This is a genomic window from Pseudomonas sp. PAGU 2196, from assembly GCF_022179005.1.
GTDB lineage: Bacteria > Pseudomonadota > Gammaproteobacteria > Pseudomonadales > Pseudomonadaceae > Aquipseudomonas > Aquipseudomonas kermanshahensis.
On record NZ_BNTL01000010.1, the window covers coordinates 1 to 111489 of the forward strand.

The following is a 111489-nucleotide window of genomic DNA, read 5'->3' on the forward strand; positions in this document are numbered from 1 at the left end:
CGCTATCCGTGAAGGCGGTCGTACCGTCGGCGCCGGCGTCGTAGCCAAAATCATCGAGTAATCACTCGACCGATTGAAAAAACCCCCGCTCAGCGGGGGTTTTTTTTATTGGGTTGACACTAAATTGGGGCGTCTATAGAATCACGCCTCCTTTTAGCGGGCGTAGTGCGTCCGTTGGGAACAGCCTGGAGTCTGAAATCCAATGCAAAATCAGCAAATCCGTATCAGGTTGAAGGCTTTCGACCATCGCCTGATCGACCAATCCACCCAGGAAATCGTGGAAACCGCGAAACGTACTGGTGCACAAGTGCGTGGTCCAATTCCACTGCCTACCCGCAAAGAGCGTTTCACCGTTCTGGTCTCCCCGCACGTCAACAAAGACGCGCGTGACCAGTACGAGATTCGCACTCATAAGCGTGTTCTGGACATCGTCCAGCCAACGGATAAAACCGTTGACGCGCTGATGAAGCTTGATCTCGCGGCAGGTGTGGAAGTGCAGATCAGCCTCGGCTAAGACTTCGGTCTTGTCCGTGTAACGCTCTGAAATGGGCGGCCATAGCGGGTGAAAGCCCCGTACACTCATGAGGTTACAACATGACTATTGGTGTAGTCGGTCGTAAATGCGGTATGACCCGCGTTTTCACCGAAGAAGGTGTCTCCATTCCGGTCACGGTCATTGAGATCGAGCCGAATCGCGTCACCCAGTTCAAGACTGAAGAAACCGATGGCTACCGTGCAGTGCAAGTCACTGTCGGCGAGCGTCGTGCTTCGCGTGTGACTGCTGCTCAAGCAGGTCACTTCGCTAAAGCGAACGTTGCCGCTGGTCGCGGTGTCTGGGAGTTCCGCCTTGAAGAAGGCGAGTTCCAGGCTGGCGACTCGATCAAAGCTGAACTCTTCACTGCAGGCCAGCTGGTAGACGTTACTGGTCAGTCCAAAGGTAAAGGCTTCGCCGGTACCATCAAGCGCTGGAACTTCCGTGGTCAGGACAACACCCACGGTAACTCCGTGTCGCACCGCGTCCCAGGCTCCATCGGCCAGTGCCAGACTCCTGGTCGTGTGTTCAAGGGCAAAAAAATGTCCGGTCACATGGGCGCCGAGCGCGTGACTGTTCAGTCCCTGGAAGTAGTACGCGTAGACGCTGAACGCAACCTGCTGCTGATCAAGGGTGCCGTACCTGGCGCTACTGGCGGCGACGTGGTTGTACGTCCGGCTGTCAAGGCTCGCGGTTAAGGGGAAACTGACATGCAACTTAATGTAAATGACGCTCAGGCGATCGAAGTTTCCGAACTGACTTTCGGTGGCGAATTCAACGAGACGCTGGTTCACCAAGCAGTCGTGGCCTACATGGCCGGCGGCCGTCAGGGCACCAAGCAGCAAAAGACCCGTTCCGACGTGGCTGGTGGCGGTAAGCGCCCATGGCGTCAGAAGGGTACTGGCCGTGCTCGTGCTGGTACCACTCGTGGTCCGATCTGGCGTGGCGGTGGTGTTACCTTCGCAGCTCGCCCTCAAGATCACTCGCAAAAGCTCAACAAGAAGATGTATCGCGCAGCTCTGCGCTCCATCCTCGCTGAGCTGGTGCGTAGCGACCGTCTGGTCGTGGTTCAGGACTTCGCTGTTGAAGCACCGAAAACCAAAGATCTGCTGAACAAGCTGAACGGCATGGGTCTGAGCGACGTTCTGATCGTTTCGGACGCTGTTGATCAGAACCTGTACCTGGCTGCTCGCAACCTGCCACACGTCGATGTACGTGACGTGCAAGGTTCCGACCCGGTCAGTCTGATCGCATACGAGAAAGTGTTGATCACTGTCTCGGCCGTGAAGAAATTCGAGGAGCTGCTGGGATGAACCAGGAACGCGTATTCAAAGTCCTCCTTGGCCCGCACGTTTCCGAGAAGGCTACCGTTCTGGCTGAGAAAAAAGGCCAGTTCGTATTCAAGGTTGCTACTGACGCAACCAAGCTGGAAATCAAGAAAGCTGTCGAAGGCCTGTTCAACGTAAAAGTTGAAAACGTGTCGACCGTTAACGTTCTGGGTAAAACCAAGCGTACCGCACGTGGTCTGGGCAAGCGTAATGACTGGAAGAAGGCAATTGTCTCCCTTCAGCCAGGCCAAGATCTCGATTTCAGCAGCAGTGCTGAGTAAGGAAGGGGTGCATCATGGCAATCGTTAAATGCAAACCGACTTCCCCTGGCCGCCGTTTCGTGGTCAAGGTGGTCAACAAGGAGCTCCACAAAGGCGCTCCTCACGCACCGCTGCTCGAGAAGAAATCGAAGTCTGGTGGTCGTAACAACAATGGCCGCATTACCACTCGTCACGTTGGTGGTGGTCATAAGCAGCATTACCGTCTGGTCGACTTCCGTCGCAACGACAAAGATGGCATTCCAGCCACTGTCGAGCGTATCGAATACGATCCAAACCGTACTGCTCACATCGCCCTGCTGTGCTATGCAGACGGTGAGCGTCGCTACATCATCGCCCCTAAAGGCGTGAGCGCTGGCGACCAGCTGATCGCAGGTTCCCTGGCCCCAATCAAGGCCGGTAACTCCCTGCAACTGCGTAACATCCCAGTAGGTAGCACCATTCACGGCATCGAACTGAAGCCGGGTAAAGGTGCACAGATCGCTCGTTCCGCTGGTGCTTCGGCTCAGCTGATCGCTCGCGAAGGTGTCTACGTGACCCTGCGTCTGCGCTCTGGTGAAATGCGTAAAGTACTGGCTGAGTGCCGTGCGACCCTGGGCGAAGTCTCGAACTCCGAGCACAGCCTGCGTTCGCTGGGTAAAGCAGGTGCCAAACGCTGGCGCGGCGTTCGCCCAACCGTTCGTGGCGTTGCCATGAACCCGGTTGACCACCCGCATGGTGGTGGTGAAGGTCGTACCTCCGGTGGTCGTCATCCGGTATCGCCATGGGGCTTCCCAACCAAGGGTGCTAAAACCCGTGGTAATAAGCGTACCGACAACATGATCGTCCGTCGTCGCAAGTAACTAGAGGGATACGACAGTGCCACGTTCTCTGAAAAAAGGTCCTTTTATCGATCTTCACCTGTTGAAGAAGGTCGAAGTGGCGGTGGAGAAGAACGATCGCAAGCCAGTTAAAACCTGGTCGCGTCGCTCGATGATCCTGCCACAAATGGTCGGTCTGACCATCGCGGTTCACAACGGTCGCCAACATGTCCCAGTTCTCGTGAACGAAGACATGGTCGGCCACAAACTGGGCGAGTTCGCCGGTACCCGCACCTATCGCGGGCACGTGGCTGACAAGAAAGCCAAGCGTTAAGGGGTAAGGAAATGGAAGTAGCCGCTAAGTTGTCGGGCGCTCGCATCTCCGCCCAGAAAGCCCGCTTGGTCGCCGACCAGATCCGCGGGAAGAAGGTGGGCGAAGCGCTCAACCTGTTGGCCTTCAGCAGCAAAAAAGCCGCTGAAATCATGAAGAAAGTCCTCGAGTCGGCCGTTGCCAACGCCGAACACAACGAAGGCGCAGACGTTGATGACCTGAAGGTCTCCACCGTCTTCGTCAACGAAGGGCGTTCGCTGAAGCGCATCATGCCACGTGCCAAAGGCCGTGCTGATCGCATCGTCAAGCGGTCTTGCCATATCACTGTCAAGGTTGCGGACAAGTAACGGAGTCGATCAGATGGGTCAGAAAGTACATCCCACTGGCATTCGCCTGGGAATCGTCAAGGAGCACACCTCCGTCTGGTACGCAGACGGTGCTACTTACGCAGATTACCTGTTGAAGGATCTGAAAACACGTGAGTACCTCCAAGACAAACTAAAAAGCGCGTCCGTAAGCCGTATCGATATTCATCGTCCGGCTCAAACTGCACGCATCACCATCCACACCGCTCGTCCCGGTATCGTTATCGGTAAGAAAGGTGAGGATGTCGAGAAGCTGCGTCAGGACCTGACCAAGCAGATGGGTGTGCCTGTGCACATCAACATCGAAGAGATCCGCAAGCCGGAACTCGACGCTATGCTGGTTGCGCAGAGCGTAGCTCAGCAGCTGGAACGCCGCGTAATGTTCCGTCGCGCCATGAAGCGCGCCGTACAGAACGCCATGCGTATTGGTGCCAAGGGCATCAAGATCCAGGTGAGCGGTCGTCTCGGCGGCGCCGAGATTGCTCGTACCGAGTGGTATCGCGAAGGTCGTGTGCCTCTGCACACCCTGCGTGCCGATATCGACTACAACACCTACGAAGCTCACACCACTTACGGTGTGATCGGTGTGAAGGTTTGGATCTTCAAAGGCGAAGTTATTGGTGGTCGCCAAGAAGAACTGAAACCACAAGCACCAGCGCCTCGTAAAAAAGCTGCTAAGTAAGGGGTACGCCAAATGTTGCAACCAAAGCGTACAAAATTCCGCAAGCAGATGACTGGCCACAACCGTGGTCTGGCACTGCGCGGTAGCAAAGTCAGCTTCGGCGAATTCGCCCTGAAAGCTGTTGCTCGCGGTCGCCTCACCGCTCGCCAGATCGAGTCGGCACGTCGTGCTCTGACTCGTCACGTGAAACGTGGCGGTAAGATCTGGATCCGTGTCTTCCCGGACAAGCCGATCTCCAAGAAACCTCTCGAGGTTCGTATGGGTAAAGGTAAGGGTTCCGTGGAATACTGGGTTGCCCAGATCCAGCCAGGCAAAGTCCTGTACGAGATCGAGGGTGTTTCTGAAGAGCTGGCGCGCGAAGCTTTCGCCCTGGCTGCTGCAAAGCTGCCTCTCGCCACCTCCTTTGTTAAGCGGACGGTGATGTGATGAAAGCGAATGAACTTCGTGAAAAATCGGCACAGCAGCTGAACGAGCAACTGCTCGGCTTGCTGCGCGACCAGTTCAATCTGCGTATGCAGAAAGCAACTGGCCAGTTGGGGCAGTCGCACCTGCTCTCGCAAGTTAAGCGTGACATCGCTCGCGTGAAAACTGTGCTCAACCAGCAGGCAGGTAAGTGATCATGGCTGAAGCTGAAAAAACCGTCCGTACGCTGACTGGCCGTGTCGTCAGCGACAAAATGGACAAGACCATCACCGTTCTGATCGAGCGTCGCGTAAAGCACCCGATCTACGGTAAATACGTTAAGCGTTCGACTAAGCTGCACGCGCACGACGAAGCCAACCAGTGCAAGATCGGCGACAAGGTTTCCATCCGTGAAACCCGTCCGCTGGCCAAGACCAAGTCCTGGGCACTGGTTGAAGTCCTCGAACGCGCTGTTGAAGTCTAAGGGCTAGGGGTCGGAGAAATTTTATGATTCAGACTCAATCCATGCTCGATGTGGCCGATAACAGCGGCGCTCGTCGCGTCATGTGCATCAAGGTACTCGGCGGTTCGCACCGCCGTTACGCCGGCATCGGTGACATCATCAAAGTAACCGTCAAGGAAGCAATTCCGCGCGGTAAGGTCAAAAAAGGCCAAGTGATGACCGCTGTTGTCGTCCGTACCCGTCACGGTGTACGTCGCGCTGACGGTTCCATCATTCGTTTCGACGGCAACGCTGCTGTTCTGCTGAACAACAAGCAAGAGCCGATCGGCACTCGCATCTTCGGGCCAGTGACCCGTGAACTTCGTACTGAGAAGTTCATGAAGATCGTCTCGCTCGCCCCTGAAGTGCTGTAAGGAGATCCGACATGCAAAAGATTCGTCGTGACGACGAGATCATCGTGATCGCCGGCAAAGACAAAGGTAAGCGCGGTAAGGTGCTGAAGGTTCTCGCTGATGACCGTCTGGTCATCGGTGGCGTGAACCTGGTCAAGCGTCATACCAAGCCTAACCCGATGGCGGGCGTTCAGGGCGGTATCGTCGAGAAAGAAGCGCCTCTGCACGCTTCCAACGTTGCCATCTTCAACGGCGAAACCAACAAGGCTGACCGCGTTGGTTTCAAAGTAGAAGACGGTAAGAAAATTCGTGTCTTCAAGTCGACCCAAAAAGCGGTTGATGCTTGAACACTGCTAGGTAGAAGACCATGGCACGACTGAAAGAGATTTACCGGAACGAAATCGCTCCCAAGCTTAAGGAAGAACTTAAGCTGTCGAACGTGATGGAAGTTCCGCGCGTTACCAAAATCACCCTGAACATGGGTCTGGGCGAAGCGATCGGCGACAAAAAAGTCATCGAGCACGCTGTTGCCGACCTGGAAAAGATCACCGGTCAAAAGCCGGTCGTGACTTTCGCTCGTAAATCCATCGCGGGCTTCAAAGTCCGTGAAGGATGGCCGATCGGCGTCAAGGTGACCCTGCGTAGCGACAAGATGTACGAATTCCTGGACCGCCTGCTGGCGATCTCCCTGCCTCGGGTTCGCGACTTCCGCGGCCTGAATGCCAAGTCCTTCGATGGCCGTGGCAACTACAGCATGGGCGTGAAAGAGCAGATCATCTTCCCGGAAATCGATTACGACAAGATCGATGCTCTGCGCGGTTTGGACATCACCCTGACCACCACTGCTCGTTCGGATGACGAAGGCCGCGCTCTGCTGCGTGCTTTCAAATTCCCGTTCCGCAACTGATTGGAGTAGGAAAATGGCCAAGAAGAGCATGAAAAACCGCGAGCTGAAGCGTCAGCTCACGGTAGCCAAGTTCGCCAAAAAGCGTGCTGAGCTGAAAGCGACCATAGTCAACCTGAACGCCTCTCCAGAAGAGCGTTTCGCTGCCGTTGTCGCTCTGCAGAAGCAGCCACGTGATGCCAGCGCTGCGCGTCTGCGCAACCGTTGCCGCCTGACCGGTCGTCCTCACGGTGTATACCGTAAGTTCGGCCTGGGCCGTAACATGCTGCGTCAAGCGGCAATGCGCGGTGACGTACCGGGTCTGGTCAAGGCCTCCTGGTAATCGCTGCAGGTGTGATCCCGGTGGAAGGGAAGCAATCTTCCGACCGCCGGTGACCTCGCCAACAAACAAGCCCCTATATGGGGCTTGTTTCGTTTCTACCTTGTGTCTAGAATGACCGGCTCACCTGAGCCTGGGTTTTTTGCCCAATCCGCTCGGGTGGTTGTGATAGCCGCAAGGCTAATAATTCTTGTATCAGGAGCATCTAGCCCATGAGTATGCAGGACCCGTTAGCGGACATGCTAACTCGCATCCGTAATGCCCAGATGGCTGAAAAGTCCGTCGTAAGCATGCCTTCCTCTACGCTGAAGGTCGCGGTTGCCAAAGTTCTGAAGGATGAAGGTTACATCGCTGGCTACCAAGTCAGTGGCGAAGCCAAGCCCTCCCTGTCGATCGAACTGAAGTACTTCGAAGGCCGTCCGGTCATCGAGGAACTGAAGCGCTCCAGCCGTCCAGGCCTGCGCCAGTACAAGGCCGTTACCGATCTGCCGAAAGTACGTGGCGGTTTGGGCGTGTCTATTGTCTCCACCAACAAAGGTGTGATGACTGATCGCGCTGCGCGCGCTGCCGGTGTCGGCGGCGAAGTTCTCTGCACAGTGTTCTAAGGGGGGATAGACATGTCTCGCGTCGCTAAGAACCCCGTTAAGCTGCCATCTGGTGTCGAAGTCAAATTCGCCGGCCAGCAGCTTTCGGTGAAGGGTGCCAAAGGCACTCTCGAACTGAACGTTCACTCGTCTGTTGAAGTTACCGAAGAGTCTGGTGAGCTGCGTTTCGTCGCTCGCAATGGTGACCAGCAAGCTCGCGCCATGGCCGGTACTACCCGCGCTCTGGTCAACAACATGGTCCAGGGCGTAAGCCAAGGCTTCGAGCGCAAGCTCCAGCTGGTCGGTGTTGGTTACAAGGCACAGGCCAAGGGCACTATCCTGAACCTGGCCCTGGGCTTCTCGCACCCAGTGGACTACGAACTGCCAGCCGGTATCACCGCTGAAACGCCTAGCCAGACCGACATCCTGATCAAGGGTATCGACAAGCAGCTGGTAGGTCAGGTGGCCGCTGAAATCCGCGACTTCCGTCCACCAGAGCCTTACAAAGGTAAAGGTGTGCGTTACGCGGACGAAGTAGTCCGTCGTAAAGAAGCCAAGAAGAAGTAGGGCCTAGCAAATGACCGACAAAAAAGTTACTCGACTGCGTCGCGCTCGCAAAGCACGCCTCAAGATGCACGAACTCGAAGTCGTGCGCCTGTGCGTGTTCCGCTCCTCGCAGCACATCTACGCCCAGGTCATTTCGGCCGACGGCAGCAAGGTTCTGGCAAGCGCCTCGACCTTGGACAAAGACCTGCGTGATGGCGCCACTGGCAACATCGACGCGGCCACTAAGGTTGGCAAGCTGGTAGCTGAGCGTGCGAAAGCCGCCGGTGTATCTCAAGTTGCCTTTGACCGTTCCGGCTTCAAGTACCATGGCCGCGTCAAAGCGCTGGCTGATGCTGCTCGTGAAGGCGGGCTGGAGTTCTAAGTTATGGCAAATAACGATCAAAAGCGCGACGAAGGCTACATCGAGAAGCTGGTTCAAGTTAACCGCGTTGCCAAGACCGTAAAAGGCGGCCGTATCTTCACCTTCACCGCGTTGACCGTGGTTGGTGATGGTAAAGGTCGCGTCGGCTTCGGCCGTGGCAAATCGCGCGAAGTACCTGCTGCGATCCAGAAAGCCATGGAAGCTGCTCGTCGCAACATGATCCAGGTTGACCTGAAGGGCACCACCCTGCAGTACGCCACCAAGGCTGCCCACGGCGCCTCGAAGGTTTACATGCAGCCTGCCTCGGAAGGTACCGGTATCATCGCCGGCGGTGCAATGCGTGCTGTCCTGGAAGTTGCTGGCGTTCAGAACGTTCTGGCCAAGTGCTACGGTTCGACCAACCCAGTGAACGTGGTTTACGCCACCTTCAAGGGTCTGAAAGCCATGCAATCTCCTGAATCCATTGCTGCCAAGCGCGGCAAGAGCGTCGAGGAGATCTTCTGATCATGGCAACCGTTAAAGTAACGCTGATCAAGAGCGTCTCGGGCCGTATCCCTAACCACAAACTGTGCGTTAAGGGTCTGGGTCTGCGTCGCATCGGTCACACTGTAGAAGTCCAGGATACTCCCGAGAATCGCGGGATGATCAACAAGGCTTACTACATGCTGCGCGTCGAGGGTTAATCGATGAAACTCAATGATCTGAGTCCAGCGCCGGGTTCCCGTCGCGAAAAGCATCGTCCGGGTCGTGGTATCGGTAGCGGTCTGGGTAAGACCGGCGGCCGTGGCCACAAAGGTCAGACCTCCCGTTCGGGTGGTTCGATCGCTCCGGGCTTCGAAGGCGGTCAACAGCCGCTGCACCGTCGTCTGCCGAAATTCGGCTTCGTTTCCCTGAAAGCCATGGACCGCGCAGAAGTGCGTCTGTCCGAGCTGGCCAAAGTGGAAGGCGACGTGATCTCCGTGCAATCCCTGAAGGATGCCAACGTGATCAACCAGCACATTCAGCGTGTGAAAATCATGCTGTCTGGCGAAGTTACTCGCGCAGTCACCATCAAGGGCATCGCAGCCACCAAGGGTGCGCGTGCGGCTATCGAAGCAGCTGGCGGCAAATTCGAGGAATAAATGGCTAAGCAAGGTGCTCTCTCTTCGCTCGGTAAGGGCGGGATGTCGGAACTCTGGGCTCGTCTGCGCTTTCTGTTCATGGCGATCATCGTCTATCGGATAGGTGCGCATATCCCGGTTCCAGGCATCAATCCGGACCGTCTGGCGGATCTGTTTCGGCAGAATGAGGGGACCATTCTTAGCTTGTTCAACATGTTTTCCGGTGGCGCGCTTGAGCGCATGAGCATCTTTGCACTGGGGATCATGCCGTACATTTCGGCATCGATCATCATGCAGTTGATGACGGCGGTCAGCCCGCAACTGGAGCAGTTGAAGAAGGAAGGTGAAGCTGGCCGTCGCAAGATCAGCCAGTACACCCGCTACGGCACCGTTATCCTGGCGCTGGTCCAAGCCATTGGCATGTCCATTGGCCTGGCCAACCAGGGCGTGGCGTTTTCTGTCGGCCTGGGCTTCCATGTCGTCGCGGTTTCCACGTTTGTGGCCGGCGCGATGTTCATGATGTGGCTGGGCGAGCAGATCACCGAGCGCGGTGTGGGCAACGGTATCTCGATGTTGATCTTCGCAGGTATCGTTGCCGGTCTTCCGAGAGCAATCGGGCAGTCTTTCGAGTCTGCGCGTACAGGCGATATCAACATTTTCGCCCTGGTCGCAATCGGTTTGCTGGCAGTAGCGATTATCGGTTTCGTGGTGTTCATTGAGCGTGGTCAGCGTCGTATCGCCGTTCACTACGCCAAGCGTCAGCAGGGCCGCAAGGTCTTCGCTGCGCAGACCAGCCACTTGCCGTTGAAGGTGAACATGGCGGGGGTTATCCCGGCTATTTTCGCCAGCAGCATTTTGCTGTTCCCGGCTTCGCTGGGTGCCTGGTTCGGTCAGTCCGAAGGTATGGGCTGGTTGCAGGACATCTCGCAGTCGATCGCTCCTGGTCAGCCGTTGAACATCTTGCTGTTTAGTGCAGGGATCATTTTCTTCTGCTTCTTCTACACAGCGCTGATGTTCAATCCGAAAGACGTAGCGGAAAACCTGAAGAAGTCCGGTGCCTTTATTCCGGGTATCCGTCCTGGTGAACAGTCGGCTCGCTACATTGATGGCGTTCTGACCCGTTTGACCATGTTCGGTGCTCTTTACATGATGGCCGTCTGCCTTCTGCCCCAGTTCCTGGTGGTGGCAGCAAATGTGCCGTTCTACCTTGGCGGGACCTCGTTGCTGATTGTGGTAGTGGTTGTGATGGACTTCATGTCCCAAGTACAATCGCACCTCGTTTCGCACCAGTACGAATCCCTGATGAAGAAAGCCAACCTGAAAGGCTACGGTGGCAGCGGTTTGCTGCGCTGATACGCCCCTAAGGTTCGAGGAGTCGGTAATGAAAGTTCGTGCATCGGTGAAAAAGCTGTGCCGTAACTGCAAGATCATCCGTCGCGAAGGCGTCGTACGAGTGATCTGCAGCGCGGAACCGCGTCACAAACAGCGCCAAGGCTGAGTGTGATCGTCGCTTCAAACCCAGCAGCTAGTGTGCTGCTGGGTTGATTATTCGTTTCTACAGCGATATTATCTCGCGCCCTATTTCTTGGCTTCCGGGGCGTAGGTAGCTGTCAATTGGAGTCCCACTGAATGGCCCGTATTGCAGGCGTCAACATTCCAGATAACAAGCATACTGTTATCTCGCTGACCTACATCTATGGTGTCGGTCGCACAACTGCGCAGAAGATCTGTGCAGACGCTGGTGTAAACCCAGCCGCTAAGATCAAGGATCTGAGCGACGAGCAAATCGAAACCCTGCGTGGCGAAGTCGCGAAGTTCACCACCGAAGGTGACCTGCGTCGTGACATCAACATGAAGATCAAGCGCTTGATGGACCTGGGTTGCTACCGCGGCCTGCGTCATCGTAAAGGTCTGCCGGTTCGCGGTCAGCGCACCAAGACCAACGCACGCACCCGTAAGGGCCCGCGTAAGCCGATCCGCAAGTAACCGCCCAGGAATATAGACATGGCAAAACCTGCTGCTCGTCCTCGTAAGAAAGTCAAAAAGACAGTGGTTGATGGCATCGCCCACATCCATGCGTCTTTCAACAACACCATCGTGACCATCACCGACCGTCAGGGCAATGCTTTGTCCTGGGCGACCTCCGGTGGTTCGGGTTTCCGTGGTTCGCGCAAATCCACCCCGTTCGCAGCACAGATCGCTGCTGAGCGTGCTGGTCAAGCTGCGCTGGAATACGGTCTGAAGAACCTCGACGTTAACGTCAAGGGTCCAGGTCCAGGTCGTGAGTCCGCCGTTCGTGCATTGAACAGCTGCGGCTACAAGATCGCCAGCATCACCGACGTGACGCCAATCCCGCACAACGGGTGCCGTCCGCCGAAGAAGCGTCGCGTGTAATCAGGAGACAGAAGAATGGCACGTTACATTGGTCCAAAATGCAAACTGTCTCGTCGTGAAGGCACCGATCTGTTCCTGAAGAGCGGCGTTCGCGCTCTGGAATCGAAGTGCAACATCGAAGCAGCCCCAGGTATCCACGGCCAGCGCCGTGGCCGTCAGTCCGACTACGGTACCCAGCTGCGCGAGAAACAAAAAGTCCGTCGTATCTACGGTGTTCTGGAGCGTCAGTTCCGCGGTTACTACCAAGCTGCTGCCTCGAAAAAAGGCGCAACCGGTGAGAACCTGCTGCAACTGCTCGAGTGCCGTCTGGATAACGTCGTCTACCGTATGGGCTTCGGCTCGACTCGTTCCGAGTCCCGTCAGCTGGTTTCGCACAAAGCGATCAGCGTCAACGGTAAGACTGTAAACATTCCATCCTACCAAGTTCGTCCGGGTGACGTGGTCGCGGTTCGCGAGAAGTCGCTGAGCCAGCTGCGCATTGTTCAAGCCCTTGAACTGTGCGCCCAGCGTGGCCGCGTTGAGTGGGTTGACGTGGATGCTGCTAAAAAGTCGGGCGTTTTCAAGAACGTTCCTGCTCGCAGCGACCTGTCTGCCGACATCAACGAGAACCTGATTGTCGAGCTCTACTCCAAGTAAGGGCTAGAAAATAGGTGCATCCATGCAGATTTCGGTAAATGAGTTCCTGACTCCCCGCCACATTGATGTGCAGGTAGTCAGTCCGACCCGCGCCAAGATCACGCTCGAGCCTCTCGAGCGTGGCTTCGGCCATACCCTGGGCAACGCGCTGCGCCGCATCCTGTTGTCCTCCATGCCTGGCTGTGCAGTAGTCGAGGCCGAGATCGATGGCGTACTCCATGAGTACTCCGCGATCGAAGGTGTTCAGGAAGACGTAATTGAAATCCTGTTGAACCTGAAAGGCCTGGCTATCAAACTGCACGGTCGTGACGAAGTTACGCTGACCTTGTCGAAAAAGGGTTCGGGGGTGGTTACCGCTGCCGATATTCAGCTGGATCACGATGTCGAGATCGTCAACCCCGATCACGTAATCGCGAACCTGGCGTCGAACGGCGCCCTGAACATGAAGCTCACCGTAGCTCGTGGTCGTGGTTACGAGCCGGCCGACTCCCGTCAAACCGACGAAGACGAAAGCCGTAGCATTGGCCGTCTGCAGTTGGACGCTTCGTTCAGCCCGGTGCGTCGTATCGCCTATGTGGTCGAAAACGCCCGTGTTGAACAGCGTACCAACTTGGACAAGCTGGTCATTGATCTGGAAACCAACGGCACCCTGGATCCTGAAGAGGCAATCCGCCGCGCTGCGACCATCCTGCAACAGCAGCTGGCCGCGTTCGTCGACCTCAAAGGTGACAGTGAGCCTGTCGTAGTCGAGCAGGAAGACGAGATCGATCCGATCCTGCTGCGTCCGGTTGACGACCTGGAACTGACTGTACGTTCGGCCAACTGCCTCAAGGCGGAGAACATCTACTACATCGGCGACCTGATTCAGCGTACCGAAGTAGAGCTGTTGAAGACTCCTAACCTGGGCAAGAAGTCCCTGACTGAAATCAAGGACGTCCTGGCCTCTCGTGGTCTGTCTCTCGGCATGCGCCTCGACAACTGGCCGCCTGCAAGTCTTAAGAAAGACGACAAGGCGACCGCCTGATCGTCGTAATCACCGAACGTAGTGTTTGGTAAGGAATGAATCATGCGTCATCGTAAAAGTGGACGTCACCTGAGCCGTACCAGCTCTCACCGCAAAGCTATGTTCCAGAACATGGCTGTGTCGCTGATCGAGCACGAGCTGATCAAAACCACCCTGCCGAAAGCCAAGGAACTGCGCCGCGTTGCCGAGCCGCTGATCACCCTGGCCAAGGAAGACAGCGTTGCTAACCGTCGTCTGGCCTTCGACCGTACCCGTTCGAAGTCCGCTGTTGGCAAACTGTTCAACGATCTGGGCAAGCGTTACGCCACCCGTCAGGGCGGCTACCTGCGCATCCTGAAGTGCGGTTTCCGCGCTGGCGACAACGCGCCTATGGCGTACGTCGAGCTGGTTGATCGTCCAGTCGGTGGTGCTGTAGAAGCTGCCGAGTAAGACGTTCTGTCTGCTACAAAGAACCGGGCCTTGTGCCCGGTTTTTTGTGTCTGCAAGTATTGTTAATTTCTATTGATACAAGTCATGTAATGAATTTGTCCTGAAGCGACCGCTCGTCAATACTCCTATCCAAGCCGATTAGCCGGCAGTTCTAGACCGATAAGGAGAGCCCATGAGCAAGATTCTCACCACCGCCAGCGGTGCCCCCGTAGCTGACAACCAGAATTCCCGCTCTGCCGGCCCCCGCGGCCCGCTGCTGCTCGACGATTTCCACCTGATCGAGAAGCTCGCCCACTTCAACCGCGAGAACATCCCAGAACGTCGTGTTCACGCCAAGGGTTCGGGCGCGTACGGCACATTTACCGTTACCCGCGACATCACCGGCTACACCAGCGCCAAGCTGTTCGAACAGGTCGGCAAGCAGACCGAAACCTTCCTGCGCTTCTCCACGGTCGGTGGCGAACGTGGTTCGGCTGACACCGAGCGTGATCCGCGTGGTTTCGCCGTCAAGTTCTATACCGAGGAAGGCAACTGGGACATCGTTGGCAACAACACCCCGGTGTTCTTCATCCGTGACCCGCTTAAATTCCCGGACTTTATCCACACCCAGAAGCGCCACCCGCAGTCCAACCTGAAGAACGCGCAAATGATGTGGGACTTCTGGTCACACTCGCCCGAGGCGCTGCACCAAGTCACCATCCTGTTCTCTGACCGCGGCATCCCGGACGGCTACCGTCACATGCACGGCTTTGGCAGCCACACCTATAGCCTGATCAGCGCCGCCGGTGAACGTACCTGGGTGAAGTGGCACTTCAAGACCCAGCAAGGCATCAAAAACCTCGCCCCTGCTGACGCTGCACGCTTGGCAGGTACAGACCCGGACTACGCCCAGCGCGACCTGTTCGAGGCCATCGAGCGCGGCGACTACCCGCGTTGGACCGTGTGCATTCAGGTGATGACTGAGGCCGAGGCCGCCAGCCGTGACGAGAACCCGTTCGATGTGACCAAGACCTGGTCGCAGAAGGACTATCCGCTGATTGAGGTGGGTGTACTGGAGCTCAACCGTAACCCGCTCAACTACTTCGCTGAGGTCGAGCAAGCGGCGTTTGGCCCGAGCAACATGGTCCCAGGTGTCGGGCTGTCGCCTGACCGAATGCTGCAGGGCCGGGTGTTCGCCTACGCCGATGCGCATCGCTACCGCGTGGGCACCAACCACCAGCAGTTGCCGGTCAACGCGCCGCGCTCTGCGGTCAACAGCTACCAGCGGGATGGTTCGATGGCCGTTGGCAGCTACGGCAGCGCGCCGAACTACGAACCCAATAGCTACGGCGATGCACCCAAGCAGTCGCCACGCCATGCTGAGCCTGCCCTGGCCCTGAATGGCTCGGCTGATCGCTACGATCACCGTGAGGACAATGACTACTACAGCCACGCCGGTGCACTGTTCCGCTTGATGAACGAACAGCAGAAGGCCCTGCTGATCAACAACATCGCGGGCGCCATGGGAGGCGTGAGCGACGATGTCATCCAACGCCAGTTGCAGTACTTCTTCAAGGCCGATCCGGCCTACGGTGAGAGCATTGCCAAGGCGCTGGGCGTGAATCTCGCCTAAGTCGAAGTGATAAGAAGAACCGCCCTCATTTGGGCGGTTTTTCAATGAATATCACTACTGTTTAACCGATTTTTTGCCTCTAATTGCGCGTTTTTCAGTGACCGCGAGCAAAACGTGGTTCACACTATGTCCATTGATGTTTTCACATGGAGAAGCAGGGCGATGCAAGGTCACCCGGACGTAATCAACTACCTCGTCACGTTGCTGAAGGGCGAACTGGCAGCACGCGACCAGTACTTCATTCACTCGCGTATGTATGAAGACTGGGGCCTGTCCAAGCTCTACGAGCGCATCAACCACGAGATGGAAGAAGAAACGCAGCACGCCGACGCGCTGATGCGCCGCATCCTCATGCTCGAAGGCACCCCCGACATGCGCGCGGATGACCTCGAAGTGGGCAGCACTGTGCCGGAGATGATCGAAGCCGACCTTAAGCTGGAATACAAGGTCCGCGCCGCGCTGTGCAAAGGCATCGAGCTGTGCGAGCTGCACAAGGACTACATCAGCCGCGACATCTTGCGCGCGCAGTTGGCTGATACCGAAGAAGATCACACCTACTGGCTGGAGAAGCAGCAGGGCCTGATCAAGGTTATCGGCCTGGAGAACTACCTGCAGTCGCAGATGTAAGTTATCCACAGTCAATAAAAAGCCCCTGGCACTTATGGTGCCAGGGGCTTTTTTATGCACAGGCGGATCAGGCCCGGTCACGCTCCAGCAGCGGCTTGAGGTAATGCCCGGTGTAGGACTGCTTCATCTTGGCCAGTTCTTCCGGTGTACCGCTGGCAATGATCTGCCCGCCTTTGGAGCCACCTTCCGGCCCCAAGTCCACCAGCCAGTCGGCAGTCTTGATCACGTCCAGGTTGTGCTCGATCACCACCACGGTGTTGCCGTGGTCGCGCAGGCGGTGCAGCACATCGAGCAACTGCTGGATATCGGCAAAGTGCAGGCCCGTGGTTGGCTCGTCGAGGATATACAGGGTCTTGCCGGTATCGCGCTTGGACAGCTCGCGGGACAGCTTCACCCGCTGAGCCTCACCGCCCGACAAGGTAGTCGCCGACTGGCCCAGCTTGATGTAGGACAGGCCTACGTCCATCAGGGTTTGCAGCTTGCGCGCTAACGCCGGGACCGCGTCGAAGAACTCGCGGGCGTCCTCGATGGTCATTTCCAGCACCTCGTGGATGTTCTTGCCCTTGTACTTGATCTCCAGGGTTTCGCGGTTGTAGCGCTTGCTCTTGCACACGTCGCACGGCACGTAGATGTCGGGCAGGAAGTGCATCTCAACCTTGATCAGGCCATCGCCCTGGCAGGCCTCGCAACGGCCGCCCTTGACGTTGAACGAGAAGCGCCCTGGGCCGTAGCCGCGTGAGCGCGATTCTGGAACACCCGAGAACAGCTCGCGGATCGGCGTGAAAATGCCGGTGTAGGTTGCCGGGTTCGAACGCGGTGTGCGGCCAATCGGGCTCTGGTCGATATCCACCACTTTGTCCAGGTGCTGCATGCCATCCATGCTGCTGTGCGGCGCGGCTTCCAGGCTACTCGCGCCGTTGAGCGCGGTAGCGGCGAGCGGGTACAGGGTGTTGTTGATCAGGGTCGATTTGCCCGAACCCGACACGCCCGTTACGCAGGTCAGCAGGCCGATCGGGATTTCCAGGTCGACGTTCTGCAGGTTGTTACCGCGCGCGCCCTTGAGCTTCAGCGAGAGTTTTTTGTCGCGTGGCGTGCGTTTGGCTGGGACGACGATTTTCTTGCGCCCGGACAGGTATTTGCCAGTCAGCGAGTCAGGATGCGCCATGACCTCCTCGGGCGTGCCCTCGGCGACGATCTGGCCGCCATGCACCCCGGCACCCGGGCCGATGTCCACCACATAGTCGGCTAAACGAATAGCGTCCTCATCGTGTTCCACCACGATGACCGTATTGCCCAGGTCGCGCAGGTGGTTGAGGGTGGCCAGCAAGCGGTCGTTGTCGCGTTGATGAAGACCGATGGACGGTTCATCGAGGATGTACATCACCCCGACCAGGCCCGCACCGATCTGGCTGGCCAGGCGGATGCGCTGGGCCTCACCACCCGACAGTGTGTCGGCGCTGCGGTCCAGGGTGAGGTAGTCCAGGCCGACGTTGACCAGAAACTGCAGGCGCTCGCAGATTTCCTTGAGAATTTTCGCTGCAATTTCGCCACGGCGCCCGGTCAGGGTCAGCTCGCCGAAGTAGCTGCTGGCTTCACCGATGGGCAGGTTGGTGACGGCCGGTAGGGTTTTTTCGCCCACCCACACGTGCCGAGCTTCGCGCCGTAGACGGGTGCCGCGGCAGTCAGGGCAGGGTTGGGTGCCGAGCAGTTTGGCCAGCTCTTCACGCACGGTGGCCGACTCGGTCTCGCGGTAGCGCCGCTCCAGGTTCGGCACGATGCCTTCGAACGGGTGCGAGCGTTTGACGATGTCGCCGCGGTCATTGAGGTATTTGAAGTCGACGCTCTGCTTGCCGCTGCCTTGCAGGATCACCTTCTGGTGCTCGGCCGACAGCTCGCCGAACGGCGCCTCAAGGCTGAACCCGTAGTGCGCGGCCAGCGAGCCAAGCATCTGGAAGTAATAGACGTTGCGCCGGTCCCAGCCGCGTATAGCGCCCTCGGCCAGGGTCAGCTCGGTGTTGACCAGGCGTTTGGTGTCGAAGAACTGTTTGACCCCCAGGCCGTCACAGGTCGGGCAAGCACCGGCCGGGTTGTTGAAGGAGAACAGCTTGGGCTCCAGCTCACTGATCGCATGGCCACAGACCGGGCAGGCGAAGCGGGCGGAGAAGATCATCTCTTCGCCTTCTTCGTCGTCCATCGGCGCCACCAAGGCGATACCGTCGGCCAATTTGAGTGCAGTCTCGAACGACTCGGCCAGACGCTGCTGCAGGTCGGCGCGGACCTTGAAGCGGTCTACCACCACATCGATGCTGTGCTTCTTCTGTTTATCCAGCTTGGGCAGCTCATCGAGCTCGTAGAGCTTGCCGTTGACCCGCGCGCGGACGAAGCCTTGGGCGCGCAGCTCGTCGAACACCGCCAGGTGCTCGCCCTTGCGCTCGCGGATCACCGGTGCCAGCAGCATCAGCTTGCTGCCTTCGGGGCGCTCCAGTACCAGGTCGACCATCTGGCTGACGGTCTGCGCCTCCAGCGGGATGTCGTGGTCAGGGCAGCGCGGCGTGCCAACGCGGGCGTAAAGCAGGCGCAGGTAGTCGTAGATCTCGGTGATGGTGCCGACGGTGGAGCGGGGGTTGTGCGAGGTCGACTTCTGCTCAATGGAAATGGCCGGGGAGAGGCCTTCGATGGTGTCGACGTCGGGCTTTTCCATCATCGACAGGAACTGCCGGGCATAGGCCGACAGGGATTCGACATAACGGCGCTGGCCTTCGGCGTACAGTGTGTCGAACGCCAGGGAGGACTTGCCGGACCCGGACAGGCCGGTGATGACGATCAGCTTGTCCCGCGGCAGGGTCAGGTCGATGTTCTTCAGGTTGTGGGTACGTGCCCCACGAATCAGGATCTTGTCCACTGCGGCCTCGCTCGGCGGGCATAAACAAAGAAGTATACGGCGCGCTGCCAGTACGCGGCAAAGCGTCGCGTATATGCCGTCAAGCTGTCGGACTGATAGAATCGCCGCCGGTTCACACGAGGTTAATCCATGCACGACACCCACAACGAGCGCATGAGTGGCAGCGAAACCCGCGCCGCAGGCGGCCTGGCCCTGGTCTTTGCCTTTCGTATGCTGGGCATGTTCATGGTCTTGCCGGTGCTGGCCACCTACGGCATGGACCTGGCCGGTGCCACCCCCGCGCTGATTGGCCTGGCCATTGGCGCCTACGGCCTGACCCAGGCGGTCCTGCAGATCCCGTTCGGCATGGTGTCCGACCGCATCGGCCGGCGCCCGGTAATTTACCTGGGACTGGTGATCTTCGCCCTGGGCAGCGTGCTGGCGGCCCAGGCCGACTCTATCTGGGGGGTCATCGCCGGGCGCATTCTGCAGGGCGCGGGGGCGATTTCCGCCGCCGTCATGGCACTGCTGTCCGACCTGACCCGGGAACAGCATCGCACCAAGGCCATGGCCATGATCGGCATGAGCATCGGCCTGTCGTTCGCCGTCGCCATGGTCGTCGGCCCGCTGTTGACCCGTGCCTACGGGCTGTCAGGATTGTTCTTGTCCACGGCAGGGCTTGCGCTGGTGGGCACCCTGCTGATCGCCTTCGTCGTGCCTAGCACTCACAGCACCTTGCAGCACCGTGAGTCAGGCGTTGCCCGCCAGGCACTGGGCCCGACCCTGCGCCATCCGGACCTTCTGCGCCTGGACATCAGTATCTTCATCCTCCACGCCATCCTCATGGCCAGCTTCGTCGCACTGCCCTTGGCCTTCGTCGAGCGTGGCGGCCTGCCCAAGGAAGAGCACTGGTGGGTCTACCTGACCGCGCTGTTCATCTCATTTTTTGCAATGATCCCGTTCATCATCTACGGCGAAAAAAAGCGCAAGATGAAACGCGTACTGGCCGGAGCGGTCAGTGTGTTGCTGCTGGTCGAGGTGTTCTTCTGGCAGTGGGCTGACAACTTGCGCGGACTGGTGATTGGCACCGTGGTATTCTTTACCGCATTCAACCTGCTGGAAGCCTCGCTGCCTTCGTTGGTGAGCAAGGTGTCGCCTGCGGGTGGCAAGGGAACGGCGATGGGGGTGTACTCCACCAGCCAGTTCCTGGGCGCCGCCCTGGGGGGCATCCTCGGTGGCTGGTTGTTCCAGCACGGTGGGCTGAACATGGTGTTCCTCGGTTGCGCGCTGCTGTGTGCCGTATGGTTGGTCGTCGCATTGCGCATGAACGAGCCGCCGTATGTGACCAGCCTGCGCATGCCGCTGACGCCCGAGGCAGTCCGGGAAGCCGGGTTGACCGAACGCCTGATGGCCGTGCCGGGTGTGACCGACGCCGTTGTGGTGGCAGAAGAAGCCGCCATCTATATCAAACTGGATACGAAAATTTTGGACCGTACGACCCTCGAGCGTCTGGTAAACCCAGCCTCTTCGGCGTGCGAAGCCTAGGAGAACGTTATGGCCCGTGGGGTTAACAAAGTCATTCTGGTCGGCACTTGTGGCCAGGATCCCGAAGTCCGCTACCTGCCCAACGGTAACGCCGTGACCAACCTGAGCCTGGCTACCAGCGAGCAGTGGACCGACAAGCAGTCGGGCCAGAAGGTGGAGCGTACCGAGTGGCACCGTGTGTCGCTGTTCGGCAAGGTTGCCGAAATCGCCGGCGAATACCTGCGCAAGGGTTCGCAGGTGTACATCGAAGGCAAGCTGCAGACCCGCGAGTGGGAAAAAGACGGCATCAAGCGCTACACCACCGAGATCATCGTCGACATCAACGGCACCATGCAGCTGCTGGGCGGCCGTCCGCAGAACCAGCAAGGTGGCGGCGACCAGTACAACCAGGGTGGTGGCAACAACTACAACCAGGGTGGCCAGCAGCAACAATACAACCAGGCGCCACCACGTCAGCAGGCCCAGCGCCCGCAACAGGCTCCTCAGCGCCCAGCGCCGCAGCAGCCAGCGCCGCAGCCGGCGGCTGACTTTGACAGCTTTGATGACGATATTCCGTTCTAAGCAACGATAAAGACGAGTTTGTACAACAGTCTTTGAAAGGCCCCGCGCTAGCGGGGCCTTTCGTTTCTGCAGTGTGTCGACAGAAGTTATACATCACAGTAAGCACTTACGCCGTCTATCATGACGTGCTCAGCGGTAATCTCCAGTTTTAGAGCCCCGTTATCAGCATTCAGACGAATAATACCGTTTTCTTTCGTAATGTTTAGGTCAAGCATGCAGTTTGATTGCATGCCAGAAATTTGCAGTTCTCTGACGCCTACGGCTAGCAGTCTTAACTGGATGCGGTTGAATCCTGCGGTTTTCCACTTTGTGGGTGGGTGATTGGGGAATTCCCTCAGGTCAAACCTTAGGAGGACTTTTGGGCCATCACGCTGAATTTCAATGCCATGCACATTGACACCTTTTAGTAAGGGCGTGTCCTCCCCGTATAGGGACTTAAGTGCTGTCGGGTCGACAAGGTGTTCAGTCCAATTAATCATTTTGCCTCGCTAAGAATCCCATTAGTATTCAGTCCGCCGGATAAGCCAATAGGATCACTTTCGACATACCGCCAAGTCTGCGGGTCATGACCACGGAAGTAATTGTAGTGCAGCCCGCTCTCAGCGTCGTAGTACTGCCCCGGAAAACGCAGATTGAGCAACGTCTGTTGTCCTGAACCTGTGGATCCTGATTAGGTTTGCCCTCGCCAAAGGCATCCGACTGCCACTGCCAGACGATCTGCTGCTTGGCCGAAGTGGCCAGGCGTAGCGGGTCGAGGTGGTCGCTGTGCAGATAAAGCAGCTGCGCAGCGCCCGTGCCGCGCATATTCACGTTGGCCAGTGGCAGCGAATCCAGCCACAGGTAGGACTACGTGCGCTGCAAGGCCCTGGTAGGGGGCGCGTAGCGAATAAGAAAACACCGGCACAAGGCCAGCGTCATAAACGTTCTTATAACCCATATATTACTGAAGCTTAACTAATTTTTTTGAGTATCGGTACATAAATCAGTCAATGCATAATTCAGCGACGAAGATTTTCAGCAGCCGATTTGAGTTGCTCAACAAATTCCTCTAAAGGGATGCGCGAACCTAATTTTCCGTCTTTACCAGGTAAAGCAATACAAACGTTTTCACGCCCATCTTCCCGATCAATCAACAGTAAAAACTGATCATCGAAATGCAGCTCTGCTACTAAATGCTCATATTCCGGTTCGCTTAAAACAATCGTGCGCCAATCAGATTTTTTCATTATTACCTCGGTTCAAGAAAGCCCGTAAATTTTCCATTCTGATCAAACCTTGCTCCTCTACCATCTGGACTTTCATGCACATCGGCCCCGCCATGTCGCGACTCACCAGTACCCATAATGGCATTGTATCAGTTCCATTATCCACTCTGGTACCTGACGGAGCCAGAGTGGATTTTTAGGTAATCAATAGAGGTTGTTATTTTATCGCTAATCGGTCATGACAATTAGGTCGGCAGAACCTTCCTCAAGTTCTTTGTATGAATCCCGGAAGTGTAAGTGGGCTGAAGGGCTAATAGATTTATTTTTTTTCCGGTGTACAGCCTCTTGGAGCAAACGCACAAGCTCGTTGAGTTCGGCTGCGCTTGCAACTATAGATGCTTCAGATAGCTCTATTAATTCGCTCGAATTTTTACCATATCCATATATCTTCATTGTATTTCCTCGCAGTCCGAAGGTCTGGTCATGCATTGGCCGTCATATGGGTTTTGTACGCAATATCACTCATGATTTCTTTGTATGACGGCCAGAATAATGGAAGCCCAAGCTTAAACCCCCTTCTGCGCAAAAAATCTAGGAGTTTTTGTTTTTGGAGGCTTTTGCAGGATCAGTGCCATGGCTACCACTTCCGCCCTTATTGATAACAACCTCAGGTTTTCCCTTTTGATTGATATGGGCTTGTTCTTGTTGGCCAGGCACGTGCGGATTGTCAACTCTAACTGTAATTTGCGTTCCTGGAACCTTCGTGGGAACCCCGGAGCTTCTTTTCCATTTTGCTCCTGATTAGCACGTAGGAATCTTTGGTGTTTGGTAGCCGAACATGATGAGTTCGCTTCACATGCTTCCTCAAAACCAGATGCGTAATGATTAGGTGAATTGTCTCGAGTATTTCATCAAGATCCTTGGGGGGGCTTATCTTGTAGGCCGCTCCCCGATTTACTGGCCTTGTTGATTGTGATTCCGTTGATCTAATACCTGAGCATTGAATAACTCACGATCTACTGTGTCAAATATATTCACACTTGGATTCTCCTTGGTGGAAATAAATCCAAGGCCCACATCGTCATGCGGATATATAAATAATCCAAGCCTCTCAAGATAGATGAAAATATGTCCGCAAAGCCCACCTAGTGTCATTTGGATATAATAGGCTTTATAGAGAAGATTTATGTTGCCCTCTGTAATTGGTACATTCCTGAATCCATCGCCGTCAACAATGCTATAGGGTGAGCTTAATAGCGGCTCGATAAATTCCTTCACATCTGAATCGCTGTATTCATACAGTGGTTTCAGGTCGCTTATATCACAACTTAGAGTCAGGCTTGATATTGCGGAAACTCCAAATTCAATCTCGTTCCTAACTAGGGAGTCAAGTATGGATATTGCAATCTCACCCCCGTGCCTTATCTTGTCGCCAATGTAATAAAAATACCCATAATATCCGGGTGAGCTAGTGTAGCTTTCAAGGCATATGCTGTTTTTAAAATCTTCTATGTTCATACAGTAATCAACCTTAATTGCAGTGCCATTAGCTGCTGCCTGCGGGGAGGTAGGACAGGACTGATACAGTTTTGATACTGATTAGGATAGATGTGGGACAAGAATAGGACAACTTCCGCCATCACCGATGGAGGAGGTAATTGAGAGACTGCGAGATGGGACTGAAGGACGGGAGATTGGGGGGAGCGCTACACCGGGGGGCAAGTCGTAGCGCTCTTTTTCTCGCGGGTTGAATAACCCACCCTAAAAGACAGAGATTAGATGGCCCGACTGTAGGAATTAGCTTTCGTCTGAACATGGATAGCCTGTCATGTCGAGTGAAAGAGACAGTTCTGAAACCAACTTAACCAAAGACTTAGAAAACCTTAATGGAAGTACTACGGTTTCATCAAGGCTGTAATAAATAGCAATCCTAAAAACTGAATCCTCTAGCGCCAATCTTTCTCCAAGAACCTTCAATCCTTCGATAAAACTGCATGCGGTTTTATCGAACACCAGCCAGTCATTAAAGTCGAAATCATTTATCCATATGGATAGATGACCCGTTTTTGAACTTACGCTGCTCATATATTTATTGGGCAGCTTCATCGCCAATGCAGCAAGCTCTGAACAGTCAGTATTTTTTATTACAATCGCAAGGCTGCATTCATAAACCATCTTAGGCACCTTGTAAAATTAGCCAGCTGGAAGTTTAGGTTTTGGGCAGCCGAACATTGAAGGATGCACCTCGCAGGCCTCTTCAAAGCCAGGAGGAAGTATTAGCGGAGGTACTAAGTTTAGAATATCGTCAATTCCCCCGGCCCCGCCCTTGTTATCTGGCTTAGGCTTACCTTCCAACCACTCCTTGTGGTACTCATCGGTTACATCTTTCGAAATCTGCCCATTAGGCCCCCTTCAGATCATTCATGTCACCTTGTTTGTGGAACCACTTCCATAGGCCCTCGGTAATGGATGACCATACTTTTCGTACAAAAACTTAGTAAAAAAGCCGCGGCTCCGGCGAATCCAGCAAGCTGACCAGCTTGGTCAGAGCAAAGCCCAACTCCGCGCGGCTTGGCGTCATCAGTGCGATACGCACGCCGCAGGTGGCAGCGCTGCGCTCCGGCAGGAACTGACTGCCACTGACCACGGTGACGCCATTGTTGCGCGCCAGGTTGGCAAATTCGTCGCTGGTCCACGGCTCGGGCAACTCCAGCCAAAGATGGAAACTGTTGGGCTGGCTGCGGACCTTGTACTTACCCAGGATCTCGCGGGCCATTTGCTGGCGCGCGGCCGCTTCGTCCTGCTGTACCTGCACCAGTTGGTCGGCCATGCCGCTGTTGATCAGGTTGCTGGCCAGTTGCGCCATCAACGGCGAGGGCATCCAGACGCTGCTGCGCACCATCGATGAGAGCCGCGAAAGGGTTTGGGGCGGGGCATAGAGGTAACCGATCCGCAGCGCGGGGAGCACGCTTTTGGACAAACTGGTCAGGTACACCGAGCGCTCTGGGGCATAGGCCGCCAACGGTTTGTAATCAGGGGCCGGTTCAAGGAAGCCATAGATATCGTCATCGACGATGAACAGGTCGAACTCGCGGGCGATCTCGGCGATGGCTTCACGGCGTGCGTGGGGCATGATCGAGTTGGTCGGGTTCTGGTGGGTGGTCACGCACACCAGCAGGGAAGGGCGGTGCTCCAGGCACGCCGCGCGCAAGGCCTCGGGAATTAAACCGTGCTCGTCCATGGCCACGCCGCGCAGGCGGCGCCCCATGCTGTGCGCCAGGGAAATGATGCCCGGGTAGCAGAATGACTCGCACAGGATGACGTCATCGTTCTTGGACAAACTGCTGATGGCCACCAGCAGCCCGTGTTGGGCGCCCGAGGTCAGCACCACCTGCTGCCAGTTCGCTTCGGGTAGCCAGCGTTGAATCCAGGCCGCACCGGCCTGCTTATGCGTCGCGTGACCACCCTCGGTGACGTAATCGAGCACCTGGGCCAGGTCGGGAGATGCTGCCAGTTCGTTTATTGCCCCGCGCAACCAGTCGGTCATGTGCGCGTCATTGGGTTTGATGATCGAAAGGTCGATCTGGCCACTCTCGCGCTCGGCTGGCGCAGGCATGGGGCGTGCTGCCGAGGCTGGCGCATGCGCCGGGCGTTGCTGCAACACAAAGGTGCCGCGGCCGACCTCGCCCACCACCAGGCCCCGTTTGGCGGCTTCGTCATAGGCGCGCCCAATGGTGCCAGGCGTCACGTTCAATGATTCGGCCAAGTCCTTGAGGGTCGGCAGGCGATCGCCAGCGGTCAGTCGGCCGCTGCCGATGTCCTGTTCAAGGGCGTCGGCGATCATCAGATAGACCGGCTGCGCCAGGTCGCTGTAGTGAGGAACCCACATAGAAATGGCACCAAAGGCTGCAAGAACGCGGAAGCCTAGCACGAAAGGTCTGATAGGAGTAATTGTGTTTTCTTGTAGGCAAATTACATCGATTGAGCTGGCTTTTGCCGGCGAGATGAGCGACTGAAGGTCCTTCAGCTTCGGCAGCGCTCGGCGAACTGCTTCAGGGAATTCAGTGGTTTTTCCAGAAATCTTTTGAAATCAATAAGTTGATTGAATCGATGCAATCGATGTGCTCACGCTATGCCGAAATAAATTGAGTCGATTCTATTTTTGTAATTACAATGATTGAGTCGATGCAATTTGCGGGGTGCCGCCCTGGCTCCACTTATCTCATCGCACAGCTGTGAACGGCTTCAAAAAAAGACAACGTCTGCCGCCTCTGCCCGGCTTAGCACGACACCGAATGGCCTCAAGCTAGCTCAATGGAATATCACTCGAAATGGAAAGCGCACACCTGCAACAAGGAGCCGAGCCTCAGACTTCACTGGAGATCCGCCTGCCTTGGGTAACCTCAAGTGCCTGGCAAATCTTGCTGAACAATACCCCCCTCGATTTTGAAACCAGCAAAGAGCTCTACCCTCAGCTCAAGGATCAGGCGCAGGAGGTGCTGGGCAACGCACTGTGCCAGCAGATTCGTGGTTTCGTCGAAGACCCGCAACTGACCAGCATGATCGTGCGCAATTGCCCACGCGACCGTGACGTACCTCCTACGCCGTACTCGGGTGTGCTCAGCCCGCGCAGCACGCCGATTGCCTGCTTGGTCAGCCTGACCATGCAGAGCCTGATGGGCATCAACCCGATCGTTTATGAGGGGGAGAACGACGGCCGGCTGTTCCGCCATGTCATTCCGGCACGCACTTCATCCAGCCACAAGAGCTCCCACGGTTCGCGGCTGCGTTTTTCCTACCACGTCGACAACCCCGACCTGCCGCTGTCATCCGAACCACTCGGCACGGCCTCCTGCTGCCCGGAATACCTGTCGTTCTTTGGCATGCGCTGCGACCCGCGCATCAGCACAACGCTGGTCAACCTCGATGCGGTAGTGGCGGCGCTGCCGTCGGCCACCGTGCGTGAGCTTTGCCTGCCACAGTTCGAAATCCGCCGCCCCGACTCGTTTACCGCCAATCGGCGATGCACCGCCGAGTTGCCCGTGCTGGCGCATGGCAATGCCGGCGAGTGGTTGTGCCGTTTCGACAGCGAGAACACCCACGGCCTGAACCTGCGTGCCGAGCAAGCCCTGGCCAGCTTGCGCGGTGTGCTGGAGACCCGCCGCTTCGACGAGCCACACCTGCTGCTGCCGGGCGACTTCATGATTTTCAAGAATCAGCGTGTGTTGCATGCCCGTGATGGCTTCGAGCCGCAGAACGACGGTGCCGACCGCTGGCTGTTGCGCCTGTTCGCGGTCAACGACCTGAACCGTGTGCATTTTGCCCGTGCGGACCACCTCTACGAAGTGCGCTCCTGATCTTTCTCAACGACTCGATGGAAGTAACGATATGGAACTGTTAGGCGCTTTCTGGGCGGAACACTGGCTGCTGGCGATCCTGATGCTGGGGGCGATCGCGTTCATTGCAGGCTTCGTCGACAGCATTGCCGGTGGCGGCGGGTTGTTCCTGGTCCCTGGGTTTCTGTTAGTGGGCATGCCGCCCCAGGTGGCTCTCGGGCAAGAAAAACTGGTGAGCACACTCGGCACGCTGGCCGCCATCCGTAACTTTCTGGCCAACAGCAAGATGGTTTGGAAGGTGGCGCTGGTCGGGGTGCCGTTCTCGTTGCTCGGTGCTTATCTGGGGGCGCACCTGATCGTGTCGATCTCCCAGGAGACCGTGGGCAAGATCATTCTGGCTTTGATCCCGTTCGGCATCCTGATCTTCCTCACCCCCAAAGACCGCCCGGTCGAGGAGCGCGAACTGTCCCCGCGCACGCTCTACACCGTGGTGCCGTTGACCTGCCTGACCATCGGCTTCTATGACGGCTTCTTCGGCCCAGGCACCGGCAGCATGTTCATCATCGCTTTCCATTACCTGCTGCGCATGGACCTGGTCTCCAGCTCGGCCAACTCCAAGACCTTCAACTTCGCCTCCAACATCGGCGCGCTGGTGGCGTTCATCATGGCCGGCAAGGTTGTGTACCTGCTGGCCCTGCCACTGGTGGCCTGCAACATTCTCGGCAACCACATGGGCAGTGCCCTGGCCTTGCGCAAAGGCAACGACGTGGTGCGCAAAGTGTTGGTGTTCTCGATGCTGTGCCTGTTCACCAGCCTGGGCGTGAAGTACCTGGTTTGACCTACCTACTCGGAGATAACTGATGAAAACCGCATTCGTAACCGGCGCCTCCTCGGGGTTTGGCCGAGCCATCTGCCGTACGTTGATTGCCAAGGGCTACCGCGTGATCGGTGGCGCCCGGCGCATGGACAAACTGCAGGCGCTGGAGGGTGAGCTGGGGGTCAACTTCATCCCCTTGGCGCTGGATGTCACCGACCCTGCGTCGCTTGAAACGGCTGTCGAGCAGATTCGTGATGCCTCGCTGCAAATCGATCTGTTGGTCAACAACGCCGGGCTGGCGCTTGGGGTCGATCGCGCCCAGGCCAGCAGCGCCGAGAATTGGCAGCGGATGATCGATACAAACATCACCGGGCTGGCCATGGTCACCCACAAGATCCTGCCGCAGATGGTGGAAGCAGACAGCGGGATGATCATCAACATCGGCTCGATTGCCGGCACCTATCCCTATCCAGGCGGCAACGTGTATGGCGCCAGCAAGGCATTCGTGCGCCAGTTCAGCCTCAACTTGCGTGCCGACCTGGCCGGTACCCGCGTGCGGGTGAGCAATATCGAGCCGGGCCTGTGCTCGGGCACCGACTTTTCGGTGGTGCGCCTGAAGGGCGACCTGGACGCGGTGGAGGCGCTGTACCGCGACGTGGAAGCCATCCTGCCGGAGGATATCGCGGCTACGGTGGCGTGGATCGCGGAGCAGCCCGCGCATGTGAATATCAACACCCTCGAAATCATGCCGGTGGCGCAGAGCAGTGCGGCGCTGAATGTGGTGCGTAATCTGCCCAGGCCGTTGGGCGCTGCTTGATAGAGGGGCGCGCGCAGGGTGTTCGACACACCAGCTTCAGCGCCTGTGAGATGGAGCGCCGCGCGGGCGGCGCTCGATCTCACAGCCGCTGGAGATGTTATGGCGAGCACCTGTCAGCCTCCACACCGATCCCCCCCTGACCCCTGTCATAGCACCTTCCCGATTCTTGACTAGTCTTACCTATCGGCGGCCATCAAAAACCCGCCACCGTGATTACCAAGAGGCGCCGGCCATGTTCCGCGCGTCCACCACCTGATCAGGAGTGCACGATGGACCTCAACCGTCGGCAGTTCTTCAAGGTCGCCGCTGTCGGCCTTGGAGGCTCGAGCCTGGCGGCGTTGGGCATGGCCCCGACGCCGGCCTTCGCCGAGCAGGTGCGTCACTTCAAGCTGGCGCACACCAAAGAGACCCGCAACACCTGCCCCTACTGCTCGGTCGGCTGCGGCCTGATCATGTACAGCCAGGGTGATGCGGGCAAGAACGTCAAACAGAACATCATCCATATCGAAGGCGACGCCGACCACCCGGTCAACCGCGGCACCCTGTGCCCGAAAGGCGCGGGCCTTCTGGACTTTATCCACAGCCCAAGCCGCCTGCAGTACCCCGAGGTGCGCAAGCCGGGCAGCAAGGAGTGGGTCCGGGTGGAGTGGGACGAGGCGCTCGACCGCGTCGCCGACCTGATGAAGCAGGACCGCGATGCCAACTTCATCGAGAAGAACGCCCAGGGGCAAACCGTCAACCGCTGGCTTACCACCGGTTTTCTCGCCGCCTCCGCCGCCTCCAGCGAGGCCGGCTACCTGACCCACAAGGTTGTTCGTGCAACAGGCATGCTGGGGTTCGATAACCAAGCACGTGTCTGACATGGCCCGACGGTGGCAAGTCTTGCCCCGACGTACGGCCGTGGTGCCATGACCAACCACTGGTCCGATATCGCCAACGCGAATCTGGTCCTGGTGATGGGGGGCAACGCAGCAGAAGCGCATCCGTGCGGCTTCAAATGGGTGACCGAAGCCAAGGCGCACAACAAGGCGCGGCTGATCGTGGTCGACCCGCGGTTTACCCGTACCGCCTCGGTGGCGGACTACTACGCGCCCATCCGCACCGGCAGCGACATCGCCTTCATGGGCGGGCTGATCAATTACCTGCTGAGCACCGACAAGATCCAGCACGAATACGTGCGCAACTACACCGACGTGTCGTTCATCGTCAAAGAAGGCTATGGCTTCGAGGACGGGCTGTTCAGCGGCTACGACGCGGCCAAGCGCGTGTACGCCGACAAGTCCGGTTGGGGCTACGAGCTGGGTGAGGACGGCTTTGCCAATGTCGACCCGACCTTGCAGCACCCGCGTTGCGTGTTCCAGCTGATGAAACAGCACTACAGCCGCTACACCCCGGAGCTGGCCAGCATGACCTGTGGCATGCCGCAGGACGCCATGATGAAAATTTGGGAAGAGATCGCCACCTGCTCGGTACCGGGCAAGACCATGACGATTCTCTACGCACTGGGCTGGACCCAGCACTCGATCGGCGCGCAGATCATCCGCAGTGCGGCGATGGTGCAGCTGTTGCTGGGTAACGTCGGCATGCCGGGTGGTGGGGTCAACGCCTTGCGTGGGCACTCCAATATCCAAGGCCTGACCGACCTCGGCCTGCTGTCCAACTCGCTGCCGGGTTACCTGACCCTGGCCGGTGATGCCGAGCAAGACTACGCCGCGTTCATCGACAAACGTGCTTCCAAGCCGCTGCGCCCTGGGCAGCTGTCCTACTGGCAGAATTACGGCAAGTTCCACGTCAGCCTGATGAAGGCCTGGTATGGCGCCAATGCCACGGCGGAAAACAACTGGGGCTACGACTGGCTACCCAAGCTCGATGTGCCGGCCTACGACGTGCTGCGCATGTTCGAGATGATGGGCCAGGGCAAGGTCAACGGCTACATCTGCCAAGGCTTCAACCCGATTGCCGCGCTGCCGGACAAGAACCGTGTCACCGCCGCGCTAGGCAAGCTCAAGTGGCTGGTGATCATGGACCCGCTGGCCACCGAAACCTCGGAGTTCTGGCGTAATGCCGGGCCGTTCAACGACGTCGACACGGCCACTATCCAGACCGAAGTGATCCGCCTGCCGACCACTTGTTTTGCCGAGGAGGACGGCTCGCTGGTCAACAGCAGCCGCTGGCTGCAATGGCACTGGAAAGGTGCCGACGGCCCGGGCCAGACCCGCACCGACGTGCACATCATGAGCGAGCTGTTCTTGCGCCTGCGCCAACGCTACCAGGCCGAGGGCGGCGCTTACCCCGATGCGCTGATGAACATCAGCTGGCCGTACAAGGTCCCTGAAGAGCCGTCCCCGGAGGAGCTGGCCAAGGAAATGAACGGCTGGGCGGTAACCGACGTCACCGACCCGACCGGCGCGGTGCTCAAGGGCGGGCAACAGTTGTCGGGCTTCGGCCAGCTCAAGGACGACGGCAGTACCGCTTCGGGTTGCTGGATTTTCGCCGGCTGCTGGACCGAGCAAGGCAACCAGATGGCACGCCGCGACAACAGCGACCCGTACGGCATGCACCAGGTGCAGAACTGGGCCTGGGCCTGGCCGGCCAACCGCCGCATCCTCTACAACCGTGCCTCCAGCGACCCGCAAGGCAAGCCATGGGACCCAGAGAAAAAACGCTTGGTGTGGTGGAACGGCAAAGCCTGGACCGGTACCGATGTGCCCGACTTCAAGGTCGACTCGCCACCGGAAGCCGGGATGAACCCGTTCATCATGAACCCCGAGGGCGTGGCGCGGTTCTTTGCGATCGACAAGATGGCCGAAGGCCCGTTCCCCGAGCACTACGAGCCGTTCGAAACGCCGATCGGCATCAACCCACTGCACCCGCAGAACAAGAAGGCCACCAGCAACCCGGCCGGGCGCATCTTCGATTCGGTGTGGGACAGCCTCGGCACCCATGATGAATTCCCTTACGCGGCGACCACCTACCGGCTGACCGAGCACTTCCACTTTTGGAGCAAGCATTGCCGGCTCAACGCGATCGCCCAGCCCGAGCAGTTCGTCGAGATCGGCGAGGTGCTGGCGAACGAGAAGGGCATCAAGGCAGGTGACCGGGTGCGGGTGTCTAGCAAGCGCGGGCATATCGACGCGGTGGCGGTGGTGACCAAGCGGATTCGCCCGCTGCAGGTCAACAACCAGACCGTGCACCAGATCGGCATCCCGCTGCACTGGGGCTTCACCGGGGCGACCCGGCACGGCTACCTGACCAACACCCTGGTGCCGTTCCTGGGTGATGGCAACACCCAGACGCCGGAGTCCAAGTCGTTCCTCGTCAAAGTGGAGAAACTCTGATGGCCAGCCAAGACATCATCGCCCGCTCGGCCACCACCACCGTGCCGCCTTCGGTACGCCAGCAGGAGGAAGTCGCCAAGCTGATCGACACCACCAAATGCATCGGCTGCAAGGCCTGCCAGGTGGCGTGTTCGGAGTGGAACGAGCTGCGTGACGAGGTTGGCCACAACCACGGCACCTACGACAACCCCCAGGACCTCACAGCCGAGACCTGGACCCTGATGCGCTTCACCGAGCACGAGCGCGACGACGGCAACCTGGAGTGGCTGATCCGCAAGGATGGCTGCATGCACTGCGCCGACCCCGGTTGCCTTAAAGCCTGCCCGAGCCCGGGGGCGATCATCAAGCACGCCAACGGTATCGTCGATTTCAACCAGGACCACTGCATCGGTTGCGGCTACTGCATCACCGGCTGCCCGTTCAACATCCCGCGCATATCGCAGAAGGACCACAAGGCATACAAGTGCACGCTGTGTTCCGACCGGGTCAGCGTGGGGCTGGAGCCGGCCTGCGTGAAAACCTGCCCGACCGGGGCGATCGTTTTCGGCAGCAAGGACGAGATGAAGGTGCATGCCGCCGAGCGCATCGTCGACCTCAAGTCACGTGGCTACGACAACGCCGGGCTGTACGACCCGGACGGCGTCGGCGGCACCCACGTGATGTACGTGTTGCACCATGCCGACACCCCTCGGCTGTACGCCGGCCTGCCGGACCAGCCGGTGATCAGCCCGCTGGTAGGCTTGTGGAAGGGCTTCACCAAGCCGCTGGCGCTGCTGGCCATGGGCGCGGCGGTGCTGGCTGGGTTCTTCCACTATGTGCGGGTTGGCCCGCAGCGGGTCGAAGAGGACGAGCACCCCACGCCGCCTGATGACAGCGTGCACCAGGTGGACCCTGCGGTGCATGTGTACGATCCGAAGCAGCCCGGTGGGCAAGGGGAGCAACGGCCATGAACCACAACAAGCCTATCCTGCGTTACAACGCCAACGAGCGGACCAACCACTGGATTGTCGCCATTCTGTTTTTCATGGCCGGGCTGTCTGGGCTGGCGCTGTTCCATCCGGCACTGTTCTGGCTAAGCCACCTGTTCGGCGGTGGGCCGTGGACACGCATCCTGCACCCGTTCATGGGCGTGGCCATGTTCGTGTTCTTCCTCGGCCTGGTGGTGCGTTTCTGGCGCGCCAACTTCATCACCGCCAACGACCGCCTGTGGCTGCGCCGCATCGACCGGGTGATGGTCAACCGTGAAGACGGCGTGCCGCCCATTGGCAAGTACAACGCCGGGCAGAAGCTGCTGTTCTGGACGCTGCTGCTGTGCATGCTGGTGCTGTTGCTGAGCGGTGTGGTCATCTGGCGCGCGTACTTCAGCCATTTCTTCGATATCGGCTCCATTCGCCTGGCTACCTTGCTGCATGCGCTGGCGGGTTTTGTGCTCATCCTTAGCATCATTGTGCACATCTACGCCGGTATCTGGATCAAGGGCTCCATTGGCGCCATGCTGCATGGCTGGGTCAGCCGCGCCTGGGCCCGCAAACATCATGAGCTGTGGTACCGCGAGGTGACCGGCGACAAGCCCCCGGGTGATCACGGACGTAAAGAAGGATGAGTACATGAGTACGATACTCGTACCCGGGCAGATCGAGGCCTCGGCGGTGGCGCCTCCCTTTTTGCACCTGCCACCCAAGGGCTTGTTCGCCCTGCGTGCCGAGCGGCTGGAGCTACTCGCTGAAGGTAATGCCCTTGGCGATTACCTGTGGCTGATCGCGCGGCTGTGCCACATCCAGCAGAGGCTTGTGGATAACCCGCCTGGTGCTTTGCCTGTGGCCGAAGACCGCCAGCGCCTGTGCATAAGTCATGGGCTGCCGCCGCTGGCAGCCGACAGCCTGGTGCGCGAAGGGCCGTGGCTGGTCTGGCTGCAGGCGTTGCTCGATCAGTTCGGTGAAGCGGCCAAAGGGCCGTTGGCCGAAGCGCTGCAGGCACTGCGCAACAGTGACGACGGCCAGCGCAAGGGTTGGGGTATCGCGTTGCTAGCAGGGCAGTTCGATGCCGTGCCGGCCGCGTTTGTGCCGTTTCTGGGCGCGGCGCTGCAAGCCGCCTGGTCCTATTGGCTGCTGGCGCTGCCGGCCTGCGAACTCAAGCCGGCGGGCAGCCTGGCCCAGTGCCCGGCCTGCGGGTCGCCGGCGTTGGCCGGTGTGGTGCGTAACCGTGGCAAGCATAACGGCCTGCGTTACCTGGCCTGCTCGTTGTGTGCCTGCGAGTGGCATGTGGTGCGGGTCAAGTGCGTGTACTGCGAGTCGAGCAAGGACCTGCGCTATACCAGCCTCGAGGATGATCGCCATGCGCCGGGCAAGGCGCCGTTGCAGGCTGAGTGTTGTCCGGGGTGCAACACCTACCTGAAGCAGCATTATCTGGAGAACGATGCCGCTGCCGAGCCGCTGGCCGATGACCTGGCCAGCCTGGCGCTGGATATCCGGCTGGATGAGGAAGGGTTTCATCGCCTGGCGCCAAACCTGCTGCTGGCGCCGGGCGGCGGGTGAGTGTCTACACTGCAAGATCGAGTCGCGCCCTTCGCGGGGCAAGCCCGCTCCCACAGAGAACTTGCTGGTTCCGAATACAGCGAAGTACCTGTGGGAGCGGGCTTGCCCCGCGAAAGGGCCAGAACAGACAACGGATTAGCTGAAGGTAGTACCTGATGTCTTCAAGCCTCGCCAACGACACCCCACGCCTGCCTTCCATCGACACCCTCCTGCGTCACCCGGCCTGCCTCCCGCTGATCGACCGCCACGGCCGCGACGCTGTGCTCGCCACCCTGCGCCAACTGCTCGACGACCTGCGCGAGCCCGCCCATCTGGGCCAACTCAGCGTCGCCGAGTTGGCCGCAGAGGTACTGCTCGGCCGCACTGGCGAGCGCCTGGCTACCCAGCAACGCAGCCAGGTCCGCCGGGTGTTCAACCTCACCGGCACCGTGCTGCACACCAACCTCGGCCGCGCCCTGTTGCCGGAAGAGGCCATCGACGCTATGCAGACCGCCGCCCGTTACCCGCTCAACCTGGAGTTCGACCTGGCCACCGGCAAGCGCGGCGACCGTGACGACCTGATCGAAGGCCTGATCCGCGAATTGACCGGTGCCGAAGCCGTTACCGTGGTCAACAACAATGCCGCAGCGGTGCTGCTGGCGCTGAACAGCCTGGGCGCGCGCAAGGAGGGCATCATCTCCCGAGGCGAGCTGATCGAGATCGGCGGGGCCTTTCGCATCCCCGACATCATGGCCCGTGCAGGCGTACGGCTGCACGAGATCGGGACCACCAACCGCACCCATGCGCGCGACTACGAGGCCGCCATCGGCCCGCGCACCGGCCTGCTGATGCGCGTGCACTGCAGCAACTACAGCATCCAGGGCTTCACGACCCAGGTGCCTACCGCCGAGCTGGCGCGCATTGCCCATCAACATGAACTGCCGCTGCTCGAAGACCTGGGCAGCGGCAGTTTGCTTGACCTTACCCGCTGGGGCCTGCCCGCCGAACCGACCGTGCGCCAGGCACTGGCAGATGGCGCCGATATCGTCACCTTCAGCGGCGACAAGCTGCTTGGCGGGCCACAAGCCGGGATCATCGTCGGGCGCAAGGGCCTGATCGCCAAGATCAAGAAGAACCCCCTCAAACGTGCACTGCGCGTCGACAAGATCACCCTCGCCGCCCTTGAAGCGGTGCTGGCGCTGTACCGCAACCCGGACCGGCTGGCCGAGCGCCTGCCCAGCCTGCGCCTGCTGACCCGCAGCCAGGCCGAGATCCAGGCCCAGGCCGAGCGCCTGGCGCCCGAACTCAAAGCCCGCCTCGATGGGCAATGGGCGGTCAGTGTGGAACCGGCACTGGGCATGATTGGCAGCGGCAGCCAGCCGGTGGCGCGCCTGCCCAGCGCCGCGTTGTGCCTGCGCCCGCAGGTGTCGAAGAAGCTGCGCGGGCGCAGCCTGCATGTGCTGGAGCGCGCCTTGCGCGAGTTACCGGTACCGGTGCTGGGGCGTATCGACGACGATGCGCTGTGGCTCGACCTGCGCCAGCTGGACGATGAAGCCCAGTGGCTGGCGCAGCTGCCTGCCCTGCAACTGGGGCCGGTGCAGTGATCGTCGGTACCGCTGGCCATATCGACCACGGCAAGACGGCGCTGCTGCAGGCCTTGACCGGGCAGGCTGGCGACCACCGTCAGGAAGAACGCGAGCGCGGCATGACCATCGACCTCGGCTATCGCTATGCCGCACTGGCCGAAGGTGCGCCACTGACCGGTTTCATCGATGTGCCGGGCCATGAGCGTTTTATCCACAACATGCTGGCAGGGGCGCACGGCATCGACCTGGTGTTGCTGGTGGTGGCTGCGGACGACGGCGTCATGCCGCAAACCCGCGAGCACCTGGCGATCATCGAGTTGCTGGGCATTCCTCAGGCGTTAGTGGCGGTCAGCAAATGCGACCGGGTAGCGCCGGCGCGCCTGGCCGAAGTGCACGCGCAGATCGCCGCGCTGCTGGCGCCGGGGCCGTATGTGGGGGCCTCGCAGTTTGCACTGTCGAGCATCACAGGCGAGGGTGTGGAGGCATTGCGCCAAGCACTGCTGCGGGCGCAAGGGCGGGTGCGGCAGCGCAGTGTGCGCGGCGGTTTTCGCCTGGCCATCGACCGCGCCTTCGCGGTGTCTGGCGCCGGCGTGGTGGTCACTGGCACGGCATTGGCCGGCCAGGTCAGTGCGGGTGACACCCTGTTGTTGGGCAAGGCTGGCAAACCCGTGCGGGTGCGCGGCCTGCATGCCCAGAGCCAGGCCGCGCTGATGGCCGAAGCGGGCCAGCGGGTGGCGCTGAACATCGCTGCCGAACGGTTGGCTGTCGAACAGGTACACCGGGGTGACTGGCTGGTGCCCGAATGGCTGCACGCACCCAGCGTTCGGGTCGATATCGAGCTGACGTTGCTGGCGGGGGAAACCCGCCCGTTCGAGCATTTCAGCGCTGTGCATGTCCACCTGGGCACTCAGGATGTGACCGCCCGCGTGGCGCTGCTCGAAGGTGAGGCACTGCTGGCCGGCCAGCGCATGTTTGCCCAGTTGCTACTCAACGCGCCGCTGCAGGCCGTGCATGGCGACCGGCTGGTGCTGCGCGACCAGCGCGCCCAGCGCACGCTGGGGGGCGGCTGGGTGCTTGACCCGTTTGCGCCCAGTCGGCAGCGTCGCAGCGAGGCGCGGCTGCGCCAGTTGCAGGTGCTGCGTGATGCCGAGGGCCTGGAGCAAGCGTTACCCGCCTTGTTGGATGCCGCGCCCGCAGGGCTCGACCCGCAGCGGCTGGAGCGGCAGTTCAACCGCCTGCGTGCGAGCTGGCAGTTGCCCGCGAATGTTCTAGTGATTGCCACACGCCAGGGGCCGTTGCTATTTGCTCGTGCGACGTGGGATGCGTTGAAGCAGCAGGTGCTGGAGCGGCTGGCACTGTTTCATCAGCAGGAGCCCGACCAGCTCGGCCCGGACCGCGACCGTTTACGGCGCTTTGCTGCCTTGCCGCTGGAGCGTCCGGCGTTTGTCAGCCTGCTGGATGAATTGCTTGATGAGGGGCAGGTTGCCAGCAGCGGCCCGTGGTTGCACCTGCCCGATCACAAGGTGCAATTGAGTGAGGCCGATAACGCGCTATGGGCGCGGTTGGAACCCCGCTTGCTGGAAGGGCAGTACGACCCGCCGTGGGTGCGGACGCTGGCCAGTGAATTGGGCTGCGCCGAAACGGATGTGCGCTTGCTGATGCGCAAGCTGGCCAGGCTGGGCCTGGTGCACCAGGTGGTGCGGGACCTGTTCTACCCGGCTGCGACGGTACAGCGCATGGCCGCGCTGCTGCTTGCCCAGGTGAGTGACGCGCCGGTAGTGCAGGTGGCTGCGTTTCGCGATATGTTGGGCATCGGTCGCAAGCGCAGTGTGCAGATTCTTGAGTATTTCGACCGCATCGGCCTGACCCGCCGGGTGGCCGACCAGCGTTACATCCGCGCCGACAGCGCCCTGGCCCAGCAGCAGGCCAGGCACTGAGTTCAAGGAAGGCAATCGCGCCCGGTGGCGCGGCCGGGCTTCAAACCCGGTTGGGGACGGCAGCCGTTCCCGGGCAGGTTCGACTCCCGCTGCCTTCCGCCATTAACTTCTCCCTTTAGGGCCTCTTCGCGGGTAAACCCGCTCCCACAGGGGCTTTACAGTTCTTGAGACGTGAGCAGTACCTGTGGGAGCGGGTTTACCCGCGAAGAGGCCCGAAAGCGCGACGCTTAAGCCCGCTCTCCACACAGATCCAGCGCAAACCACTGCTCTGCAGCTTCTGCACCCAACCCAGCCCCCAGCAGCGCAAACAGTTTGCCCAACGCTGCCTCACGGGTCATGCCGCTGCCACTGACCAGCCCAGCGCCACGCAGGCGGTTACCCGCCGCATAGGTATCGAACACCACCGACCCTTCTGGGCACTGGCTGATCGCAACCAGCACAACACCCCGCTGACGCGCCGCTTGCAGTACGTCCAGCAATGCCTGGTCATCCGAGGGCCCTGTGCCGCTGCCGTAGCACTCCAGCAGCAAACCTTGCACGCCGCTGTCGAGCACTGCCCGCAGATGCCCGGCCTGCAAGCCAGGGAACACCGGCATCACCGCCAGGTTGACCGGCTGGCGCGGGTGCTGGTAGCCAAGCTTGGCGGGCAGGGTGGTGGCACGCTCACCGTCGCGATGGCGCGGCAGCGCGGCAAAGGCATCGAAGGCCTCGCTGCGCAGTTTCGAGGCCCGGCAGCCGTGCAGCAACTGCCCGTGGAAGTACAGCTGCACGCCGTCTTCCAGGCCTTGCTCGAACTGGCGCAGGGCGCCGCACAGGTTGTCCCAGGCATCGCTGCCCGGTGCACCGGCCGGCAACATCGAGCCGGTCAACAGCACCGGCACCGGCAAGCCAAGCAGCAGGAACGACAACGCCGCGGCGCTGTGAGCCAAGGTGTCGGTGCCATGCAGGACCAGCACCGCATCATGGCCGGCAACGTCCACCGCCTCGACGATGGCATCGCGCATGGCCAGCCAGTTGTGCTGCTGCATGTTGGCGCTGTCGAGCAGCGGGTTCATTTCCTGCAGTGTCCAGTGCAGTTGGGGTGCATCGGCCATCTGGGCGAAATGCTCGCGCATCCGCGCCTCGAAACCACCCGCTGGCGCCAGGCCTTCTGGGGTTTCGAGCATGCCGATGGTGCCGCCGGTGTAGAGGACGAGAAGATTCTTTACTGCGCGCATGGAGATCATCCGAGGCGGTAAGCGGAGAAAGAAAAGCCGCCCGCAGGTGGGGCGGCTGGGCAGGGCAGGATATCAGCGCTGAAGCTGGGCTTGGCCCACGGCTTTGTCAGCGGCTGTTTCGGCTTGCGTATTGGCAGGCCAGGCATTGCGGTCCAGGTCCAGGTCGGCAAACTTGGCCGAATCGAACACTGGCTGCTTGATGCCAGCCTTGCGCTGATCATCGTAGTCGCGCATCACCCGCAGGCCGACCTTGAACAGCAGGGCCAGGGCAACCAGGTTGACGAAGGCCAGGCAGGTCATGGTGATGTCGGCGAAGGCGAACACGGTCGACAGGTCCTGCATCGAGCCCCACACCACCAGCGCCAGCACCAGGCCGCGGAACAGCATCAGCACGGCACGGTTGCGGGTCAGGAACTGCAGGCTGTTTTCGCCCAAGTAGTAGTTGTAGAGGATGCAGGTGAAGACGAACAGCGACAGCGCGACGCTGACGAACAGGCGCCCCCAGTCACCGACCACGGCGGCCAGCGAGTTTTGGGTCAGGACGATGCCGTCACCTTCGAAGCCTGGGGTGTAGAAGCCCGACAGCAGGATCAGCAGCGCGGTGCAGGTGCAGATCACGAAGGTGTCGAGGAATACGCTGAACGCCTGGACCACGCCTTGCGCGCCCGGGTGCTTCACGGCCGCCACGGCAGCGACGTTGGGCGCACTGCCCAGGCCCGCTTCGTTGGCGAATACGCCACGCTTCACGCCCATGACGATGGCACTGCCCAGCAGGCCGCCGAACGCAGGGTCGAGGCCGAAGGCGCTCTTGAAGATGGTTTCCAGCATGGCTGGCACGTGCTCGATCTGGGTGCCGATCACGTACAGCGTCACGCCGATGTAGGCCAGCGTCTTGACCGGTACCAACAGGTCAGACACGGCGGCGATGCGCTTGATGCCACCGAGGAAGGTGATGGCCAGCAGCACGGCCAGGACGATACCGGTGTGCTTAGGGTCGAAGGCAAAGGCGTTCTGCAGCGAGTGGGTCACGGTGTACGACTGCAGGCCAATGAAGGCGAAGCCGTAGGTGACCAGCAGCAGGATCGAGAACACGATGGCCATGTTCTTGCGCTTCAGGCCGTGCTGGATGTAGTAAGCCGGGCCACCACGGTACAGGCCGTCACCGTCTGCGCGTTTGTAGACCTGGGCCAGCGTGCATTCGAAGAAGCTGCTGGACATGCCCACCAGCGCGGTGACCCACATCCAGAAGACCGCGCCTGGGCCGCCCAGGGTCACGGCAATGCCAACACCGGCGATGTTACCGGCGCCAACGCGGCCGGCGAGGCTCAGCATCAGGGCCTGGAAGGAGCTCAGCTGGCCTGCCTGGCCACGCAGCGATTCCTTGAACACACCGAACATGTGGGCAAAATGGCGGAACTGGACGAACCGCGAGCGGATGGTGAAGTAACCGCCGAGACCGACGATCAACACGATGAGGAGTTTCCCTGAAAGGAAATCGTTGAGTACTTCGAGCATTAAAATGACCTCGATTCTTATTCTTCGTGTGGAATGACCAGCGGACGGCAGGCGCACCGCTATCGTTGGGGCGCATGTTTGGCTATGACAAGAGTGGTTACAATTTCGCGGGTTGCTCTGACTTGATGCGACTTGATGCTACACTTGCGCCATTCGCGTCACCTGGATTCTGAACATGAGCGATCATTTCGCTACCAACCTCAAACTGGCCTGCAGCCACTACCGCTCTATCTCGGAAGTTTGCCGACAGCTGTCGATCAATCGCGCGCAGTTCAACAAGTACCTCAGCGGCCAGAGCCGTCCGACGGCTTTCAACCTCAAACGCATCGGCGATTTCTTCGGTGTCGAGGATTACGAGCTAAACCAGCCGCCCGAGCAGTTCGCTCGGCTGATTGGCGCCCGTGTGTCGGCGGTGGCTGAACAGCCAAGCGACCCGATCAGCGAGTTGTTCCGCCCCTTGCACGAGCACGCGGGCAACCTATCGCGCTACTGCGGCTATTACTTCGAGTACTCCAACTGCATGTCGGTACCGGGGTCGATCCTGCTGTCGCTGGTGCACCTGCGTGAAGAGCGCGGCCGCTTCCTGTTCGAGCGCCAGGAGCGTCAGGAGCGCAGCAGTGCCACTGACCTGCATGCCGAGGTGCGTTGCCGCTACTTGGGCGCGGCGTTTCAGTTGCAGGACCGGATGTTCCTGATCGACTACGAGTCGCTGACCCTTAACGAGATGAGCCAGACCATCCTCATCCCCAGCTTCAAGAGCCGCATCACCCGCCTGAACGGCCTGAAGACCGGCGTTTCCAGCGGCGACCGACGCAACCCGGCCTGCACCCGAGTGGTGTGGGAGTACCTGGGCGAAGAGATCAACCGCATCAATGCCTATCGCCAGGTCAAGCTGTACCGGCCGGATGACCCGCGTATCGATGACGACGTGCGCGAGCGGTTGAGTGTGGGGCCGTTGAGTAATGGCTTGTTCGAGATCGAGTAACCTCTCGCTCGCTACTTAAAGCAGCGTTTAAGACACCTGCCCTGGACTGATGAGCTGTATCCAGCATTGCCAGACCCATTCTCCGATTGGGTTGTTATCGCTGAGCAGGAGCTTGGTTGCCATCAGGCAGCACACTGTAATCAGCAAGGGTTTGATCAGGCGAGGCCCGAAGTGCAGCGCGCAGCGCGCGCCTGCTTGTGCACCGATGATGGCGCATGCTGCCATTGTCAGTGCCAAGTGCCAGATGATCGAGTCACTCAGCACGAACACCGATAGTGCTCCCAGGTTGCAGGATGCGTTGAGCAACTTGCTGTTGCATACCGCCTGCAAGATGTTCTGCCCGAGCAATACAGTGAACGCAACCATGAAAAATGAGCCGGTGCCTGGGCCAAAGATCCCATCATAGAAACCGATCAGCGGCACAATCGTTGCCGCGAAGCAGGCTGTCGATACTCTACGTTTGCGTTCTTGCTCGTTGAGCTTGGGGCTGAGTGCGAAGTAGCCAGCGACTGCGATCAACAAGACAGGTACGCATGCTTGCAGAAATGCTCTGTCGAGCAGGCTGATCGATAATGCGCCCGCCGCACCGCCTGCAAATGACAGAATGGCCATGGGCAAGCCAGCTCGCCAATCAATCATGCGCTTGCGTGCAAATGCCCACACTGCAGAAACGCTTGCCGACGACGCTTGCAGTTTGTTGGTGGCCATTGCAGCCAGTGGGTCAATGCCTGCGATGAACAGCGCGGGCAGCGTTAGCATTCCCCCGCCCCCTGCAATGGCATCAAAAAAACCAGCGAGTAATGCGACAACCGCGAGAATTATCAGTGCAGAAACTTCAACTTCCACTCGGTGCCTCCTTGCAACCAAGCGTACCAATAGGCGCCGGTTATCCTGGATGATTTCAGGTGCGTGAAGCGTCTGGCTGTTGTTGGTCAGCAGCGCTGTTTGGACTCGCAGGCCTTATGAAGAAGGGCGAACTGGTAACTGCCGTATCGCAGTGTTAAATCAGGGTGCTGATCGAACTGCAGGTGGAATCGAAAGTGCAGTATTTCAGGCAAGGTTTCGCGATAACGTCCTGTCATTGTTTTTTCTTGTATGTAGGTTTTGTCGGGTTTTTTCTGGATCTGCGAATTATTAAGCCAGGCTTTTTTCAGTTGTGATGCAGGACCAGGCTCATGCGCTGTGTAGGGCATTTCTCATGCAGTGGTAGGAATGGGCTGTGCAAGTTCATCCCAGCCTAGGGTTGGACTTCCCCGCCCGGAAACCGCAAAATGACCCCTTTCCCTCAATCAACCTCTCCGGATCTGCTGACTCTATGCGTATGCGCCTAATGCTGTTGGGTGGTGGCAATGCCCTCGGGCAAGCGCTGATTCGTCTCGGGGCTGAAGAGGACATTGCATTCCTGGCACCGCGCCCGCCGGAGAACGGCTGGGACCCGGCCAGCCTCACTCAGCTGCTCGACGATCACCGCCCCAATGCCTTGGTCAACCTGGCCTATTACTTCGACTGGTTCCAGGCCGAGTCGGTCAGCGAACAACGCCTGGCTCAGCAAGAGCGGGCGGTGGAGCGGCTGGCAGAGTTGTGCCAGCACCACCAGATCACCTTGGTGCAGCCTTCGAGCTACCGGGTTTTCGACGGGTCGCGGGCCACGGCCTACAGCGAGAAAGACGAGCCGGTGCCGCTCGGCCTGCGTGGCCAGGCCCTGTGGCGCATCGAGCAGAGCGTGCGGGCGGCGTGCCCGCAACATGTGCTGCTGCGCTTTGGCTGGCTGCTCGATGAAAGCGTCGACGGTGCACTGGGCCGTTTTCTGACCCGCGCCGAACAACCCCAGGAATTGCTGCTGGCAGATGACCGCCGCGGCAACCCGACGCCGGTCGATGACGCTGCCCGGGTGATTCTGTCGGTGCTCAAGCAGCTCGATTGCAGCGCGCCGCTGTGGGGCACCTACCATTACGCCGGCAACGAAGCGACCACGCCACTGGCGCTGGGGCAGGCGATTTTGACCGAGGCTGGCCAGTACCGTCAGCTGGCGGTGCAGGCGCCCACGCCACAGGCCCATGCCGCGCGGCCGGACGCCAGCGAAGAGCCCCAGCACGCCGTGCTGGCCTGCAAGAAAATCCTTCACACCTTCGGTATCAAGCCCCGCGCCTGGCGCGCCGGCCTGCCGCCCCTACTGGACCGTTTCTACCGCCATGGCTGATGCCCCCATCCTGATCACCGGCGGTGCCGGCTTCATCGGCTCTCACCTGTGCGATGCGCTGTTGGCCAAAGGTTACGCCGTACGCATTCTCGACGACCTGTCCACTGGCAAGCGGGACAACCTGCAGATTACCCACCCACGCCTGGAACTGATCGAAGGCGATGTCGCCGATGCCGGGTTGGTCAGCCGTGCGGCCGCTGGTTGTGCTGCGGTGGTGCACCTGGCGGCCGTGGCGTCGGTGCAGGCTTCTGTCGAGGATCCGGTAAAGACTCACCAGAGCAATTTCATCGGCACCCTGAATGTCTGCGAAGCCATGCGCCTGCACGGCGTGCGTCGGGTGCTGTTCGCCTCCAGTGCTGCGGTGTATGGCAACAACGGCGAAGGCGAGTCGATTGCTGAAGAAACACCGAAAGCGCCGTTGACCCCTTACGCTGTGGATAAGCTGGCCAGCGAGCAGTACCTGGATTTCTACCGCCGCCAGCATGGTCTGGAGCCGGTGGTGTTCCGCTTCTTCAATATCTTCGGCCCGCGCCAGGACCCTTCCTCGCCGTATTCGGGCGTGATCAGCATCTTCAGCGAGCGTGCCACCCAAGGGCTGCCGATCACGGTGTTCGGGGATGGTGAGCAGACCCGGGATTTCCTTTATGTAGGGGACCTGGTGCAGGTGATGATCCAGGCGCTGGAGCAGCAGCAGGTTGAGGAGGGCGCGGTGAACATCGGCCTGAACCAGGCGACTTCGCTCAACCAGCTGTTGACGGCCCTGGAAAAGGTAATCGGCAGCTTGCCAGCGATCAGCTATGGCCCAGCCCGCTCGGGCGACATTCGCCATTCGCGGGCAGATAACCAGCGTTTGCTGACACGCTTCGATTTCCCGGCGCCAACGCCATTGGTCGAGGGCTTGTCCCGCTTGCTCGGCAAGCCCTGACCGCAGGCTCGGCAACGCACGCCGTCCTGTAGGAGCAGCCTTGCGCTGCGAAGAGGCCGGTGGCAACACAGTAGATTTTCACTGTTGCCACCGGCCTCTTCGCAGCACAAGGCTGCTCCTACAGGAGTCTTGGCTTGCCAGCCACGTGGCGCCGGGCTCAACCGTGCCGCACCACCGTGCGCTGGCAATCATCAGGCCCCAACACCCGCCCATCCCGAGCGCGCACTTGCAGGGTCTCGAGCGTTTCCCCTGTGGCGCGGTCCAGCAACGCCGATCGCGTTTCTCCCGCCTCGAACAAGAACTGCTCCCCCCACTGGCGCAAGGCGATCACCAGTGGAAACACCGAACGCCCTTTTTCGGTCAGCACATACTCTTTGTAGGCACTGCCATCCGATGCCGGCTGCAACGCCAACAGCCCACTCTCCACCAGTAACTTGAGCCTTGAGGCCAGGATGTTCTTGGCCAGCCCGAGGTTCTTCTGAAACTCACTGAAGCGGCGCAAGCCATCGAAGGCGTCGCGCAGGATCATCAGCGCCCAGCGATCACCCAATACTTCAAGGGCCCGGGCTACCGGGCATTGTCCGTTCTTTTCGTCGAGCATCGTGCGGCTCTCTCAAGGGTTCTGGTTGCAGATTAAAACCACATTTGCTAGAAATCCATATGTGGTTTTAATTTGAAACCAGATTGAAGGGATACGCCATGCACACCCCGAACGCTACACAACCCCGCCTGACCCGCGCGATGACCCTGTTACTGGCCCTGACCTGCGGCATTGCAGTCGCCACGGTGTACATCGCCCAGCCCTTGCTCGAGTCCATGGCGCGGGACCTGGGGGTAGGGCAGCAGCGCATAGGCTGGGTGGTCGGCGCCACCCAGGCCGGTTATGCGCTGGGCTTGCTACTGATCGTGCCGCTAGGCGACCTGATCGACCGCAAGCGCCTGATCGTCGGCCAGTTGTGGGTTTCGGCCCTGGCCCTGATGGCGGTAGGCATGGCCTGGGACTGGGCGGTGCTGCTGATGGCGCTGGCGCTGGTCGGGTTGATGGCCGTTATGGTGCAGGTGATGGTGGCGCATGCCGCCACCCTGGCCACCCCCGCACAGCAGGGGCAGGCGGTGGGCACGGTCACCAGTGGGGTGGTGCTGGGCATTCTGCTGGCGCGGCTGGTGTCTGGCTTCGTCGCCGACATGGCGGGCTGGCGTGTCGTCTATTTTGCCGCCGCTGGGGTACTGATGCTGATGGCCTGCCTGCTCTGGCGCGGCATGCCGGGTGCCCGGCCGGCGGCGCAGAGCCTCGGTTACCTGGCACTGACGGGCTCCCTTTGGGCGTTGTTCAAGGAAGACCCTGCCCTGCGCCGACGCGGGTTATACGGCCTGTTGATCTTTGCCGCCTTCAGCGTGCTGTGGAGCGCGATGGTGCTGCCGCTGAGCGCTTCGCCGTTGGCGCTCAGCCACACCCAGGTCGGCCTGATTGGCCTGGCCGGCGTGGCGGGCGCGGTTGCTGCTTCCCGGGCCGGCCGGTTGGCCGATCAAGGCCGCGGCGAGCGCACCACCGGGTTCGCCCTGGCGGTACTGACGGTGTCGTGGCTGCCGACGGCGTTCGTCGAGCATTCGCTGCTGGCGTTTCTAGTGGGGGTGGTGTTGCTCGATTTTGCGGTGCAGGCCGTGCATGTCACCAATCAGAGCCTGTTGCTGGCCGGGCGCAGCGCACAGGCGAGCCGCCTGATTGGCGCCTACATGTGTTGCTATTCACTGGGTAGCGGGTTGGGCGCGGTGCTGGCGACCTGGGTCTATGCCCGATGGGGGTGGGCGGCGGTGTGCGTGCTGGGGGCGGGGATCAGTGCGACAGCCTTGGGTTGCTGGCTGGGGGCAAAAACAGGGAGCGCGGCAATGGCCGCCCTCCCTGCCAGGGATCAGAACTTGTAGCCAAGGCCGACCATGTAGACCCACGGGTCGACGTCGACGTCGACCTTGGTCTTGCTGTAGCCCAGCGCGGTCGGGCCGTTGACGCTGGCCTTGGTGTCGATGTCGACGTACCAGACCGAGGCGTTGACCAGCAGGTTGTCGGTGAGCATGTAGTCCATGCCCAGTTGGCCAGCGATGCCGACCGAATCCTGCAGCTTCAGGTTGCTGAAGCCTTGTTCTTTACGCGCGCTGCTCAGGTCTTCATCGAAGAACAGGGTGTAGTTGATGCCCACGCCGGCATATGGCTGGAAGCGGGAGTTCGGCTCCATCGGGTAGTACTGCAGCGACAGGGTCGGTGGCAGTTGCTTGATGTCGGCCAGCTTGCCGTCCAGGCCGCCGCCCAAGCCCTTGACGCCCACGGTGTGCTTGAACGGGGTGGCCGCCAGCAGCTCCAGGCCGATGTGGTCGGTGAGCATGTAGGCGAAGGTCAGGCCCAGCTGGGTGTCGCTGTCCAGGGTCGCCTTGGTGCCCGACACCTTGTTGCCGTCGAACTTGAGGTCGCCGCTGCTTTCGTTCGGTGCGGTAGTGATGGCACCGGCGCGCAGGATCATATCGCCTGCCTGATAGGCGTGGGCGGCAGGGGCGGCGAGCGCAAGGGCCACAAGCGAGGCGCCGAGCAAGGACTTGTTCATGGAAGCTCCCAGAGGACATTAGTAATTGAGTAGTCCAATGGTACGGATGCGTCTAAACCGAAAGTTTGACCCAGCTCAAAGAAGCGTCGGAACGAATTCGAAACAGTTCTCACTTCAGCTCATAAGCGTATATTTTCTCGGCTTCCATCTGGTATCCGGCGTCGGCCAGTTCGCTGCTGGAGGCGCTCACCTGCATCTTTCCCTCGATCCAGTAGGGCTGATACAGGTCTTCGACGCGCACGCCCATCTCGCTGAAGATGTGCACGATCTGGTTCGAGGGTGGTGGCGGCACGTGGATGCAAGCGCCGTAGTAGGGCACCAAGAGGAATTCGGTGGTGCGGCCTTCTTCGCTGACCTCCAGCGGCACGATGTAGCCGGGCAGCTTGATCTGCTGGCCATCCAGGCTTTTCACCACCGGGGCATCCGGCGCCTGCTGGCGGGCGGCGGGCGCCGATTCGGCGGCCAGAGCGTCGCTCAGCTGTGACAGGTCGTGCAGCGGAGCCAGTTGCGGCGGGATGACAGGGGCGCCTTCCGGGATCAATGCAGGCCAGTCGAGTTCGCGGGGTTCGGCCGCCCAGGTGGGGGCGGCGAGTACTACCAGTGATAACAGAAGCGCGCGGAGCATGGCGTTTTCTCAGAGGTGGATCGACAAGCCATCGGCCAGCGACTGCCGATAGGCACGCCAGGCCGGCACGCTGCCCATCAGCAGTGCAGCCCCGAGGATAATAGCCAGCAGCGTCCATTCATGGGCACTCGGCAGGGCCAGCGGCAGGAACAACCCATAGTTGGCCTGCACATAGCCCTGCGCCAGGGCGATGCCGGCGTACAGCAAGCCTAGCCCGGCGACGATCCCCACCACGGCCAGCGACAGCGCCTCCAGTACCAGCAACCCGGCGATATGCCAGGGCCGGGCACCGACCGAGCGCAAGATCGCCATCTCCCGCCGGCGCTCGTTGAGGCTGGTGAGAATCGCCGTCAGCATGCCGATCAACCCGGTCAGCACCACGAACAGCGAAACCACGAACAGCGCCTGCTCGGCGGTGCCCATCAGGCTCCAAAGCTCCTGCAGGGCCACACCGGGCAAGATCGCTAGCAAGGGTTCGTTGCGGTACTCGTTGATTTCCCGTTGCAGGCTGAAGGTGGCGATCTTGCTGTTCAAACCAAGCATGAACGCGGTGATGGCGGCAGGTTGCAGGTCCAGGGTACGTGCCTGGTCGGCACTGATGCGCCCGGCACCGCGGGCGGGCACCCCGTTATGCCAATCGATATGGATCGCCTCCATGCCGCCCAGGCTGATATGCAGGGTGCGGTCGACCGGGGTGCCCGTACGCTTGAGCACGCCGACCACGGTGAACGGCTTGTCGTCATGCTTGACCAGGCTGATCGCGGCGACGCCATGCGCCAGTACCAGCTTGTCGCCCAGTGTGTAGTGCAAGGCGTCGGCCACTTCGGCGCCGAGCACCACTTCGAACGGGTCGTCGGCGAAGGCGCGGCCCTGGCTCAGCTCCAGGTGCTGCCTGCGGCCATATTGGTAGTGGCTGAAGTAGTCGCCAGTGGTGCCCATCACGCGATAGCCGCGGTGCGAGTCGCCCAGCGAAATAGGGATCGCCCACTTCACCCGTGGGTCCTGGGCGTAATGCTGGTAGCTGTCCCAGCGGATGTTGTTGGTGGCGTTGCCAATACGAAACACCGAATACAGCAGCAGGTTCACCGAGCCCGAGCGGGCGCCGACGATCAGGTCGGTACCGCTGATGGTGCTGGCGAAGCTGGCGCGGGCTTCGGTGCGAACCCGCTCGACGGCCAGCAGCAGGCACACCGACAGAGCGATGGCGAACGCAGTGAGGAAGGCGGTGAAACGGCGGTTGGCCAGGCTGGCCAGGGCAAGACGAAGCAGGTACATCAGGCCTCCTGGGGCTTGGCGGCGCGGTTGAGTTCGGCCAGGGAAAGGTGGCGGTCGAACAGCGGTGCCAGGCTCTGGTCATGGCTGACGAACAACAGGCTGGCGCCGGCTGCCCGGCACTCGTCGAACAACAGGCGGATGAAGGCTTCGCGGGTGTCGGCATCGAGGGCCGAGGTCGGTTCGTCGGCGATCACCAATTCCGGTTGGCCGATCAGTGCGCGTGCAGCGGCTACCCGTTGCTGCTGGCCGATCGACAGGCTGTCGGCGCGCCGGGCAAGCAGGGCGGGGTCGCCCAGGCCCAGGTGGGCGAGCAGCGTGGCGGCGGCCTGGTCGACACTGCCATGGCGCTGGGCCGCGCGCGTGGCGCGGCTGCGCGAAAAGCGGCAAGGCAGCTCGACGTTCTCGCGCACCGACAGAAACGGCAGCAAGTTGAACTGCTGGAAGATGTAACCCGTGTGGTCGACCCGGAAGCGATCGCGCGCGCCTTGGCCGAGGCCACTGAGGTCGTGGCCGAGCAGGCGAATGCGGCCCTGGCCAGGCAGGTTCACGCCGCCCAGCAGGCCCAGCAGCGTGGTCTTGCCGCTGCCGCTGGGGCCTTTGAGAAACAACGCCTCGCCGGCCTCCAGCTGGAAGGCGGGAATATCCAGCAGGGCCGGTTGGCCAGGCCAGGCAAAGACCAGGTCATGCAGTTCGATCAGCGGCTGGCCCATTCAGAACGCGACCGCGGCCTTGGCGGGTGTCGCTTCAACGCCTTTCTGACCTTTAGGGCCGATCAGTTGCACGTTGATCTTCTGGGTAGCCGGGAAGGCCTTGAACAGCGGGGCAAGGTCGATCTGGGTGAGGCTGTCCGGGTTGGCGCAGGTCAGTTGGTAATGCGCACCAATGTCGCTGTGCTCATGGCCGTGCTCATGCTCGTCGCCATCGTCGTCGGCTTTCGGGGCATCGCCGAACAGCGGGCTTTCCAGCTCCTGTGCATCGTCCTTGCACCCAGCGGCTGCTGCCAGGCCGAACAGCTGCAAGGGTTGCTCGAGCTGCTGGCGCACGGCGGCGACCTTGGCTTTGTCGGCATCGCTATTGGCAGCGTGCTCGAAACCGACCAGGTTCATCGCCGGGCTGTCCAGTTCCAGCTCCAGGGTGTTGCCATCGAGCACGGCGTTGAGCTTGGCCACGCCATGCTCATGGGCGCCGAGGGTGCCATGGGCGTGATCATGGTCATGGTCATCGTGGGCCTGGGCCATGGCGAGGGGCAGCAGAGCGAAGGGCAGGGCGAGCAGCAGGCGACGCATGGAAGACTCCAGGAGCAGACTGGGAATGATTTGGTAATGTTATAACAATTTTTCCGCCTCCCGCCAGCCTGTGTGGCGCAGGTTTCATGTTGCTGTAGCATGGCTGCATTGACCTGCGTTCAAGGAAAGCATCGTGAGAATTCGTGGACAGATTGGTGACTGGCCCGTGGACCTGACTGTCGAGCTGGAGCCGGCCGAGTGGGCGCAGTTGGGGCGGCACCTCGAGGTGCCGGTTACCGCCGACGCGGCGGCCGCCTCGCCAGCAGCGCCGCGGCAAGATGATGGGCAGTGGGCCGCAGCGCGCGACGTGCTGCGCCAGGCCGGGCAGATGAATGGGCCAGCGTTGTTGGACCGCCTGGAAGGGCTGGCGGGAAGTACGGCGGCTGGCAAGCGACTGCTGGTGCGGTTGCGGCACAGCAGCGAGGTGAAGGTGGAAAGTGGCGCGGATGCGCCGGTGTATCACTGGGTCGGCTGACAAGGTCACACTCGTTCGAGGGTAGGAGCAGCACAAGGCTGCTCCTACAAGGGCGTGCCTGCCTCAGAACAGGGCTGAAGACAGCTTGCGGCGGTAGACGCTCACCAGCGGATGATCACCGCCCAGCAGTTCGAACACCTGCAACATCGCCTTCTGCGGCAACCCGTTCTCGTAGCCGCGGTTGCGCTTGAACAGCTTCAACAAGCCCTCCAGCGCCGCCTCGTATTGCTGGCGGGCCAGTTGCTGAATGCTCAACTGGTAGGCCGCTTCATCGTCTTCTGGGTTCTGCGCCAGGCGGCTCTTCAGGTCGGCGACTTCCGGCAGGCTGGCGGCCTGGCGCAGGAAGGTCAGCTGTGCCTTGGCACCGGCCAGGGCTGCCTTGTGTTCGTCGGTCTTGACCGCGTCCAGCACCACCTGGGCCTCGCCCAGCTCGCCCCGCTCAGCCAGGCAACGGGCGTACAGGATCAGCGCCTCGGCATTGCTGTTGTCTTCACCCAGCAGCGCCTGGAGCAGTGCTTCGGTCTCGGCGAAGCGGCTTTCGGCGAACAGCGCCTTGGCCTGCTCCAGCGGCGATGTGGCAGGCTCGGCCGGCATCTGCACGTGCGGTTCGAGCAGCGCGCGGATTGCCGACTCCGGCTGCGCCCCGGCAAACCCGTCGACCGGCTGGCCGTCTTTGAACAGCACCACGGTCGGCAGGCTGCGAATGCCGAACTGGGCGACTACCTGCTGCTCCACGTCGCAATTGATCTTGGCCAGCAGCAGCTCGCCCTGGTAACCCTCGGCGATCTTCTCCAGCAGTGGCATCAACGCCTTGCAGGGCGCGCACCACTCAGCCCAGAAGTCCACCAGGACCGGTTTGTGGAAGGAGTTTTCGATGACCAATTGCTGGAAGGTGGCATCGGTGGCGTCGAAAATGTACGGCGTGTCTTGGCTCATCGCGACTCTCGCAAACTCGTGAATGGCACCACTATAAAGGCTCGCGGCTGGCGTGGTACAGGCTGACCCGGCGGAATTCGTGGGGCTCGGCCAGGTCCGGCAGGGTCAGTGCGTCGAGCACGCCCAATTGTTGATACAGCGGGTGGCTGAAGTCGCGAACCCGCGAGTCGGCCACCAGCGCCTGGCGACCGCGGCCGAGGAAGGCATCGAGCAGTGGCAGGTTGGCGCGGTCATACAGCACATCGGCGACCAGGATCAGGTCGAAGCGGTCGTCCTCGGCAAAAAAATCGTTGCTGTAGCCGAGCTCCACGCCGTTCAACGCGGCGTTGGCGCGGCAGGCGTCGAGGGCCAGTGGGTCGAGGTCGCACGCCACCACTTCAAGGGCGCCTGCGCGGGCTGCGGCAATGCCGGCGATGCCGCTGCCCGCGCCAAAATCGAGCACACGCTTGCCCGCCACCCATGCCGGGTGTGCGGCCAGGTAGCGGGCCATGGCCAGGCCGCTGGCCCAGCAGAAGCTCCAATACGGAGGTTCTTCGAGAATGCGCCGGGTTTCTTCGCTGCTGAAGGCGCGGTCCATGTTCTGGTCGTCGATCAGCCAGAGTTTCAATTCGCATTCAGGCAGGTCGCTGACCACCAGGCGCGCCTCGCCGATCAGGCCACTGAGGGCCTGTTGCAGTGCCAGTGGCGCCACTTACGGTGCCTTCTCGAAACGCAGCGGGCCGGTGGCTTGGGTTTGCGGCTGGGCGATGCGCACAGGGGGCAGGTGCATGATCAACTGCCCGGAGCTGCTGGCGCGGCCGCGCAGTTCGACGCGGGCACCGGCCGGGAAGGCTTCGGGGTTGAAGCGCAACTGATAAGGCAGCGCCTGCCCGGTGCCGGTCAGGTTGCTGCTGGCCAGCAGGCGTTGCGGGCGGTCGCGTTCGTCGATCACCAGCAGGGCCAGCTCCACGTCGGCGCCGGCCGGGATTTCCAGCAAAGTACCGCTCAACTCACGCTGGTAGGCGGGCAGCGGGCCAAGCGGTTGGGCCTTCTTGGCCACTTTGGCTGGCGCAGGCGCCTGGCCTTGATCGGGCTTGGGCTGGTCGCTACCGCAAGCGGCAAGCAGGGCGGCGCAGCACAGCACGACGAGCGCTCGATAGTGCATTGGGGCTTCCTTCACGGGCAGATTTCCCTGGATGTTAACCCCTTTGGCTTGTCTTGCCAGTGGGATGCGCTACCATGGCCCTCCCTTTTTTTGTTGCCTGCCACCATGCACTGTCCCTTTTGCGGTGCCAACGACACCAAGGTCATCGACTCTCGTCTTGTCGCCGAGGGCGAGCAAGTGCGCCGCCGCCGCGAGTGCGTTGCCTGCGGCGAGCGTTTCACTACCTTCGAAACCGCCGAACTGGTGCTGCCCCGGCTGATCAAGCAGGACGGCACGCGCCAGCCTTTCGACGAAGACAAGTTGCGTGCAGGCATGCAGCGGGCGCTGGAAAAACGCCCGGTCAGCGTCGAGCGCCTGGAAGCGGCGCTGGCGCACATCAAGAGCCGCCTGCGTGCCACCGGCGAGCGCGAGGTCAAGTCACTGGTGGTGGGTGAAATGGTGATGGCCGAGCTGCGCAAGCTCGACGAGGTGGCCTATATCCGCTTCGCCTCGGTCTACCGACGCTTCCAGGACCTCGACGAATTCCGCGAAGAAATCGACCGCCTGGCCCGTGAGCCAGCTAAAGAGTGAGCATGCCCAGCCAGACCGCGATCCTCGATGCCCACTACATGGCCCGCGCCCTGGAGCTGGCCCGCAAGGGTATTTACAGCACCCACCCCAACCCGCGTGTGGGGTGCGTGATCGTGCGCGATGGCGAGGTGGTCGGCGAAGGCTGGCACGTGCGCGCCGGCGAGCCCCATGCCGAGGTGCATGCCCTGCGCCAGGCCGGTGAGCGCGCCCGCGGCGCTTGCGCCTATGTCACCCTCGAACCGTGCAGCCACCATGGCCGTACGCCGCCGTGCGCCGAAGCGCTAGTCAAGGCTGGCGTGGCCCGCGTGGTGGCCGCGATGCAAGACCCCAACCCGCAAGTGGCGGGGCAGGGGCTGCGGCGCCTGGCAGAGGCCGGTATCGAGGTCAGCAGCGGAGTGCTTGAAACTGAGGCCCGCGCGCTCAACCCAGGTTTTCTGAAGCGCATGGAGCATGGCCTGCCGTTTGTCAGAGCCAAGCTGGCCATGAGCCTGGACGGCCGCACGGCCATGGCCAGCGGCGAAAGCCAGTGGATTACCGGCCCTGCCGCCCGCGCTGCGGTTCAGCGGCTGCGCGCGCGCGCCAGTGTGGTGCTCACCAGCGCCGCCAGCGTGCTGGCCGACAATGCGCGTATGACGGTGCGGGGCGCAGAGCTGGGCCTGGACGACGAAACCCGCGCCCTGGCCTTGAGCCGCACGCCGTTGCGCGTGCTGATCGATGGCCGCCTGCGCCTGCCGCTGGATGCGCCGTTCTTCCAGGCCGGCCCGGCCCTGGTGGTGACGGCCGCCGCTGAAGCGCCGCGTTACGCCGAGGCAGGCCATGAGATGTTGAGCCTGCCAGGCACCGATGGCCAGGTCGATCTGCCCGCGTTGATGCGTGTGCTGGCCGCGCGTGGCGTCAACGAGATTCTGCTGGAAGCCGGCGCAGGCCTGGCTGGCGCGTTCGCCCGGCAAGGCCTGATCGACGAATACCAGTTGTTCGTCGCCGGCACCTTCTTGGGTTCCCAGGCCCGCCCGCTGCTGGACTGGCCCCTGGCGAAGATGAGCGAAGCACCGCGACTGAAAATTACCGAAATGCGCGCAGTGGGCGATGACTGGCGGGTCACGGCCGTCCCCCTGCCGGCGCCCGGCGTATAATGCCAGGCTTGCCCTGCGCAACCCGTTCTTGAGGAAGACCCCATGTTCACCGGCATCATCGAATCCATCGGCACCATTCGCAGCATGACCCCCAAGGGCGGCGACGTGCGCGTCTACGTCGAGACCGGCAAGCTCGACCTGGGTGACGTCAAGCTTGGCGACAGCATCGCCGTCAACGGCGTGTGCCTGACCGCCGTCGAACTGCCGGGCAATGGGTTCTGGGCCGACGTCAGCGTCGAGACCCTCAAGCGCACCGCCTTCATCGACCTCAAGAGCGGCAGCAAGGTCAACCTGGAAAAAGCCCTGACCCCCACCACCCGCCTGGGCGGTCACCTGGTCAGCGGCCACGTCGACGGCGTCGGCGAAATCATCTCGCGCAGCGATAACGCCCGCGCCATCCAGTTCCGTGTGCGTGCACCCAAGGAGCTGGCCAAGTACATCGCCCACAAGGGTTCGATCACCGTCGACGGCACCAGCCTGACGGTCAATGAGGTCAATGGCGCCGAATTCGAGCTGACCATTGTCCCGCACACCCTGTCCGAAACCATCATGGCCGACTACCGCGCAGGTCGTCGGGTCAACCTTGAGGTCGACCTGCTGGCCCGTTACCTGGAGCGTCTGCTGCTGGGTGATAAGGCGGCCGAACCGAGCAAGGGCAGTGGCATTACCGAAAGCTTCCTGGCCGCCAACGGCTTCTTGAAATCCTGATTGAGAAGGGGGTGCCGAGTGGCGCTCAACAGCATCGAAGAACTGGTCGAAGACATCCGCCAGGGCAAAATGGTCATCCTCATGGATGACGAAGACCGCGAAAACGAAGGCGACATCATCATGGCAGCCGAGTGCTGCCTGCCTGAGCACATCAACTTCATGGCCAAGCACGCCCGCGGCCTGATCTGCATGCCGATGACCCGTGAGCGCTGCGAAACGCTGAAGCTGCCGCTGATGGCGCCGCGCAACGGGTCCGGCTTCGGCACCAAGTTCACTGTGTCGATCGAAGCCGCCGAAGGCGTCACCACCGGTATTTCCGCTGCCGACCGCGCGCGTACCGTGCAAGCGGCCGCGGCCAAGGACGCCAAGGCCGAAGACATCGTCAGCCCGGGGCACATCTTCCCGCTGATGGCCCAGCCGGGCGGCACCCTGGCCCGTGCCGGCCACACCGAAGCCGCCTGCGACCTGGCGCGCATGGCAGGCTTCGAGCCGAGCGGCGTGATCTGCGAAGTGATGAACGATGACGGTACTATGTCGCGCCGTGCCGAGCTGGAAGTGTTCGCCGCCGAGCATGGCCTGAAGATCGGCACCATCGCCGACCTGATCCACTACCGCATGATCCACGAACGTACCGTGCAGCGCGTTTCCGAGCAGCCGGTCGAAAGCGAATTGGGTGAGTTCAACCTGGTCACCTACCGCGACGCGGTGGAAGGCGACGTGCACATGGCCCTGACCCTGGGCAAAATCTGCGCTGAAGAGCCGACCCTGGTACGCGTGCACAACATGGACCCGCTGCGCGACCTGCTGCTGGTCAAGCAGCCGGGCCGCTGGAGCCTGCGCGCGGCCATGGCTGCCGTGGCCGAGGCCGGCAGCGGCGTGGTGTTGCTGCTGGGCCACCCGCTGGACGGCGACGTGCTGCTGGCGCACATCCGCGAAAGCGCGGGCGATGCACCGACCAAGGCACCGACCACCTACAGCACCGTCGGCGCCGGTTCGCAGATCCTGCGCGACCTCGGTGTGCGCAAGATGCGCCTGATGAGTTCGCCGATGAAGTTCAATGCGATATCCGGATTCGATCTGGAAGTTGTAGAATACGTGCCCTCCGAGTGACTTGAGACGGCGCACGCGCCCTCACGCTCGAGTCCAAACCCTCCCGAGGCCGCCAGCGAGCGGCCTCGCTCTTGAAGATGAGAACATCGGAATGACCCTGAAGACCATCGAAGGTACCTTCATCGCCCCCAAAGGTCGCTATGCTTTGGTGGTTGGCCGCTTCAACAGCTTCGTCGTCGAAAGCCTGGTAAGCGGTGCCGTTGATGCCCTGGTACGCCACGGTGTCAGCGAAAGCGACATCACCATCATCCGTGCCCCGGGCGCGTTCGAAATCCCGCTGGTGGCACAGAAGGTCGCCCAGCAAGGCGCGTACGACGCGATCATCGCCCTGGGCGCCGTGATCCGCGGTGGTACCCCGCACTTCGAATACGTGGCGGGCGAATGCACCAAGGGCCTGGCCCAGGTGTCCATGGAGTTCGGTGTTCCGGTGGCCTTCGGCGTTCTGACCGTCGACTCCATCGAGCAGGCCATCGAGCGTTCCGGCACCAAAGCCGGCAACAAAGGTGCTGAAGCTGCCCTGTCCGCTCTGGAAATGGTCAGTCTGCTGGCGCAGTTGGAGGCCAAGTGATTAGCGACGAAAGCGATCGTTTCAACCCGCGCGATCCAAAACCTGCGGATGCCGGCAAGCCCTCGAAGAGCGCCAAGCGCCGCGAAGCCCGCAAGCTCGCGACTCAGGCGCTGTACCAGTGGCACATGGCGCGTCAGTCGGTGAACGAGATCGAAGCGCAGTTCCGGGTCGATAACGATTTCACCGATGTCGATGGCGCCTACTTCCGCGAAATCCTGCATGGGGTTCCGACCAAGAAGGACGAGATCGACGCGGCCCTGAAGCCTTGCCTGGCGCTCGCGCTGGAAGAGCTCGACCCGGTTGAACTGGCTGTGCTGCGGTTGTCCACCTGGGAACTGATGATGCGCGCCGATGTGCCGTACCGTGTCGTGATCAACGAAGGTGTCGAGCTGGCCAAGGTCTTCGGTGCCACCGACGGCCACAAGTTCGTCAACGGCGTGCTGGACAAGCTCGCCCCTTCGCTGCGCGAAGCGGAAGTCAAGGCGAACAAGCGCTGATCCCGGCGCTGGCGGACCATGGGTGAGTTCGAGCTGATCAGCCATTACTTTGCCGCCGCGCCCTGTGCGCAAGGCGGTGAAGGCGTGGCCCTGGGCATCGGCGATGACTGCGCGCTGCTGGATGTGCCTGTTGGCGAGCAACTGGCGGTGTCCACCGACACCCTGGTGGCCGGCGTGCATTTCCCTGCGGTCTGCGACCCTCTGCTGCTCGGCCAGCGCTCGCTGGCCGTGGCGGCCAGTGACCTGGCGGCGATGGGCGCTACCCCCATCGGCTTCACACTTGCCCTGACCCTGCCCGAGGTCAGCGCCGACTGGCTGCAAGCCTACGCTGACGGCCTCAACCGTATGGCCCGGCAGTGCCAGTTGAGCCTGATTGGCGGTGATACCACCCGTGGCCCCTTGAGCATCACCCTGACCGTGTTCGGCCGCGTGCCGGCGGGGCAGGCGTTGCGCCGTGGCGGTGCCTGCCCGGGTGACCTGCTGTGTGTGGGCGGTGAACTGGGCAACGCTGCGGGCGCCTTGCCGCTGGTCCTGGGCGAGCGCCAGGCCGATGCTGCCCTTGCCCAGCCGCTGCTCGACCACTACTGGTCGCCCTCGCCGCAATTCACCTTGGGCCAGCTGTTGCGCGGGCGTGCTACGGCCGCACTGGATATTTCCGACGGCCTATTGGCCGACTGCGGGCATATCGCCAAGGCGTCCCGCGTGGCGCTCGAGGTGAACCTGGACCAGGTGCCGGTGTCATCCGCTTTGCAGGGCTTCCTCGGTCATGAGGCTGCCGTGCAGGCTGCCTTGACCGGGGGTGACGACTATGTGCTGGCGTTCACCTTGCCGCCGGCTCAGCTTTCATCCCTGCAGGCCCAAGGCCTGGCGACGTTCCATGTCATCGGGCGAGTGCTTGAAGGCCAGGGCGTCAGCCTGCGGGACGGGCAGGGCCAGGACATCACCCCGCGGCAACGCGGCTATCAACATTTTAGGGAGACACCGTGACCGATCACCCCAATCAGGTGCCTGCGGAGTTCGTTCCGCCCTCGGTCTGGCGCAACCCCTGGCACTTCATCGCCTTTGGCTTCGGTTCCGGCACCTTGCCCAAGGCACCGGGCACCTGGGGTTCGCTGGTGGCCATACCCTTCATTCCGCTGTGGCAGATGCTGCCGGATTGGGGCTACTGGTTGCTGCTGGGCATTACCATGCTGTTTGGCTTCTGGCTGTGCGGCAAGGTCGCCAATGACTTGCGCGTTCACGATCATGAAGGCATTGTTTGGGACGAGATGGTCGGCATGTGGATCACCCTCTGGCTGGTGCCAGAAGGCTGGCAATGGTTGCTGGCGGGGTTCCTGATGTTCCGTTTCTTCGACATCCTCAAGCCGTGGCCGATTCGCTGGATCGACCGCCATGTGCATGGAGGGGTCGGGATCATGCTCGACGATATCCTGGCCGGCGTGTTCGCTTGGCTGGGCATGCAAGTTCTGGTGTGGGCGGTTGCCTGAGGCAGGGAGCGCGTGAATGGCCATAAGGACTGTGCTGTTGGCAATGCTGCTGGGTTGTGCTCCCTGGGTGGGGGCGGCCGAAGGTGTGCCAAAGCAGGTCCACTTGGTCAGCGAAGAATGGCTCGACTACACCAACGCCAACGGTACCGGGGTTGCCTGGGATGTGCTGCGCAAGGTGTTCGAGCCGGCCGGGGTCAAGGTCGTTACGCAGAGCGCGCCCTACAGCCGTGCAGTGGGGCTGGTAAAGCGGGGCGAAGCTGATGCCTGGGTAGGCTCCTACAAGGGCGAGAGCGAGGATAACCTCTACCCGCGCTGGCACTTCGACATGGATCACATCTATGCCTTGGGGCTTGCCAGCAAGCCGGTGCCTACGCCGAGCACGGTTGGCCAGTATCGCCTGGCTTGGGTGCGTGGCTACGACTACGCCAGCTACTTGCCCAATGCCCATGACTACCGCGAAATTCAACGCCGTGAAGGCATTTTGCCGATGCTCGAGCACGACCGTGTGGACTTCTACATCGATGCGCTGACCGAGGTCGACTACGTGCTTGGCCAGGCGTCGGAGCCTGCACGCTTTCGTAAAAGCCACGTTGCCGAACTGCCGTTGTACCTGGCGTTCGCCAATAACGATGAGGCCAAGGCACTGCGGGAACTGTTCGACAAGCGCATGGCCGAGCTGGTGCGCAGCGGTGAATTGAAGCCGATTTTCGAACACTGGAAGCAGCCGTATCCCTTCACTGCCGACAGCAAGCCGCTGTAGGAGCGGCCTTGTGCTGCGAAGGGGTGGTGACAAGCGCAACGATTGGTGTTGCTTAAGATGGCCCCTTCGCAGCACGAGGCTGCTCCGACAAGGGGGAGCGGAAAAATAAGCATCGAACTTTTCGATCTTAAACCGCGGTATTCAGCCAGCGCACTGGCGCCGACCTGCTGATACAATCGCCCCACGAGAAATTTACTACTTATTTCAGGAGCACAACGTGCCCGTCGTCTTTGTTGCCGCCTCTAAACTCCCGACCCCGTTCGCGACTTTCACCATGCATGGCTTCCTCGAAGAAGCCACCGGCCGTGAGCACGTGGTGCTCAGCCTGGGTGATATCGCTGACGGTGAACCGGTGTTGGGGCGCCTGCACTCCGAGTGCCTGACCGGCGATGCCCTGTTCAGCCAGCGCTGCGACTGCGGTTCACAACTGGAAGCCGCTCTGCAGGCCATCGCACGTGAAGGCCGTGGTGTGCTGTTGTACCTGCGTCAGGAAGGCCGTGGCATCGGCCTGTTGAACAAGATCCGCGCCTATGAGCTGCAGGACGGTGGTGCCGACACGGTCGAAGCCAACGAGCGCCTCGGCTTCGCTGCCGACCAGCGTGACTACGCCATCTGTCTGCCGATGCTCGAACACTTGGGGGTGAAATCCCTGCGCCTGATGACCAACAACCCGCGCAAGGTCAAGGCACTGACCGACATGAACATCGTCGTCGCCGAGCGCGTGCCGCTGCACACCGGCCATAACCCGCACAACCGCTACTACCTGGCGACCAAAGCCGGCAAGCTCGGCCACATGCTGGGCAACGAACACCAGGGCGAGGTGCCCCAGGCGTGACCCGCGCCGAGGTCAAGCGGCGCCTGGCGCTGGCCTGGTGGCAATACCTGGCGGTGGGCCTGGTGCCGCTGCCGGTGATGGCCTGGGCGTTTGGTGGCGGTGATGCGTTGATCCCGGTGCTGGCCATGCCACTGTTCATCGCGGGTGCGGCGACCATGTTCCTTAGCCTGCCGCGCTTCGGTGCTTACAAGCGTGCGCTGATCGCTACCTCTAAGGTGCTCGGCAGCAACGAAGAGCCGGCAGCCTGGATCACGCTGGCACGGGTGCGGCGCATCGCCATGCTGTATGCCTGCTTCCCCGCCTGGGTCGCTGCGCTGTCGGTGCTGGTGGGGCTGGAAGCCGTGCCGCAAATCCTCTTGGCGCTGTCCACCGTGGTGGTGCTCTACCTGTATCGCATCCCACGTCAGCTGGGCTGATGCGCATCCTTCTCTGGCTGCTGGCGCTGTGCGCCTGTAGCGCCAGCGCCGGCGAGCCGCTACGGGTGGTCAGCCTGGCGCCTTCGATGACCGAAATCATGCTTGAGCTGCACGCCGATGACCTGTTGGTCGGCGTCCTCGACGGCGGTGATCGCCCGCCAGCATTGCGTAATGTGCCTTCGGTCGGCCGCCAAGGCCAACTGAACATGGAGCGTCTGCTCAGCTTGCAGCCTGATCTGTTGCTGCTCTGGCCCGGCAGTGTGGCGCCAGCACAGCGTGATCAGCTCAAGCGCCTGGGCATCGCCACCTTCAGCGCCGAACCCCACGACATCGACCAGTTGATCGATCAGATCGAGGCCATCGCCGTGCGCGTCGGCCGCGAAGGGCAGGGCCAGCAATACGCCCAGGCCCTGCGTGACAGGCTGCGGCAACTGCGCCAGCAGTATCGCCGTGAGCAGCCGCTGCGCGTGTTCTACCAAGTCTGGGATCAGCCCTTGTACACCCTGGGTGGCAGGCAGGTGGTCAGCGACGCGCTGGCCGTATGTGGCGCGCGTAATGTGTTCGCCGACCTCAACCAGCCAGCGCCTCAAGTGAGCGTGGAATCCGTACTGCTGCAAGACCCGCAGGTGATTCTGGCGGGTGATCAGGCGCAGTTGAACAGCTGGAGGGCCTGGCCACGCCTGCGTGCAGTGGCCGACGAGCGCTTGCTGGTCGTGCCCGATAAAGGGCTGGAACGGCCCAGTGGGCAGATGATCGAGGCCACTGCCCGCTTGTGCGCGTTGCTCGAAGCTAAAGCGCCGGCGTCCAGGTGACGCTGAGCAGCACAGTGCGGCCTTCTTCGCGGTAGCTGTGGCTGGCGCCTTCATAGCTGTACAGGGCGCGGCTGTGGGTGTGCTCCAGCAGGTTGTCCAGCTTCGCTTCCAGTTTCAGTTCATCCGTTGCCGCCCAGCTACCGCGCAGGCCGAGCAGGCCAAAGCCGGCGAGCCGGTTGCGGTTGGCTTCGTCATCGTAGCTGGCGCTGACGGCTTGCCAGCTTCCGCCCACGCTGAACCGCCCAAATGCGCGGTCCAGGTCCAGGCTCACGGTACGGCGAGCGCGGCGGGCGAGGGTATGGCCACTGTCGCGGTCGCGCGGGTCGATCAGCGCCAGGCCGAGCTGGCTGCGCCATGCGCCCCATTGCTGGTCGAGGGACAGCTCAACGCCGTTGATGCGCGCCGAGGCGACGTTGCGCGGGATCGAGTCCTGGCCAAAGATGATCGCGTCGCGCAGGTCGGTGCGGTACAGCGACGTCTCCAGGCGGCTGTCCGAGGTGAGCTGGCTGCGCCATTGCAGTTCGTAGCTTTTGGAGTGCTCTGGGCTCAGGTCCGGGTTGCTGAATGCTGGGTAATACAGGTCGTTGAACGTCGGCGCTCGGAAGCCTTCGCTGTAGGACAGCAGCACATCGTTGGACGCGTTCACGGGTACGGTAAGGCTACCGCTCCAGGTGGTCTGGCCACCGAACTGCTGGTTCTGGTCGCGGCGCACGCCCAGCTCGGTGGAAAACTGCTCTCCCCGGTACCGATGTTGAACGAAGGCCGCGCGGTTCCAGCGGCTGTCTTCGGTGAAGTCAGTGCTGCCGTGCACGCGGTCTTCGTACCAATCCCCGCCGATCAGCAGCGTGTGCTGGTCGTTCAAGGCCAAATCGTTTTGCCAGGTGAGTTGATCACGATAGGTGTTGAACACGAAGCGCTCATCGCTGAGCTTGTCGCGCTTGTCGTCACGGTTTTCGCTGTGGGCAAGTTCCAGGCGCGAATGCCAGCTGTCGTTGAGCTGGGCATCGAAGTAGGTGCCCAGGCTGCTGACGCTGAAATCGGTATAAGGCTTTTGCCCGAAGCTTTCGAAGGTGACCGGGTTGAAGCCACCGAACGGGTTGTCGTATTCACTGCGCCCATGGCTGTCGAGCAGGTTGAGGCCGGCCTCGAAGCGTTCGCCGAAGGTGTGGCTGAGGCTCAGGTTGAATGACTTGTTGCGGTACGCATCGTGATCCCCATCGCTGGCAAAGGACGGGCCGGTGGCGTCGATGCCGGCAGTTTCGTCCAGGCTGGCGCCCAGGTTGAAGCGGGTGGCGCCGTTGCCACCGGCCAGGCCCAGGCTGCGTTGGAAGGTCTGGTTGCTGCCGGCGGCCAGGCGCAGGCGCGGTTGCAGGCCAGGGCCGCTGCTGCGCCGGGTGAAGATCTGAATCACGCCGCCAATGGCATCGCTGCCGTAGATCGCCGAGCGGGAGCCGCGCAGTACTTCGACACGCTCGATCTGGTCAACGTCGAGAAATTGCAGGCCGCTGTCGCCGGAGGTGGCGTTGGCGATGCGCACGCCATCGACCAGTACCAGGCTTTGCGCTGCCTTGGTGCCGCGGATGAAGATACCGGGCAGGCTGCCGCGCCCCCCCGTGGGAGCGACTTGCACGCCGGGGACGCGGGCTAGCAGGTCGGTGACGCTGGTGGGTTGCAGGCGGTCGATGTCGGTGCGGGTGAAGACAGTGTTGGCGGCGCTGGTGGCGGTGCGCGACTCGACTTGGCGGTTGGCGCTGATCAGCACATCGGGGAGTTTCAGGGCGTCGTCGCGTTCAGCGGCTAGAAGCGGCAGCGGGAGGCACAGGAGGGTGGCGGTGAAGCTCGGGATTTTCATGGGCATTACCATAGTATTCGCGGGACAAGTCGGATCGCCGCACCGCCGCTCCCACAGGTTTGTCACTGTATCTAGAGCAGTGATGACCTGTGGGAGCGGGCTTGCCCCGCGAATGGGCCGCAAAGCGGCCCCAGGGGTTACAAGCCGAGCTTGGCCATACGCGCTGTAACCGATGCCTCGATGCCAGCAGCATCCAGCCCACACTCAGCCAGCATTTGCGCCGGCTTGGCATGCTCGACATAAATGTCCGGCAAGCCCAGGTGCAGCAGCGGCTTGACCAGGGCCTGGCTAGCCAGGAACTCACCCACGGCAGCCCCTGCGCCGCCCATGATGGCGTTTTCTTCGATAGTCACCAGCAGCTCATGGCTGCCCGCCAATTCGAGTACCAGTGCCTCGTCCAGCGGCTTGACGAAGCGCATGTCGACCACGGTTGCATTAATCTGCTCGGCAACCTGCAAGGCTTCGCTTAGCTGCACGCCAAATACCAGCAGGGCGACTTTCTCACCCTGGCGGCGGATGACGCCCTTGCCGATTTCCAGGGGCGTAAGGTCCCCACTGATCGGTGCGTTGGGGCCGGTGCCGCGCGGGTAGCGCACTGCCGCCGGGCCGTTGTACAGGTGGCCGGTGGTGAGCATCTTGCGCAGTTCGTTCTCGTCGCTCGGGGTCATCACCAGCATGCCGGGGATGCAGCGCAGGTACGACAAGTCGTAGCTGCCGGCATGGGTCGGGCCGTCTTCACCCACCAGGCCGGCGCGGTCGATGGCGAACAGCACATCGAGGTTCTGTACCGCCACGTCGTGGATCAGCTGGTCATAGGCGCGCTGCAGGAACGTCGAATAGATCGCCACCACCGGCTTGCTGCCTTCGCAGGCCATGCCGGCGGCCAGGGTGACCGCGTGCTGCTCGGCAATCGCCACGTCGAAGTAGCGCTCCGGGTAGCGTTCGCTGAAGTCGACCAAGTCGGAGCCTTCCTTCATCGCTGGGGTAATGCCAACCAGGCGATTGTCGCTGGCGGCCATGTCGCACAGCCACTGGCCGAACACGGCGGAGTACTTGGGCCCGCTGGGTTTTTTCGGCGCGGCGGGCTTGTCGGCGGGCTCGAGCTTGGTGATGGCGTGGTAGCCGATCGGGTCGACCTCGGCCGGGGCGAAGCCTTTGCCCTTCTTGGTCACCACGTGCAGGAACTGCGGGCCTTTGAGGTCACGCATGTTACGCAGGGTGGCGATCATGGTCGGCAGGTCGTGGCCGTCGATCGGGCCGATGTAGTTCCAGCCCAGCTCTTCGAACAGGGTGCCGGGGACCAGCATGCCTTTGGCATATTCCTCGGTGCGACGGGCGATTTCCCACGCGCCTGGCAGGCGCGAAAGCACCTTCTTGCTGCCCTCGCGCATGCTCGCGTAGGTGCGGCTGGAGAGAATCTTGGCCAGGTAATTGGACAGGCCGCCGACATTGCGCGAAATCGACATGTCGTTGTCGTTGAGGATCACCAGCATGTCGGCGTTGACTTCCTGGGCGTGGTTCAACGCCTCGAAGGCCATGCCGGCGGTCAGGGCGCCGTCGCCGATCACCGCGATCGACTTGCGTGCGCTGTTCTGCAGGCGGGCGGCGATGGCCATGCCCAGCGCTGCACTGATCGAGGTGCTGGAGTGGCCGACGCCAAAGGTGTCGTACTCGCTCTCGCTACGGCGGGGGAAGGCGGCGATGCCGTCCTTCTGGCGCAGGCTGAGCATGCGCTGGCGGCGGCCGGTGAGGATCTTGTGCGGGTAGGCCTGGTGGCCGACGTCCCACACCAGCCGGTCGTCCGGGGTGTCGAAGACGTAGTGCAGGGCGATCGTCAGCTCGATCACGCCCAGGCCGGCGCCAAAATGCCCACCGGTCTGTCCCACGGTGTAGAGCAGTTCCTGGCGCAACTCGTCGGCCAGGGTCTCCAGGTCGGCTTCGGCCAGCCGGCGCAGGCCGGCAGGCGTGTCAGCGCGGTCGAGCAACGGCGTGACCGGGCGTTCGCGGGGGATCTCTTGAAACGTCGTGGGCATCAGGCGAGTCGTTATAGGTGTGAAGACGCGGCAGTTTACCCCATTGTGGGAAAAGTGCCCATTGAGAGGGGGGGAGCAGGGGCCGCATGGCGGCCCCGTTGAATCAGTTGCGGCGTTCGACGATGTAGCGCGCCAGCGCCCGCAGCGGCTCGGCAGTTTCACCAAACCCTTGCAATGCGGCCAGCGCCTGGTCGCGCAGTTCGATTGCATAGGCCTTGGCGGCCTCCAGGCCAAGCAGGGCCGGGTAGGTCGGTTTGTCTCGGGCGATGTCGGCACCCTGGCGTTTGCCAAGGGTGGCGGTGTCGCTTTCTACGTCGAGGATGTCGTCCTGCACCTGAAACGCCAGGCCAATGGCCTGAGCGTAGGTCTGCAAGGCATCCAGCTGCGCCGGCTCGGCGCGGGCGCTGGCCAGTGCGCCCAGGCGCACGCTGGCTTCGATCAGCGCGCCGGTCTTGTGCCGGTGCATGAATTCCAGCGCCTGCTGGTCCAGCTTGATGCCCACCGAGCCCAGGTCGATGGCCTGGCCTCCCACCATGCCGGCCGGGCCGGCAGCCTTGGCCAGGGCCTGGACCATGGCCAGGCGAAGGGCGTCGGACTGTGGGCTCAGGCGTGGGTCGAGCAGGGCGCTGAAGGCCAGGCTCTGCAGGCCGTCACCGGCGAGGATGGCGCAGGCTTCGTCGAAGGCTTTGTGGGTGGTCGGTTGGCCGCGACGCAGGTCGTCGTCATCCATCGCCGGCAGGTCGTCATGCACCAGCGAATACGCGTGGATCAGTTCGACCGCGCACGCTGCACCGTTGGCCTGTTCGGCGGGTGCACCCAGGGCTTCGCAGGCCGCGTAGGCGAGCAGCGGGCGTACACGCTTGCCGCCGTTCATCACGCTGTAGCGCATGGCGGCGTAGAGGCGCTCGAGTTCTTTGGTAGGCGCTTTAAACAGCGGTTCGAGGGCGGCGTCGACGCGGGCCTGGCAGTTGGCCTGGTAGGTGCTGATCATGCTTCCGGCTCCGCGTCGAAGGGCTGGGCTGCCAGCTCACCGTCGCGTTCCAGAAGGATTTGCACTTTCTGCTCAGCCTGGGCCAGGGCGCCCTGGCAATCGCGGGTCAGGGCGATGCCTTGCTCGAAGGCGGCCAGCGAATCTTCCAGCGACAACTCGCCGTTCTCCAGGCGCTCGACCAGGGCTTGCAGGTCTGCGAGGGATTGCTCGAAATCGAGGGAGGCTTTTTTGCGGGCCATGGCGACTGTCTCGGTGGCGTTCTGAACGGCGCGACACTAGCAGAGCGGGGCAGGGGGAGCAAACTTGTGTGGGGAGGGGCTATGCGGTCGGGCGTGATAGTCGTTGCGCATTCGAGATCGAGCGCCGCGCTGGCGGCGCCCGATGTGCGCGCCGCCATCTTCCTCAAGCCAAGCGTCTGGAAGCCATCAAGCCGTAGCCGCTTCGCGCTCCACCATCGCCTCGCGATACCGCGCCAGCTCTTCAATGGTCAGCACCGGCATATTGTACTGCCGCGCATACACCGCCACCTGCTCCCCACGCGCCATGCTGCCGTCGGGGTTCATCAACTCGCACAGCACCGCTGCCGGCCGCAGCCCGGCCAGCCGCGCCAGGTCGACCGAGCCTTCGGTATGGCCACGGCGGGTCAGCACACCACCATTGCGCGCGCGCAGAGGGAACACATGCCCAGGGCTGACGATATGCCGTTGCTCGGCCGTCGAGCTGAGCGCCGCAGCGATGGTGGTGACACGGTCTTGCGCCGAAACGCCGGTGGTGATGCCGTCCGCCGCCTCGATGGTGACGGTGAACCCGGTGCCATGGCGCGCCTGATTGTTCTGCACCATCGGCGCCAGTTGCAGGGCGTCCACGGTCGCTTCGTCCAGGCACAGGCAAACGATGCCGCTGCAGTCACGAATCATCATGGCCATAGTTTGCAACGAGATGTTTTCGGCGGCGGCAATAATGTCCGCTTCGTCCTCGCGGTCATCGTCGTCCAGCAGCAGTACGGGGCGCCCGGCCTGGAAGGCGGCGATGGCGGCAGAAATGTTGGGGTATTGCTTTTGCAGCATAGGGGACATGAAACGCTCCTCGTAAATGATCGATGAACGTCTCGGGGCGAACAAAACGCGCGCGCAGGGGCGCCCGAATGGCCCCTGCCTGACGCCTTCTTTCATCCGGACTATGACCGTCGGCTCTGGAGTCTCACCAGATCTGCTGACCCCCGGCATGGCCGGGGCGCTCGCGGGCTCATCTTTCGATTTACCGCCGGTGGGGACTTACACCCCGCCCTGAAGACCCGGCAAGCATACCCCACAGAGCCACCCTGCTGGCAACCCGCCCGGCTAAGACCTTAGGCGAGCATCGGCGGTATCATGGCAGGCATGTTCTATTCGGAATCGACAGCATGGACATTCTCCAGGTCGCCGGCGGCAAGCCGATCAAGTTGTGGACCGACGGCGTGCCGGTCGAAGACGAAGCGCGCCAGCAGTTGCTGAACACGGCCAAATTGCCGTTCATCTTCAAGCACCTGGCCGTGATGCCGGATGTGCACCTGGGCAAGGGCTCGACCATCGGCAGCGTGATCCCCACCGTTGGCGCGATCATCCCCGCCGCCGTTGGCGTGGACATCGGCTGCGGCATGATCGCCGCGCGTACTTCGCTACATGCCCGCGACCTGCCCGACAACCTGCACGGTTTGCGTACGGCGATCGAGCAGGCTGTGCCCCATGGCAAGACCTTCGGCCGCCACGACCAAGGCGCCTGGGACAACGTGCCAGCCAAAGCTGACAAAGTCTGGGGCACGCTGGCCACGCGCTTCAAGGCCATCACCGACAAGTACCCGCGGCTGGAGAAAACCAATAACCGGCATCACCTGGGCACCCTGGGCGGCGGCAATCACTTCATCGAGGTTTGCCTGGATGAGGCCGACCGCGTGTGGTTCATGTTGCACAGCGGCTCGCGTGGCGTTGGCAATGCCATCGGCAACCTGTTCATCGAACTGGCCCATGCCGACATGCGCCAGCACCTGGCCAACCTGCCGGACAAGGACCTGGCGTACTTCGAGGAGGGCAGCCGCCACTTTGCCGACTACGTCGAAGCGGTGGAATGGGCGCAGGATTTCGCCCGGCAGAACCGCGAACTGATGATGCTGGCAGTGGTTGCAGCGACCCGTAAGGTGCTTGGCCGGCCGTTCGAGGCCAGCCTGGAGGCGGTGAACTGCCACCACAACTATGTGCAGCGCGAACAGCATTTCGGGCGCGAAGTGCTGGTGACGCGCAAGGGCGCGGTGTCGGCGCAGAAAGGGCAGTTGGGCATCATCCCCGGTTCGATGGGGGCAAAGAGTTTCATCGTGCGCGGGTTGGGCAATGAAGAGGCGTTCTGCTCTTGCAGCCATGGGGCCGGGCGGGTGATGAGCCGAACCCGGGCCAAGAGCCGCTTCACTGTGGAAGACCAGCGACGGGCCACTGCGCATGTGGAGTGCCGCAAGGACAAGGCGGTGATCGATGAGATACCGATGGCCTACAAGGACATTGATGCGGTGATGCGTGCGCAGCGCGACCTGGTGGAGGTGGTGCACACGCTGCGCCAGGTGGTGTGTGTGAAGGGGTGACCGGGCCGGCCTCTTCGCGGGGCAAGCCCGCTCCCACATCTACACTGCCCTCAGGACAGGAGGGGTAACCTGTGGGAGCGGGCTTGCCCCGCGAAGAGGCCCGCGCAGGTTTACCGAGACATCCCTTCAATTACGCTTTTCAGCGAGGCCGCCAACATCGGCCCATGCCCCAACCCGTCGAACCGCTCGAAGCGCACCTGCAACCCAGGCACCTTGGCCAGGTCCGCCACCAGCTCCCGCGCCGGCCGCTCCGCGTCGCCTTTCACCGCTGCACGCGGGTTCGACGACTCATCGCCACCGCGCATCAGTAACAGCCTCGGGCGGATGTCACCCAAGCGCTGCTGCAGTCCCTGGGCTTCCCGCACAATCGCCCCGTCATGCCACCACAACGATGGGCTGGCCGCCGCGTAGTCGCTGAACTCGGCCGGCCGGGTGAACAGCGCATGCAGCACCGCCAGGCCACCATAGGAGTGCCCCCACAGTGTTTGCCGCTGCAGGTCGATCGGCGCTACAGCGGCGACCATCGGCCGCATGCGCTGGCTCAGCAGGTCGAAGAACGCCTCCACGCCACCGCTGGGCTGGCCCGTCAGCGGGTCGCGCTGTTCCGCTTGCCCAGGCAGTGCGGGGGTGTAGTCATACGTTCGCCCGGCACGTTCGATGCGTTGGTCGGTCTGGTAGCCCACGGCGACCAGCAACGGGGCTTGGCCTGCGGCAAGCTCGCCCAGTTGTTCGCTGTCCAGGGCACCCAGCGCGGCGTTGCCGTCGAGCATCCACAACACCGGGTAGCCCGCCGCGGGCGCCGGGCGATTCGGCTGGCCGATCCATAGACGGTAATGGCGCTGGCCATCGGCCGAATCCAGGTCATGCTGGCTGAAGCGATAGGCCAGGTTCTGGCGCTGCAGCAGCGACGTGTCCATTTTCTGATCGCGCACCGGTTGCGCCAGTGCTGCCGGTGCAGCGAGGGCCAGTGCCATGGCCAAGTACAAGGGCATTTTGCTCATCGGGGAATCTCGCTCGGTCGTTGCTTTTGATCAACGGCTAATGAATACGTGCCTGCCGGTGTGTCGAACCTGCAGCGTGTAGGTCTGCGCCAGCATGGCCAAGGCCAGCGGCAAGTCATCGATGGGGAATGTGCCAGACACCCGCAGCTCACCCAGCGCGGGGTCGCACTCAAGCTATTGGTCGGTGTAGCGCATCAACTCATGCGCCCACAGCCGTACTGGCATGTCGTCGGCCACCAGCAACCCGTTGCGCCACGCCAGGGTGGTTTCCCGGGCCTCCTTGATGGGCCCCATGCGCTCGCGGCTGAAACGGACTTGTTGCCCAGCACGGATGATGTTTTCGCCAGGGGCCACGCTGGCGTGTTCTAGGCGAACCTGTACGGCGCCTTCGTACACCGCTAGCAAGGTTTCATCGGCCAGCTGGCGCACGCTGAATCGCGTACCCAGCGCGAGCAGTTGGCCTTGCTGGGTCTGTGCCATGAGCGGGCGTGGGTCGGCAGCGGTCGCGATGTACACCTCGCCGCGGCGCAGGTGCAGCAAGCGTTGCGCGCTGTTGAAAAGCACGTCCACGGCGCTGTCGCTATTGAGGGTGATCTGTGTGCCGTCGGCGAGCCGTGCGTGTTGGCGTTCGCCCACAGACGTCTGGTAATCGTTGCCAATGCCTGAGCGCCATGCCCACCAGCTGAGCGGTGCGGCACCGATCAGCAGAAGCAGCCCGCGCAGCACAGCGCGCCTGCCTGTCGGGCGATCCAAGGTCTGCTTGGCCAGCGTTGGAGGCAGGCTGCCCAGGCGTGTGAGCAGGCGCTGTGCCCTTTGCCACGCCCGCTCATGCTCAGTACTGGCTCGCCGCCAGCGCTCCAATTCGCGCTGTTGCGCTGGCAGCAGCGGCCCTTCCTGCATCAGCATCAGCCAGGAGGCCGCTTGGGCCAGCACTGGCTGGGGGATGGCATCGTCAAGCGGGGCCGTGCGGTTATTCATCGGGCATCTGCGTCAGGCAGGCCAGGTAGGCCTCGTGGATGTACTTCTTGACCGTCGGCAGCGCGATGTTCAGGGTCACGGCAATGTCTTTCTGCTTCATGCCGTCCAACGTTGCCATCAGAAACGCCTGCCTCACGCGGGGGCGCAGCGTGTCCAGCAGCGTGTCGATCTCGTGCAGGGTCTCGAGGATCACGCTTTGCAGTTCAGGCGAAGGGTGCTCGGGTTCTGGCAGCAACTGCAACGCCTCGAGCCAGGCACGCTCCAGCGACTGCCGGCGCCGCCAGCTGACCAGCACACAATTGGCGATGCGGGTTAGGTAGGCGCGTGGCTGACGGATCGGTTCGACTCGCGCGCCCTCCCGGCTGGTAAGCACCCGCAGGAAAATGTCATGCGCCAGGTCATCGGCCACCCCGCGTCCCCACGACCTCAGGCGATAGGCGAGCCAGTTACGTAACCAGGCGTGATTCTCGATGTACAACGTCTCGACGCTGCACGGCTCGGTACTGTTCGGCGGGGAGAAGGGCGCATTCATCGTGGGTTGAGTCGGTACAAGACTGTCGCAAATGAAAACCATTATCAATAGAATTGCTCAGATCACAAGGCCGAACCGGCAAATTCAGCCGGTGGCCCTGCACACATATCCTTTTTTCGATCTCGTGCGACAGAGGAGGTAACAGCCCGCAGCCAGTGGTGGGCGCACACCCTACGAGCGAGAAAAGCATGCTCCCAGTACGTTGTCCTTCACCTGCTCCACGCCCTCGACTTTGCCTGTCGCCCATCACCTTCGCCCTGCGTTGCACGATGATCAGTTGCTGTGGCGCCGGCTTGCTGAACAGCAGCCTGGCCCTGGCCCAGGGCACCGGCACGGCTGCGGTCGCCGCGACCCGCCTGGACGATGCCACGCCGCGTGACTACAACATTGCCAAAGGCCCGCTGGGCGCAGCGCTGGGCAGTTTCACCAGCCAGTCCGGGCTGCTGGTGTCTTATGATCCTGACCTGACCCGCGGGCGCACGGCGCCGCCCCTGAAGGGGCGGTACACCGTCAGTGAGGGCATCCAGCGGTTGCTGGCCAATACCGGGCTGCAGCTGGTGGCGAGCTCGACCGGCAGCTACGTGCTGATGGCGCAGGGCGCTGCAACGCGTGCTGCAGCAGAGTTATCGCCGACGATGGTCGACGCTGCCGCACAGGGGCCTCAGGCGGATACTTACCGGGCCCCACGCTCATCGGTGCACCTGAGCAGCGAACAGATCGACCGCTTCGGCCGGGTCTCCGTGGGCGACCTGCTCAACGGTGTGCCGGGCGTGCAAGTCGGTGACACTCGCAACGGCGGCGCCCTGGACGTCAACATTCGCGGTATCCAGGGGCAGAGCCGGGTAGCGGTGAAGGTCGATGGCTCGGAGCAGGCCCTGGATGTCTATCGCGGTTATGGCGGCACGCAGCAACGCAGCTACATCGACCCCGACCTGATCAGCAGCCTGACCGTGAACAAAGGGCCGTCAACCAAATCCGGAGCGATTGGCGGCACGGTGGAAATGCAGACGATCGGCGTGCAGGACATTCTGGTCGACGGCAACCAGGTTGGCGTGCGTCTCAAGGGCGACCTCTGGGACAACGGCGTAGCCCCCGCCCATCGCAGTTCCAGTTCCAAGGATGAAAGCCTGTCGGCGCCTCCGCGCGACAACCGCGGCAGCCTGTTCGGCTCTGAAGCCGAATCGGGCAGCGCCGCGTTTGCCTTCACCACCGAACAGCTGGATGTGGTGGCGGCCTACGCGCACCGCAACCAAGGCAACTACTTCTCCGGCAAGAAAGGCCAGGACCGCTACCGCCTCTACGGCGATTACGGCAGTGAACAGCCCAGCGTGGCGATGACCTATAACGCGGGCGAGGAAGTGCTCAACTCCTCATCGAAAACCGACTCGTACCTGCTCAAGGCGACCTGGCGGATAACCGACGATCACACCTTGGACCTGGGCTACCGCCGCTACGACGGGCGCACTGCCGAGATCATGCCCTCAGACATCTACCGCTTCGGTACTGCCGGTATTTATCAGTACCCCTTGGGCGAGGTGAAGATCGATACCTACACCGCACGCTACCACTACCTGCCGGCCGGCAACCCGTGGGTCGACCTGACCAGCAACCTGTGGATGACCGACGCCAAGACCAGCTCGTTGAGTTCGGCATGGACGGCGCCGGTGTCCCAGTTGTTTCGTTCTGACCGCAGTTGGACACGCCAGGACAACCGCCGTATCGGCGGCGACCTGAACAACATCTCCAGGTTCGAAACGGCCCATGGCGACTTCAAGCTTGACCTGGGCGGCGCGTTCCAGCTGGAAGACCTGCAACCGCAGAAAAGCGTGCTGATCACCCAGCACGACGTCGATGCCAACCGCACCCTGCGTGATGCTTCGCGGCAGGAATTCAGCTTCAACGGCAAGCTCGAGTACCAGCCGATCGAGCAATTGACCCTGTGGGGCGGGGGCCGTTACAGCCACTTCCGCACCCAAGACAATACCGTGTTGGCCACCGCCCGCCGCGAGGATCGCGACGTGCGCTACATCTCGGCGAGTGGCCCCAAGGGCTGGGGCAGCATGACCTGGTTCCCCGACCAGAACGGCCAGTACACCGACGCCACCGACCCCCGGCTGAACAACGGCATCGTCTTCGGCAACAGCAACGAGCCATTCAACGGTGTGCGCTTCAATGACTTCGGCGCGACCAGCATTCAGGTCAGCCCCGAAGGCATCAGCAGCGTGGTCACAGGCTACGACCATACCCCGCAGGGCAGCAGCAGCGGTGGCGGCTTTTCGCCGGCATTCGGCATCAATGTCGAGCTGATGCCCGACACGTACTTCTATGTCACCTACACCCAAGGCCTGCGCCTGCCGTCACTGTTCGAGACCAGCCAGGGCACCCAGCAAGTCAGCCCCGGCAAAAGCCTCAAGCCCGAGCGCTCGCAGAGCTGGGAAATCGGCGTCAGCGCCTTGCGCGACAACCTCTTTACCGATCACGACTCAGCCGCGATCAAGCTGGCCTTCTTCGACAACAAGATCAAGCACTACATCACCCGCTATTACGACCCGAGCCCTGGCCTGTGGGGGCAGATGACCTTCAGCAACACCGACAGCTTCAGCACCCGCGGCCTTGAGCTGCAGTCAAACTACGATGCCGGCCGTGTGTTCGCCGACCTGTCGGCCACCTACTACCTCAAGACCGAGACCTGCGACGCGGACTTTGCCGGCAAACTGCGCGCCACCGCCAACCCTTACCAGAAGACCCAAGACACGCCAAACTGCACACCGGGCAGCTACATGGGCTCCTACACCAACACCCAGAACCCACCACGGTTCTCCGCCAACCTGACCACTGGCCTGCGTTTATTCGACGAAGCATTGACGGTAGGCGGGCGCGTGACCTACACCTCCGGGCCTACCAGTACCCTCGACAAGCCCTGGCAGTCCGGCGCTACCACGCCGCAGATCGAGTACCGCTCGGTGGCGCTGTTCGATCTGTTCCTCAAGTACACGCTGCTTGAGAACACCGAGGTGAATGTTTCGCTGCAGAACCTGACCGATCGCTATTACCTGGACCCGCTGGCGCAGAGCTTCATGCCGGCTCCCGGGCGGACGGTACGAATGGGGGTGGTGACGCGGTTCTGAAGCCCAGTAAGGTCTGTATCAACGCGCGCGACCGCCTTGTTTGTTCCATACGCGCCCATGCCCCAGGAATAATTGGCCCGAAACAATTGTACGAGCAGCCTTGTGCTGCGAAGTGCCGCGCGAGCGGCGCTCGATCTCATAGGCGCTGAAGATCCTGTGGGGAGCAGCTCCCAGCCCAGACTTGTTCGTGGATTGCCCCTTGCACGAACTGCCTGCGCCCTAAATAATGCGATCAATTACCATTTGCATATTTAATGGCCCCTCTATGTCCACACTCGAGCCTATGGCACTCCACCAGCTTTACTCCGAACATCACGGTTGGCTGAATGGCTGGTTGCGTAGTCGCTTGGGCAATTCGGCCGATGCGGCGGATTTGGCTCAGGACACGTTTGTGCGGGTCATGACGGCGCGTAATGCCGTGCCGATCCGAGAGCCTCGCGGTTACTTGAGTGCAATTGCACGCTCGTTGTTGATCGACAAGTCGCGGCGACGGGCGATTGAACAGGCGTATCTGTTCGCCTTGGCGCAGAAGCCTGAACCGGTTGAGGTGTCACCTGAGGTGCGATTGTCCATTCTCGAGATGTTGGTGTCGGTTGACAGCCTGCTGGACGAGTTGGGCAAACGCACGCGGGAGATCTTTCTGTCGGTGCAGCTGGACGGGGAGACTTATGTGGCAGTGGCCGAACGTCTCGGGGTCTCGGTCACGACGGTGAAGAACCATCTGGTGCGGGCCATGACCGAGTGCCTGCTGCTGGCGGACAGTTGATGACTACGGTGCTGGATCGGCAGACGCTTGAGGCTGCTGCGACCTGGTATGTACAGCTCAATGAGGGTGTGGTGGACGAGGCCTGTACCCAAGCCTGGCAGCAATGGCTGGGGGCGGATCCTTTGCACGCCGAGGCGTGGGCGCGGGTCGAGGCGTTTCAGCGGCAGTGGGCAACAGTGCCCGTGCATGCCGCTCGGTCGAGCCTGGACGCGGCCCAGACGCAGCGCCGCGAGGTATTAAAAATCCTCAGTGTGTTACTGGCAGTCGGGGGCGGTACCTGGATGGTCGGCACACCGCTGTCGAACTACGGCCTGCTCGCTCAGCAGAGCACGGGGGCGCGGGAGCGTCGTTCGCTGCGGCTGGAGGATGGATCGCAGGTGGAACTCAACGCCAATACGGCGCTGGATGTGAGCTTCGACGGGCAACTCCGGCTTGTCCGTCTATATCGCGGGGAAATCCTCGTGCAAACGGCCAGAGATCCTGGCCAGAGGCCCTTTGTCGTCGAGACCATGAACGGGCGCATTCACGCGCTTGGGACGCGCTTCAACGTGCGCCAGATGGCAGACCTGACTCGAGTCGGCGTACTGCAATCGGCCGTCGAGATCCGCCCTCGTCGCCATCCGGGGCGGGTGGTGCGTCTGGATGCCGGTCAGCAGGCGGCCTTCGATCTTGATCGCACCGATCCTGCACACGCCTTGCCTGCAGATTCTACCGCCTGGGTCCAAGGCATGCTGAGTGTTAACGAATGGCACCTTGGCGACTTCGTCGAAGAGCTCGGACGCTATCGCCCGGGCGTGCTGCGCTGCGCTGAGGCGGTCCGGGACCTGAGTATTTCCGGAGCATTTCGTATCGATGATACCGATGCGGTCCTGGATAACTTGGCCAGGACGTTGCCGGTGAAGGTGCGCTACCTGACCCGTTACTGGGTCAGTATCGAGGCCGTCTGAACCGCCAACGGCAGAAAGTGATCGGGGTGCCTTGCTGATTCCGATTCTCATCCGTCAATGACAAGAGCCGCGATGACAGCGGATTTCTGCCATGACAACGGAAGGATCACCCCATGCCCCAGCTTTGCCCCTCTCCCTCGATTTCATTGCCTCGCGCAATACGCCTGGCGATGTTCGGCCTGACTATGGCGAGTGTGTCGGGGGTGGTGTTGATACCAGCAATGGCTCAGGCCCAGAGCCGCATCGCCTATCACATTGCTGGAGGCCCGCTGGGCAGCGCGCTGACCCAGTTCGGCGTGCAGGCAGGTGTGACTATCTCCTTCGATCCACGGCAGATACACTCGCTGACGACTCCAGGCCTTGACGGCGCCTACGGGGTTGATGAAGGACTCGCGCTACTGCTGTCCAACAGTGGCTTGCAGGCTCAGCGCCAGGCCAACGGCGGTTATCTGCTTGTCCAGGGCGGCTCCTCAGACCTGATTGTACTCGGCGCCACCAATGTCGACGGGCAATCCCTAGGCGCTACGACCGAGGGCACCGGTTCCTACACCACGGGTTCGACCAATACCGCGACCAAGCTCGCCCTGAGCCTGCGGGAAACACCTCAGTCTGTGACGGTGATCACCCGCCAGAAGATGGACGACCAGAACATCCAGAACCTGGACGATATCGCGCGCACGGCGACCGGTATCACGCTCACCAAGATCGGCACTGACCGTTCTACCTATTACTCACGCGGCTTCGAGATCAGCGATCTGCAATATGACGGGATTCCGACCAACATATCGGAAAACTACTCCATGGACGTTATGTCCACGTCGAATATGGCCATTTATGACCGCGTCGAGGTCGTGCGTGGTGCCAACGGCCTCATGCAGGGTACCGGCAATCCGTCGGCGGCGATCAACCTGGTGCGCAAACGACCTACCCAGGACTTTCGCCTGGGTGCGGAACTGGGTGCAGGCTCCTGGGACAACTATCGTAGCCAGGTGGATGTTTCTGGGCCATTGACCTCCACCGGCAATGTTCGCGGCCGCGCAGTGGCCTATTACAACAACGCCAACAGCTACAGGGATGGGGCCGAGCGGGACAACCAGTTGCTGTATTTGGTCGGGGAGGCAGACCTCAATGACTCCACCGTGCTGACGGTCGGCGCCACGCTCCAGAAGGACAACCAGAATGGCTATGATTGGGGCGGCTTGAATACCCGCAGTGATGGCTCGTTCTATCCACTTTCGCGTTCCACCAACCTCAACGGCAAGTGGGCCCACTTGGATCGCAACAACTACACGTTGTTCAGCGATGTCACGCACAACTTCGACAACGAATGGAAGTTGACCCTGGCCATGAATGCGATCTGGTCGAACGCCGACTTCCTCTCCGCGTATCCGAGTCGGGTATCGGGTGACCACTATCGCATGACCGTCTCCCAGGCCGACTACGAAGATACCCAGTTCGCGTTGGACCTCTATGCAACCGGCCCCTTCGAACTGTTCGGGCGTAAGCATCAGTTGATGCTCGGGGCCAATAGCCGCAAGGACGAGTTCGACGCGGTGATCAAGAGCGCTACCAATAACCCGACGATCAACATCACCGACTTCGACTACAGTGCGTTGCCCAGTCCGATCCTCAGTGCTATTGGCTCGGACTATAACTACACGCGCAAGGAGCGTGGTCTGTATGGGGCCTCGCGCTTTAGCCTGACGGATGACCTGAGCCTGATCCTTGGTACGCGGGTGAGTTGGTCGGACTACAAGGTAGCCAGCCCCTACACCAATGATCAATACCGGGAGAACGGCCGGTTGGTGCCCTACGCCGGACTGGTATTGGACCTGGACAAGCACCACACCTGGTATGCCAGCTATACCGAGATCTACAAGACGCAGAGTTACTACGGTGTCGGCAATACCTTGCTTGACCCGATCGAAGGCGAGAATTACGAAACCGGTATCAAGGGTGAATACTTCGATGGCCGCCTGAACACGTCGCTGGCCATTTTCCAGACCAATTTGGAGAACATGCCCGAGGCACTGGCGGTGTCGCCCACCTGTGGTGTGACCGGTACGAGCAAGTGCTATGAAACTGGCGCGAAAGTGCGTAACCGCGGCTTCGAACTGGAAATTTCCGGCGAGCTTTTGGAGAATTGGAACGTCAGCGCGGGCTACACCTACAGTGATCCCGAGTATATCGCCGGCAGTAGCAAGGGCTCGGACTACTACCGCAAGATCCCGCGCCGCCTGCTCAAGGTGTCGACGGACTACCGCTTGCCCGGTGTCCTCGATCAATGGCGTGTAGGCGGCGATGTGTATGCCCAGAGCCGCACCGCCGCCGATGTGACTGGGTACGCTATCGAACAAGGTGGCTACGCCTTGCTTAACCTGCATGCCCATTATCAAATCAACCAACAGTTCAGCGTGCAGTACAACCTCAACAACGTGCTGGACAAGGTTTATTACCAGTCCTTGCCAACTTCAAACAACTTCGGCGGCCTGTACTACGGTGATCCACGCAATTTTGCGGTCACGTTACGCTACCAATACTGATGCAAGGGCCCGGTCACCGAGCGCGTTTCTGAAGATGGGATAGATTTCAGTGGGGCATTAAAAAGCCGGCTTGTGGCCGGCTTCTCGGGGACGCTTCCGACTAATTTATGGTAAGCCGCAACCGCCTTAACTGTGTGGTCACAAGGACCTGATAGAGATGGTCAACGCCCGTGTGGGGTGTCGCCGAGCCCTCTGGACCGCGGCTTGCGCCGGTCGGGGCTAAATGTGCCGCGTAGCATACAAGGGCTTGCGCAGTATGCCCAGCAAAAAATGGCACAGCGTGTTTCAGCTGGGGCGATGGCGGCGGAAATGCGACCAGTGGAAGACCCAGCCGAGAATCTCCAGGCCTTGGGCCTGGCGCTGGGCGCGGGTGTAGCGCTCGACGGCGTAGTTGCGCCGGTCATGGCTGTGTAGGTACAGGGTGCCGTGCGGGCCGAGGCTGAGGTTGTTCACCCTCAGGGTGCCGTTGTGCAGCAAGGCATAGGTCTCGCCCTCGATGACTTCGGTCATGCTCAGGTCTACCGCCAAGGTGGCCTCCAGCGGAATCAGCGGAGCCATGTTGGCGGCAGGCATGGCCAGGCAGATGGCATTTTGCGCAGCAACGCCCAGCGCCTTTAACGCCGTGGTGGGCAGGCGCAGGTGATGGTTGGCCACGGGGGCAAGCAGGCCGTGCTGCAGTGCGTAAAACGGCACCTGCAGCAGCCGGCCGCTGTGTGCTGACAGCGGGGTGGGCGGGTTGGTGTGCGGTGGCCGTGGCGGGCCGCTGCGCAAGATCGGGTTGGGGTGCTTGGGGCCTTCGCCGCTGCGCAGCCAACGGCGATGCACGCAGAACAAGTCGGCCATTTCATCGAGGCGAGCCAACGGAACACCCCGTCTGAACCAGTTGTTGACGTGCTGGGGTGTGACGCTACGTTGGGCAGCGAAATCGGAAGGGGTCAAGCCACATTCGTGCAGCAGGGCTTTGAGGCGGTCACCGGATGTGTTCATGGCCGCGAGTGTAGCGGCCGGGTGCCAGCTGGCATATGAACCGGATGTTGATGCGGCTTGTGCGAAAGGTGCTTAGTTGTAGGGCGTTGGAGTAGGGCGATGTAGGAATTTTTACTGGAAGGGTGTTCCCTCGCGCATAAAAAAACCCGCCGAGGCGTAATGCTGTTCTCTTAAGTTATCCATCGCCTGTATTGGGGCCGCTTTGCGGCCCATCGCGGCACAAGGCCGCTCCCACAATGTTCGCGCATGCCCTGTAAATAGGGGCATAACGCGGTCGGTGTGGGAGCGGCCTTGTGCCGCGATGGGCCGCAGAGCGGCCCCGGCATTCTTAAGTGAACAGCATTACCGCCGAGGCGGGGTTTTTCAGCAATCGGTATCAGCCTTTGTAGGCAGCGACCGATTTGGTGATCGCAGCACGGGCGGCGTCGGCGCCGTCCCAGCCTTCGATCTTGACCCACTTGCCCTTCTCGAGATCTTTGTAGTTCGCGAAGAAGTGCTCGATCTGCTGGATCAGCAGGGCTGGCAGGTCGGTGTATTCCTTAACGTCGACATACAGCTGCGACAGCTTGTCGTGCGGCACAGCGATGACTTTGGCGTCGCCGCCGCCGTCGTCGGTCATGTTCAGGATGCCAACCGGGCGGGCACGGATGACCGAGCCTGGGGCAACTGGGTATGGGGTCACGACCAGCACGTCGAGCGGATCACCGTCGTCGGCCAGGGTGTTCGGGATGAAGCCATAGTTGGCTGGGTAGAACATCGGGGTAGCCATGAAACGGTCGACGAACAGGGTGTCGCTGTCCTTGTCGATCTCGTATTTGATCGGCGCGTGGTTGGCCGGGATCTCGATGGCGACGTAGATGTCGTTCGGCAGGTCTTTGCCCGCCGGAATCTTGCTGTAGCTCATTGGGCAGTGCCCCCGTAGTTGACCAAAAAGTGGCGGCGATTATAGGCACATTCCGCATGGGCATGCCACGCTTGGCCTGATGTGCGGCCGCGTCAGGCGTGGCCTTCGCGGTAATCGGGGTGTTCGGCCTGCAACTGGCTCAGGCGCGCCAGTGGGTCTTGGCGGTAGAACAGCGACAGTTGCTGGTAAACCTGCGGATATGCCTGCTGCAACAGGTCGGGGGCGCTGAAGAAGTATTCGCTGGTGACGGCGAAGAATTCTGCAGGGTTTTCTGCCGCGTATGGGTCGATGGGCGTTTCGGCGTCGGGGTTCAGGTCCAGCTGGCGGTTGAGGTCGTCATAGGCCTGTTGCATGGCCGTCGCCCACTCATCCACGGGCATGCCACTGTGCAGCGGCGGCAGGCCGTTGGCGTCGCCATTGAGCATGTCGAGCTTGTGCGCCAACTCATGGATGACCAGGTTATAGGCCTCCCAACCACCACTGGCCAGCACCCCGTTCCAGGCCAGGATCACCGGCCCCTGTTGCCAGGCTTCACCGCTGTGTTCGCCGTCCCACACATGCTCCACACCACTGGCATCGCGGTGGCGCTGAGGGCTTTTGAAGTCGTCGGGGTAGAGGATGATTTCGTGGAAACCCTGGTACCAGTTCAGGTCACCCAGGTGCAGCAGTGGCAGCTGCGCCTGGGCAGCGAGGAACAGGCGCTGCTCATCGCTCAGCTCGACACCGGGGAGGGTGGTCAGGTGCTTTTCAAGCAAAAACAGGATGCAGGCTTCACGCAACCAGCGATCTTCTTCATCGCTGATACCGTCGAGCAACGGCAGGTGTTGGCGAACCGCCTGCCATTGCTCGGCTGTGATCGGGTAGCGCTTCAGGGTGCGCCGACGCCGCCAGGCGCTGAAAGACCACATGGCTGGGGTCAGTGAGCCTTGGCAGCACGGCCCAGGCGACCGCGCAGCAGGCCGAGCACCATCGGCACCAGCGACAGGAAGATGATACCCACCACCATCAGCGACAGATGCTGCTTGATGAACGGTACATTGCCGAAGAAGTAGCCCAGCGTCACCAGGCCTCCGACCCACAGCAACGAACCGGCGACACTGAAGCCCAGAAAACGCGGGTAGTGCATGTGGGCAATACCGGCGACGAACGGCGCGAAGGTACGCAGAATCGGCAGGAAGCGCGCCAGGGTCACGGTCTTGCCGCCATGGCGTTCATAGAATTCGTGCGTGCGCTGCAGGTAGTCGCGGCGGAAGATCTTCGAATTGGGGTTGTTGAACAACCGCTCGCCGGCCGTTCGGCCAATCACGTAGTTGGTACTGTCGCCCAGGATCGCCGCCGCCATCAGCAGGCCCGCCAGCAGGACTGGGTCCATGCCGCCACCGGCCGCCACGGCGCCGGCGATGAACAGCAGCGAATCACCTGGCAGGAACGGCATCACCACCAGGCCGGTTTCGCAGAAGATCACGGTGAACAGGATGGCGTAGATCCAGGGACCGTAATTGGTGACCAGCAGATCGAGGTAGGCATCGAGATGCAGGATAAGGTCCAGCGGGTTGAAATCCATGTACAGCACCTGTGTTCTGGGGCGTAGGCTCGGTTACCAGGGGATGGGTAAATTTTCACACATGACAAGTGGCGCATTATACGGCGAAGTGAGGATCATGCCCGGGGAGTTTGTAGCGGCGGGTTACGGAAGGGGAAGATTCATACTGGCTGTACCGACCTCACTCGGCAGGCCCACCCATACCTCTGGCCATGCGCGATCCTTGTAGGCGCAGCACAAGGCTGCGCCTACAGGTACAGGTGATAAGGCCTGCGCAGGTCAATCCTGATGGATCGGCAGGATGTAGCTCTCGAACTCGGTGTCCTTGCGAAAGCCGATGGACTCGTAGGTCTTTTGCGCTGCCTCATTGTTGGCGCTGGTCGACACCCGCATCCGCACGGCATTGGTCTCTTTCGCCATCTTCTTGGCCTCGCGCATCAGGTGGTCGGCCACCAGCATACGTCGCGAGTCTTCGGCCACATAGATGTCGTTGAGAATCCACACGCGTTTGAGCGACAGCGACGAAAAGCTTGGATACAGCTGGCAGAAACCGAGCAATTTGCTGGCATCGTCATCCGCCAGTGCCAGGTAAATCACCGACTCGTCCCGCTTCAGGCGCTTTTCCAGAAAGCTGCGTGAGCTGTCCGGGTAGGGCAATTGCCCATAGAACTCGCGGTATTTAACGAACAGGGGGTTCAGCAGGTCGAGGTGTTCCAGGGTTGCCTTGATGATACGCATGTGCGGCCCTCAGGATCCATTTGGGGAAACAGCGGATTGCCAGCCGCTCTCAACAGCATGCTGCCTAATGCGTGCGAGAAGCGCAATCCGCCTTCCGTGACATGATTTTTACCCTTTTCCGAGCAGAAAGTTTCCTTTTTGGCTGGCGGGGGTATCGCTTTCCAGGCTATGGACCTCGGCTTCGTCCTTCAGATTCACCCCAGAGAGCTGCCGGCGACACGCTTCACGCATGAGGTACAGCAAGCGGTGGGCCGCCATGCCATAGCTCAGGCCCTCAAGGCGCACGTTGGAGATGCAGTTGCGGTAGGCGTCAGTCAGGCCGACCCGCGGCGCGTAGGTGAAATACAGGCCGAGGCTGTCGGGCGAGCTCAAGCCCGGGCGCTCGCCGATCAGCATCACGGTCATCCGTGCGCCCAGTAACTCGCCAACCTCATCGGCAACGGCCACGCGGCCCTGTTCCACCAGCACCACCGGGGCGCTGGTCCAGCCGTCGGCAGCGGCCTGTTCCTCGAAACGGGTCAGAAACGGCAGGGTATGGCGGTGCACGGCGAGGGCCGAGAGGCCGTCAGCGACGACGATGGCCAGGTCGACACCGCCCGGGTTGGCCTGGGCATGCTGGCGCAGGGTTTCGATCGAGTCTTCGTTCAGCCGCCGGCCCAGGTCCGGGCGCTGCAGGTATTGGTCGCGGTCGTGGGCGGCGCTGTGCAACACCAGGCTGTCGCGCCCGCGGTCACTGAGCTGGGCGGTCAGCCCGGCATGGTCGAAGGGCAGGTGCACGGCATCACGGGCCTGGGCATGCGCGAACTGGAAGTCCAATTGGGCGCCGGTCGGCAGGCTGGTGCCGGTGCGGCCCAGGGCGATACGCGCCGGGGTCAGGGTACGCAGGGCCAGCCAGGGGTTGTCGGGGGTTACGGTGCGAGGGTCCATGGTCATCCCTATGCAAGCTGTGCCAACGCCTGGCGGAACGCCGGCGGCAGGTTGTCACCAAAGCGCACCCGGCCATCGGCCTGGGTAAAGATGCCGGTGCGCGCCAGCCATGCTTCAAATTCGGGGCCGGGCTTCAGGCCCAGGGTCTGGCGCGCATACAGCGCGTCATGGAACGACGTGGTCTGGTAGTTGAGCATGATGTCGTCGGAGCCGGGGATGCCCATGATGAAGTTGATCCCGGCCACACCCAGCAAGGTCAGCAGGGTGTCCATGTCGTCCTGGTCGGCTTCGGCGTGGTTGGTGTAGCAGATGTCGCAACCCATCGGCACGCCCAGCAGCTTGCCGCAAAAGTGGTCTTCGAGGCCGGCGCGGATGATCTGCTTGCCGTTGTACAGGTACTCCGGGCCGATGAAACCGACCACGGTATTGACCAGAAACGGCTTGAAGTGCCGGGCCACGGCGTAGGCACGGGTTTCGCAGGTCTGCTGGTCGACGCCGTGGTGGGCGTTGGCCGACAGGGCGCTGCCCTGGCCGGTCTCGAAATACATGAGGTTTTGCCCAAGGGTGCCGCGCTTGAGCGACAGGCCCGCTTCGTAACCCTCCTGCAATACGTTGAGGTTGATGCCAAAGCCTGCGTTGGCGGCTTCGGTGCCGGCGATCGACTGGAACACCAGGTCCAGCGGCACGCCACGGTTGATCGCTTCGATCGAGGTGGTGACGTGGGTCAGAACGCAGGCCTGGGTGGGGATGTCGTAGCGCTGGATGATTGCATCGAGCATTTCCAGCAGGGCACAGATCGAGGCGATGCTGTCGGTGGCCGGGTTGATGCCGATCATGGCGTCGCCGTTGCCGTACAGCAGGCCATCGAGGATGCTGGCGGCGATGCCAGCGGGTTCGTCGGTCGGGTGGTTGGGTTGCAGGCGGGTCGACAGGCGCCCGCGCAGGCCCATGGTGCCGCGGAAGCGGGTAACCACGCGGATCTTCTGCGCCACCAGGATCAGGTCCTGAACGCGCATGATCTTCGACACCGCCGCCGCCATTTCCGGTGTCAGGCCCGGCGCCAGCGCGCGCAGGCTGTCTTCGTCGGCTTCTTCGCTGAGCAGCCAGTCACGCAGGCCGCCCACGGTGAGGTGGCTGACCGGTGCGAAGGCCTGGGCGTCGTGAGTGTCGATGATCAGGCGGGTGACCTCATCCTCTTCATAGGGGATCAACGCCTCGGTCAGAAAGTGCGTGAGCGGGATGTTGGCCAAGGCCATCTGCGCGGCGACCCGCTCACCGTCGTTGCTGGCGGCGACACCGGCCAGGAAATCCCCAGAACGCGCGGGGCTGGCCTTGGCCATCACGTCCTTGAGGCTGTCGAAGCGGTAGACCAGGTGGCCTACCGTGTGTACGAAACTTGCCATACAGATTCTCCAGAGCGCCGCGGGGCTGGCCCGCGGCGGGTGTCGGCGATCAGTGCAAGGCCTCTTCGGCCTTCTGGATCGCGGCGAATTCCTCTTCCGGTGTGCCCGCTACCAGGTGGTGGCGGCTGTAGAACGCAAAGTAGGCAATTAATACTCCATAGATCACCGCGGCGCCAATCACAACCCGCGGGTCGACCAGGAAGCCCGCCACCACGGCGATGCACGCCAGTACCAGGGCTACGCCCGAGGTGAAGACGCCGCCCGGGGTGCGATACGGGCGTTCCATTTTCGGACGGCGGATGCGCAGGGTGATGTGTGCAGCCATCATCAGCACGTAGGACAGCGTGGCGCCGAACACCGCGACCAGAATCAGCAGGTCGCCCTGGCCGGTCAGTGACAGCCCGAAACCGATGAGGCCAGGGATGATCAGGGCCAGGACCGGCGCCTTGCTTTTGTTGGTCTCGGAGAGTTTGCGCGGCAGGTAGCCGGCGCGGGACAGCGCGAAGATTTGCCGTGAGTAGGCATAGATGATCGAGAAGAAGCTGGCGATCAGGCCAGCCAGGCCGACCAGGTTGACGAAGCTGCCCATCCAGGTGGAACCGCCATAGGCTTTGGACAGTGCCTCGACCAGTGGGTTACCGGAGGCCTTGAGCGCTTCGGAGCCCGCCGCGCCAGGGCCGATCACCAGAATCAGCAGGGCGAAGGCCAGCAGCACCAGCATCGCACCGATCAGGCCGCGGGGCAGGTCGCGTTTTGGGTTTTTGGTTTCTTCGGCGGCCAGCGGCACGCCTTCGACGGCGAGGAAGAACCAGATCGCGTAAGGGATTGCGGCCCACACGCCGACGTAGCCGAACGGCAGGAAACTGCTGGCGCCGACGGCGTCGGTCTTGGCGATGTCGAACAGGTTGGCTGCATCAAAATGGGGCACCATGCTCACCAGGAACACGCCCAAGGCAATGGCGGCAATGGCGGTGATGATGAACATCAGCTTCAGCGCTTCGCCGACGCCGAAGATGTGGATGCCGATGAACACGATGTAGAACGCCAGGTAGATGACCCAGCCGCCGATGCCGAACAGTGACTCACAATAGGCGCCGATGAACACGGCGATGGCCGCCGGGGCAATGGCATATTCGATGAGGATGGCCGTGCCGGTAAGAAATCCGCCCCATGGGCCAAAGGCGCTGCGGGCAAAGCCGTAGCCGCCGCCTGCAGTGGGGATCATCGACGACAGCTCGGCCAACGAGAAGCACATGCACAGGTACATGGTGGCCATCAGCAAGGTGGCGAGGAACATGCCGCCCCAGCCGCCTTGGGCCAGGCCGAAGTTCCACCCGGCGTAGTCGCCGGAGATCACATAGGCGACCCCGAGGCCAACCAACAGCACCCAGCCGGCTGCGCCTTTTTTCAGTTCACGTTGCTGGAAATAGTCCGAACCGACTTTTTCGAAGTCGACAGAAGAGCCTGCCGGCACATTACCGGAATGATCGCTTGGCATAGTTTCACCTGTTGTTTTTCTTGGTGGCCGGAGGGACTTCCAGCCCATGGTGATAGTTACTGCAGGAAGCGAGCCAGAGCGGTTAGTGCACGGGAACCGCGTTGGCTTGTGGTGGTGGTGAACCGCTGCGATGGGCTGCACAGCAGCCCCCGCAGTTATCCCAGGTTTAGAAGAAGCCCAACGGATTGATGTCGTAACTCACCAGCAGGTTCTTGGTCTGCTGGTAGTGATCGAGCATCATCTTGTGGGTCTCACGCCCAACGCCGGACTTCTTGTAACCGCCAAACGCGGCATGCGCCGGGTACAGGTGGTAGCAGTTGGTCCACACGCGGCCAGCCTTGATGCCACGGCCCATGCGGTAGGCGCGGTTGATGTCGCGGGTCCACACACCGGCACCCAGGCCGAACTCGGTGTCGTTGGCAATCGCCAGGGCTTCGGCTTCGTCCTTGAAGGTGGTGACGCTGACCACCGGGCCGAAGATTTCTTCCTGGAACACGCGCATCTTGTTGTTGCCCTTGAGCAGGGTCGGCTGGATGTAGTAACCGGTCGACAGCGCGCCTTCGAGTTTTTCCACCTTGCCGCCGGTCAACAGCTCAGCGCCTTCTTCCTTGGCGATTTCCAGGTACGACAGGATCTTCTCGAACTGCTGTTGCGACGCCTGGGCGCCGACCATGGTGTCGGTGTCCAGCGGATCCCCACGCTTGATCTGCAGGACCTTCTTCATCACCACTTCCATGAACTGCGGGTAGATCGACTCCTGCACCAGGGCACGCGACGGGCAGGTGCACACTTCGCCTTGGTTGAAGAATGCCAGCACCATGCCTTCGGCGGCCTTCTCGATGAAGCTCGGCTCGGCCTGCATGATGTCTTCGAAGTACACGTTAGGCGACTTGCCGCCCAGCTCGACGGTAGACGGGATGATGTTTTCGGCGGCGCATTTCATGATGTGCGAGCCGACCGGGGTCGAACCGGTGAAGGCGATCTTGGCGATGCGTTTGCTGGTGGCCAGCGCTTCGCCCGCTTCGCGGCCATACCCTTGGACGACGTTGAGCACGCCTTTGGGCAACAGGTCGCCGATCAGCTCCAGCAGTACGGTGATGCCCAGCGGGGTCTGCTCGGCGGGTTTGAGGACCACGCAGTTGCCTGCGGCCAGGGCTGGGGCGAGTTTCCACGCGGCCATCAGCAGCGGGAAGTTCCACGGGATGATCTGCCCGACCACGCCCAGAGGCTCGTGAATGTGATAGGCGACGGTGCCTTCGTTGATTTCGGCAGCGCCGCCCTCTTGGGCACGGATGCAACCGGCGAAGTAACGGAAGTGATCGACCGCCAGCGGGATGTCGGCGTTGAGGGTTTCGCGGATGGGCTTGCCGTTGTCCCAGGTTTCGGTAATGGCCAGGACTTCAAGGTTCTGCTCGATGCGGTCGGCGATTTTCAGCAGGACGTTGGAGCGGTCCTGGACGGACGTGCGGCCCCAGGCATCGGCGGCGGCGTGGGCGGCATCCAGGGCTTTGTCAATGTCTTCGGCAGTGGAGCGGGGAAACTCTGCGATCAGCTTGCCATTCACCGGGGAGGTGTTTTCGAAGTACTGCCCCTTGACCGGAGCTACGAATTCACCACCGATGTAGTTGCCGTAGCGGCTCTTGAAGGTAACCTTCGCGCCTTCGGTACCGGGATGTGCGTAACGCATGGTGTGTCTCCTGGCTATTGTGTTTGTTAGGGAGTTGAAAAGCGTAGAGCAAAGGTTGGGCCAGTGTTTTGAGGTTCTGCTAAATCAAGCACTTAGCGTAATTTTCAGAGGGATGTGAAAGCCCGCTGTGCCAGCCGTGGTACGGCCTGTGTGACACTTTGTGCCATTTGCGACACGCTGCCGGCAGGTGCATTGCAAAGGCCCGCCGGGTGGAGGATGCTGGCTGAACGCTCGATCTGCGGAGAACCACAACACATGCAGAGCAATCACTTGAGTCGCCATGCCCAGCAAGTGCATACCGTTGCCCACGGTGAAGCCGGGGCGGGCGGTAGTGACCCGGCGATCGCCCGGTCCTGGCTGCGCTGCCTTGAGGATTACCACCTCGACCCGACGCTGATCGAGGCCCCCGTGGTGCTTGAACACGGGCGCTTGCTGGAAACCCGCGAGCGCCTGCACCAGGTGCTGAAAATTGCCGACGCCGAGATGAACAGCCTGCATCAGCAGCTCTCTGGCGCTGGCCATGCGGTGCTGCTGACCGATGCCCGTGGGGTGATCCTCAACTGTGTCAGCGCCCCCAGCGAGCGGCGCATCTTCGAGCGGGCAGGGCTGTGGCTGGGCGCCGACTGGAGCGAAGCGCGCGAAGGCACCAACGGTATCGGCACCTGCCTGGTCGAGCGCCAGGCCCTGACCATTCATCAGCACGAACACTTTCGTGGCCGCCACACCGGCCTGACTTGCTCGGCAAGCCCGGTGTTCGACCCGCATGGCGAACTGCTGGCGGTACTCGACGTGTCGTCGGCGCGGCCCGATGTGTCGCGGCAGAGCCAGTTCCACACCATGGCCTTGGTCAACCTCTCGGCGAAGATGATCGAGAGCTGTTATTTCCTGCGTCATTTTCAGCAGCAGTGGCTGCTGCGCTTTCATCTGCAGGCTGAGTCGGTCGGCTTGTTCAGCGAGGGCTTGCTGGCCTTCGAGGGTGACGGGCGGATTTGCGCCGCCAACCAGAGCGCGCTCAACCTGTTGGGCACCGTTCGCGGTGGCGTGCTGGGGCAACCGGTGGAGCGGTTTTTTGCCTGCAGCCACGACGAACTGTTCAGCCGCGCCGTGCCGGGCGGCAGTACCGTCTGGCCGTTGCAGACACGCGACGGCCGCCGGGTGTTTGCCAGCCTGCGAGGCCAGGCGCGTACGCCAGTATGGTCAGTACCGCTCAGCCAGCCCCAGCCCCAGCGTGCTGAAGCGCCAGGCATCTGCCTGCTCGACCCGGCGTTGCAAAACGACTTCCGCCGCTGCGTGCGGGTATTCGAGCGTGATGTGCCGCTGCTGTTGCGTGGCGAGACCGGTTGCGGCAAGGAGGCGTTCGCCCAGGCCGTGCACCAGGCCAGCCAGCGTCGCGGCAAGCCGTTCGTGGCGATCAACTGCGCCTCGATCCCAGAGAGCCTGATCGAAAGCGAGCTGTTCGGTTATCGCGGTGGCAGCTTTACCGGCGCACGCAAGGAAGGCATGCGCGGCAAGCTGCTGCAGGCCGACGGCGGCACGTTGTTGCTGGACGAGATTGGTGACATGCCACTGGCCTTGCAGACGCGCCTGTTGCGGGTCCTGGAAGAGCGCCAGGTGGTGCCGATTGGCGGCGAGCCCCAGGCCGTGGATGTGCGCATCGTCAGCGCGACCCACCGCGACCTGCTGGAGCGGGTGGCGCAGGGCAGCTTCCGCGAAGACCTGTATTACCGGCTGAACGGGCTGGAGGTGGCCTTGCCCTCAGTGCGTGAGCGCAGTGACAAGGGCCAGTTGCTGGACTTTTTGCTGCGGCAGGAAGCCCAGGGGCAACGGGTCGAACTGGAGCCCAGTGCGCGTCAGGCGTTGCTGGACTTTGCCTGGCCGGGGAACGTGCGGCAGATGCGCAATGTATTGCGCACGCTCGTGGCGCTTTGCGATAACACCTTCATCGGGTTCTCCGACCTGCCCGCGACTTTCCGGAGTAATGCGGCCCCTGTGGGAGCGGGCTTGCCCCGCGAAGCAGGCAACGCGGTGGATGGCACCGGCTTTGCCGGTGTTCGCGGCCCACACGAGGAGCAAAACAGTCTCACCCACAAGAGCGCGCCAGTGCGCCTTGAGGACGCTGAGTGCGAAGCTCTGCTGTCCGTGCTGGAGGCAAAACACTGGCACTTGACCCGCGTTGCCGAGCACCTGGGCATCAGCCGCAATACCTTGTATCGAAAACTGCGCAAACACGGCATCACCCGGGTCGGCTGAGCGAAACAGCGGGTGCGATTTCCCGCGCCCTGGGCTACCCTGCCTCGATGTTTTGCGAGGTCGACCATGCATATTCACATTCTCGGTATTTGCGGCACGTTCATGGGTTCCCTGGCGGTCCTGGCCAAAGAGCTTGGCCACCGCGTCACCGGCTCCGATGCCAATGTCTATCCCCCGATGAGCACCCAGCTCGAAGCCCAGGGCATCGAGCTGACCCAGGGCTATGACCCGGCTCAGTTAGACCCGGCACCCGACTTGGTCGTGGTCGGCAACGCCATGTCGCGGGGCAACCCGGCGGTGGAATACGTGTTGAACAAGGGCCTGCCCTATGTCTCTGGCCCTCAGTGGCTGGCTGACCACGTGCTGCAGGGCCGCTGGGTATTGGCCGTTGCCGGTACCCATGGCAAGACCACCACCAGCAGCATGCTGGCCTGGGTGCTGGAGCATGCCGGCATGAGCCCTGGGTTCTTGATCGGCGGCGTGCCACAGAACTTCTCGGTGTCCGCGCGTTTGGGCGACACCCCGTTTTTCGTGGTCGAGGCCGACGAGTACGACAGTGCGTTCTTCGATAAACGCTCGAAGTTCGTCCACTACCACCCGCGCACCGCGATTCTCAACAACCTTGAGTTCGATCACGCGGACATCTTCCCCGATCTGGCCTCCATCGAGCGCCAGTTCCACCACCTGGTGCGCACGATCCCGAGCGAAGGCCTGGTGATCCATCCGACCACCGAACAGGCGCTGGAGCGGGTCATCGGCATGGGTTGCTGGACCCCGGTGCAAACCACCGGTGAAGGCGGCCAATGGCAGGCGCGCCTGCTCAGCCCCGATGGGTCGCGCTTCGAAGTGCTGTTCGAGGGCGAGGCACAGGGCGTGGTCGATTGGGCGCTGACCGGTCAGCACAACGTCGCCAATGCCTTGGCAACCCTGGCTGCGGCCCGCCATGTCGGTGTAGTGCCGGCCATGGGCATCGCCGGGTTGAGCGCCTTCAAAAGCGTCAAGCGGCGCATGGAGAAGGTCGCTGAAGTGCAGGGCGTGACCATCTACGATGACTTCGCTCACCACCCGACCGCTATCGCCACCACCCTCGACGGCCTGCGCAAGCGCGTAGGTGAAGCACCGGTGATTGCGGTGATCGAGCCGCGCTCCAACTCGATGAAGCTGGGTGCCCACCGCGATGGCCTGCCGGAAAGCGTCAACGATGCCGACCAGGTCATCTGGTACGCACCGGCCAACCTGGGCTGGGACCTGGCCGCCACGGCGGCACAGTGCACCGTGCCGAGCGTGGTTGCCGACAGCCTCGAAGCGATCATCGAGCGCATCAAGGGCCAGGCACGGCCGGGCACCCACGTGGTGATCATGAGCAACGGCGGCTTCGGCGGCTTGCACGGCAAACTGGCCGAGGCGCTCAAGTGAGCGGGCCGGAGCGCATCACCCTGGCCATGACGGGCGCCTCTGGCGCGCAATATGGCCTGCGCCTGCTCGATTGCCTGGTGCGTGAGGACCGCGAGGTGCATTTCCTCATTTCCAAGGCCGCGCAGCTGGTGATGTCCACCGAAACCGATGTGTTGCTGCCGCCCAAGCCCCAGGCGATGCAGGCGTTTCTGACCGAATACACCGGCGCTGCCGACGGCCAGATCCGCGTGTATGGCAAGGAAGACTGGATGTCGCCGGTGGCCTCGGGCTCTGGCGCGCCGGCGGCGATGGTGGTGGTGCCGTGTTCCACGGGTACCTTGTCGGCGATTGCCACCGGTGCTTGCAACAACCTGATCGAGCGCGCTGCCGACGTCACCTTGAAGGAGCGCCGCCAGTTGATCCTGGTGCCGCGTGAAGCCCCGTTCTCGACGATCCACCTGGAGAACATGCTCAAGCTGTCGCAGATGGGTGGCGTGATCTTGCCTGCGGCCCCAGGCTTCTACCATCAGCCGCAGACCATCGACGACCTGATCGATTTCGTCGTTGCACGCATTCTCAACCTGCTGGACATCCCTCAGGACATGCTGCCGCGTTGGGGTGAACATCACTTTGGGGCGGATGATTGAAACGAGCACTGTCGGGGTTGGTAGCGTTGGCGCTGCTCAGTGGCTGCGCCACGGTACGTACGCTGGATGCCAACAAGCCGGGCGCGCCGGTGGTGTATGCCGGAACGCGGCTGGACCTGTATGTGATGAACGGCGGGTGCTGCCCGAAAGATCATTTCGGCACGCTGGCACCGGCCTACCCAGGCCTGGATCTGCCCGGTAGCCTGTTACTGGATACGCTGCTGCTGCCGTTGTCGTTGCTGACGGCAGCAGGCGTTGGCTTCCAGGCCACCGGCGGGCTTTGATTACGGTATTAACTGTGTGGGAGCCACGCGCGGCGCTAGTTTTTGCCCAGGCGGCGCAGTTCATCCGACTCGATCACCCGCACCCCGTCTTCTTCCTCCAGCGCCAGGCGCCACAGCGCCCGTGCCAGGGTGCACGCCTCGATACCCCGATACTTCCCAGGTATCAGCTTGGAAAGCGGTGAAATAAGTTGCTCGCCAAAGCGCGGCTCAATGCGATCACCCAGCAGTACCGACGGCCGGACGATGGTCAGCTGTGGCCAATCCTGGGCCTTCAGCGCCTCTTCCATTTCGCCCTTGACGCGGTTGTAGAAGATCGATGATTTAGGGTCGGCGCCCACTGCGCTGACAACCAGCAAATGGCGCGCACCGAGTTCCCGGGCGCGCTTGCTGAAGGCCACGACCATGTCCAGGTCGACGGCGCGGAAAGCCGATTCGGAGCCGGCCTGCTTGAGCGTGGTGCCCAGGCAGCAATAGGCGATATCGACACGCCCGGCCAGCTGCGGAAGAAACACCGCCGGGTCGCCAACCGGGTTTTCCAGGTGCGGGTGTTCGGCCAGCGGCCGGCGCGTAGGGGCCAGCACCCGGCTGATGGTCGGTTCGTTGAGTAGACGGTCTAGCAGGTGTTCACCCGTCAGACCCGTGGCACCGGCAAGCAGGACATGCTGAGGCGTCAAATACATGATGTCTCTCCCTTGTTACACACAAGCTTAGTGGTTGCCGGGCTTTTTTTCCTGCTGCTCCACTGTCGCTTGTGCAGCATTGCGTAGCGCTTCCTCGGCCTGTTGCCGGCGTAGGTGCTGCCAGTGTGCCAGTACTGCTGGCGGCGCCCAAAGCTGCGGTTCAGAGGCTTCGAAACCGTCCTTTCGTTCTCTTTCGGCAACGCTGGCGCGTGCCAGTTCAAACGCCTGTTTCAGGTCGTCGGTCTGGTTCAGCGCCTCGGCGAACAGGGCATCGCCAAAGTAGGTGAAGTCAGCTTCCTCCGAGCAACCGAATGACACCCGATCGGCGCGGGCGGCGGTCATGATCACCGTGCGATCGTCTTTGAGCGGCGCGATGTAGCCCCCTGAATAGCAGGCCGAGATGACGATTACCTTGTCGCGCTCTTTCAGCGGTGCCAGGGCACTGGCCAGCTCGTCGGCGGACAGGTCGGCCAGTTGCAGGCGGGGTTGGTCGAGCACCAGTTGGTGGTCGTGGCTGCCGTGGCTGGTGAGGTAGATGAAAACCAGGTCCTCGGGGCCGCTGCGTTCGGCCAGGGTACGGGCGGCGCGGGTGAGGTTCTCGCGGGTGGCCATGGGGCGGCTGGCCATGTGGTCCCGGTGGTTGACCAGGGTGACCTGGCCGCGAGCGCCAAAACGGACCTTGAGCATGTTGCTGACATAGTCGGCTTCGCGCAGGAACACGCTTTGCTGGCCATCGCCGGCCACGACCAGGCTGTATAACTGGATGGCCGGCGCGGTAGGCGGCACCCGTGCCAGCGCGTCCTCTAGCAGGCGGCCCTGGTTGAGCAGGGCCAGGTCCAGCGGGTCGGGCAACAGCGTGCCCTTTTCGTCGCGCACGCGTACGCCATTGACCCAAGTGCCACCCTCGACCTTGCCGTTGCTCAGGGTCAGCCGGCCTTTGCCATGGTAGGCATCGTTTTCGAAGGTGCCGATGTACTGGCTGCCGTCGGCCAGTTGCAGGTTGCCTTGGCCAGAAAAGTGCCAGTCAACGAAACCGCCTTTGTAATGGCTGCCATCGCTGCCGAGCAGTTCACCTTCGCCCACCAGTGAGCCATCCTTGAATTCGCCGATCCACACGTCACCTTCGGCGCTTTCATAGCGGCCGCGGCCTTCCAGGCGGTTGTCCTTGAATTCCCCGATGTACTGCTCGCCGTCGACGCTGTCGTAGGTGCCGCTGCCTTGCAGCAGGCCATCGACGAAACGGCCGCTGAACTGGTTGCCGCTGGCGTCGCTGCGCACGCCGGCGCCGTTCGGTTTGCCTTTGGCGAACAGGCCCTGGTAGCGGCTGCCGTCGGCCAGCTCCAGCTCGCCTGCGCCTTCGTACTGGTCGTCCTTGAACTGGCCGCGGTAGGTCTGGTCTGCTTGCTTGAGGGTACCTTCACCGTCGCGTCGACCGTGGCTGAAGGTGCCGGCATAGTGGCTGCCTGGCGTGGTCAAGTCGCCGAGACCCTGGAACAGGCCCTCGGCGAACTGGCCCCGGTAGACTTCACCGTTCTGGCCGTGCCACTCGCCCTGACCATGCCATTGGCCGTCGTTGAAACTGCCGGCGTACCAGCTGCCATTGGGGTAGTCGATGCGGCCCTCGCCTTGCAGCAGGCCATTGACCACCTCGCCCCGGTAACGCCCGCCGTCGGGCAGGCGCGCGTCCGGAGGTAGTAGCGATTCGCCATCTCCGCACGCGGCGAGCAACAGGATCAGGGTGACAGGGAGCAGTGGACGCATGGTGGAGACCGGGCAATAGGTCTGCCGAGTATGACGCAGAATGGGGGGCTGAGACAGATAGGTGCATGCCTTGTGGGGTGTGTTGCCTGTGAGACCGAGCGCCGCCCGCGCGGCGCTTCGCAGCACAAGGCTGCTCCCACATCTGTTTCGGGCCAATTATTCCTGAGGCATGGGCGCGCGGCCTTCTTGGTGCCCGCCTCAATATCGCGTCGGACAAACAAGGCGGCCGCGTGCGCTGGCACAGGCGTCACTGGCCCGAAACAGATGTNNCTCGATCTCACAGGCGCAGAACCCCTCAAGGCATGCACTTCTAAACCCAGACACCACCCCAAGCCATGCCCCTCATTCCCTCAATGCCCCCGCAAAAAATCCACCATCTTCCGGTTGACCGCTTCAGCCGCCTCCATCTGCACCATATGGCCAGCGTCCGGCAGTACCAGCACTTCGGCTTCCAGCCCGTCGGCATGGCTGGCCGGGATAATCGCGTCCTTCCCGCCCCAAATCACCAGCGCCGGGTGCTGCCCCAGCACACCGCGCAGGTCGTGGCGCTGCTGGTCGCCCTCGGCGATGGCCGACACCAGCTGGCGCAGCGCCGCATCGACGCCCTCCAGGCGCTTGAACTTGAGCATGTCCTCCAGCAATTGCCGGGTGACCAGCGCCGGGTCGGCAAACAACTGCACCATTTGCGGCTTGAGTGCATTGCGGTTCGCTGCAGCCACGAAACCTTGCAGGTACTGCCCGTTGATCGCAGTCCCAAGCCCTGCACTGGCCACCAGGGTGAGGCTGGCCACCCGCTGCGGCACCAGGCGCGCCACGTTGAGGCTGACAGCGCCGCCCATCGAGTGCCCGGCCAAGTGGGCGCGGGGGATGTCCAGGTGGTCGAGCAGTGCCAGCACGGTTTCGCTCAGTTCATCCAGGTCGCCGCGTTGCAGCGCCTTGGCCGACTCCCCGTGCCCCGGTAGGTCGAGGGCGATGACGCGGCGCTCGGCCGCCAACGCCGGGTGGTTGAACAACCAGTTGTTCAAATCACCGCCAAAGCCATGCACCAGCACCAGCGGCGTTCCGCCTTCGCCCAGTTCGAACCAGCGTAACAGGCGGCCGCCCACGTTGGCTTTTTGCGGGGTTGGCCCTTGTGCCTGGTCGGCGCCACCTTCGGCGACGAATTCCGCCTGGAAGCGCTGCACCACGGCATCGATCTCGGCCTCGTCGGCTTCGCCTTCCACCACCACCGCCAGCAACGCGCCGACCGGCAGGGTTTCATCTGGCTGGGCCACCAGGCGGCGCAATACACCGCTGAAGGGGGCTTCGACGCTGCTGCTGATCTTGTCGGTCTCGACGTCCAGTACTTCGTCGCCTTTGTTGATGGCGTCACCTTCCTGCTTGAGCCAGGTGTCCACCCGGCCCGCGGTCATCGACAGGCCCCACTTGGGCATGGTCAGCGTATGAATCTGGCTCATGCGGCGCTCCTTGCAGCTTCGATCACTTTGCGCACGGCGGCCTCGATCTTCGCCGCGTCGGGGATGTACAGGTCTTCCAGCGCATCGGAGAACGGCACTGGCGTGTGCGGCGCGGTGACCATCTCGATCGGGCCCTTGAGGGCGCCGAAGGCTTTCTGCGCCACCAGTGCGCTGATGTCGGTGGCCATGGAGCAGCGCGGGTTGGCTTCGTCGATCACCACCAGGCGGCCGGTTTTCTCGACACTCTCCAGGATGCTGTCTTCATCCAGCGGGCTGGTGGTGCGCAGGTCCAGCACTTCGCAGTCGATGCCTTGGCGGGCCAGGTTGTTGGCGGCTTCCAGCGCCACATGGACCATGCGCCCGTAGGTCACCAGGGTCACGTCGTCGCCGTCGCGCAGGAAGTTGGCTTCGCCGAACGGCACGCTGTAGACCTCTTCCGGCACCTCGCCCTGCAGGCTGTAGAGCAGCTTGTGCTCGCAGAAGATCACCGGGTCGTTGTCGCGTATCGCCTGGATCAACAAGCCCTTGGCATCGTATGGCGAGGACGGGCAGACCACCTTGAGGCCGGGGATGTGTGTCCACAGCGAGGTGAGCATCTGCGAGTGCTGGGCCGCAGCGCGCAGGCCAGCGCCGTACATGGTGCGCATCACCAGCGGGGTCACGGCCTTGCCGCCGAACATGTAGCGGAATTTGGCGGCCTGGTTGAGGATCTGGTCCAGGCAGCAGCCGGCGAAGTCGACGAACATCAGTTCGCACACCGGGCGCAGGCCTTGGGTTGCGGCACCTACGGCGGCGCCGACATAACCGATTTCCGACAGCGGCGCATCGAGCACCCGCCCAGGGAACTGGTGATACAGGCCCTTGGTCACGCCCAGCACGCCACCCCAGGCGTCCTCTTCGCCGGGCGCACCGGCACCCCCAGCCACGTCTTCGCCAATGATGAACACGGTGCTGTCGCGGCGCATTTCCTGGGCCAAGGCTTCGTTGATGGCCTGCTGGTAGCTGATCTTTCTTGCCATGGTGTTTCTCCTCTTGTTCTTGTAATCCGCGGCTCAGGGGTAGCTGACGTAGACGTCGCTGAGCAGGTCGGCGGGCTGTGGCTTGGGATCGGATTTGGCGCGGCGCACGGCGTCATCGATCAGGTCTTCGACACGCGCGTCGATGGCGTCGAGTTGCTCGGCGCTGAGCAGGCCGGCACGGGTGGTCTTGTTGCGGAACTGCATCAGGCAATCACGGGACTCGCGCAGGTTCTTCACTTCATCCGGGGCGCGGTAGGTTTGCGCATCCCCTTCGAAGTGGCCGTAGTAGCGGCTGAGCTTGACCTCGATCAGCGAGGGGCCTTGCCCGGAGCGCGCACGCTCAATGGCGGCGCCCGCGGCTTCGTACACGGCGAAGAAGTCAAAGCCATCGATGGTCACGCCCGGCATGCCAAAGCCGGCAGCGCGGTCGGCAATGTGGTCGCAGGCCACCGACCAGTTCGACGCCGTGGCCTCGGCGTAGCCGTTGTTCTCGGCGACGAAGATGCACGGCAGGTTCATGATCGAGGCCATGTTCATGGCTTCGAACACGGCGCCTTCGTTGGAGGCACCGTCGCCGAAGAAGGCCACCGACACGTCATCGCGGCCCTTGAGCTTGGCGGCCAGCGCGGCGCCTGCAACCAATGGCGCACCGGCCCCGACGATGCCGTTGGCACCGAGCATGCCTTTTTCCAGGTCGGCAATGTGCATTGAGCCGCCCTTGCCGCCGCACACACCGGTTTTCTTGCCGTAGATCTCGGCCATCATGCCGTACACGTCTACGCCCTTGGCGATGCAGTGGCCATGGCCGCGGTGGGTCGAGGCGATGCAGTCGCTGTCACGCAGGTGGGCCATGACGCCTGCGGCGGACGCTTCTTCGCCGGCATAGAGGTGGACGAAACCGGGGATTTCGCCGGTGGCGAATTCCACGTGCAGACGTTCCTCGAAGGCGCGGATGGTGTGCATCACTTCATAGGCATGCAGTAGTTGTTCTGTACTGAGTTGATTGGACATCTTGTTGTTCTCCAGGGTTGTCTCAACACGCGGTTGCAGGGTGTAGCCGGTGGCCGCGCGGCACGGCCAGCAGGTGATGGCGGGCGGCGTGGGCCAGCACGGCCTCGACGTCCACGGTGAGCGGGCCTTGGTGGTCCAGGGTGATGGTGGGGGTGTCGTGCTCGGCGAATTCGATCTCGCGTTCGCCATCCAGGGCCAGGGTGCCGCTGCTTAGGCTCAGGCGATGGGCGACGCCCGGCGTCAGCACGCCGCTGGCGGTGATGCCGCAGCCTTGCAGCAGGCCAGGCGCCAGGGGCGCCAGCAGGGCCTGCTCGGCGCCGGGGTTCAGGCGCACCCAGGCGCCGTGCGGGTCCTGGCGTGACACCGGGCACCACAAGCCGCACAGGGCGGACAGGCCAATGGCATGGGGTTCGGCGAAGCAGGCGAACACCTCGCTGAGGTCTTCGCTGCGGCTCAGGGCGCGGGCGCCGATGAAACGCTGGGGCGAAACGGCGACTTCCACCAGTGCCCACTCGTCCAACTGCTGCTCGGGCACCTTCACCCGCAAGCGCTTGTTGCGGCGCAGGCCGATGCTGGCGGGCACGCGGCCGCTGGCGAGCAAGCCGCCCGCCAGGCCGGCGCTGGTGGCTTCGCGTAATTCCGGGAAGGCATTGTTGGTGCCGGTGGACAAGGTCAGCAGTGGGATGTCACCGGCTTCTGCTGCCACTGCCTTGTGGGTGCCGTCGCCGCCGAGGACCGCGATCATCGCCACGCCTTGGCCGACCATGCGTCGGGTGGCCAGGCGGGTATCGGCAACGGTCTGGGTCAATGGCAGGTCGTGCACCTCGATATTCGGCCAGTGCTGGTCGCGGGCAGCGGGGCCTTGGCTGGCCTTGAGCACGGCGGCGGCGATGCCGGTCATGTCGGTCGGCAGCAGCACCCGGCCGATGCCGGTGGCACCGAAGGCGGCCAACAGCCGCTGGATCGCCGACGCCTTGTCGGTGCTCGAATAGAGCCCGGCACTGGCGGTCAGGCGGCGCAGGTCGCGGCCGGAGGCAGGGTTGGCAATGATCCCGACAGTCGGGGTGGGTTGCGGCATGGCGCACCTCGTATTCTTGTTTGTCAGGGACAGAGCAAGGGAGGTGCCAGCTTTGTTTCATCTGCCTGAAGTGGCTGTGCCAGAGCGGTCTGTGCGTAGGAAAGGGCGTGCGCCCAGCATGCTCGACGAGACGCGGGGTGCCAGGCTGCGGCGGCGTTTGCCGAGACGCTGAGACGCTGCGTCTCAAGCGAGCCGGTATTCACACAGTGCTTGTCGGGGCATGCCTGGAAGCGCTTAATGGCCGCACAACGATAAAAACAGCAATGAGAACCGGAGGGCCTGAATGCTTGCCGCGAACTCCCGAGCCCATGTCGACTGCGTCAGCCGGGTGCTGAAAAACGCCGACCGCCTGCCACAGGCACCGGTGCCGCCGCTGATCCTCGACTCCTGGCGCCGCTCCATGCACCTGTATCGCCTCGACCCAGGCTCCCAGCAGGGCCCACGTATCCTTTCGCAAAGCCTGCTCAACGAATGCCGCGAACGTGCCGAGCTGTTTCTGCGCATCGCCGGCGACGCCGTGGCACGGCTGCATGAGCAGGTCCGCGGCGCCGACTATTGCGTGCTGCTCACCGATGCCCAGGGGCAGACCATCGATTACCGGGTCGAGTCCTCCATCCGCAATGACTGCCGCAAGGCCGGGTTGTACCTGGGCACCTGCTGGTCGGAAGGCGAGGAGGGCACCTGCGGGGTGGCGGCGGTGCTGACCAGCAAGGCGCCGGTCACGGTGCACAAGCGCGATCATTTTCGCGCCGCCTTCATCGGCCTGACCTGCACGGCGGCACCGGTATTCGACCCACTGGGCGAGCTGCTGGGCGTGGTGGATGTCTCGGCCTTGCGATCCCCAGACGACCGCCGCAGCCAGCACCTGATTCGGCAGTTGGTCGAGCAGACCGCGCGCGAGATAGAAAACGCCTTCTTCATGCACAGTGCCCAGGGCCATTGGGTGATGCGCGCGCATGGCACGCCGGGCTATGTCGAAAGCCAGCCCGACTACCTGCTGGCCTGGGATGCCGATGGCCGCCTGCAGGCAATCAACAGCCTGGCCCGGCAGCGCCTGGTGGAGCGCCTAGGCCGCTTGCCTGAGCACATCGGCGAGCTGTTCGACCTGGGCCAGCTGCGCTGCAGTAACGAGGCCTCGGCCCAGCGCTTGCCAGGCTGGGGCGAACTGTATGGCCGCGTCAGCGCACCGCAACGGCGCCCGCGCCCGCAGCCTTTGCGCCAGGCACAGGACGCGCGCATCGAGCAGCACCTGCGCCTGGCCACGCGGGTCAAGGACTGTAGCCTGGCGGTGCTGGTGCAAGGCGAAACGGGCTCGGGCAAAGAGGTTTTCGCCCGCCAGTTGCACCGGCAAAGCCAGCGGCGCGAGGGGCCTTTCGTCACGCTGAACTGTGCGGCCATCCCTGAGAGCCTGATCGAGAGCGAGCTGTTCGGCTATGTAGCCGGGGCCTTCACCGGCGCCTCCAGCAAAGGTATGCAAGGGCTTTTACAGCAAGCTGATGGCGGCACCCTGTTTCTCGACGAAATCGGCGACATGCCACTGAACCTGCAAACCCGGCTGCTGCGCGTGCTGGCGGAGGGCGAAGTGGCGCCCTTGGGCGCGGCGCGGCGTGAGCGGGTGGACATCCAGGTGATCTGTGCGACACACCGAGACCTGGCGGCAATGGTGGCGGATGGGCGTTTTCGTGAGGACCTGTACTTCCGCCTGGCCAACGCCCGGTTCGCGCTGCCGCCGTTGCGTGAGCGGGAGGATCGGCTGGGTTTGATTCATCAGCTGTTAGCCGAAGAAGCCGAAGTTTGTGGGGTAGAGGTGGTGTTGGCGGACGATGCATTGCAGGCGCTGCTGCTTTACCGTTGGCCAGGGAACCTGCGCCAACTGCGGCAGGTGTTGCGTTATGCCTGTGCGGTGAGTGAGGGCGGGTGGGTGCGGCTTGAGGATTTGCCGCAGGAGGTGCGCGGCGATGCCGTGGCGTCTGCTGAGGTGGATGCCAGCAGCCCGGCTCGGCAACTGTTGCTGGATGCGCTGATCCGGCACCGCTGGAAGCCGGCTGATGCGGCGCGGGCGTTGGGGATATCGCGGGCGACGCTGTATCGGCGGGTGCATGAGCACCGGATCGAGATGCCTAGAATGAAAGGGTGATGGGTTCGTCTCAGGATTTTCAGCGCCTGTGAGGCCGAGCGCCGCCCGCGCGGCGCTCGATCTCACCGGCAACACCCCCCTCAAGGCATGCACCTGCCAGCACCACCTATCCCTAAAGCCCATAAAAAAACCCCGGAACAGGTCCGGGGTTTTGGTACATCACACTACACGATCACTCCTGGCTGGCCAGTTTGTGCTCGAGGTAGTGAATGTTGACGCCGCCTTTGCAGAAACCTTCATCACGCACCAGGTCGCGGTGCAGTGGGATGTTGGTCTTGATGCCGTCGACGACGATCTCGTCCAGAGCATTGCGCATGCGCGCCATGGCTTCTTCGCGGTCCTTGCCGTAGGTGATCAGCTTGCCGATCAGCGAGTCGTAGTTCGGCGGAACCGAATAACCGCTGTACAGGTGCGAATCGACGCGAACGCCGTTGCCACCTGGGGCGTGGAAGTGCTTGACCTTGCCTGGGCTCGGGATGAACTTCTTCGGGTCTTCAGCGTTGATCCGGCACTCCAGCGAGTGACCACGAATCACCACGTCTTCCTGGCGGAACGACAGCTTGTTGCCAGCGGCGATGCTCAGCATCTCCTTGACGATGTCGATGCCAGTGACCATTTCCGACACCGGATGCTCAACCTGTACGCGGGTGTTCATCTCGATGAAGTAGAAGCTGCCGTTCTCGTACAGGAACTCGAAAGTACCTGCACCGCGGTAGCCGATTTCGATGCACGCATCGACGCAACGCTTGAAGACTTCCTGACGGGCCTTCTCGTCGATGCCCGGCGCTGGCGCTTCTTCCAGAACCTTCTGGTGACGGCGCTGCAGCGAGCAGTCACGGTCGCCCAGGTGGATAGCGTTGCCTTGGCCGTCGGACAGTACCTGAACTTCCACGTGGCGTGGGTTGGTCAGGAACTTCTCCAGGTAGACCATCGGGTTGCCGAACGCAGCACCGGCTTCGGTACGGGTCAGCTTGGCCGAGGAGATCAGGTCCTCTTCCTTGTGCACCACACGCATACCGCGACCACCACCGCCACCGGCGGCCTTGATGATCACCGGGTAGCCGACGTCACGGGCGATCGCCAGGGCGACTTCTTCGTCTTCCGGCAGTGGGCCGTCAGAGCCTGGTACGGTCGGTACGCCCGACTTGATCATCGCGTCCTTGGCCGAAACCTTGTCGCCCATCAGGCGAATGGTGTCGGCTTTCGGGCCGATGAAGGCGAAACCGGATTTCTCTACCTGCTCGGCAAAGTCGGCGTTTTCGGCCAGGAAGCCGTAGCCCGGGTGGATCGCGGTGGCGCCAGTCACTTCGGCGGCAGCGATGATCGCCGGGATGTGCAGGTACGAATCCTTGGATGACGCGGGACCGATGCAGACCGACTCGTCTGCCAGGCCCAGGTGCATCAGTTCGCGGTCAGCCGTGGAGTGCACGGCGACGGTCTTGATGCCCAGCTCTTTGCAGGCACGCAGGATCCGCAGGGCAATTTCCCCGCGGTTGGCGATCAGGACTTTTTCGAGCTTCGCAGACATCGTTGGCTCTCCGCGGTTCAAACGATGGTGAACAGCGGCTGGTCGAACTCAACCGGCTGGCCGTCTTCTACCAGGATGGCGTCGATGACACCGCCGATCTCGGCTTCGATGTGGTTCATCATCTTCATCGCTTCGACGATGCACAGGGTGTCGCCTTTTTTCACCGACTGGCCAACTTCAGCGAAGTTAGGCGAGGTCGGCGATGGCTTGCGGTAGAAGGTACCGACCATTGGCGAGCGAACCACGGTGCCTTTCAGCGCCGGGGCAGCAGCTTCGGCGACAGGGGCAGCAGCAGCGGCAGCCGGGGCAGCTACAGGGGCAGCAGCCATTGGGGCCGGTGCGTAGAACTGCTGGGCAGCTGGGGTCTTGCTGTGACGGCTGATACGGACCGACTCTTCGCCTTCCTTGATCTCCAGTTCGTCGATGCCAGACTCTTCCAGCAGTTCGATCAGTTTCTTGACTTTACGGATATCCATTAATCATCAACTCCCAAAGGTTCGGTCAGGGGGCGTAATTGAAAACGTGTCTAAAACGTTTCTCTCAAACCCCGGCCCACTTAGGCCAGGGTCTCTGTCATCAGGGCTGTGCGTTGGCAGCCAGTTGTTCCAGCGCGGACTCCAGGGCCAGGCGATAACCGCTGGCGCCCAGGCCGCAAATCACCCCTACGGCCACATCGGAAAAGTAGGAGTGGTGACGGAACGGTTCGCGTTTGTGCACGTTGGACAGGTGCACTTCGATGAATGGGATGCTCACCGCAAGCAATGCGTCACGTAATGCGACACTTGTGTGGGTGAAAGCAGCCGGATTGATCAGGATGAAGTCCACACCCTCGTTGCGTGCGGCGTGAATGCGGTCGATCAGTTCGTATTCGGCATTGCTCTGCAGGTACTGCAGATGGTGGCCCGCGGCGCGGGCACGTTGCTCCAGGTCCTGGTTGATCTGGGCCAGGGTCACGGCGCCGTAGTGGCCCGGCTCGCGGGTCCCGAGCAGGTTGAGGTTGGGGCCGTGAAGCACCAGTAGCGTAGCCATCTGCGGATTCCTTGGATTTGTAGGGCAATTCGACACAGCGCGGCGAGTGTGCCGTAAAGCGACGGCAAGTGTCCAGTTCCCGGCAATAGCCAGCACGATGTCCGAGATTCGCGCGAAGTATGTGACCGGATAATTAAATCTGGTCACTGTCTCGAGGATTTTTCGTAGCTCGCCGGAAGTTATAGACCGAGTTTGCCGCGCACGCGCGTCAGAACCTCGGCGAAATCGCCGGCGTTTATCTCGCCTATGACTCGATCAGCGGTCATTTCGCTGCCGTTCGCCGCAAAGAACAGCAGCGCAGGCGGGCCGAACAGCTGGTAGCGGTCGAGCAGCGTGCGTTGCTCGGCGTTGCTCTCGGTGATGTCGAAACGCAGCAATTTGAAGGCGCTCAGCTGCGATTGCACCTGCGGCGCAGTGAGCACTTCGTGCTCGATCACCTTGCAGCTGATGCACCAGTCGGCGTACCAGTCCAGCAACACCGGCTGGCCCGCGGCCTTGGCCTGGGCCAGTGCCGCGTCGAGCGCGGCGGGGGTGGTGAGGGTCTGCCAGGCATCGGCCTTGACGGCCGGGCTGGCGCTGCCCGTGGCCACGGCGGGGGCAGGCAAGGGGCGCAGGGGGTCGCCCTGGCCGTTCAGTGCCCCGTACCAGCAGGCCAGGGCATAGACCAGCAATGCCAGGCCGAGCAATTGCGCCAGGCGCTGGCGCGGGGTTTTGATGACGAATTCCAGGGCACCGAGGAACAGCGCCACGCCGGCAGCCAGGAAGCCGACCAGCAGCAACGTCACCTGGCCAGGCAGCACGCGGCTGAGTAAGCCGATGGCCAGCCCCAGCAACAGCACACCGATGGCGTTTTTCACCGTGTTCAGCCAAGGGCCGCTCTTTGGCAACCAGGCTGCGCCACCGGTGGCCACCAGCAGCAACGGCGCCCCCATGCCCAGGCCGAGGGCGAACAGCTTAAGCGCACCCCCCAGGGCATCGCCGCTGGCGCTGATATAAAGCAGGGCACCGGCCAGTGGCGCCGACACGCAGGGCGACACCAGCAAACTGGAAAGCACGCCCAGCACTGCCGCGCCGACTAGCGAGCCACCTTTGGTGCGGTGGGCGAGCGAGTCCAGGCGATTGTTCAAGGCCTGCGGCAGCTTCAATTCGAACAGGCCGAACATGGCCAAGGCGAACACCACGAAGAACAACGCGAAAGGCACCAGCACCCAGGCCGACTGCAGCCGTGCCTGCAGGTTCAAGCCCGCGCCGAACAAGCCCATCAGCGCGCCCAGCACGGCGAAGCTGGCGGCCATCGATACCACGTAAGCAAGCGACAGCGCGAGGCCGCGCAAGCCGTTAGCCTGGCCACGCAGCACCACGCCCGAAAGGATGGGTAGCATCGGCAGCACGCAAGGGGTGAAGGTCAGGCCGACGCCGGCGAGGAAGAACAGCAACAGGGACTTCCAGCTCCAGGCCTGTTCACCTGTGGCCGGTGCAGCGCTGGGGGTGCCACCTTCGCCGTCGATGCTCAGGCGCGCGGTTTCCGGGGGGTAGCACAGGCCCTTGTCGGCGCAGCCCTGGTAGCCCACCAGCAGGGTGAACGCGCGAGGGTCGGTGCGGGGCAGCTCGATGTCGAGCACGCCGTGGTACACCTCGACGTCACCGAAGAACTCATCGTGCTTGGCTTCGCCTTTGGGGATGTTGGGCGTGCCCACGGCCACGTCGGCCGGCTCTGTGCGGAAATTGAAGCGGTGGCGGTAGAGGTAGTAGCCGTCGGTAGCGACGAAACGCAGCTTGATGCTCTGGGCATCGGCCTGGATCAGGCTGAGCTTGAACGCTTCGTGCACGGGCAGGAAATCGGCAGCGTTGGACAGCGAAGCGGCGCCGAGGGTGGCGCTGGGGCGGTTGTCGAGCAGGCCCGTGGCGAAGGCAGGGCTGGCCAGCAGCAGGAACAGCAGGAGAAACAGGCGGCGCATGGCGGACTCGCGAGGTGGAACGTGCTGGGCATGATAGCGGAGTTGGTCTTGATTTGGCGTGTGTCGACCGGGGGAACGACACATGGCCGATGGCTGATTCGCCTGTACCGGCCCTTTCGCGGGGCAAGCCCGCTCCCACAAGTTCACGCCAACTTCAAGTGCAGAGGTCACCCTGTGGGAGCGGGCTTGCCCCGCGAAAGGGCCGGTACAGACAAACGCTCACACCCTGAACGCCCGCACCGCCGTGCTCAGCTCGCTGCCCAGGCTCAGCAATTGCTCCCCTTGCTCACGCCCCTCGCCAATGCGCTGCAAATTGTCCTCGCCCAGCTCATGAATCCGCTCGCTATGGTCACGAATCTCGCTCACCGCACCGCTCTGTTGGGCCGTGACATCGGCAATCCGCACCGCCGTATCGGCAATGGTACGGATGGCGCGGACAATCTCGTCCAGCGCGCCATCTGCGGCCTGGGCCTGGTCGGCGGTGGCTTCGGCATGTTCCAACTGTGCCCGCATGCCCGCCACCGAGCCTCTGGCGGCTTGTTGCAAGCGGTCGATCAGTGTCTGGATCTCGCCGGTGGCGCCTGTGGTGCGCTGCGCCAGGGAGCGCACTTCGTCAGCCACCACGGCAAAGCCACGGCCCATTTCGCCCGCGCGGGCAGCTTCGATCGCGGCGTTGAGGGCCAACAGGTTGGTCTGCTCGGCAATCGAGCGAATCACCGTCAATACGCCGCCAATGGTGGCGGACTCTTCAGCCAGTTGTTCGATCATGCGGGCGTTACCCTGCACTTCGTCCACCAGTTCGCGTAACCCCGACAAGCTCTGGCCAATCACCGCCTGACCGTGCTCCACCGCCCGGCCGGCATCGCGGCTGGCGTTGGCAGCCGCGCTGGCATCGCCGGCCACTTGCTGGATGGTCGCTTCCAGTTCACCCAGCGCGTCGCGAATCTGCCCGGTGTCGCCCGCCTGGCGCTCGGCACCGTCGTGCAGGGCGGCGCTCATACCGGCCAGGGCATGGCTGCTGCCGGCCACCTGCTCGGCGTTGTGGCGGATGGTGCCGACCAGTTCCACCAGGTAGTGGCGCAGGCGATTGAGCGATTCCTGGATGTCGTGCAGCTCGCGGTTGGTCTTGCCCAGGGCGATCGGCTTTGCGAAGTCGCCCTCGGCCCAGTGCGACAGGGCCGGTGCCAGGCTGGTCAACGTACGCGCCAAGCGCCGCTGCAGGGTGTCGATGAGCAGCGCGATCAGCAAGATCAGGCCGATCATCAGGCCTTGGCTGATACGCACTTCGGCGGCGATCTTGGCGTGCAGCCCGCGGACTTCAGGCTCCAGGCCGGCGATGGCCTGCTGCACCGCTTCAAGGCGTTGGCCTGTGCTGGCGGCCAGGGCGGCGCGGCGCTCGATTTGCTCGCGGGTGCGTTGCAGTTCGGCCGGGTAGCGCGTGAGCAGGCTTTGCAGTTCGCGCTTGAGGGCGACGGCAATGTCTTCCTGCTGTGCGCTGGTTTGGGTTTCCAGGCCCATCAGGGCGGCGAAATCATCGGCATTGGACTCGGCTGCACGGGTAACACCTAGCAGCGGCAAGCTGTCGATGGCCTGGGCCTGGGCGCGGATCAGTTGCAGCTCGCGCTCCACTTCGTCGGCCAGTTCAGGGCGGCCGCTGCTGACCAGTTTGTCCCGGGCCAGCGACAGGCGGCCCAGGTGCACGGTGGCGTCGAGCAAAGGCAGCAGATAGCGGTTGGCCTCGGCGCTGCCGCTGTCACGGGCGTAATTGGCCAGTTGTTCGAAGTTGGCCCCCAGTTCGCGCTCGGCTTGCAGTAACAGCGCTTGCGGGTCGCCGGCCAGCTTGCCGGCCGCCAGCAGTTCTTCGGCAGTAAAGGCCTGCAGGCTGTCGAGGCTGGGGTGCAGTTTGTCGGCCAGCGCGTCGGGCCATTCGGCCAATGCCGCCTGCAACTGCTGGTTGGCCTCCATGGCAGCGGCATGGCGCAAGGCATCACCACTGGCCAGGTAGGCCTGGATGTTGTGCGCTGCCTGGTTCTGGAACTGTTGGGACAGGCTCAGGTAGCGCTCCATCATCTGATAGGGGCGCTCCAGGGCACGCTGTGACCACCACAAGGTCACGGCCAGGGCGATACAGACGGTTACCAGCAACAGGGTGTTGAAATTGGTCAGCCACTTCAGGCGCATAGCCGCGAACTTCCTGCGGGGAGTGGGAGAGGTAAGCGCCTGAAGTTATTGCGATTTTGTTACGCAGTGATGACGTCTATGTCCTGATGTAAAAAAAGATGGCACTTTGCCTTGTTAGGGCTCCACCCGAACCACGCAGTTACGCCCCGCGTGCTTGGCCCGGTACAACGCCTCGTCCGCTGCACTGGCCATGGTCAGCGCATCCAGCTCATCGTCCAGTTGCACCACCCCCGCGCTGAACGTGCAGTTCAGGTCCCGTGGCTGCGCCGGATAGAGGATCTCGGCAAAACGCCGGCGGATTTCGTCCAATACCTTGTGCGCGGCATCCAGGGCGGTGTTGGGCATGACGATGGCGAACTCTTCGCCGCCGTAACGCCCGATGAAGTCGGTCTTGCGCAGCCGTTGCTTGAGGAACAGTGCCAGGCTCTTGATCACCCGGTCGCCCATGGGATGGCCATGGCGGTCGTTGATCTTCTTGAAACGGTCGATGTCGAGCATGGCGAAGCTCAAAGGCTGCTGCTCGCGCCGGGCGCGGAAGCTGCAATCTTCGAGTAGTTGCAGGATATGGGTGTGGTTGTACAGCCCGGTGAGGCTGTCGCGCACCATGCGTGCCTTGAGGTGGCGGGCGCGGGCGGCGCGGTTGCGCACGGTGGTTATCAGGTGGCGCGAACGGAACGGCTTGGTCAGGAAGTCATCGCCACCTTCGCTCATGGCGTCGAGCTGCTTGTCGAGGTCGTCCTCGGCCGACAGGTAAATGATTGGCACGCTGACATAGCGGTCGTTGTGGCGGATTACCTTGGCCAGCTCCGGGCCGGTACAGGCGGGCATGTACAGGTCGAGGATGATCAGGTCCGGCTGGAAGTCGGCCAGTTCCGCCATGGTGCGGATCGGGTCGGTCAGGCTGCGGGTGATCATGCCCGCGCTGCTCAACACCCGTTCGGTGTGCAGGGCCTGGGTGCGCGAATCGTCGATGATCAACACCCGCAGCGGGTCGAGCGGGGTAGTGCTGGTAAGCAGCTCGACCTTTTCCAGCAGGCTGGAGGCTTCCAGGGTGCCGGTCAGAAACTCTTTGCCGCCAGCGCGCACGGCGGCAAGGCGGGTCGGGGTATCGGTTTCGTGGTGGCTGAAGAACAGCAGCGGAATCGTTTGCGGCACACCTTGCTGAGCTTGGGCAGCCAAGCGCAGGCCCTGGCCGCTGCCGGTGAAGTCGACATCCATCACCACCGCCGCAGGCGGGCATTCATTGAGCGAAGCCCGAAACGCATCCGC

The 111489-nt window shown here is 62.0% G+C and carries 114 protein-coding genes, 1 tRNA gene, 3 pseudogenes and 1 riboswitch (1 of these 119 only partly in view); of the genes and pseudogenes, 69 read left to right on the top strand and 49 right to left on the bottom strand.

The window, feature by feature from the left end; translation table 11 throughout:
* The first annotated feature begins 202 nt into the window (after positions 1-202).
* The 30 genes from rpsJ to bfr all read left to right on the top strand — a co-directional run bounded on the left by rpsJ (position 203) and on the right by bfr (position 16130).
* On the top strand, positions 203-514 hold the full coding sequence (rpsJ, locus tag MFF34_RS09690; RefSeq protein WP_003186070.1) for a 30S ribosomal protein S10: 312 nt from the start codon (positions 203-205) through the stop codon (positions 512-514).
* 80 nt (positions 515-594) lie between these two features.
* Entirely contained in the window at positions 595-1230 is a 636-nt protein-coding gene (gene rplC, locus MFF34_RS09695) for a 50S ribosomal protein L3 (protein WP_027594871.1), read from the top strand.
* A gap of 12 nt (positions 1231-1242) precedes the next feature.
* The gene (gene rplD / locus MFF34_RS09700; protein WP_003255485.1) at positions 1243-1845 is read left to right on the top strand and encodes a 50S ribosomal protein L4; all 603 of its coding nucleotides are present in this window, start codon (positions 1243-1245) and stop codon (positions 1843-1845) included.
* Positions 1842-2141, top strand: a complete 300-nt coding sequence (gene rplW / locus MFF34_RS09705) for a 50S ribosomal protein L23 (RefSeq protein WP_003255484.1) — start codon at positions 1842-1844, stop codon at positions 2139-2141. Before rplD ends, rplW begins: the two co-directional genes overlap by 4 nt.
* 14 nt (positions 2142-2155) lie before the next feature.
* Complete coding sequence (gene rplB / locus MFF34_RS09710) at positions 2156-2980, top strand: 50S ribosomal protein L2 (RefSeq protein ID WP_027594872.1); 825 nt, start codon at positions 2156-2158, stop codon at positions 2978-2980.
* Positions 2981-2996: 16 nt separating this feature from the next.
* A complete protein-coding gene (rpsS, locus tag MFF34_RS09715; protein ID WP_003255482.1) occupies positions 2997-3272 on the top strand; it encodes a 30S ribosomal protein S19 in 276 nt (91 codons plus the stop codon).
* Between the two features lie 11 nt (positions 3273-3283).
* Positions 3284-3616, top strand: a complete 333-nt coding sequence (gene rplV, locus MFF34_RS09720; protein ID WP_003103908.1) for a 50S ribosomal protein L22 — start codon at positions 3284-3286, stop codon at positions 3614-3616.
* Between the two features lie 13 nt (positions 3617-3629).
* On the top strand, positions 3630-4316 hold the full coding sequence (rpsC, locus tag MFF34_RS09725) for a 30S ribosomal protein S3 (RefSeq protein WP_003255481.1): 687 nt from the start codon (positions 3630-3632) through the stop codon (positions 4314-4316).
* Positions 4317-4328: 12 nt separating this feature from the next.
* Positions 4329-4742 carry a 50S ribosomal protein L16 gene (gene rplP / locus MFF34_RS09730; protein ID WP_003255479.1) on the top strand — a complete coding sequence of 138 codons (414 nt, stop codon included), beginning with the start codon at positions 4329-4331 and terminating at the stop codon, positions 4740-4742.
* Complete coding sequence (gene rpmC / locus MFF34_RS09735) at positions 4742-4933, top strand: 50S ribosomal protein L29 (RefSeq protein WP_002555481.1); 192 nt, start codon at positions 4742-4744, stop codon at positions 4931-4933. The genes rplP and rpmC overlap by 1 nt, the downstream gene beginning before the upstream one ends.
* A gap of 2 nt (positions 4934-4935) precedes the next feature.
* A complete protein-coding gene (gene rpsQ / locus MFF34_RS09740) occupies positions 4936-5202 on the top strand; it encodes a 30S ribosomal protein S17 (protein ID WP_003255478.1) in 267 nt (88 codons plus the stop codon).
* A gap of 23 nt (positions 5203-5225) precedes the next feature.
* A complete protein-coding gene (gene rplN / locus MFF34_RS09745; RefSeq protein WP_002555479.1) occupies positions 5226-5594 on the top strand; it encodes a 50S ribosomal protein L14 in 369 nt (122 codons plus the stop codon).
* Positions 5595-5605: 11 nt separating this feature from the next.
* The gene (gene rplX, locus MFF34_RS09750) at positions 5606-5920 is read left to right on the top strand and encodes a 50S ribosomal protein L24 (protein ID WP_003255476.1); all 315 of its coding nucleotides are present in this window, start codon (positions 5606-5608) and stop codon (positions 5918-5920) included.
* A 20-nt stretch (positions 5921-5940) separates the two neighbouring features.
* Positions 5941-6480: a 50S ribosomal protein L5 gene (rplE, locus tag MFF34_RS09755; protein WP_003255474.1), complete on the top strand. Its 540-nt coding sequence runs from the start codon at positions 5941-5943 to the stop codon at positions 6478-6480.
* Positions 6481-6493: 13 nt separating this feature from the next.
* Entirely contained in the window at positions 6494-6799 is a 306-nt protein-coding gene (gene rpsN / locus MFF34_RS09760) for a 30S ribosomal protein S14 (RefSeq protein WP_012316516.1), read from the top strand.
* Positions 6800-7008: 209 nt separating this feature from the next.
* Positions 7009-7401, top strand: a complete 393-nt coding sequence (gene rpsH, locus MFF34_RS09765) for a 30S ribosomal protein S8 (RefSeq protein WP_027594873.1) — start codon at positions 7009-7011, stop codon at positions 7399-7401.
* Between the two features lie 12 nt (positions 7402-7413).
* Positions 7414-7947 carry a 50S ribosomal protein L6 gene (gene rplF, locus MFF34_RS09770; protein ID WP_027594874.1) on the top strand — a complete coding sequence of 178 codons (534 nt, stop codon included), beginning with the start codon at positions 7414-7416 and terminating at the stop codon, positions 7945-7947.
* Between the two features lie 10 nt (positions 7948-7957).
* Positions 7958-8308: a 50S ribosomal protein L18 gene (rplR, locus tag MFF34_RS09775; RefSeq protein ID WP_008089801.1), complete on the top strand. Its 351-nt coding sequence runs from the start codon at positions 7958-7960 to the stop codon at positions 8306-8308.
* A 3-nt stretch (positions 8309-8311) separates the two neighbouring features.
* Entirely contained in the window at positions 8312-8812 is a 501-nt protein-coding gene (rpsE, locus tag MFF34_RS09780) for a 30S ribosomal protein S5 (protein WP_003255465.1), read from the top strand.
* Positions 8813-8814: 2 nt separating this feature from the next.
* On the top strand, positions 8815-8991 hold the full coding sequence (gene rpmD, locus MFF34_RS09785) for a 50S ribosomal protein L30 (protein ID WP_008089798.1): 177 nt from the start codon (positions 8815-8817) through the stop codon (positions 8989-8991).
* 3 nt (positions 8992-8994) lie between these two features.
* Positions 8995-9429 carry a 50S ribosomal protein L15 gene (gene rplO, locus MFF34_RS09790; RefSeq protein ID WP_003255461.1) on the top strand — a complete coding sequence of 145 codons (435 nt, stop codon included), beginning with the start codon at positions 8995-8997 and terminating at the stop codon, positions 9427-9429.
* Complete coding sequence (secY, locus tag MFF34_RS09795; RefSeq protein ID WP_003257108.1) at positions 9430-10761, top strand: preprotein translocase subunit SecY; 1332 nt, start codon at positions 9430-9432, stop codon at positions 10759-10761.
* A 28-nt stretch (positions 10762-10789) separates the two neighbouring features.
* A complete protein-coding gene (gene rpmJ, locus MFF34_RS09800; RefSeq protein ID WP_002555468.1) occupies positions 10790-10906 on the top strand; it encodes a 50S ribosomal protein L36 in 117 nt (38 codons plus the stop codon).
* A gap of 131 nt (positions 10907-11037) precedes the next feature.
* Entirely contained in the window at positions 11038-11394 is a 357-nt protein-coding gene (rpsM, locus tag MFF34_RS09805; protein WP_003255457.1) for a 30S ribosomal protein S13, read from the top strand.
* A gap of 18 nt (positions 11395-11412) precedes the next feature.
* Positions 11413-11802 (top strand): 30S ribosomal protein S11, encoded by a 390-nt coding sequence (rpsK, locus tag MFF34_RS09810; RefSeq protein ID WP_003255454.1) that lies wholly within the window; start codon positions 11413-11415, stop codon positions 11800-11802.
* A gap of 15 nt (positions 11803-11817) precedes the next feature.
* Positions 11818-12438 carry a 30S ribosomal protein S4 gene (gene rpsD, locus MFF34_RS09815; protein ID WP_009681977.1) on the top strand — a complete coding sequence of 207 codons (621 nt, stop codon included), beginning with the start codon at positions 11818-11820 and terminating at the stop codon, positions 12436-12438.
* 22 nt (positions 12439-12460) lie between these two features.
* Entirely contained in the window at positions 12461-13462 is a 1002-nt protein-coding gene (locus tag MFF34_RS09820) for a DNA-directed RNA polymerase subunit alpha (protein WP_003255452.1), read from the top strand.
* A 42-nt stretch (positions 13463-13504) separates the two neighbouring features.
* Positions 13505-13891, top strand: a complete 387-nt coding sequence (gene rplQ, locus MFF34_RS09825; RefSeq protein WP_003255451.1) for a 50S ribosomal protein L17 — start codon at positions 13505-13507, stop codon at positions 13889-13891.
* A gap of 172 nt (positions 13892-14063) precedes the next feature.
* On the top strand, positions 14064-15503 hold the full coding sequence (locus tag MFF34_RS09830; RefSeq protein WP_238212844.1) for a catalase: 1440 nt from the start codon (positions 14064-14066) through the stop codon (positions 15501-15503).
* 162 nt (positions 15504-15665) lie between these two features.
* The gene (gene bfr / locus MFF34_RS09835; RefSeq protein ID WP_008089766.1) at positions 15666-16130 is read left to right on the top strand and encodes a bacterioferritin; all 465 of its coding nucleotides are present in this window, start codon (positions 15666-15668) and stop codon (positions 16128-16130) included.
* 67 nt (positions 16131-16197) lie between these two features.
* Here the strand turns inward: bfr and uvrA are convergent, their stop codons facing one another.
* The gene (gene uvrA / locus MFF34_RS09840; protein ID WP_186682789.1) at positions 16198-19032 is read right to left on the bottom strand and encodes an excinuclease ABC subunit UvrA; all 2835 of its coding nucleotides are present in this window, start codon (positions 19030-19032) and stop codon (positions 16198-16200) included.
* Positions 19033-19161: 129 nt separating this feature from the next.
* On the opposite strand from uvrA, the gene MFF34_RS09845 reads away from it, so the two are divergent.
* Positions 19162-20556, top strand: a complete 1395-nt coding sequence (locus MFF34_RS09845) for an MFS transporter (RefSeq protein ID WP_085274033.1) — start codon at positions 19162-19164, stop codon at positions 20554-20556.
* Between the two features lie 9 nt (positions 20557-20565).
* On the top strand, positions 20566-21117 hold the full coding sequence (locus MFF34_RS09850; protein WP_027594878.1) for a single-stranded DNA-binding protein: 552 nt from the start codon (positions 20566-20568) through the stop codon (positions 21115-21117).
* Between the two features lie 86 nt (positions 21118-21203).
* On the opposite strand, the gene MFF34_RS09855 is transcribed toward MFF34_RS09850, so the two are convergent.
* From MFF34_RS09855 to MFF34_RS09880, 6 genes and pseudogenes are all read right to left on the bottom strand, one after another.
* The gene (locus MFF34_RS09855) at positions 21204-21596 is read right to left on the bottom strand and encodes an Imm50 family immunity protein (protein ID WP_238212859.1); all 393 of its coding nucleotides are present in this window, start codon (positions 21594-21596) and stop codon (positions 21204-21206) included.
* A 17-nt stretch (positions 21597-21613) separates the two neighbouring features.
* A pseudogene (locus MFF34_RS09860) lies at positions 21614-21960 on the bottom strand (RHS repeat domain-containing protein); the annotation flags it as partial.
* A 155-nt stretch (positions 21961-22115) separates the two neighbouring features.
* Positions 22116-22343 carry a hypothetical protein gene (locus MFF34_RS09865; protein WP_238212861.1) on the bottom strand — a complete coding sequence of 76 codons (228 nt, stop codon included), beginning with the start codon at positions 22341-22343 and terminating at the stop codon, positions 22116-22118.
* Positions 22344-23276: 933 nt separating this feature from the next.
* On the bottom strand, positions 23277-23840 hold the full coding sequence (locus tag MFF34_RS09870; protein ID WP_238212863.1) for a hypothetical protein: 564 nt from the start codon (positions 23838-23840) through the stop codon (positions 23277-23279).
* A gap of 279 nt (positions 23841-24119) precedes the next feature.
* A complete protein-coding gene (locus MFF34_RS09875; RefSeq protein WP_238212867.1) occupies positions 24120-24497 on the bottom strand; it encodes a hypothetical protein in 378 nt (125 codons plus the stop codon).
* Between the two features lie 319 nt (positions 24498-24816).
* Positions 24817-26211: a PLP-dependent aminotransferase family protein gene (locus MFF34_RS09880; protein ID WP_238212876.1), complete on the bottom strand. Its 1395-nt coding sequence runs from the start codon at positions 26209-26211 to the stop codon at positions 24817-24819.
* 442 nt (positions 26212-26653) lie between these two features.
* On the opposite strand from MFF34_RS09880, the gene MFF34_RS09885 reads away from it, so the two are divergent.
* The 10 genes from MFF34_RS09885 to MFF34_RS09930 all read left to right on the top strand — a co-directional run bounded on the left by MFF34_RS09885 (position 26654) and on the right by MFF34_RS09930 (position 38768).
* Positions 26654-27679, top strand: coding sequence for a TauD/TfdA family dioxygenase (locus MFF34_RS09885; protein WP_027594880.1), 1026 nt, complete (start codon positions 26654-26656; stop codon positions 27677-27679).
* Between the two features lie 31 nt (positions 27680-27710).
* Entirely contained in the window at positions 27711-28496 is a 786-nt protein-coding gene (locus MFF34_RS09890) for a TSUP family transporter (protein WP_027594881.1), read from the top strand.
* A 22-nt stretch (positions 28497-28518) separates the two neighbouring features.
* Complete coding sequence (locus MFF34_RS09895) at positions 28519-29292, top strand: SDR family NAD(P)-dependent oxidoreductase (protein ID WP_027594882.1); 774 nt, start codon at positions 28519-28521, stop codon at positions 29290-29292.
* A 269-nt stretch (positions 29293-29561) separates the two neighbouring features.
* Complete coding sequence (gene fdnG, locus MFF34_RS09900; RefSeq protein ID WP_238212884.1) at positions 29562-32630, top strand: formate dehydrogenase-N subunit alpha; 3069 nt, start codon at positions 29562-29564, stop codon at positions 32628-32630.
* Positions 32630-33580: a formate dehydrogenase subunit beta gene (gene fdxH / locus MFF34_RS09905; protein ID WP_027594885.1), complete on the top strand. Its 951-nt coding sequence runs from the start codon at positions 32630-32632 to the stop codon at positions 33578-33580. The genes fdnG and fdxH overlap by 1 nt, the downstream gene beginning before the upstream one ends.
* Positions 33577-34233: a formate dehydrogenase subunit gamma gene (locus tag MFF34_RS09910; RefSeq protein ID WP_099428202.1), complete on the top strand. Its 657-nt coding sequence runs from the start codon at positions 33577-33579 to the stop codon at positions 34231-34233. Before fdxH ends, MFF34_RS09910 begins: the two co-directional genes overlap by 4 nt.
* Positions 34234-34237: 4 nt before the next feature.
* Positions 34238-35164 carry a formate dehydrogenase accessory protein FdhE gene (gene fdhE, locus MFF34_RS09915; RefSeq protein ID WP_238212886.1) on the top strand — a complete coding sequence of 309 codons (927 nt, stop codon included), beginning with the start codon at positions 34238-34240 and terminating at the stop codon, positions 35162-35164.
* Positions 35165-35319: 155 nt separating this feature from the next.
* Positions 35320-36747: an L-seryl-tRNA(Sec) selenium transferase gene (selA, locus tag MFF34_RS09920; protein ID WP_238212889.1), complete on the top strand. Its 1428-nt coding sequence runs from the start codon at positions 35320-35322 to the stop codon at positions 36745-36747.
* On the top strand, positions 36744-38666 hold the full coding sequence (gene selB / locus MFF34_RS09925; protein WP_238212899.1) for a selenocysteine-specific translation elongation factor: 1923 nt from the start codon (positions 36744-36746) through the stop codon (positions 38664-38666). The genes selA and selB overlap by 4 nt, the downstream gene beginning before the upstream one ends.
* 6 nt (positions 38667-38672) lie before the next feature.
* Positions 38673-38768: transfer RNA gene (locus MFF34_RS09930), tRNA-Sec, on the top strand.
* A 125-nt stretch (positions 38769-38893) separates the two neighbouring features.
* Here the strand turns inward: MFF34_RS09930 and MFF34_RS09935 are convergent.
* Both MFF34_RS09935 and MFF34_RS09940 read right to left on the bottom strand, forming a co-directional pair.
* Complete coding sequence (locus tag MFF34_RS09935) at positions 38894-39883, bottom strand: asparaginase (RefSeq protein WP_238212900.1); 990 nt, start codon at positions 39881-39883, stop codon at positions 38894-38896.
* A 72-nt stretch (positions 39884-39955) separates the two neighbouring features.
* Positions 39956-41398, bottom strand: a complete 1443-nt coding sequence (locus MFF34_RS09940) for a sodium:alanine symporter family protein (RefSeq protein ID WP_027594891.1) — start codon at positions 41396-41398, stop codon at positions 39956-39958.
* A 175-nt stretch (positions 41399-41573) separates the two neighbouring features.
* On the opposite strand from MFF34_RS09940, the gene MFF34_RS09945 reads away from it, so the two are divergent.
* Positions 41574-42383: a helix-turn-helix transcriptional regulator gene (locus tag MFF34_RS09945; protein ID WP_027594892.1), complete on the top strand. Its 810-nt coding sequence runs from the start codon at positions 41574-41576 to the stop codon at positions 42381-42383.
* A gap of 27 nt (positions 42384-42410) precedes the next feature.
* Here MFF34_RS09945 and MFF34_RS09950 read toward each other — a convergent pair whose 3' ends face one another.
* Together MFF34_RS09950 and MFF34_RS09955 are read right to left on the bottom strand one after the other, a co-directional pair.
* Complete coding sequence (locus MFF34_RS09950) at positions 42411-43229, bottom strand: TSUP family transporter (RefSeq protein ID WP_238212918.1); 819 nt, start codon at positions 43227-43229, stop codon at positions 42411-42413.
* An 86-nt stretch (positions 43230-43315) separates the two neighbouring features.
* The gene (locus tag MFF34_RS09955) at positions 43316-43576 is read right to left on the bottom strand and encodes a hypothetical protein (protein WP_238212919.1); all 261 of its coding nucleotides are present in this window, start codon (positions 43574-43576) and stop codon (positions 43316-43318) included.
* 122 nt (positions 43577-43698) lie between these two features.
* Here MFF34_RS09955 and MFF34_RS09960 point away from each other — a divergent pair, with 122 nt between their 5' ends.
* Positions 43699-44583 (top strand): sugar nucleotide-binding protein, encoded by an 885-nt coding sequence (locus MFF34_RS09960; RefSeq protein ID WP_033694227.1) that lies wholly within the window; start codon positions 43699-43701, stop codon positions 44581-44583.
* Positions 44576-45508 (top strand): NAD-dependent epimerase/dehydratase family protein, encoded by a 933-nt coding sequence (locus MFF34_RS09965; RefSeq protein WP_238212920.1) that lies wholly within the window; start codon positions 44576-44578, stop codon positions 45506-45508. Before MFF34_RS09960 ends, MFF34_RS09965 begins: the two co-directional genes overlap by 8 nt.
* A gap of 157 nt (positions 45509-45665) precedes the next feature.
* On the opposite strand, the gene MFF34_RS09970 is transcribed toward MFF34_RS09965, so the two are convergent.
* The gene (locus tag MFF34_RS09970; protein ID WP_238212921.1) at positions 45666-46109 is read right to left on the bottom strand and encodes a helix-turn-helix domain-containing protein; all 444 of its coding nucleotides are present in this window, start codon (positions 46107-46109) and stop codon (positions 45666-45668) included.
* A gap of 98 nt (positions 46110-46207) precedes the next feature.
* On the opposite strand from MFF34_RS09970, the gene MFF34_RS09975 reads away from it, so the two are divergent.
* The gene (locus MFF34_RS09975) at positions 46208-47431 is read left to right on the top strand and encodes an MFS transporter (protein WP_238212922.1); all 1224 of its coding nucleotides are present in this window, start codon (positions 46208-46210) and stop codon (positions 47429-47431) included.
* Here the strand turns inward: MFF34_RS09975 and MFF34_RS09980 are convergent.
* From MFF34_RS09980 to MFF34_RS10000, 5 genes are all read right to left on the bottom strand, one after another.
* The gene (locus MFF34_RS09980) at positions 47419-48102 is read right to left on the bottom strand and encodes an OmpW family protein (RefSeq protein WP_010951793.1); all 684 of its coding nucleotides are present in this window, start codon (positions 48100-48102) and stop codon (positions 47419-47421) included. The two genes, MFF34_RS09975 and MFF34_RS09980, sit on opposite strands and share 13 nt — an antisense overlap.
* Before the next feature lie 109 nt (positions 48103-48211).
* Positions 48212-48727, bottom strand: a complete 516-nt coding sequence (locus tag MFF34_RS09985) for a DUF3299 domain-containing protein (protein WP_099452760.1) — start codon at positions 48725-48727, stop codon at positions 48212-48214.
* Positions 48728-48736: 9 nt separating this feature from the next.
* The gene (locus tag MFF34_RS09990) at positions 48737-50002 is read right to left on the bottom strand and encodes an ABC transporter permease (protein WP_238212925.1); all 1266 of its coding nucleotides are present in this window, start codon (positions 50000-50002) and stop codon (positions 48737-48739) included.
* Positions 50002-50712, bottom strand: coding sequence for an ATP-binding cassette domain-containing protein (locus MFF34_RS09995; RefSeq protein WP_238212931.1), 711 nt, complete (start codon positions 50710-50712; stop codon positions 50002-50004). Before MFF34_RS09995 ends, MFF34_RS09990 begins: the two co-directional genes overlap by 1 nt.
* Positions 50713-51288 (bottom strand): DUF2796 domain-containing protein, encoded by a 576-nt coding sequence (locus MFF34_RS10000; protein ID WP_238212933.1) that lies wholly within the window; start codon positions 51286-51288, stop codon positions 50713-50715.
* A 133-nt stretch (positions 51289-51421) separates the two neighbouring features.
* Between MFF34_RS10000 and MFF34_RS10005 the strand changes: the two genes are divergently transcribed.
* Positions 51422-51763 carry a hypothetical protein gene (locus MFF34_RS10005; protein ID WP_238212935.1) on the top strand — a complete coding sequence of 114 codons (342 nt, stop codon included), beginning with the start codon at positions 51422-51424 and terminating at the stop codon, positions 51761-51763.
* Between the two features lie 63 nt (positions 51764-51826).
* Here the strand turns inward: MFF34_RS10005 and trxA are convergent, their stop codons facing one another.
* From trxA to MFF34_RS10020, 3 genes are read right to left on the bottom strand one after another with little or no spacing between them, the layout of a single operon-like run.
* Complete coding sequence (gene trxA, locus MFF34_RS10010) at positions 51827-52699, bottom strand: thioredoxin (RefSeq protein WP_238212937.1); 873 nt, start codon at positions 52697-52699, stop codon at positions 51827-51829.
* 31 nt (positions 52700-52730) lie between these two features.
* Entirely contained in the window at positions 52731-53390 is a 660-nt protein-coding gene (locus tag MFF34_RS10015) for a methyltransferase (protein ID WP_238212944.1), read from the bottom strand.
* A complete protein-coding gene (locus tag MFF34_RS10020; RefSeq protein ID WP_027594905.1) occupies positions 53391-53843 on the bottom strand; it encodes a YbaY family lipoprotein in 453 nt (150 codons plus the stop codon). It abuts the gene before it with no gap.
* A gap of 105 nt (positions 53844-53948) precedes the next feature.
* On the opposite strand from MFF34_RS10020, the gene nrdR reads away from it, so the two are divergent.
* The 12 genes from nrdR to MFF34_RS10080 all read left to right on the top strand — a co-directional run bounded on the left by nrdR (position 53949) and on the right by MFF34_RS10080 (position 62739).
* Positions 53949-54413, top strand: a complete 465-nt coding sequence (gene nrdR, locus MFF34_RS10025; RefSeq protein ID WP_009685710.1) for a transcriptional regulator NrdR — start codon at positions 53949-53951, stop codon at positions 54411-54413.
* 2 nt (positions 54414-54415) lie between these two features.
* Complete coding sequence (gene ribD, locus MFF34_RS10030) at positions 54416-55546, top strand: bifunctional diaminohydroxyphosphoribosylaminopyrimidine deaminase/5-amino-6-(5-phosphoribosylamino)uracil reductase RibD (RefSeq protein WP_238212946.1); 1131 nt, start codon at positions 54416-54418, stop codon at positions 55544-55546.
* A gap of 42 nt (positions 55547-55588) precedes the next feature.
* Positions 55589-56254, top strand: coding sequence for a riboflavin synthase (locus tag MFF34_RS10035; protein ID WP_027594907.1), 666 nt, complete (start codon positions 55589-55591; stop codon positions 56252-56254).
* An 18-nt stretch (positions 56255-56272) separates the two neighbouring features.
* Positions 56273-57364: a bifunctional 3,4-dihydroxy-2-butanone-4-phosphate synthase/GTP cyclohydrolase II gene (gene ribBA, locus MFF34_RS10040; protein WP_012270288.1), complete on the top strand. Its 1092-nt coding sequence runs from the start codon at positions 56273-56275 to the stop codon at positions 57362-57364.
* A gap of 91 nt (positions 57365-57455) precedes the next feature.
* Positions 57456-57932: a 6,7-dimethyl-8-ribityllumazine synthase gene (gene ribE / locus MFF34_RS10045; protein ID WP_003255395.1), complete on the top strand. Its 477-nt coding sequence runs from the start codon at positions 57456-57458 to the stop codon at positions 57930-57932.
* The gene (gene nusB / locus MFF34_RS10050) at positions 57929-58429 is read left to right on the top strand and encodes a transcription antitermination factor NusB (RefSeq protein WP_099428217.1); all 501 of its coding nucleotides are present in this window, start codon (positions 57929-57931) and stop codon (positions 58427-58429) included. The genes ribE and nusB overlap by 4 nt, the downstream gene beginning before the upstream one ends.
* An 18-nt stretch (positions 58430-58447) precedes the next feature.
* Positions 58448-59416, top strand: coding sequence for a thiamine-phosphate kinase (gene thiL / locus MFF34_RS10055; protein ID WP_238212948.1), 969 nt, complete (start codon positions 58448-58450; stop codon positions 59414-59416).
* Positions 59413-59916: a phosphatidylglycerophosphatase A gene (locus tag MFF34_RS10060; protein ID WP_027594910.1), complete on the top strand. Its 504-nt coding sequence runs from the start codon at positions 59413-59415 to the stop codon at positions 59914-59916. The genes thiL and MFF34_RS10060 overlap by 4 nt, the downstream gene beginning before the upstream one ends.
* Positions 59917-59932: 16 nt before the next feature.
* A complete protein-coding gene (locus tag MFF34_RS10065) occupies positions 59933-60676 on the top strand; it encodes an ABC transporter substrate-binding protein (protein WP_238212955.1) in 744 nt (247 codons plus the stop codon).
* Positions 60677-60893: 217 nt separating this feature from the next.
* Positions 60894-61511: a GTP cyclohydrolase II gene (ribA, locus tag MFF34_RS10070; protein ID WP_027594912.1), complete on the top strand. Its 618-nt coding sequence runs from the start codon at positions 60894-60896 to the stop codon at positions 61509-61511.
* On the top strand, positions 61508-61927 hold the full coding sequence (locus tag MFF34_RS10075; protein ID WP_238212957.1) for an MFS transporter: 420 nt from the start codon (positions 61508-61510) through the stop codon (positions 61925-61927). Before ribA ends, MFF34_RS10075 begins: the two co-directional genes overlap by 4 nt.
* Positions 61927-62739 (top strand): cobalamin-binding protein, encoded by an 813-nt coding sequence (locus MFF34_RS10080; protein ID WP_238212963.1) that lies wholly within the window; start codon positions 61927-61929, stop codon positions 62737-62739. Before MFF34_RS10075 ends, MFF34_RS10080 begins: the two co-directional genes overlap by 1 nt.
* Here the strand turns inward: MFF34_RS10080 and MFF34_RS10085 are convergent.
* The 5 genes from MFF34_RS10085 to ribB form a co-directional block, all read right to left on the bottom strand.
* Positions 62717-64591: a TonB-dependent receptor domain-containing protein gene (locus tag MFF34_RS10085; protein ID WP_238212973.1), complete on the bottom strand. Its 1875-nt coding sequence runs from the start codon at positions 64589-64591 to the stop codon at positions 62717-62719. The genes MFF34_RS10080 and MFF34_RS10085 overlap by 23 nt on opposite strands.
* 137 nt (positions 64592-64728) lie before the next feature.
* A complete protein-coding gene (gene dxs / locus MFF34_RS10090) occupies positions 64729-66624 on the bottom strand; it encodes a 1-deoxy-D-xylulose-5-phosphate synthase (RefSeq protein ID WP_238212975.1) in 1896 nt (631 codons plus the stop codon).
* Positions 66625-66727: 103 nt separating this feature from the next.
* Positions 66728-67615 carry a (2E,6E)-farnesyl diphosphate synthase gene (ispA, locus tag MFF34_RS10095; RefSeq protein WP_238212977.1) on the bottom strand — a complete coding sequence of 296 codons (888 nt, stop codon included), beginning with the start codon at positions 67613-67615 and terminating at the stop codon, positions 66728-66730.
* Positions 67612-67854: an exodeoxyribonuclease VII small subunit gene (locus MFF34_RS10100; protein ID WP_027594918.1), complete on the bottom strand. Its 243-nt coding sequence runs from the start codon at positions 67852-67854 to the stop codon at positions 67612-67614. The genes ispA and MFF34_RS10100 overlap by 4 nt, the downstream gene beginning before the upstream one ends.
* Before the next feature lie 186 nt (positions 67855-68040).
* Positions 68041-68691 carry a 3,4-dihydroxy-2-butanone-4-phosphate synthase gene (gene ribB, locus MFF34_RS10105; RefSeq protein WP_027594919.1) on the bottom strand — a complete coding sequence of 217 codons (651 nt, stop codon included), beginning with the start codon at positions 68689-68691 and terminating at the stop codon, positions 68041-68043.
* Positions 68692-68771: 80 nt separating this feature from the next.
* A riboswitch (FMN riboswitch) is annotated at positions 68772-68913 on the bottom strand.
* 95 nt (positions 68914-69008) lie between these two features.
* Between ribB and MFF34_RS10110 the strand changes: the two genes are divergently transcribed.
* Positions 69009-70223 (top strand): RtcB family protein, encoded by a 1215-nt coding sequence (locus tag MFF34_RS10110; protein ID WP_238213080.1) that lies wholly within the window; start codon positions 69009-69011, stop codon positions 70221-70223.
* 110 nt (positions 70224-70333) lie between these two features.
* Here the strand turns inward: MFF34_RS10110 and MFF34_RS10115 are convergent, their stop codons facing one another.
* The 3 genes and pseudogenes from MFF34_RS10115 to MFF34_RS10125 form a co-directional block, all read right to left on the bottom strand.
* Positions 70334-71224 carry an alpha/beta hydrolase gene (locus tag MFF34_RS10115; protein WP_238212979.1) on the bottom strand — a complete coding sequence of 297 codons (891 nt, stop codon included), beginning with the start codon at positions 71222-71224 and terminating at the stop codon, positions 70334-70336.
* A 30-nt stretch (positions 71225-71254) separates the two neighbouring features.
* Positions 71255-72202 (bottom strand): annotated as a pseudogene (locus MFF34_RS10120) (FecR domain-containing protein).
* Positions 72195-72734, bottom strand: coding sequence for a sigma-70 family RNA polymerase sigma factor (locus MFF34_RS10125; RefSeq protein WP_238212984.1), 540 nt, complete (start codon positions 72732-72734; stop codon positions 72195-72197). The pseudogene MFF34_RS10120 and the gene MFF34_RS10125 overlap by 8 nt, the downstream one beginning before the upstream one ends.
* A gap of 188 nt (positions 72735-72922) precedes the next feature.
* On the opposite strand from MFF34_RS10125, the gene MFF34_RS10130 reads away from it, so the two are divergent.
* The 4 genes from MFF34_RS10130 (at position 72923) to MFF34_RS10145 (ending at position 80118) form a co-directional block, all read left to right on the top strand.
* On the top strand, positions 72923-75862 hold the full coding sequence (locus tag MFF34_RS10130) for a TonB-dependent receptor (RefSeq protein ID WP_238212986.1): 2940 nt from the start codon (positions 72923-72925) through the stop codon (positions 75860-75862).
* Positions 75863-76127: 265 nt separating this feature from the next.
* Complete coding sequence (locus MFF34_RS10135; RefSeq protein WP_238212988.1) at positions 76128-76628, top strand: sigma-70 family RNA polymerase sigma factor; 501 nt, start codon at positions 76128-76130, stop codon at positions 76626-76628.
* A gap of 11 nt (positions 76629-76639) precedes the next feature.
* Positions 76640-77575 carry a FecR domain-containing protein gene (locus MFF34_RS10140; RefSeq protein ID WP_238213082.1) on the top strand — a complete coding sequence of 312 codons (936 nt, stop codon included), beginning with the start codon at positions 76640-76642 and terminating at the stop codon, positions 77573-77575.
* A 113-nt stretch (positions 77576-77688) separates the two neighbouring features.
* On the top strand, positions 77689-80118 hold the full coding sequence (locus tag MFF34_RS10145; protein WP_238212990.1) for a TonB-dependent receptor: 2430 nt from the start codon (positions 77689-77691) through the stop codon (positions 80116-80118).
* A 285-nt stretch (positions 80119-80403) separates the two neighbouring features.
* On the opposite strand, the gene MFF34_RS10150 is transcribed toward MFF34_RS10145, so the two are convergent.
* The 9 genes from MFF34_RS10150 to MFF34_RS10190 all read right to left on the bottom strand — a co-directional run bounded on the left by MFF34_RS10150 (position 80404) and on the right by MFF34_RS10190 (position 89805).
* Positions 80404-81105, bottom strand: coding sequence for an XRE family transcriptional regulator (locus tag MFF34_RS10150; RefSeq protein WP_099428232.1), 702 nt, complete (start codon positions 81103-81105; stop codon positions 80404-80406).
* Between the two features lie 376 nt (positions 81106-81481).
* Positions 81482-82009, bottom strand: a complete 528-nt coding sequence (gene ppa / locus MFF34_RS10155; RefSeq protein WP_016497835.1) for an inorganic diphosphatase — start codon at positions 82007-82009, stop codon at positions 81482-81484.
* Between the two features lie 92 nt (positions 82010-82101).
* Positions 82102-82917 (bottom strand): zinc-dependent peptidase, encoded by an 816-nt coding sequence (locus MFF34_RS10160; RefSeq protein ID WP_085274008.1) that lies wholly within the window; start codon positions 82915-82917, stop codon positions 82102-82104.
* Between the two features lie 8 nt (positions 82918-82925).
* Positions 82926-83573, bottom strand: coding sequence for a DedA family protein (locus tag MFF34_RS10165; protein WP_027594930.1), 648 nt, complete (start codon positions 83571-83573; stop codon positions 82926-82928).
* 258 nt (positions 83574-83831) lie between these two features.
* Positions 83832-84290, bottom strand: coding sequence for a GNAT family N-acetyltransferase (locus tag MFF34_RS10170; RefSeq protein ID WP_238212992.1), 459 nt, complete (start codon positions 84288-84290; stop codon positions 83832-83834).
* Positions 84291-84398: 108 nt separating this feature from the next.
* Entirely contained in the window at positions 84399-85217 is an 819-nt protein-coding gene (gene eutC, locus MFF34_RS10175) for an ethanolamine ammonia-lyase subunit EutC (RefSeq protein ID WP_099430860.1), read from the bottom strand.
* Between the two features lie 8 nt (positions 85218-85225).
* Positions 85226-86620 carry an ethanolamine ammonia-lyase subunit EutB gene (locus tag MFF34_RS10180; RefSeq protein WP_027594933.1) on the bottom strand — a complete coding sequence of 465 codons (1395 nt, stop codon included), beginning with the start codon at positions 86618-86620 and terminating at the stop codon, positions 85226-85228.
* 49 nt (positions 86621-86669) lie between these two features.
* Positions 86670-88118: an ethanolamine permease gene (eat, locus tag MFF34_RS10185; RefSeq protein ID WP_238213000.1), complete on the bottom strand. Its 1449-nt coding sequence runs from the start codon at positions 88116-88118 to the stop codon at positions 86670-86672.
* 166 nt (positions 88119-88284) lie between these two features.
* Positions 88285-89805 (bottom strand): aldehyde dehydrogenase family protein, encoded by a 1521-nt coding sequence (locus tag MFF34_RS10190; protein WP_099452783.1) that lies wholly within the window; start codon positions 89803-89805, stop codon positions 88285-88287.
* A gap of 255 nt (positions 89806-90060) precedes the next feature.
* Here MFF34_RS10190 and MFF34_RS10195 point away from each other — a divergent pair, with 255 nt between their 5' ends.
* The 4 genes from MFF34_RS10195 (at position 90061) to MFF34_RS10210 (ending at position 94381) form a co-directional block, all read left to right on the top strand.
* On the top strand, positions 90061-92055 hold the full coding sequence (locus MFF34_RS10195; RefSeq protein WP_238213002.1) for a sigma-54-dependent Fis family transcriptional regulator: 1995 nt from the start codon (positions 90061-90063) through the stop codon (positions 92053-92055).
* Positions 92056-92121: 66 nt separating this feature from the next.
* The gene (gene mpl / locus MFF34_RS10200; protein ID WP_085274005.1) at positions 92122-93471 is read left to right on the top strand and encodes a UDP-N-acetylmuramate:L-alanyl-gamma-D-glutamyl-meso-diaminopimelate ligase; all 1350 of its coding nucleotides are present in this window, start codon (positions 92122-92124) and stop codon (positions 93469-93471) included.
* Entirely contained in the window at positions 93468-94097 is a 630-nt protein-coding gene (gene ubiX / locus MFF34_RS10205; protein WP_238213049.1) for a flavin prenyltransferase UbiX, read from the top strand. Before mpl ends, ubiX begins: the two co-directional genes overlap by 4 nt.
* Positions 94094-94381: a YceK/YidQ family lipoprotein gene (locus MFF34_RS10210; RefSeq protein WP_238213052.1), complete on the top strand. Its 288-nt coding sequence runs from the start codon at positions 94094-94096 to the stop codon at positions 94379-94381. The genes ubiX and MFF34_RS10210 overlap by 4 nt, the downstream gene beginning before the upstream one ends.
* Before the next feature lie 35 nt (positions 94382-94416).
* Here MFF34_RS10210 and MFF34_RS10215 read toward each other — a convergent pair whose 3' ends face one another.
* The 6 genes and pseudogenes from MFF34_RS10215 to MFF34_RS10240 all read right to left on the bottom strand — a co-directional run.
* Positions 94417-95061, bottom strand: coding sequence for an oxidoreductase (locus MFF34_RS10215; protein ID WP_027594940.1), 645 nt, complete (start codon positions 95059-95061; stop codon positions 94417-94419).
* Positions 95062-95088: 27 nt separating this feature from the next.
* On the bottom strand, positions 95089-96822 hold the full coding sequence (locus MFF34_RS10220; RefSeq protein WP_238213054.1) for a C13 family peptidase: 1734 nt from the start codon (positions 96820-96822) through the stop codon (positions 95089-95091).
* A 350-nt stretch (positions 96823-97172) separates the two neighbouring features.
* Positions 97173-98279: an acetoin dehydrogenase dihydrolipoyllysine-residue acetyltransferase subunit gene (locus MFF34_RS10225; protein ID WP_238213056.1), complete on the bottom strand. Its 1107-nt coding sequence runs from the start codon at positions 98277-98279 to the stop codon at positions 97173-97175.
* Positions 98276-99298 carry an alpha-ketoacid dehydrogenase subunit beta gene (locus MFF34_RS10230; protein ID WP_027594943.1) on the bottom strand — a complete coding sequence of 341 codons (1023 nt, stop codon included), beginning with the start codon at positions 99296-99298 and terminating at the stop codon, positions 98276-98278. Before MFF34_RS10230 ends, MFF34_RS10225 begins: the two co-directional genes overlap by 4 nt.
* Positions 99299-99331: 33 nt before the next feature.
* Positions 99332-100309: a thiamine pyrophosphate-dependent dehydrogenase E1 component subunit alpha gene (locus MFF34_RS10235; protein ID WP_238213058.1), complete on the bottom strand. Its 978-nt coding sequence runs from the start codon at positions 100307-100309 to the stop codon at positions 99332-99334.
* A gap of 38 nt (positions 100310-100347) precedes the next feature.
* A pseudogene (locus MFF34_RS10240) lies at positions 100348-101387 on the bottom strand (ATP-NAD kinase family protein); the annotation flags it as partial.
* Positions 101388-101670: 283 nt separating this feature from the next.
* On the opposite strand from MFF34_RS10240, the gene MFF34_RS10245 reads away from it, so the two are divergent.
* A complete protein-coding gene (locus MFF34_RS10245) occupies positions 101671-103524 on the top strand; it encodes a sigma-54-dependent Fis family transcriptional regulator (protein ID WP_238213062.1) in 1854 nt (617 codons plus the stop codon).
* Positions 103525-103696: 172 nt separating this feature from the next.
* Here MFF34_RS10245 and accC read toward each other — a convergent pair whose 3' ends face one another.
* From accC to MFF34_RS10275, 6 genes are all read right to left on the bottom strand, one after another.
* Positions 103697-105052, bottom strand: a complete 1356-nt coding sequence (gene accC, locus MFF34_RS10250) for an acetyl-CoA carboxylase biotin carboxylase subunit (protein ID WP_027594949.1) — start codon at positions 105050-105052, stop codon at positions 103697-103699.
* 17 nt (positions 105053-105069) lie between these two features.
* A complete protein-coding gene (gene accB / locus MFF34_RS10255; RefSeq protein ID WP_027594950.1) occupies positions 105070-105528 on the bottom strand; it encodes an acetyl-CoA carboxylase biotin carboxyl carrier protein in 459 nt (152 codons plus the stop codon).
* Positions 105529-105628: 100 nt separating this feature from the next.
* Positions 105629-106081 (bottom strand): type II 3-dehydroquinate dehydratase, encoded by a 453-nt coding sequence (gene aroQ / locus MFF34_RS10260; protein ID WP_008093086.1) that lies wholly within the window; start codon positions 106079-106081, stop codon positions 105629-105631.
* A 179-nt stretch (positions 106082-106260) separates the two neighbouring features.
* Positions 106261-108039: a protein-disulfide reductase DsbD gene (locus tag MFF34_RS10265; protein WP_238213064.1), complete on the bottom strand. Its 1779-nt coding sequence runs from the start codon at positions 108037-108039 to the stop codon at positions 106261-106263.
* Positions 108040-108258: 219 nt separating this feature from the next.
* The gene (locus MFF34_RS10270) at positions 108259-110220 is read right to left on the bottom strand and encodes a methyl-accepting chemotaxis protein (RefSeq protein WP_238213072.1); all 1962 of its coding nucleotides are present in this window, start codon (positions 110218-110220) and stop codon (positions 108259-108261) included.
* Positions 110221-110334: 114 nt separating this feature from the next.
* Positions 110335-111489 carry the 3' portion of a diguanylate cyclase gene (locus MFF34_RS10275; RefSeq protein WP_238213075.1) on the bottom strand. It continues 204 nt past the right edge of the window, so only the last 1155 of its 1359 coding nucleotides appear in the window; the start codon falls outside the window, past its right edge; it ends in the stop codon at positions 110335-110337.

Bases quoted from the DNA above. Each gene is read 5' to 3' on its own strand.
- rpsJ (WP_003186070.1), top strand. From the start codon at position 203: ATGCAAAATCAGCAAATCCGTATCAGGTTGAAGGCTTTCGACCATCGC.
- rplC (WP_027594871.1), top strand. From the start codon at position 595: ATGACTATTGGTGTAGTCGGTCGTAAATGCGGTATGACCCGCGTTTTC.
- rplD (WP_003255485.1), top strand. From the start codon at position 1,243: ATGCAACTTAATGTAAATGACGCTCAGGCGATCGAAGTTTCCGAACTG.
- rplW (WP_003255484.1), top strand. From the start codon at position 1,842: ATGAACCAGGAACGCGTATTCAAAGTCCTCCTTGGCCCGCACGTTTCC.
- rplB (WP_027594872.1), top strand. From the start codon at position 2,156: ATGGCAATCGTTAAATGCAAACCGACTTCCCCTGGCCGCCGTTTCGTG.
- rplV (WP_003103908.1), top strand. From the start codon at position 3,284: ATGGAAGTAGCCGCTAAGTTGTCGGGCGCTCGCATCTCCGCCCAGAAA.
- rpsC (WP_003255481.1), top strand. From the start codon at position 3,630: ATGGGTCAGAAAGTACATCCCACTGGCATTCGCCTGGGAATCGTCAAG.
- rplP (WP_003255479.1), top strand. From the start codon at position 4,329: ATGTTGCAACCAAAGCGTACAAAATTCCGCAAGCAGATGACTGGCCAC.
- rpmC (WP_002555481.1), top strand. From the start codon at position 4,742: ATGAAAGCGAATGAACTTCGTGAAAAATCGGCACAGCAGCTGAACGAG.
- rpsQ (WP_003255478.1), top strand. From the start codon at position 4,936: ATGGCTGAAGCTGAAAAAACCGTCCGTACGCTGACTGGCCGTGTCGTC.
- rplN (WP_002555479.1), top strand. From the start codon at position 5,226: ATGATTCAGACTCAATCCATGCTCGATGTGGCCGATAACAGCGGCGCT.
- rplX (WP_003255476.1), top strand. From the start codon at position 5,606: ATGCAAAAGATTCGTCGTGACGACGAGATCATCGTGATCGCCGGCAAA.
- rplE (WP_003255474.1), top strand. From the start codon at position 5,941: ATGGCACGACTGAAAGAGATTTACCGGAACGAAATCGCTCCCAAGCTT.
- rpsN (WP_012316516.1), top strand. From the start codon at position 6,494: ATGGCCAAGAAGAGCATGAAAAACCGCGAGCTGAAGCGTCAGCTCACG.
- rpsH (WP_027594873.1), top strand. From the start codon at position 7,009: ATGAGTATGCAGGACCCGTTAGCGGACATGCTAACTCGCATCCGTAAT.
- rplF (WP_027594874.1), top strand. From the start codon at position 7,414: ATGTCTCGCGTCGCTAAGAACCCCGTTAAGCTGCCATCTGGTGTCGAA.
- rplR (WP_008089801.1), top strand. From the start codon at position 7,958: ATGACCGACAAAAAAGTTACTCGACTGCGTCGCGCTCGCAAAGCACGC.
- rpsE (WP_003255465.1), top strand. From the start codon at position 8,312: ATGGCAAATAACGATCAAAAGCGCGACGAAGGCTACATCGAGAAGCTG.
- rpmD (WP_008089798.1), top strand. From the start codon at position 8,815: ATGGCAACCGTTAAAGTAACGCTGATCAAGAGCGTCTCGGGCCGTATC.
- rplO (WP_003255461.1), top strand. From the start codon at position 8,995: ATGAAACTCAATGATCTGAGTCCAGCGCCGGGTTCCCGTCGCGAAAAG.
- secY (WP_003257108.1), top strand. From the start codon at position 9,430: ATGGCTAAGCAAGGTGCTCTCTCTTCGCTCGGTAAGGGCGGGATGTCG.
- rpmJ (WP_002555468.1), top strand. From the start codon at position 10,790: ATGAAAGTTCGTGCATCGGTGAAAAAGCTGTGCCGTAACTGCAAGATC.
- rpsM (WP_003255457.1), top strand. From the start codon at position 11,038: ATGGCCCGTATTGCAGGCGTCAACATTCCAGATAACAAGCATACTGTT.
- rpsK (WP_003255454.1), top strand. From the start codon at position 11,413: ATGGCAAAACCTGCTGCTCGTCCTCGTAAGAAAGTCAAAAAGACAGTG.
- rpsD (WP_009681977.1), top strand. From the start codon at position 11,818: ATGGCACGTTACATTGGTCCAAAATGCAAACTGTCTCGTCGTGAAGGC.
- MFF34_RS09820 (WP_003255452.1), top strand. From the start codon at position 12,461: ATGCAGATTTCGGTAAATGAGTTCCTGACTCCCCGCCACATTGATGTG.
- rplQ (WP_003255451.1), top strand. From the start codon at position 13,505: ATGCGTCATCGTAAAAGTGGACGTCACCTGAGCCGTACCAGCTCTCAC.
- MFF34_RS09830 (WP_238212844.1), top strand. From the start codon at position 14,064: ATGAGCAAGATTCTCACCACCGCCAGCGGTGCCCCCGTAGCTGACAAC.
- bfr (WP_008089766.1), top strand. From the start codon at position 15,666: ATGCAAGGTCACCCGGACGTAATCAACTACCTCGTCACGTTGCTGAAG.
- MFF34_RS09845 (WP_085274033.1), top strand. From the start codon at position 19,162: ATGCACGACACCCACAACGAGCGCATGAGTGGCAGCGAAACCCGCGCC.
- MFF34_RS09850 (WP_027594878.1), top strand. From the start codon at position 20,566: ATGGCCCGTGGGGTTAACAAAGTCATTCTGGTCGGCACTTGTGGCCAG.
- MFF34_RS09855 (WP_238212859.1), bottom strand. From the start codon at position 21,596: ATGATTAATTGGACTGAACACCTTGTCGACCCGACAGCACTTAAGTCC.
- MFF34_RS09865 (WP_238212861.1), bottom strand. From the start codon at position 22,343: ATGAAAAAATCTGATTGGCGCACGATTGTTTTAAGCGAACCGGAATAT.
- MFF34_RS09870 (WP_238212863.1), bottom strand. From the start codon at position 23,840: ATGAACATAGAAGATTTTAAAAACAGCATATGCCTTGAAAGCTACACT.
- MFF34_RS09875 (WP_238212867.1), bottom strand. From the start codon at position 24,497: ATGGTTTATGAATGCAGCCTTGCGATTGTAATAAAAAATACTGACTGT.
- MFF34_RS09880 (WP_238212876.1), bottom strand. From the start codon at position 26,211: ATGTGGGTTCCTCACTACAGCGACCTGGCGCAGCCGGTCTATCTGATG.
- MFF34_RS09885 (WP_027594880.1), top strand. From the start codon at position 26,654: ATGGAAAGCGCACACCTGCAACAAGGAGCCGAGCCTCAGACTTCACTG.
- MFF34_RS09890 (WP_027594881.1), top strand. From the start codon at position 27,711: ATGGAACTGTTAGGCGCTTTCTGGGCGGAACACTGGCTGCTGGCGATC.
- MFF34_RS09895 (WP_027594882.1), top strand. From the start codon at position 28,519: ATGAAAACCGCATTCGTAACCGGCGCCTCCTCGGGGTTTGGCCGAGCC.
- fdxH (WP_027594885.1), top strand. From the start codon at position 32,630: ATGGCCAGCCAAGACATCATCGCCCGCTCGGCCACCACCACCGTGCCG.
- MFF34_RS09910 (WP_099428202.1), top strand. From the start codon at position 33,577: ATGAACCACAACAAGCCTATCCTGCGTTACAACGCCAACGAGCGGACC.
- fdhE (WP_238212886.1), top strand. From the start codon at position 34,238: ATGAGTACGATACTCGTACCCGGGCAGATCGAGGCCTCGGCGGTGGCG.
- selA (WP_238212889.1), top strand. From the start codon at position 35,320: ATGTCTTCAAGCCTCGCCAACGACACCCCACGCCTGCCTTCCATCGAC.
- MFF34_RS09935 (WP_238212900.1), bottom strand. From the start codon at position 39,883: ATGCGCGCAGTAAAGAATCTTCTCGTCCTCTACACCGGCGGCACCATC.
- MFF34_RS09940 (WP_027594891.1), bottom strand. From the start codon at position 41,398: ATGCTCGAAGTACTCAACGATTTCCTTTCAGGGAAACTCCTCATCGTG.
- MFF34_RS09945 (WP_027594892.1), top strand. From the start codon at position 41,574: ATGAGCGATCATTTCGCTACCAACCTCAAACTGGCCTGCAGCCACTAC.
- MFF34_RS09955 (WP_238212919.1), bottom strand. From the start codon at position 43,576: ATGCCCTACACAGCGCATGAGCCTGGTCCTGCATCACAACTGAAAAAA.
- MFF34_RS09960 (WP_033694227.1), top strand. From the start codon at position 43,699: ATGCGTATGCGCCTAATGCTGTTGGGTGGTGGCAATGCCCTCGGGCAA.
- MFF34_RS09965 (WP_238212920.1), top strand. From the start codon at position 44,576: ATGGCTGATGCCCCCATCCTGATCACCGGCGGTGCCGGCTTCATCGGC.
- MFF34_RS09970 (WP_238212921.1), bottom strand. From the start codon at position 46,109: ATGCTCGACGAAAAGAACGGACAATGCCCGGTAGCCCGGGCCCTTGAA.
- MFF34_RS09975 (WP_238212922.1), top strand. From the start codon at position 46,208: ATGCACACCCCGAACGCTACACAACCCCGCCTGACCCGCGCGATGACC.
- MFF34_RS09980 (WP_010951793.1), bottom strand. From the start codon at position 48,102: ATGAACAAGTCCTTGCTCGGCGCCTCGCTTGTGGCCCTTGCGCTCGCC.
- MFF34_RS09985 (WP_099452760.1), bottom strand. From the start codon at position 48,727: ATGCTCCGCGCGCTTCTGTTATCACTGGTAGTACTCGCCGCCCCCACC.
- MFF34_RS09990 (WP_238212925.1), bottom strand. From the start codon at position 50,002: ATGTACCTGCTTCGTCTTGCCCTGGCCAGCCTGGCCAACCGCCGTTTC.
- MFF34_RS09995 (WP_238212931.1), bottom strand. From the start codon at position 50,712: ATGGGCCAGCCGCTGATCGAACTGCATGACCTGGTCTTTGCCTGGCCT.
- MFF34_RS10000 (WP_238212933.1), bottom strand. From the start codon at position 51,288: ATGCGTCGCCTGCTGCTCGCCCTGCCCTTCGCTCTGCTGCCCCTCGCC.
- trxA (WP_238212937.1), bottom strand. From the start codon at position 52,699: ATGAGCCAAGACACGCCGTACATTTTCGACGCCACCGATGCCACCTTC.
- MFF34_RS10020 (WP_027594905.1), bottom strand. From the start codon at position 53,843: ATGCACTATCGAGCGCTCGTCGTGCTGTGCTGCGCCGCCCTGCTTGCC.
- nrdR (WP_009685710.1), top strand. From the start codon at position 53,949: ATGCACTGTCCCTTTTGCGGTGCCAACGACACCAAGGTCATCGACTCT.
- ribD (WP_238212946.1), top strand. From the start codon at position 54,416: ATGCCCAGCCAGACCGCGATCCTCGATGCCCACTACATGGCCCGCGCC.
- MFF34_RS10035 (WP_027594907.1), top strand. From the start codon at position 55,589: ATGTTCACCGGCATCATCGAATCCATCGGCACCATTCGCAGCATGACC.
- ribE (WP_003255395.1), top strand. From the start codon at position 57,456: ATGACCCTGAAGACCATCGAAGGTACCTTCATCGCCCCCAAAGGTCGC.
- thiL (WP_238212948.1), top strand. From the start codon at position 58,448: ATGGGTGAGTTCGAGCTGATCAGCCATTACTTTGCCGCCGCGCCCTGT.
- MFF34_RS10065 (WP_238212955.1), top strand. From the start codon at position 59,933: ATGGCCATAAGGACTGTGCTGTTGGCAATGCTGCTGGGTTGTGCTCCC.
- MFF34_RS10080 (WP_238212963.1), top strand. From the start codon at position 61,927: ATGCGCATCCTTCTCTGGCTGCTGGCGCTGTGCGCCTGTAGCGCCAGC.
- MFF34_RS10085 (WP_238212973.1), bottom strand. From the start codon at position 64,591: ATGAAAATCCCGAGCTTCACCGCCACCCTCCTGTGCCTCCCGCTGCCG.
- dxs (WP_238212975.1), bottom strand. From the start codon at position 66,624: ATGCCCACGACGTTTCAAGAGATCCCCCGCGAACGCCCGGTCACGCCG.
- ispA (WP_238212977.1), bottom strand. From the start codon at position 67,615: ATGATCAGCACCTACCAGGCCAACTGCCAGGCCCGCGTCGACGCCGCC.
- MFF34_RS10100 (WP_027594918.1), bottom strand. From the start codon at position 67,854: ATGGCCCGCAAAAAAGCCTCCCTCGATTTCGAGCAATCCCTCGCAGAC.
- ribB (WP_027594919.1), bottom strand. From the start codon at position 68,691: ATGTCCCCTATGCTGCAAAAGCAATACCCCAACATTTCTGCCGCCATC.
- MFF34_RS10115 (WP_238212979.1), bottom strand. From the start codon at position 71,224: ATGAGCAAAATGCCCTTGTACTTGGCCATGGCACTGGCCCTCGCTGCA.
- MFF34_RS10125 (WP_238212984.1), bottom strand. From the start codon at position 72,734: ATGAATGCGCCCTTCTCCCCGCCGAACAGTACCGAGCCGTGCAGCGTC.
- MFF34_RS10130 (WP_238212986.1), top strand. From the start codon at position 72,923: ATGCTCCCAGTACGTTGTCCTTCACCTGCTCCACGCCCTCGACTTTGC.
- MFF34_RS10135 (WP_238212988.1), top strand. From the start codon at position 76,128: ATGTCCACACTCGAGCCTATGGCACTCCACCAGCTTTACTCCGAACAT.
- MFF34_RS10145 (WP_238212990.1), top strand. From the start codon at position 77,689: ATGCCCCAGCTTTGCCCCTCTCCCTCGATTTCATTGCCTCGCGCAATA.
- MFF34_RS10150 (WP_099428232.1), bottom strand. From the start codon at position 81,105: ATGAACACATCCGGTGACCGCCTCAAAGCCCTGCTGCACGAATGTGGC.
- ppa (WP_016497835.1), bottom strand. From the start codon at position 82,009: ATGAGCTACAGCAAGATTCCGGCGGGCAAAGACCTGCCGAACGACATC.
- MFF34_RS10160 (WP_085274008.1), bottom strand. From the start codon at position 82,917: ATGTGGTCTTTCAGCGCCTGGCGGCGTCGGCGCACCCTGAAGCGCTAC.
- MFF34_RS10165 (WP_027594930.1), bottom strand. From the start codon at position 83,573: ATGGATTTCAACCCGCTGGACCTTATCCTGCATCTCGATGCCTACCTC.
- MFF34_RS10170 (WP_238212992.1), bottom strand. From the start codon at position 84,290: ATGCGTATCATCAAGGCAACCCTGGAACACCTCGACCTGCTGAACCCC.
- eutC (WP_099430860.1), bottom strand. From the start codon at position 85,217: ATGGACCCTCGCACCGTAACCCCCGACAACCCCTGGCTGGCCCTGCGT.
- MFF34_RS10180 (WP_027594933.1), bottom strand. From the start codon at position 86,620: ATGGCAAGTTTCGTACACACGGTAGGCCACCTGGTCTACCGCTTCGAC.
- eat (WP_238213000.1), bottom strand. From the start codon at position 88,118: ATGCCAAGCGATCATTCCGGTAATGTGCCGGCAGGCTCTTCTGTCGAC.
- MFF34_RS10190 (WP_099452783.1), bottom strand. From the start codon at position 89,805: ATGCGTTACGCACATCCCGGTACCGAAGGCGCGAAGGTTACCTTCAAG.
- MFF34_RS10195 (WP_238213002.1), top strand. From the start codon at position 90,061: ATGCAGAGCAATCACTTGAGTCGCCATGCCCAGCAAGTGCATACCGTT.
- mpl (WP_085274005.1), top strand. From the start codon at position 92,122: ATGCATATTCACATTCTCGGTATTTGCGGCACGTTCATGGGTTCCCTG.
- MFF34_RS10215 (WP_027594940.1), bottom strand. From the start codon at position 95,061: ATGTATTTGACGCCTCAGCATGTCCTGCTTGCCGGTGCCACGGGTCTG.
- MFF34_RS10220 (WP_238213054.1), bottom strand. From the start codon at position 96,822: ATGCGTCCACTGCTCCCTGTCACCCTGATCCTGTTGCTCGCCGCGTGC.
- MFF34_RS10225 (WP_238213056.1), bottom strand. From the start codon at position 98,279: ATGAGCCAGATTCATACGCTGACCATGCCCAAGTGGGGCCTGTCGATG.
- MFF34_RS10230 (WP_027594943.1), bottom strand. From the start codon at position 99,298: ATGGCAAGAAAGATCAGCTACCAGCAGGCCATCAACGAAGCCTTGGCC.
- MFF34_RS10235 (WP_238213058.1), bottom strand. From the start codon at position 100,309: ATGTCCAATCAACTCAGTACAGAACAACTACTGCATGCCTATGAAGTG.
- MFF34_RS10245 (WP_238213062.1), top strand. From the start codon at position 101,671: ATGCTTGCCGCGAACTCCCGAGCCCATGTCGACTGCGTCAGCCGGGTG.
- accC (WP_027594949.1), bottom strand. From the start codon at position 105,052: ATGTCTGCGAAGCTCGAAAAAGTCCTGATCGCCAACCGCGGGGAAATT.
- accB (WP_027594950.1), bottom strand. From the start codon at position 105,528: ATGGATATCCGTAAAGTCAAGAAACTGATCGAACTGCTGGAAGAGTCT.
- aroQ (WP_008093086.1), bottom strand. From the start codon at position 106,081: ATGGCTACGCTACTGGTGCTTCACGGCCCCAACCTCAACCTGCTCGGG.
- MFF34_RS10265 (WP_238213064.1), bottom strand. From the start codon at position 108,039: ATGCGCCGCCTGTTTCTCCTGCTGTTCCTGCTGCTGGCCAGCCCTGCC.
- MFF34_RS10270 (WP_238213072.1), bottom strand. From the start codon at position 110,220: ATGCGCCTGAAGTGGCTGACCAATTTCAACACCCTGTTGCTGGTAACC.